The sequence below is a fragment of the Bradyrhizobium sp. CCBAU 11434 genome, from assembly GCF_028128895.1.
In the GTDB taxonomy this organism is placed as follows: domain Bacteria; phylum Pseudomonadota; class Alphaproteobacteria; order Rhizobiales; family Xanthobacteraceae; genus Bradyrhizobium; species Bradyrhizobium zhengyangense.
This window is the reverse complement of record NZ_LBJX01000003.1, coordinates 691-91,042: the sequence shown is the minus strand read 5'-3', so window position 1 is coordinate 91,042 and position 90,352 is coordinate 691. Positions and strand designations below refer to the sequence as shown.

Genomic DNA, 90,352 nt, shown 5'->3' with positions numbered 1-90,352 from the left:
CTGTCGCGCACCTCATAAGACTGTCGGATGGTCACCGGAATCATTGGACTTTTCCGGTCGGCGCACCTCATAAGTGCGTCACGTGCACCTCATAAATTTGTCTTTTGGGGTGTTTTGCACCTCATAAGATTGTCTTTTGAATTCGGAAAATCGTTAGCAAAAGTGCGGGCCTTTTAGACGGCACGTAGTGCGTTAGAAATTCATCGACGATGGAATTGGCCGAAATTGCCAATTGCTTCCCCACGGGCTTCCTGGGCCCGTTAAGTGGCATCGACACAAATGAAGGCTGACGAAGTGGGAGGATTCCGCAAGAATTGGCTTGTTGGAACGTAAATCGTGTGGTCTCGGAAGCCTTTCGGCTAAGGAAACGAGGATCGGGCATCCGCCGCGGGTACGATCGGCTCGGTCGCTTCGTCGAAAAGCGCGAAGCTCTAGGGAAGCTTCATGGCAGTGGGCGCCGCGCCTCCTACTTCACCCGGGTCCATTTGCGGTCGATGGCGCGGGCCATCTCGGGCTCCAATCTCTGCACACTGCCGGGTTTGACCTTGCGCTGATAGTCGGCCGCCCGAAGTACCCGTTGAAACCGAGACCAGTTCACTTCGTGAGAATCTTTGGTCTCCTCGCTGAGATATATTCTGATCCAGTTCGGCTCGGTCCGCTTGAGCAGCACCGCCCGGCGGCGAGTGATGGTACGGCCTCTGCCGCTCTTAGGGTTGTAGACATGGATTAAGGTGTCGCCGACGCGGCACTCCTTGGCAAATTTACCTTTCTTGCCCCAGCGAATCCAATCGTACTCTTCGGCCTCTGCGCCTAGCCTTTCGTTGATCTCAGTAGTGGCGCGATCGATGTGCTTCTGTTCGTCATCGGTGGGATCGCGCTTCAGGTCGTAGACGCCGACGATCCACGTCGCGTTGCCAAGCCGCCGAACGCGGATCGGCTTCTTCGGCTTCCCCTTCGGCCATCCGTTGCGGACCACCTCGATCTTGCAGAGTGCTGCGATGGCTTGGTCGTCCAAGCGGCTTTTCTTGGTGCACAGTTGTGCGATGAAGGAGGCGACCCCGGACCGGATCGTCGGCTCGTCAGACAGCACGGCCGCCTCGGTAAGTCCTGATTCGGACATGTTCGCCGACCCCACGACGGCGTATTTCCCGATCAGCATGACTTTGGAATGCAGGCCTTCGCGGCTGTAGATGACGACGCCGGCCTTGTGGAGCTTGGCTAGGAGTTTGGCGTCGGTCTGTCCGGACCTGATAGATCGAGGGGAAGCGTCGGTAACGAGCACGTCTCCCATACGCAAACCGATGTGGTCCGCAGTCACGTAGGCGACCGCGAGTTTGCGGCTGCTGGCGGTACGGGCGAGCTTTTTGGCCTCGTGCCAAATTTCGGTCGTCAGGATTCTGTTCACGCGGCCTCGAAGGTCTGAAACGACAAAAGAGCGGTTGCCATGAGCGGGTCAGCGGTCGAATTCCTCGATCAGTGTCCAGCAGTAGGCGTCCACCGTGACGTAGTCGTGCAGCATCTGCTTGTGGAAGACGATGGTGGGCGCGCCGTCGAGCACCGAGTGGGTCATCCACGGACGAAATTTGCCGAGCGTCCGCTGCTCTCCGCGCAGGCGGTCATACTCGGCTTGGTCGCCGGCAAGAGCCGCTGCGATCGCGGCGGCATCGAGGACCTTGTACTGCTCCGCCGACGCCTCTTCGATGACATAGGGCGGGATGTAGAGCGGGATCCGATGTGCGAGCCCGTCGCGGAATGAGATCAGGTTGCCCAACCATTCCTGATTGTCGTCGAGGAACTTTCCGAATTCGGCCCTGAACGATTTGCGGACGTAGGGTTTCCCGAGGCCGACTTCGTGCCGCCCGAGCTCGGCGCCGCTCTTGCCGCGCACGTTCTTCTCCAGCACCCAAACCCAGGCGAGGTTCTCTAGGCATCCGAATGCGTTCATGACGAAGTTCTGGATGCAGGCGGTGGCATCCATTACCGTCGCAGTTTCGGGAACGCTCTCCTGGGCGGGCGGCAGCAACTCGAAGACGGTCTGCACCATATGGACCATCGTCGACAGACGACGGGACAATCCGTGCTGCACGTACTCCCGCGCCCGATCGTTCGTGAGAGCAAGGTCGAAGAAACCGGCCTTCAGCTTTCGCAGCTGCGCCGGCAATTCCGTCAGGCCGTTCGTCAACTCGTCGAGGGCGTCCTGGCTAAAATATCCCACCGGCCCTACGCCCCCACGTCCTCGACTTCCCCGCGATCGCCCAAGAGGGCGATCCGGATGCCGGCGGCCGCGCAGCGGGGCGCCAGCTTGCGCGCCAGCCGCAGCGTCACTGCGTTCTTTGGGACCACCGTCACCTGCCGGCCAGGCGACGGCTTCGACATCAGTCTCCCGACGATCTCGCACAATCCCTTGTCGAGCCGGGACAGACGACCTCGATGGCTCGTCTCGATCGCGCCGCCCTTGCTCTCGGCTTCTATGATTAGGCCCTCGGCGTCCGCCACGACGTCTCCAATGCCCGGCCGGGAGTGGACTATGATCCTGCGGCCTTCGCCGTCCTGGTACGTGCCGCTGAAGGCAGTGCCTCCCTCTTCGACGCGGCTGAAGCCTTGCTTGGCGAGCCATCCGGGAAAATCGAATTGGACGGCGTGCTGCCCGTCCGGATGGATCCGGACCTCCCGGACTGGCTCCGTCTCCAGCAGGTGCATGGCATACGCCAGCATAACCGCGCCTTCGAAGAAATGCCGGTCAGGCTCGCCTGCCGGCGCCCCCGCGGTCGGCGGGCGTTCCACGATCAGATCATCGAAAGGCATCGCCCCTGCCCGCAACTCGGGATAGTGCTCGCAAGCCTACTTCGCCCGATATCTAAAGGCGAGTCCGATCGCGCGGCTGTTCAACGATCGCTTCGCTATAAATAAGCCAGAACCCCAAGCTCCAATTCGGAAAGGCAAAGTGCGGTGACGAGCGGAAAGCGCGGAGCTCGCTTTTAAGCGACACCCTCGCGCCGGCTTGTCACCTTGACCGACCGGAGGCCGCTGACAAGCAGCGAGCGAAATTCGCCTAGCCTGTTTTCAATTTCAGGCCGTGAGACGCCGGGGAAAGAGCATCTAACCAGAGCAGAGATCGGCTTAATGCGCATGAATGTCAGACACCGACGCACCCGCTCGATGCGGCAGTTGCCGAGTTTGGCTAACTCGGTCACGCCGATGTACTTTTTGCGAAATTCGGCAAGCGAGGCCGCCGCGACAAGTTGACCACCTTTCGTCTGCCGGCTGCGCAGAAGACCTCGCGCCAGTAGCGCTTTCACGACGCGATTGGTGGTCGTTAGAACAGCTGCGGCGAGCGTGATCGGCAGGTCCATGCTGCCGACCAAATTCATAACCGCCAGGCGAAGTTCGTTCTCGTCAACGAGGGCGCCTGACACTCCGACTGACCCGGACAGCCTAGCCACAGCTTTGACTCTCCCATCCGCTATGAGCTTTAGGAAGAAGCCGCCGGACATGTTTAGAGATCTGCGGGCTTTCGACGCGCTTATCATTCCATCTGGAATGTCGTGCACCAGAGGTGAATCCCCGCAGATCTTTCTGATGAGATCATCTAATTCGCGCCGGCGGAAGACGAAACTGTTGCGCCACCGCCGATCCTTGAACAACGGGGTGATCAGCCCGGCAAGCAGAAGCTCCTCCGTAACCCGCAAATCGACGCCCAGTTGTTCCATGACGCCGTTTTTATCCATACCCTCCCGCAGGTCCTTGGCGAGCAATCTGAGCGCGTCGCCTTCGAACACGAGCACCCGCCCGGACCGCGCCTCTTTGCGAATCTTGCCCATCTGCACCCCAAACTTGCGCATTGAAGTCTTTGAGATGCCGCACACTCTAGCCGCCTGCTCGAGCGTATAAGTTGCAGGCAGACCACCATCATCGGTAAGACCCGTTGCCACGCTTCCTATGATGTGAAAGTTGGCCCTTGCGTGAGCGATGAGAGCATCGCTTAGGAACTCGGAGAAGCGCCGCCCGCCCCTTAAGTTGAACCAGTGATAGAACCAGCCGTAGGCCGTAGTGAAGCCGGGTTCGATATCCGGCTTTGCTCGCTTAAAGCCGGCCAGAAGCTCATCAAAGAGCGATGTGAACTCGCCCGATGCAATGATTTCGTATCCCCTCGCGCGTACTAGCGCCGGGTCGAGGGCCAACGAAGCGGCGCTTTGCCACTTGGTTGAAAATCCTCCCAGTTTAGCTGCACCGACGCGTTGCATCATATCGACCGCATCGCAATAGCTTAGCCCGTCGAGGCCTGCGCAGGGGGGTGCTTCGATCACACCAAAGCGTTTGAGCAACTGCATCTCCGCGGACAGCACACCCGGATCTGCGGTCTCGCTTTGGGCCGGTAGGTCGCGGCTGCAGCGAGCGCAGTAGAAGATTCTGGTGTCCTTCCAGGTCAGGCGGTCTTCGTTTCCGCAACCGCACCGATCTAGGAGGCGGAGTTTGTGGCGAGGGCAGGTGGTGATCGCGTCTAAGTCCCACCAGAACCGATGATGCCTAGCTTCACTGAGGCAGGCGGGGCAGACCCTTCTATGTTTCCGATTCAATTCTAGAGTGCCGATGGCTACGCCGCGCATAGTCATTGAGACACTGCCACTGTTGTACTTTCGTTCGGTGCGTTGCTCCCTCGGTAGCTCAACGGGAGAATTGAGCGCGAGCAAGTCGATCGGGCACCGGATAGCCTGTGCAAAGGCCGTTAATGCGGACCGCTTCCCAGATCGCAAGCTGGGCACAGCGACGCCAAGGCACTCGGCTACCAAGTCAACCGACGAGTAGCCGTTCAGTTCGACGAGATGTAGAAACAATCCGTGCGCGGGTTCTTCCGTCTCGGGTCGGCGCCATCTCGGCACCCCTGTCGTGATGAATGCCATGCTCAATGCTTCTTTGCGAGGACATTGTCCTTGGAGCGACCGCGGCGGCCGGGCGAGGAATCCTCCTTGGCCTTGTTTTTGGACGTCTGATTGAACTTCTCGAGAAGCTCGGGAACCTCCATCATGAACCAGTTGTCCTTGTCGTCGACGCCGCTGTCGCGATAGGCGGCCTCGAGCACGCGCAGGTTCAGTTTGCTCATGCGCTTCTCGATGGCGAGATCGGTTGCCTGGAACAGGATCTCCATCATCTTTCCGACGTGGCCGCCGCCGGCGCGCCAAAGGCGCAACGCCATGTGGTACTTCGAGATCTCCGATGATGTGTCGAAGGGGAGGATGATCGCCTTCGGATCGCTCCTGTCGTCGAGAAACGCGCAGAAATCGGTGAAGGGTGTTTTCGCGAAGCGGATATCGTCGCCGGCGTTCGTTTGCTCGCCGCGGATTGCGCCATCGCCCGCGACGAAGTCGTCGAGCGAGCATTTTAGGGGCTTGACCTCCACTTGCTTCTGCCTGAGGCGCAGCAACTGGTCGTTCGCGTTTTCGCCTTCGACGAGGTCGAGCATATTCGGCAGGCCGACGCATACGACCTGGACGCGGCACTTCATGATGATCTTGATGACGTCGGCCGCCTGGTAGGAATCGAGCGTTCCTTCGGTGAAGTGCTGCACCTCGTCGAAGATCATCATACCGACCTTCTGCTCCTCGATCTGATGCTTTATCTGATCGAAGGCCTCGCCGAAGTCGAACCGGCTCTTGAGCTTCACGCCCAATGTCATGGCGACGCTGCGCAGGAACGAGTTGAACCGCGGACGCGGCGGCACCACGATGACGACGACATGGCGCAGCCATCCGGCATCTTCGGTCACTTCGTAGATAGGTCTGATCGGCGTGTCGGGGTGGCGCGGTCTGTGCCATTCCGAATCCGGGCGCTTCGCCTTGAATTCTTCGGCGAGGTCGTCGACGAAGGCGGCGACGGCGGTGGACTTGCCAGTGCCGGTATCGCCGAGCACGAACCCGCCGTTCCCTTCGTTCTTGGTTCGCGACTGACGATGGAGCCGCGTGCAGAACGTCTTCACTTTCTGCACGTCGGGGGTCGGGATGACCTTGGATCCCAACCACCGTAGCCGGTCCTTGTGACTCATTTTGGCGAAACTCATGTCTTTCTCCTCTACTCCTCGTCGTCGATGGGGCGGGAGCGCACGGATGCCTTGCCACTGAAGTCGTCTTCGACGAATTCGTCCTCGAAAGCCGGTTGCTCGCTTGTGGTCTTGGGCCGGGGCGGCATCACCGCCTGCGGCTTCGGTTCAGGCTTTGTCGGCCTCTTTCGCGTGGGCCTGGCTGGGGTCGCAGTTTCCGATGCGGACGCCGGCAGTGGCGTGTCAGCCTTGTCCTCCTCGTCGTCGCCGTCCGCGTCCTCGTCGAAATCGAACTCCTCGTGATCGTCGGTCGAACGCGGGGGAAGCGTTTGGCCGCCGGCGGGCGGCTGCGTGGCGTCGCGGTAGGGACCGGTCTGTGAGGGCTCGGCGCGCACCTCGGTCTCACCCACGCGGTGCGGCTTCATCGGGCCATCGTCCTCGGGATCGTGCACGGGCTGGCGCACGGCTTCCCAGGCGCTCAGACCCTGCGAGGTGAATTCGAGGTACCGCTTGTAGGCTTTGCTGTCCTGGTAGCCCGCTCGGATGCCGTCGACGAATTCCTTGATGTCGGCGATCGCCTTCGCCCTGGCCTGCTCACGCTCCATGCCGTGGATCTTCTGGTTTTTCTTGCGGTTGAATTCGATGAAGAACCACTGATCCAGCGAATATTCGCGCGCGTCCGTCGGCTCTTTGAGATGGCCGGTCAGCCACTTCTGGTTCTTCTCGTCCCAGACGTAGGCCTTGGCCAGGTCGCGGGGATCGATGCGCACCGAGACGTCGGCGTCCTGGGGGAGCCGTCCGCGCAGATTGGCGAACGCTTTCGAGTCCCACCGCAGACCGAGATATTTGATGCCGCCTCGCCGCAGGCAGCGGTTCACCACGACGCCCATGAGCGCTTCGAAGTGCTCCTTCGGCGCCTTCCGGACGACATGCTGGGTCGTGGTGCTGCGCGACCAGACTTCGGCGCGAGAAAGCCGCAGGGTCGGGTGGTCGCCCGTGTTGTAGACGTCGATCACCCACCTCGCGATTATGAAGTTCAACTGGTCGATCGTGAGCACGGCGAATTTTTCGGACTTGTAGAATTCCCGTTGATAGAACTTGGAGAACGTCGTGCCCGGAAGGCTGTGGAGGAAGTCTTCCAGCGTTCCGAAAAACCGCTCGATCTTGCCCTTGAGCCAGGGCTTCCGCTTCTTGGTCTGGAAGGATTTGATGACAAGGAAGTCGAGCGTCTCGTCCATCGAACGCGATTTGAACTCGCGACCGTGATCGGTGATCAGGACTTTCGGCAGGCCCTCGCACTTCCACTCGTTCTCGATTCCCTTTTCACCGCGGTTCAGGCCCGCGATCAGCTCTCCCTTTGGAAAGACCGCGATGCGCAGCGCGTCCATCACGCTTACCCAGGAGGGTGGGGCGAAGCTGAGGGAGAAACCGACGATGCATCGGCTGTAGCGGTCGATGATGGCCGTGAGGCACGGACGCGCGTAGGCCTTTCCGCTGAACGGATCGATGACGAAGACGTCGAGCGGCGTATGGTCGACTTCCCATTGATGGTTGGCGTGGTCTCCCTGCGGGCCGAGTTCGACAGCGGAAAAGCGGCGCCGCGCCTCGTCGATCCCCAACTGACGGTTGGTGATCCTGAACTGGCCGATGCGTCCGACGAGCCTGCTGACGAGGTTCTTGCCGAGCAGGCGCTCCCCGCCGCGATCCCGGGAGATCGCCGGCAGGTCCCGGCCGGCCGCGCTGTTGGTGACTTTGCTGCAGGCGAGCTTCAGCGCGTCGGCGTGGGTCGCCGGCGTGGGGCAAAGGATAGCTTCCTCGATCGCCTTGTCGACCTCTTTGCGTACCCACTCGGGATAGCGGGGAGCGCGGTTGCCCTTGAGGCAGTGCAACGGCAGCAGGACGCGTATGTCCTGTCCCGAGGCGTAGTAGAGTCGGTACAGGCGTCGGATCGTCCGCGGGCTGGGCGGGTTGGCTTCGGCCGGCGGTGGCGGCTGGTCGACTTCGATGTCGCTCAGGATCCGCGCCATGAGCTTGTCGCGGACCGCTTCCCCTATCGTCGGTGGCTCGGTCTGTTCCTCGTCGGGCAGTTCGGGCGCCAGCGGGGGCGCAATTTCAGAACGGAGTTCGTCGAACACCGTCGAGATCGCGTTCTTGATGTGTTTCTTGCGGCGACGAAGGTCTTCGGGGAGGTCGTGAACGGCTCGGATGTAGCGCAGTCTTCGGAGCGCGACGGTACGGTCCACGAAGCTGAAGACCTTGAAGTCTGTCGCGCGGGCGCGCGCGATGTGGTCGACGAGGTCTTCCGGCAGTTCGTCGAGGACCAGTCTGAACTCGGTCGCCATTGCGCGCTGCTGCGCGCCCGTGAGCAGACGTTCGTCGCCGGTCTTGAAATCCCGATAGATCCTGCCGTCGCCGATCGCTTCGCCGGCGATGTGCAGGATGCCGTCAAGCAATACTTTGGTGTCCGGCTCGATGCCGGTTAGAACGCGGTTGGACATTTACGCCTTACCCCTACGCGCGAAGATTGCAGAAAGAAGCGGAGAATCGGTAAACGGGCGGCGAGCCGCCCGTTTACCTGGTGTTAGTCACAAGGGTCGTCCGGTCCGGACGAACGTCGTTTCCCAATCCCACTTGCGACGCGGGGAGAGCCGGATGAGTCCCTGCCAGGCGAGATGGATCGCGACGTCGAGACCGTCCCCTCTTCCGCCGATCGTGCGTTCAAGATCGAGCACGCTCGAACCGTTCGGCAGATTGAGGACGCCGTCGATGCCCGCCTGGACGCGGTTCTTCGGAAAGAACCTGCTAACCACCCCGGAAGTCATCGACGCGTTGTCGAGGCGCGGTTGGACGCGGATCTCGTTCTCTGTGTAGAGAGCGAAACCGTAGCCCGCGCTGATGGCGGCCCGCTCGATGGCCCCCCATTTCGCGCGCGCGTGCGCCGCTTCCTCGGCATCCTCCGGATAGAGGTCGAGCAGCGTCTTAACTTCGACGAGGATCCGGCGAGGGTCGCCGCTGACCGTGAGGGCGAAGTCCGGAATCCACCTGCGGTGTTTGCCGTCGAAGAAATACTCGACGACGCACGGCTGCGCCTCGATCCCGAGCAACGTGCGCAGGAACGCATCCGTCACCACAAGGAAGTCCATCTCGATCATGGACTCGAACGGAATGCCCTTCCATCCGCAGCGTGCCATCGGCACCTGCCCCGTGTAGTTGTCCCGTGAAGGGCGTCTTGGATCGCGAACGGTCATGGCACCCTCCTTCGGTTTGCCGGTGTCTCGATGCCGTGCTCGGCCAGGATCGAAGCGGGGACTTGGCGCAGCCACGATCGGCCGCGACGGCGACTGCGGTCCGCGCAACGACGGTTGATCCGGTCCAGTCGCTCGGCCTCGATCTGCACGATGATCGAAGCCACGCGGTAGCCGCCGATCAGCTCGACGACGTCGCCGACCGTGATGGTGGGCACGCCGCCGTCCGGGCCCGGGGGCAGGACCGCTTCGCCGATGAAGGTGCCGGTCTCCCGGTCCGAACAGGTCACTCGGTAGTGCGCGACCCGTTCGCACTCGGGATCGCGCAGGACCAGGACCTCCCAGTCGATCCGGGACAGGTCGAGTTCGTGGTGAGATGTCGATGTGGTGCACATGGTGCGCCCCCTTTCCTTCGGGGGCAGAGCTGCCGCGGAGCCGGATGTCTCCGACGTCCAGTCGGAGACCGTTCACCGTGCCGCGGACAAGGCTCCGCCGTTCCCGCAAAAGAGCTTTTTGCGGGTTTGCCTCGGGATCGACTTCGGGCTATGGACTGCGGTGATGAGACGCGACGCCCACGGCCCTCCATCGGGTTCGTCCGGATGTCGAAGGCAACGCTCCTGGCGGCGGAAGACCGGGCCCAAGAATCCCCGGTCCGTCGACGCGAAGGAGCGTTTCGCTTTTCAGCGACGCCCAAGACCTTCCGGTCGCCGCGCGACGGCGCGGCTCCTGCGGAGGATCAATCAGGTTTGATGCACCTCCCCGGACGTCTCCACATCGCGCGCCGTTGCGCGTGCGAGACATCCGTGGGGCTCGCCGAAGTCACTCCAGGGCGCATGGTCCGCGTGCGAGGCTCTCCGGGCGGATCGTCCGGACAACCTCAACATCGCGTCGTCCGCGTGGCGAGGGCTTCGGTCGTTGTGGGGAGGGTGGCCCGCTCCGGACGCATCGCGCGGTCGGGGAGGCGGGATTACGAAGCTAGGTCAGCTCCGAATACTTTGACGCGAGGTATCATGGCGAACTCCTCGGAAACCGGCAGGGGCGCCGGAAGGCGATGCGAATTTGAGACGCGTCGAGGAGACTTGACCTCATCCGCCGGACGGAGCCGGCGGATCCTTTCGAACGGATCAGCCGGTCTATGCCTGGCGTACGAAGCGCATCGCCCTCGGGCGTGCGGAAAGGATGGTCGGTATAACTGTCATGCTCGCCCCATAGCATGGGAGCGATCGATGTTCCGTTCACGGGGTCGCTAAAGTTCTACGAATTCGATGCTCATCGTCTCTCGCATGCCTTCCTGGTGCAGCGTATTGGCGATATCGGCCGCGATCACGGCTGCAGTTCCGTCTTGCTCGAGCCGCGGACGGGCGGATGCGCTTCGAAGATCGTGCGCACGGAGTCGCCGCTCAAGTGACGGCGGCGCTGCAGCGCCTTCGCGACGGCGACGACGGCATCCCGATACTTGTCCACGATCTTGTCCGCGCGCTGCTGCAGTCTCTGCAGGTCGGCCTCGACGACTTCTCGCAGCGAGCGGTCGTATCGGACCGCTTCCAATGCGTCCTTCCGGGAGCCGAGGAAGGCGATGGTCCCGCCTACGCCCCAAGTCAGGTGGAGGGATGCGATTGCTTCCGTGGCGAGCCCGATATCGGAGCCCTCATCTCCACCCCCGCCGATCGATTCGCCGGTGGCGAGCAGCATCCGCTCGGCGGCGCGCCCACCCAGGAACATGGTGGCTTGGTCCTCGATCGTGCGCCGCGTCGGCAGGTCGTTCGCATCGGCCTGGACCAACGTGCGATTGGCGCTGCCCGTGCGGGCGCCCACGACGCAATGGCTTAGCCTGCCGAATCCGATCGCGAGCGCAGTGACGGCATGGCCCGCCTCATGGACGCAGATGCGCCAGTCGGTCTTCGACGGGATCTTATCGGCCGTCAGCATGGCCGCCCTAAGATCTGCCACTGCGAGCGGGCGCCCGGCGTGCCGGGCAATGCGGCGCGCCTCGCGCACCAAAGCCATGACTTCCGCGCCTGTCGAGCGCTCCATCATCCCGGCGATCTCCGGCAGATGACGATCGGGCAAGTCGCCGGCGACGTGGAAGCGGAGCATGTTTTCGACGCCAGCGGCGTCCGCGCGCTCGAGCCTGACCATCTTCTCCAGGCGACCTGGACGCAGCAGCGCGGGGTCGACGCCATGCGGATTGTTGGTCGCGGCCACCACGATGACGCCGTGGCGCGGCGAACCCGTCGATGACGATCCCATCGAATTATCCAGCCTGAGAAGCAGGTCTGTGATCAGCGGCAACCAGTAGTCCTTGTTGCGGGAGCCCGAATTCGAGGAGTTGAAATCGTCCCGGTTGGGGACGGCGTCAATCTCGTCCAGGAAGGCGATCGAGCAAGGATTCGCCAGCGCGGCACAGCGGTCGAAAACCGACCTCATCGATCGGATGACATCGTCTAAATACCCACTTTTTGTGAACCAATCCGCGCAGCTCGTCACGACGATGGGCACACCGCATTCGCGGGCCAAAATGCGGGCGTAGAGTGATTTCCCGCACCCCGGCTCAGACACCAGGCAAATTCCCTTCGGAATTTGGCTCCATTCCAGCGCCCCTTCGCGGAACGCCGCAATATCTCGCTTAAGTTGCAATCCAAAAGTTCTCGCCTCCCCGTATTCCACGGCGGTCTTCAAATCGGGCAGCTTGTCCTCGACGGTTTCGCCCCGCGACGCCAACGTCGCGGACTGGAGCCGTTCGACGATCTTCGCGGGACCGGATCCGGGCCGGAAACAGGCGACGATGTCGTGCAGATCGAGACCGATGCCGAGACCGGGCGGGAGATCCTTCGGCGACCGCTTGGTGAAGCGTGCGATGGCCGTCGCCAACACGGCCGGCGAGGGCACTGCAACGCGGATCGTGATGTCGACGGCGGAAAGCAGGGCGCGCGGAAGCAGCGTGGCGTCGGCGGAAACGCCGGCCACGCACAATCCGCGCGCCAAATCGCGCGAGACCTCGTCGGAACCGACGTCCCCGTTCTGGGTGCGGGCTTTTCCGTCGCGCGCGATCAGCAGCCAGCGGCCGCCGAATTTGGCGCGGAAGTAGTCCTTCATGGGCCCGACCCAGGCGGGCGAGGGCACGACGACGATGGCCGCCAGCGACTGATTGTGTTCCAGCTTGCGAATGACCTCCTTCGGGACCGATGCCTCGAAGGAAGCGCCCATCACAGCGGTCATTGCGGACTGGCGACCGCGCTTCGCCGGCTTGGACGGCGGGGCATCGTCGTCATGATCTTCGGCTTCGATCTCGGGCTCTTCGATCGGCGGCATCTTGAGGATCATGCGTGTGTTGGCGTCGACAGCGCCGCGCGTGAAGGCGTTCCTGGGCGTAGCCCTGAGATCGACGAGGCGCTTCGGCACCATCCGGCAGGCGACAGACGGCTTCTTGCCGGTGCGGCGGGACGTGGATTTCTTCATGAACGAGACCTCACAATGGAAAGCGGTCCGAGCGGAGCGGACGTCAAATCGATTTCGAGAAGATCGTCGCAGGCAAGCGACAGCACGGACGGCGTGGGATCGCGGTCCGATCGGATGCTCTCCAACAGGCGGACGAGTTCCATCGGTCCGTCGTCCCGCAGCACCTGCAGGATGCGGATCCGCAGGCCGAGCGGCACGAAGCGGCGGTTGTGCGACCAGACCTGGTCGATGTTGGACCGCCGCGGCTCCGCCTTCAGGTCGTCGGCCGTGACGACGACCGGCTTGAGTCCGAGGTCGCGCAGCGCGATCTGAACGAGCCCCTCCTCGTCGACATCACGGAGCCTGCGCGCGGGAACGACGTCGAGAACGAAGCGGCCGTCCTCGCGCGTGAGGACGACGGCGTCGAGGTCTATCGGTACGGACGCAACATGTGCGGTCGCAACATGACCAATCGCGCGAACTTGGGGGTCGAGCGACGCCTGGACGAGGCCCGCTCGAAGAGCAGGATGTCGTGCCGGGATCGGGGCAGGTGCCTTGGCGGATACGAAGAAATCGGGGCGGCCCGTGAGGAGCCTGCGGATGCGCATGTCGGAGCACTCGAAACCTGGTTGAGGGGAAGGGTGGGCTCGTTGCGCTTCTGGTCATGTCTGTCGGTCATGGCGTCCCCTTTCAGATCTCGAGAATGAAGTTCGGGTCGAAGTGCGGATTCTCCCAGCGGCGCTCCCGGGGCGGCCAGGGCCCGTACCCCTTCGAATTGCTGACCACCAAGGTCCCGCCTACCAAGGCCCGGAACGATTCGTGGGTATGGGCGAACAGCCAGACGTCCGCCGGCCGCAGCGCGTGGACGCCCTCGGCCGCCGGCTGCGACTTCATCAAGGCCGTCAAATCGCTGCGGTAGGCGGCGTCCAGCATCTCCTCGTCGGAGAGCCGACCCGCCGGATCGGGACGCTCGTCGGGAAGATCGGGCAGCGGCGAATGATGCGTTACGATCACCAAGCGATGCCCGGGCTCGCAGGGCTTGCGCATTTCCGCCTCCAGGAAGGCACGCGACTGCCGATGGCGCGCCAACGCGTGGTGGGCGCGGAAGCGCTGGCGGTAGCCCCCGGTGCGGATCTTGCGGAAATCGTTCATCCTGTCGTTGGCCACCGCCATTGCGCGAGCCTGGTCGCCGTGCAGCTCGAAATCCGTCCACATCGTCGTGCCGGCGAACGTCACCTTCCCCTTCTCGTCCTCCAGCGTGAGGGTCCGGTTCTGGAGAACGTGGACGTTCGTGCCGGCCGCGGCCTGCATGGCTTTCTCGACCGTTCTGGTCTCGTCCGTGCCATAGGATTCGTGATTGCCCGCGACATAGATCACCGGCTTGTCTGGCACCCGGTTCAAGAGCCAGCGGACGCCACGCTCCATGCGAGGGACTAGGTCGCCGGCCATCACCATGACGTCGAAGGCCGGCCGCTCCGCTGGGGGTGGGAGGTCCCAGCCGCGGGTCAGCTCAATATGAATGTCTGACATAGTCCACAGGCGCACGATCAGATCCTTTGTTGACTTTTCTCAGGTGTTCGGAACGAGCGGCGATGCACGCTTTGCAGGGCAACGTTTCCTTCGCCCGCGTCGAAAAGAGTCTACGGTCCAAGTACAAGTGTACCCGGGCCAAGGCGCTGAGAATGGAGATCGAGCCGCAAAAGGTTTTCGCAGGCGAGCGCGCATATCGACCCAGTGACGTCAAGGATGCGCGTGAGATTTTCGAGTTCGAGGATCGTTTTCGGTCCGTCCTCAAGAGCGATCGAAATCTTCAGTCTCTCCATTAGCGATACGCGCCGGCCCGCATGCGACCAGATAGTCCGCGCATTCGAAAACAGAGGCTCACGGTAAAGATCCTCGGCATCCCGCTCGAGCAGTCGTAGGCCATGACGATCCAAAACAAATTTGAGAGAGTCGTGATCCTCTTGGCTGCGCTCAGGGCGTTTTTGATGCACGCGTAGGAGGTATGCGCTATCTCCCCGCCGAAGAACCACGCCACTCAGGGAGACAGGGGGGCACTCGATCTCAGGGCCACTCCGATGGTGGATGGCGAGAACAGAAGAATCCAGAGAAGCTTGCTCCAGTGCATAGCGAAGGAGAATGTCGCGCACTGGTATTGCGGCACGGCATTTCGGACTGGTGAATAAAAGGGGACGTGCGAGTGGCGGCCGAGATATCGGCGACTGAATATGCATGATTTTGCCCCGATATTCTAAAGTTGGGAGAGCTAGGATGTCTCCAATCGACGCCGTCAAAAATGCGCGACAAACAAGATGACGCTCATTTTTTCTATGTACGATATAGCGTACATCAAAAATGCGTCGAAGCTGTGGCGCTACGCACGTCCCTGTATCGTCAAAAGTTCGTTGAGATCGTTAGGCCGAAATCTTTCGATGGACTAATCTACCGGCCCACGCTCAGTAGCTCAGCCGGCTCGACGTCGAGCGCCAATGCGATACGCACGATCGAGTCGAGTGTCGGATTGGCCTCTCCTCGCTCGACCTCGCTTACCAGGGCACGACGGATGCCGGCGTCATCGGCCAAGTCGGCTTGGCTTAGCTTGAGGGACAGTCTCAAGTCCCTCACGTTCCGGCCAAACGTAGCCTTCACGCGTTTCTGGTGTTTTGCGAAGGACTCAGCTTCAGTCACGACTTGCCTATGAATCCTTGCCCTGCCATATCCACAAAGGCGCGTGCGACTGTCCCTCTGCCACGCCTTTGTTAGCTACGCCACAGCAATAATCCTTAATGCCAAGGATTCAACCAATAGTTTTTTCGGTGGCCGCCGCCTCGCCAGATAAAATTTTGTCCGCCGCTGCGGTGCCGCGTGATATTTATTCGGAAATAGCGCAATTCTCAAAGGGTCAGCTCGAGGGGCAATATGTCGGGATGAGCGTCTGTTGCTGAACGCCCATTCTAGTGTTTTAGCAACTGCATCTTCCGCTGGTGCGGGCGTGGGACCGCGGCGAGCTGTAGCTCATTCCTGAGCCTCGTCCCTCTTAAGATACCTGTGTTGGCCTCGCGAGAGGTGCGAACATTCACGCTCTCAGTCGAGAGCTTCTGGAGCGTTTCGTGGCCGTGACAGCTTCTATTCTGTACAATCTCGTCGAATGCCCCCAACGCGTCGCCCTGGATGCATTCGGCGATCCCGCAAGGCGAGACAATGTGAGTGGATTTGTCCGGCTGCTTTGGGAGCGTGGAACGCTGTTTGAGCAGCAAACGGTCGCCAATTTAAAGATCCCGTTTGTCGATCTCTCCAACGTGAACGAACAGAATCGGGAGCGGCTGACGCTTGATGCCATGACCAACGGCCAGCCCCTTATCTACGGCGGATGCATAAGGGCAGGTGATCTACTTGGGAAACCCGACCTGCTGCGCAGAGAAGTCGGAGGCTACGTTCCAGGCGATATCAAATCAGGGCGCGCGCGCGCCACAGAGGGTGCCGATGAAGATCATGGTGGTCGACCGAAACGCCATTACGCCGTCCAGCTCGGGCTGTACGTCGATGTCCTCGAGAGGCTGAATCTGTCGGCGGGACGCCGGGCGTTCGTCTTGGACATTCAAGGCGACGAGGTCGAGTACGATTTTCGTGATCCTTCCAGACTTTGGGGCGACTACCAAAAGGCGCTTGCCAGCGCGCGCTCAATACTTGCGAAACAGGTCGTGCCGACGCCCGGCTACGGCAACGTCTGCAAGCTTTGCCATTGGCACACGGCCTGTCTCGCTGAGCTTACCGAAGCGGACGATTTGACATTGATTCCGCTTCTCCGGAGATCCGACCGCGACAGCATGCGGGAACGCATTGCGACGATAAGCGCTTTCTCCGACATAAGTCCTCGCGAATTCATTAGGGGCAAGAAGACGGCTTTTGCCGGCATTGGAGCGGACCGTTTTCGCATGCTGCACGCACGTGCCGTCATGCTCAAATCTTCTTCGCCTAAGCCATATTTGCGGTTGCCGATAAAGCTCGACGTCTTTTCCATCGAGCTGTTTTTCGACATCGAGGTCGATCCACTCCGAGGGATTTGCTATCTCCATGGTTTTGTGGAGCGAAGGAACGGAGACAATAAAAGCGAGCGGTTCGAAGGATTTTTCGCAGACGAAGCCACCCGGGGGGCGGAACGCGACGCTTTCGCTGGGGCTCTTGATTACCTGAATTCTAGAGCGGGCGCGGGAATTTACTATTACTCCAAGTATGAACGCACCATTTATCGCAAGCTGCAGCAGAAGTATCCGGACATCTGCTCACCTGAATACGTGGAGAAGATTTTCGATCCGCAGCGCGCGGTGGATCTTTATGGAGATGTAGTTCTGAAGGCGACCGAGTGGCCGACCAGAGACCACTCGATCAAGTCGCTGGCCAAGTTTTTGGGTTTCGCTTGGCGGGATATCCACCCCTCCGGCGCCGCCTCCATCGAATGGTATGACCGTTGGTGCCGAGGACGGGACCCCCTCATCCGACAGCGCATATTGGACTACAACGAGGATGATTGCCGCGCCACCCGAGTGTTGTTGGACGGCATCAGAGCACTGACGGTAGCTACCTTGGACTCAAAAAGCTGAACGATGGCCGCGCCCGCCGAGGGGCGAGCCTCGATGGCGGAGAGAGTGGGACTCTCTTCCCCAGAGCGCCGGATGCGCGAAAACCTCCGAAAAACAAGGATTCCCGAAAGGGCCGGTTGGTTTTTGTGACCACCGCTGTGTACCACCGGTTCGGCGATTCGGACCTTCAATCTCGGCCATTTTCAGGGCGGTCGAGGATCGTAGGATCGGATCACAGGGCACTCTCGGGGGGCGGAGACGAGGATAATAGGTGCGGAGATCGCGGAACGGTGCATTCGCGAAGTCGGAAGCTCTACACCCGCCTTCGCGGCGCAAGACGGTTCGTGCTAGTCATCACGGGACTGAGACAGCGACTGCCCGCCTTGACAGCCACGACCATTGCCGACCTGCAATCCTTCATCCGAGCCAACACCCGGCTGAGATCGGTGCCGCTGGTCCAGGAAATCGCGGTCTTCCTCGCCGATGAATCGCTGCCGCTCTGGCAGCAGACCGAGAACGAGCTGAACGAGGCCGGCCTTCCCCCGCCCTTCTGGGCCTTCGCCTGGGCAGGCGGTCAAGCGCTGGCACGCTACGTGCTCGATCATCCCTATACCGTGCGGGACCGGCGCGTGCTCGACATCGCTTCCGGCTCCGGACTTGTCGGCATCGCGGCGATGAAGGCAGGCGCGGCCGGGGTGACTGTGTCGGACATCGACGCCTTCGCGATCGCGGCTGCCGAACTCAATGCGGAGGTCAACCAGGTCCACCTCACGTCATGCGGCGAGGACGTGCTCGACACTCAACCAAACGACCGATGGCAGACCATCCTCGCGGGCGACATTTTTTATGAGCGGGACACCGCGGCGCGTGCCTTCGCATTTCTGGCCGAACATGCGCGCGCCGGCGCGACCATCTTGATCGGCGACCCCGGCCGCTCTTTCCTTCCGAAGGCAAAACTTGTCCGACTCGCCGACTATCGCGTACCGGTGACCCGCGACCTAGAAGACGCGGAGATCAAGCATACGGCAGTTTGGAGCATCTCGCCGGATTCTTTGTAAGTTGCGTGCAGGGCTTTTCGAGAGTTTGCGGATGGGCTGCTCCCGCCTACCTTCAGACGCCTTCGAACTCGATGGCCCCCCGCTGGCTTCGAGAGGGGCGGAAAATGTGATTGATTTCAGGCGATCCCCGTCATGTCCCTCAGCGTCGCGATGAGTTCGGCACCGCGATACGGTTTAGGCAGAAACACGCTGCCCTCCGGTAAATCATCGCCCGCGGCCCTGACATGACCCGACGTCGCGACTATCTTGATCGGCGGCCAGCGATTCCGAACGAACCGGGCAAGCTTCAACCCGTCCATCGAACCGGGCATCTGGATATCGGTGAAGACAAGGTGGATATCGGACCGGGCCGACAGAACTGCGATCGCCTCGTCGGCACTTGCGGCCGGGATGACGTCGAACCCCGCATCCTCCAAAATCTCGACGGAATCCATCCGCAGCAGGAACTCGTCTTCGGCGATCAGGATGACAGGCTTCACTTTCGACATTTCAGCATGACCTCCGCATGCCAAGCAACGCGGGGAGGATTGGTTCCGAAACAAAGGGCGTCAGAGGCGCGCGATCATTTTGCCCGATCGTTCCGGACGAGCGGCATCGAGAACGCGAACCGAGTTTCCTCCGGCGTCGACGTCACGTCGATCCTTCCGCCGTGCGCTTGCGCGATCTGCGAAGCAATATGCAGTCCCAGTCCGAGTCCGTTTCGGCTGTTGCGGACCTCTCCGCGGAAGAACGGCTCGAACAGTCGCTGCATGGCGGCCTCTGGAATGGGCTCGCCGGAATTCGCCACCCAGAGCCTGAATTTATCGCCTTCTATTCTGGCCCCGACCCGCACTGGCTGGTCGGGCGCTCCATGAGTAAGGGCGTTACCGATCAGGTTGGAGGCCAACTGTCCGATACGCGCGCGATCGCAGTCGACGGGTTCGCTTATCTCGAAGTCGGTCTGGATCAGGCGTTGAGGAGACGCCGTTCGTAATTCGTCGACGACCTGCTCGAGCACAGGCTCGATCGGCTTGGCGTCTCGGTGCAAGGTGATGCCCCCTCCCAGTCGTCCGCGCGCGAAATCCAGAATGTCGTCAATCAGATCGGACATACGGGTGACGGTGGAGTTGATCATGTCGAGGACACGAAGTTCTTTTTGTTCTTGCAGCGCGCCCGACCGCTGCAGTATCCGCGCGCCGGCGCTGATGGCCGCAAGCGGATTCCGAAGATCGTGGCCGAGGACGGCAATGAATTGTTCGCGCAGCTGTGCGGTTTCCTGCTGAGTGGCCAGACCCTCCTGAAGCTTCGACTTCGACTCCACTAGTTCGCGTTCGTAGCGTCGACGGTCGGTTGCCTTGATGACGACGATGGCCGTGAAGAGAAGATCACCATTTTCATCGCGGCGCTCGGAAGCATTGGCTATCACCGGCAGACGCTGGCCTGCCGCGGTCTCGAAATCGAGCGCGAACTCGTTGAAGAAGCCTTGCATGCGCAGCAAGGGCGCGATGTGGGTTTCGTAATATATACGGCCCGCCATGTTGAGAAATTCATGGAGCCGCCGCCCGAGAATTTTATCGGCTGCATAGCCGGTCCAGGTCGTGAGTGTCGCATTGACCCGCGATATGCGACCGTCGGGTCCTAGCGTGAGATAGCCGCACGGGGCGTTCTCGAAGAGATCGCGGTAGTCGTAGATGGGGCCGAACTCAGACATAGGCCCTGATGGCAGCGACGACTTCGGCCGGCGCGCTTAGGTTCGGGCAGTGTCCGGTGGCCTTGAGAAATACGATTTCGCTGCCGGGAATGCGGCTTCGCACGAACTTGCCGACCTCCTCGGAGGCGATGATGTCCTCGCTGCATTGTAGGATCAGGGTGGGGACCCTGACCTTGGGAAGGTCGCTCCTGTTGTCCGAGGTAAACGTCACCCGCGCGAAGGCCTTCGCAATCTCCGGGTCGGTGCGACAAAAGCTGTTGGTCAATTCCTCGCCGAGCTCCGGACGATCCGGGTTGCCCATGATGGATGGTGCCATCGCAGCGGACCAGCCCATATGATTGTCTTCCAGGAAGTCGAGAAGCTCGGCGATCTGTTTTTCAGTAAAGCCGCCGACGTAATCGCCGTCGTCGATATACCTGGGGGACGGGCCCACCAGCACCATTCGTCCGAACAAATCCGGGGCCTTCAAGGAAGCCAGCACCCCTATCATAGCGCTGACGGAATGACCGACGAATACGGCGTCCCTCAGTCCCAATGCGCGGCCGATCTCAACCAGGTCGTCGGCGTACCCGTGCAGCGTCGAATACTTCGACTTGTCGTAGGCCGACAGGTCGGAGCCGCCGGCGCCGACGTGGTCGAAAAGTGCGACTTTGAAATCGTTCTCGAACTCCGGAGCCACGAACCGCCACATGTTCAGATCGCAGCCGAAGCCATGAGCGAAGACCATGAACCGATCACCCCGGCCACTGACGTGGACGTTGTTTCTCGCCATCACATTCATACTGAATCCTTGACTGTCGCCGACCGGAAGGGAATTAAGCGCGTCGCATTCGATCGAAAACTGGCATGCCCCGAGAGCCAAGCCGCGGCAGGACCATTCGTTCCTTCGAGCGCCGCATCTTGCGGTGCCACTGCTCGGAAGCGGGCAAATCAGGGTGATCCGGCTAAATTGAGTCGCGGAACACAATCGAGACTTTTACTCAAGACACCACTTTTACTAATCTAGCGCAGAATCGATACGGGGGCCGGGCAGGACCTGCAATCGGTCGATTGGCAGACACAAGGCCAAATGCCGAGCTTAAGGCTCTGGTACATCCCGCTTTTAACGATATTGGCGTTTGCCGCCGTCGCGTGGGCGCTGATCTATTCTTCCCGGCGCCTCTCCACGCACTTGTGCGCGGTGATAATTCGCAGCGATAGAGGCGCCGCTCAGGTCCGAAGCGCGACCAAAGGCAGGCAGATCCTGACGCACAGCCCGCCGGGTCCCCAGTCGCGTTCGATCTTTCCTCCGATCCTCTCGATTGTGGTCCCTACCAGCTTGGATCCGAATCCTTCGGCGCTCGGCTCTTCCACCTCGCATGCGCCGCTCTCCGTCCAGGTCATCCGGATCTGATCATCATCAATTCCCCAGGACACAGCGACGGTACCATCTTCGCGGCTCAGCGAGCCGTATTTAGCGGCGTTTGTCGCAAGTTCGTGGAAGACGAGAGCCAAATGATTGACGGCTTGCTCTCCCAGCGCGATGGGGGGCCCCTCCAGCGCAGACGAACCTCGTTCGTAGGGACGAAGGATTCTCGCGATCAGATCGGAGAAATTCGCAACTGCCGTGACGTCCCTACCGAAGGAGCGACGGATTAGTCCATTAGCTTCGGACAAAGCGTGCAGCCGGCCTGACAAGGTCCGGGTCAGTTCCTCCTTCGACGCGGCGTTGCGCGCTGTCATCCGGACCATGCTGTCGGCGACGCTGAAGAGGTTCTTGATGCGGTGGCTCATTTCCCTCATCAGAGTTTCCTGCTGCTGCAAGGCAAGACTGAGCCGTTGCTCGGTTTGGATCATGCGCAGCGCCATGCCGGCAAAGGCAGCCAACTCGGACATCACGCGAGCATGCTCCTTGGTGAAGCGGCCCGGTTCGGAGGAGACGAGCCAGAGGGTGCCAATGGGGCCCGACTCCTTCACTGTCAGCGGAACAAGCAACACTTCGGGCACCGTGATGCCAGCCTCTGCGATCCAATCGTAGGCCCGCTCGGGCCGCTCCATCAGAATCGGTTCAGCGAGATCGAGGCACACGCCGCAAGGACTAAAATTGCGGGGCGTGGTCGCGCCTTCGAAGGTGGCGAGCTCGCCCGCAAGGGCGAACCAGCGAAAGCGAGCGCTCTCCGGTTCGTAGATGCTGATGCCTGCGGAGTGCGCGCTGCAGATCTCCATCCCTAGCTTGACTAAGCGAGGCAGGACATCGTCTGGACGGTCTGACATCACGGCGGCGAGGTCCTGGATGGCCAGCTTCTCGCGCAGAAAATCAGGAGCATCAGCCGCGCGCGCGGAGAGCTGGTCGGTGATGAAGACCGTAGCCACCGGCTCGGGCAACTGGATCTGCGATTGCATGGGGGGCTCGACATAGAGGCCAGGTCATCCTGCCACCGACAGGTACGCCTTTCCAGTGCAGTTTGCGGCCAAGGAGAGGGCGCGAACCGAACCCGCACGGTATCGCGAGCCGCGACCGTCCCCGCCCGTCCTCCCCCCGAACCCCGTCCCAGGCCTGTGTTCACCGGGCTTGCGACCTTGCCGAAGGCATCGCTCAAAGCAGGCATAGCAAGCGTCAGTCAGCCGCATAGATATTCGCGGCTACCGGTTCCGTGGCGGCACGTAAGCGTCCCTGCCTTGTTTACCCCTTCGCGATGACCGGGGCGACTTCTAGATCTTTATGCGCGGCCGCGGCTACCCTGCTTCAAATGTCGGCCGCCCGTCGCGCCGCGAAGTGGCACTACAAGATGGGCGGTCGGAGGCGACGCGCAGTTCGGCATCTGCGCAGATTGTGTTTCGGCGCGGGGTCCCGAGCATGATCGGCAACGGCGTCTCATCATTCCAATTCAGCGAAATCAATGGCCTGGCGGGGTCCCGTTGATGCCGATGGGGGTCATTCTTGGATCAGCACTCACAGCCATGCCGCTCTGAACTATCGAACGCGCTTCGATTCGGCTATTGGGCGGCCGATTTATGCACGGCGCATTTTACAGAGCCAGCAAAAACGGCGAGGTGTGGATGGAAGCCGAACCGGGGACTATGGCCGGCCGCGAACGTCCCCCCCTCCAGACCACACGCAGCAACCCGATTCGAAACGAGAGCTCGTTTCCGCCGACCAGAGCGCGTGCCGCTGAGGCCAGCTTGCAACCGATCGCGGAGGGCACCGTCTAAGAACTGGTCGCGGGACTAGGCGGGGCCTTCAGAGAATCGAGACGCTTGCGCAGAAACGCCAGAACCATGATCTCATCGGAAGTGAGCTTGGCGTACTGGCGCTTAAACTTCTGCGCGATCTTAGCTTCGATCATCTTGACGAGATCGCCGGACACGTAGGCGTTCAGGACTTCCGGGTGCACGTAGCACTTGCGGCAGATTGCGGGCGTGTTGCCGAGCTGCTTCGAGACGCTCTCGATCGCGGCAACGACGTTGCGCTTCGCCTCGGCCTGGCTGTCGTACTTCTTGAACTCGGTCAGCGCCAACGCCGCCAGTACCGTCCCCGCCCAAGTCCGGAAATCCTTTGCGCTGAAGTCCTCGCCTGTGATGTTCTTGATGTAGGCATTGACGTCGCCGGAATCGACGGTGCGGGGCTGCCCGTCGTCGTCCAGGTACTTGAAGAGCTCATGTCCCGGGATTTCCGCGCAGCGCTTCACGATGGCGGCAATCCGCTTGTCCTCGATGCGAAGTTTCCACTGTTTGCCCGATTTGCCCGTGAAGTCGAACCGAAGGACGCCGCGGCCCACCGCAACGTGCTTTCGTCGCATTGTGGTGAGCCCGTAGGATTTGTTCTTCTCGGCATACTCGGCGTTGCCGACCCGGATCAAAGTCTTCTCCAGAAGACTGACGATCGTGGCCAGAACCTTCTCGCGAGGTAGCCCTTCCAGCTTCATGTCGGCCGCGACACGGTCGCGCAGCGCGGGCAGCGCGGCTGCGAACTGGATGATGTGTTCGTACTTGTTCTGGTCGCGCAGCTCGCGCCATTTCGCGTGGTAGCGGTACTGCTTGCGGCCCCGCGCATCGAGCCCGGTCGCCTGGATGTGGCCGTTCGCCGAGGGGCAGATCCAGACGGATTCATAGGCCGGCGGGATACCGATGGACTTGATGCGTCGGATGACGGCGGCATCGGTGATGCGCTTGCCGTCCTTGTCGTAGTAGCTGAAGGTAGTCCCCGTCCGCTTGCGGGTATAACCGGGGGCGGAGTCGCTGACATAGCGAAGGCCTTCTTCCGCAATGGTGGCTGCGACCTCGGCGGTGCGGTCCAGAACCTGTTCTTCGTTGCGAGTCTCTCGGAGCATGGGCCGGTCCCTCGGAAGCACCCTGGGATCGAGGCTCCACTCCTTTGTAAAGGAATGAAGACAGCGGTTGGTTCCGTTCAGGAGATTGGCGGGGTCGTAGATGCAGATCTGTAGTCGCGCAGCATACCGGCGAATAGCTAGAGCCGGCGGTTCCTTTCGAGGGGCGCTGCGCAGGTTGACGATGGCGGCAGGCCTAACTTCAGACAATCGCCACAAAGTTTACGGACACGCTTCGCCGATTAGTCTGTGCGAAGGCCGCTATGTCCCAATATTCACTCGATGTGCTGCGTCAGCGCTATGTCGTCGAGAAAAGACCGCTCGAGGCCAGCGTGGAGCAGATCTTGCGGGGCGACAGCCGCGCGGGAGCGCGTGCCATCCTGGCAGCGGTCGATAAACGCCGCTTCGAAAATCGGTCCGAAGGGCAGCGTCTCCGCAAGATGCTCAGTTTCGAGACCTCTCTCTGGGGGAGCGGGCTTCATGCCGTGGCGGGCGTGGACGAAGCCGGAATGAGTCCTCTCGCAGGCCCGGTCTCCGCGGGCGCGGTGATCCTAAAACCCGGCACGCGGATCATCGGCATCGACGACTCGAAGAAGCTCGACGCTGCGGCTCGCGAGGAACTCGCGAAGGAGATCAAGGCAAAGGCAGAGAGTTGGAGTGTGGCGTTCGTGGAGGTCGAGGAGATCGACGCGATCAATATCTACTGGGCGGGCATCCAGGCCATGCAGCGTGCGGTCCGGGGGCTGGGATTGACGCCGCAACACTTGCTGATTGACGCGAAGCGATTGAAGGAAATCGACCTCCCCCAGCAGGCCATCATCAAGGGCGACGCCAAGTCCGCGAGCATCGCTGCTGCGTCGATCCTGGCGAAAGTCGAGCGCGACACGGTCATGCGGGCTCTCGACGTCCGCCACCCCGGCTACGGCTTCGCGGATCATAAGGGCTACCCGGTGCCAGCCCACTACGATGCTCTCGCCAGGCTTGGTGCATGCGCAGCTCACCGGAAGTCGTTCGGACCTGTACGCAAGGCTCTCGGGTTGCCGCCCCTGCCGCCGTGGCCTTCCGCAACAGAGCGCGCGGCCGGTTGACCGGGGCGGACGTCTCTTCACGGCGGCGCTATCTTCGAGACCAACTCTTTTCGCGAACGACGTCCTTTGCCTTTTTGTCGGACCGGAGGCCGAGATAGACTGGCTGGCGCAGCTCTCCCTTGCTAGTCCACTCCGCGAACTTCACCTCTGCGACCAACGAAGGACGCACCCAGGTCGTGACCTGTTCATCCTTCACCTTGGCGGGAAAGGGCGACTTGGCCGTCTTGAGCTTCAGGAGCTTGCCGTGGAGCTCTTCGAGAACCTGGTGACTGAAGCCGGTGCCGACGTGGCCGATGTACCGCCACCTATCGTTTTCGCGCACCGCCAGGACGAGGGCGCCGAAAAAGGGCCGGGTTCGCCTCGGCGCTGTGAACCCGGCGATCACGACCTCCTGCCGCTGCGCGGTCTTGACCTTCAGCCAATCGGCGGTCCGGCGTCCGGACGCGTAGGGGCTGTCGGCGCGCTTGGCCATGATGCCTTCGAGATGTCTCCGCTCGGCTTCTGCGAAGAACTCGGATCCCTTGCCTTTGCGGTGCTTGCTGAACGCAATCAGCTTGTGGCGCGGCAGGATGCTCTTTAGCCGCTTCTTGCGCTCGAGAAGCGGCAGCGCGCGCAGATCCTCACCGTCCGCGAACATGAGGTCGAACGCGCAATACAAGAGCTTGGCTTCATGGCGCAGGGCGTTCTGGAGCAGTTGGAAATGGGAGACGCCGTCTTTGCCGATCGCGACGAGCTCGCCATCGATCACGGCATCTCCCTTCACGCCTTCGAGGGCTTGAGCGACCTCGATATAGGAGTGGCTGATGATTTTGCCGTTCCGGCTGTACAACGCCACCTTGCCCCTGCGGATGTCGCAGACCATCCGGAATCCGTCGTACTTGTCCTCAAATACCCAATCGGGATCGTCGAAGGGAGCATCGGTGAGCGAGGCCAGCATCGGCTGCAGGCGCTTAGGCAACGTCGACTTTCGGCTCATTTCGGAGCCGACCGCGTATCGCGAACTATCTGCTCTGTTCGGCCGCCACGGAATGTCCCGATCACGCTCGTCCGAACCGAAACGAAAGCTTTCCAGAGTTTCGCGAACCAAGGGATCGTGAGCAGCTTCGGCTTCACGACGACGAAAAGCCGCTCCACGACCAGAATGCTGACCGCGTAGCACCCCACGATCATCGCCGTCCCGGTGATCCAATGGCCCTCTCCTGCCACCGCTACCGAGACGAGCTTCAGAGGCTCTACCGTAGCCGCCGGTAGTGCCAGCAAGAGGAGGGACGGATAGGGGCGAAGTCCCTCGATCGACTTTCTTAAGCTCATGCGATGCTCCTCCGGGGAAGAACGAGGGCATCCTCCCGGTTGTTCCTGGTAACGGAACATACGTCGCCTTGTCTCGTTTTAAGCGTGCAGGGCCTGAGGAGGAACGACTAGATGCGCGCGGTCAACGAACGCGGCGGCGAATTCAAGGACGAAATATTGCGCTTGGAGAATGAGGTAGCCACCTGGCGTAATAGACGGATCCAGAAACGAGGGACCACGACAGGCAAAGTGCGTGTGGTTCGTATCTCCAAGCGTGTGGTCCCGCAGTCTGGTCCGTCAGCGGACCAAACGTCAGGTACCGCAAGGCCGTAGCGGCGCAGCCGGGAAAGGCCCGAAGGTCGCATGACCGCCACAGCCAACGGGATACCGAAGAGACTTAATTCAGCTGCCTCGCCGGCCGAACAAAAGCCGCTCCCTCTAGGGGCGGGGGCGCGCATGAAGGCCAGAATTGTCCTGGCACTATTGTTGGTCGTGCTTGGACTTTGGACCGCGGCGAGCTTCCTGCCTGCCCTCATATGGGCCGCCCTTATGGCAGTTGCGCTGTGGCCTGTTTATCTGGCATTCGCCAAACGCGTCTCGGGTGGTCCGTCCGGGTCGGCAGCGCTCCTCTTCACCGTCCTCGTCGCCCTGATCCTCGTGACGCCGATTGCACTTGCAGTGTACGAGGTCGCGCAACAAAGCAACTTGCTTGCCGATTGGCTGAAGAGAGCGCGCGAGAGCGGCATCGGGGTCCCCGACTGGATCGCCCGCCTGCCGATCGCCGCCGAGAGCATGGAGCAATGGTGGCGAGCCAATCTTTCCGATCCGAAGGCAGCCACTGAATGGCTGAAGTCGGTGAATGCGGACAACGTATCCGAGCTCTTTCGAACGTTGGGCGGCCAGCTTGTGCATCGGCTTTTCCTCTTGTTTTTCTCGTTGCTGGTCTTGTTCGCTCTGCTTCGCGGCGGTCGCTCAGTTGCAAGCCGCTTCCTCGAGACTTGCGACAGGCTCTTCGGAGATGCGGGAGAAGGTCTGGTCGAGAAGATGATTGATGCGACCCGTGCGACCGTGAACGGTACAGTGCTGGTAGCCCTTGGCGAAGGATTGGCGATAGGCATCGGCTATTTCGTCGCTGGGGTGCCCAACACGCTGATATTCGTTATCTTGACGACGGCGTTTGCGATGATCCCGTTCGGCGCCTGGGTGGCATTCACCGTTGCAGCCATCATCACGATATCGGAGGGTGGAAGCGGGATCGCTGCGGCCGCAGTGTTCTTGTGGGGCTCAATCGTCATGTTTGCCGGCGACCATTTTATCTGGCCGACGCTGGTGAGCGGCTCAGCGAGGCTCCCATTCCTGCTCGCGTTCGTTGGAATTTTCGGCGGCTTGGCCGCATTCGGCCTTGTTGGCCTCTTTGTGGGCCCAGTCATCATGGCCGCGCTATTGGCGATGTGGCGCGAGTGGATTTTCCGGCCTATTCCTGAGGCATGACAAAGCCGCTATCGCGGAGACGGGCATCGCCCAGTTAACCTAACATGGCAACCAACATAGGTCCTCAGCGGGAGCGGGATCGTCGGCCTCTTATGCCGCTGTGTTTTGAGGACGTCGTCACCAATCGAGCCCCCATCAGCGGCGGGCCAGATTTAAGAAACTGTTTCGCTCCAGCCGGAGTCGCGATCGGTGAGTCGATTAGCTCCATATAGTAAAAGCCATACCGACGATGCACAAAAACATTGCGATGGTTGCGATCCATCCAAGCCAATAGACAGGTCCCGAAACCACCAAATCGCCCATGACCGATTTCCGCCGCACCAGCAGCATCATGACAGTCATGATCGGCGCAGCCAGCACACCGTTGATGACCGCGCTCCAATAGAGTGCCTTGATCGGGTCTAGCGCCGTGAAGTTGAGCCCGACACCGAGCGCGACCGATAGTGCGAGCACGCTGTAGAACGCTACAGCCTCCTTCGGCTTGCGCGACAATCCGACAGGCCATTTGCGTCCCTCTCCGATTGCGTAGGCGGTCGAGCCGGCTAGGACTGGGATCGCAAGCAGGCCAGTTCCGATGATGCCGAGGGCGAAGATCAACTCGGCCAGCGCACCCGCGACGGGCCTCAATGCTTCCGCGGCCTGGGCGGACGATTCGATGTCGGTCTTTCCGGATGCGTGCAACGTCGCGGCGGTTGTCATGATGATCGCGAGGGCTATGACGTTCGAGACCGCCATGCCGACGAGCGTATCGATCCGGATTCGCTTTACCTCCTCTTTCTCCTTCTGAGGCTCCTGCTTGAGCGGCTTCTTGTCGGGATCGATCCGCTGCTCCTCCGCTTCCTGAGAGGACTGCCAGATGAACAGATAGGGCGAGATCGTCGTCCCAAGAATCGCGACCAAGGTCGTGAGAAAGGGTCCGCTCCATTCGATCTTCGGAACGAGCAGCCCTTTGAGGGCCGCGCCCCAAGGCACTTTTGCGAGAAAAAGCGCAATCACGTAGGCGAAGAGCACCAGCGTCAGCCATTTTAGGATGGAGACGTATTGCTCATACTTAAAGAAGATCTGCGCGATCACTGAAACCGCGCCGAACACCACGACGTAGAGCGTGCCCGGTCCGCCGATCAGAAGCTTGAGGGCATCGCCCATCGCCCCGAGGTCCGCGGCGACGTTGATCGTGTTGGCCACGAAGAGCAGCAGTATCATGGACCAGATGACGGGAGCAGGGAAATTCCGGCAGACGTTTCCTGCGATGCCGTGGCCAGTGACCCGACCGATGCGTCCGGAGATTTCTTGGATTGCGGCCATCAACGGATAGGTGATTAGCATCGTCCAGCCGATGCCGAATCCGAGCTGGGCGCCCGCCTGACTGTAGGTGCCGATGCCGGAAGGATCGTCGTCGGAAGCGCCGGTGATCAAGCCGGGACCCAGGCGCTGCAAAAAGCTGTCCTGATCTTCATTCTCGACCGGCCGCTTGCTCGCACCCGCCTTCATCGTCACGTCCGACCCTCCGCTTGTTTCAAGCCACGGAACCGTAAACGCTCCGGCCGTCCTAAGGGTCCGCACGGCCGCGCGCGCCGTCGATTTCAGTTGCGCTTCGCTCGGGAAAAATAGGCAATTTCCTCACGCGAATCCGGAACCTTGCCATCATTCGCGGGTTCTCGCATGCCGCATCCTGCGGCCAGGAGATTTTCATGAAGAAGCTGATGCTGACGTGCGCGGCTGCTGCGCTGATCTCGACGGGCGCGATGGCGCAGTCCACCGTCGTCACCACCACCGGCACGGGACATGCCGCCGCCGTACAGATCGAGCCGGAATACCGCACGAAGATCCGCACCTACGTCACCGAGCACAAGGTCCGTCCAGTGGAGACCCGCGAGAAGATCGTCGTCGGCCAGCCAGTGCCGCGCGAAGTCGAGCTCGAGGCGGTGCCCGCCGACTGGGGTCCCTCGCTCACCAAGTACCGCTATGTCTACTCGGGCGAGCGCGTGATGCTGGTCGATCCGTCGACCCGCACGGTCGTCCAGGAGATCGACTAATCCCTCCAGTGGCGGGTCGCTGAACGAAGCGACCCGCCACTCCAATCCACCCCGCCGATACCTGATTTCTCTTTTGCGAGCGGCCGTTCATGCCGATCATTCGTTATTTCGTGTTCGTCGGCGGACTGCTGCTGGCGCTGCTCTTCGCTGCGGACCGGTATCTGCCGGCGCCGGTTGAGCAGGCGGGCCCGTCCGAGCCGGACAGGACCATCATCCGGATCACCTCGGCGAGAAGCCTACCGGAGAAGATCGTGTTCGACACGCGTCCTCGCACCGATGTGCCGATCATCGCGCAGGCCGATCCGGTCCCTGTAGTACCGCAGCACCAGGTGCGCGAAGCCATGGCCGCAGTGCCTGCCGCGCCTGCCATTGAGGTGAAGAAAGAGACAGCTGTGCGCGCGGCCGCAGCGGCTCGCCCGCATCCGAAGCGCTCGGCAAAACTACAGAAAAGAGCGCCCGACCGGCGTCTTGCCTTCGAGCGGCCCGAACCATTTGCCGGCGGATGGTGGTGACGAATGCTGGCGCGTGATGTCGAAAAAAGAAAGGCCGCGCCTTCCATAGCGCGGTCCCGTTGCATGCGGACCGACTTCGCTCATCAGTGCCGGTAGTGCCGATGCCAGTGGCCAAACGACCAGCCCGCGTCTCCAGCGCCACCGCGCGTCACGCGAGCGGGCCCGCGCAAAAGCGTGCTGCGCGCGCTTTCGGGCTGACACGGATATAACCGAGGTCGTACCTGGCTTTTCTCGGGCGACTCACGGCCGAGAAGGGCCGGCCTGCTTCAAGAGGAAGCTCGAGCCTGATCGACAAAGAACATCCTGCTAGTCATCAAGGTTGATGAAGTTCGCGAGTATGCTTGCGGAGACACGACCCCGGCCTCGCAGGGGGCTTGGGGTGCTCCGCCAGCTCGGCGGCGAGCCAGCGAAAGTCCCAAGCTTGTCCGGCAGCCTTTGCTCCTGAACCTGCCCGGGGCACGTGCGCCAAGCTTCCCGATTTACTAAAGGCCTAGTTTCATTCACGGAACCGAAACCGGCCATCTCCGTTTTGGAGTCGTTTGAAATCATTCTTGGGAAGGCGCCATGACGCAGCATCGTCGTAGGGTCATACAGACCCGCTCCCTCGAAGAACGAATGGCGGAACAGGCGGCAAAGCTAAAAGAACAGGCCAGCCAGTTACCCGCTGGAGCCGAGCGAGAGGCCCTGCTGAAACGAGCCAGGATTGCGCAGACCGGCGCGCATCTGAGTGATTGGCTTCGTTCACCCGGCCTACGGCCGCCCGAATGAATCTCCACTAATCAATGCTGCCTGTCCTGAAGGGGTGGGATGTGAAGCTGCTCGGCGAGTATCTCGAACACGCCATCCAGTTCGAACGGATGGCGGCCGAAGAATCGGACCCTAAGTTGAAAGCGGCGATGGAGAGCCAAGCGAAGGCTTATCGTAGGATGGCCGCGAAGCGAGCCAAGATGCTCGGCTTGCCGGAGCCTAGCCCTCCCGAACAGAAGACTCAGAAGGGCTAGGGAACAATTGTCCACTTTGGTACTTATTGAGTCGCCTTTGGCAGGGTGATTCCCGTGAATTTTTTCAGTAGCGACAAATTCTCTGGACCGAAGACGCGGGAAGAGCAGCGCTGCAAATGCGGCGCGCAGCCCCGACTGGCTCATACGATGATGGACCCAGTGCGCGGCCGGACCGTGCGCATGTTCGAGTGCCGGTGTGGCGAGCGCTCTTGGACCGAGGACAAAGAGTAAGGCCTGCCCGGTTTGGCGCCTCTGTCTGCGAGCCTAGTGGTCCGGATTGATCTTGAGCCGTCGCCTATTTTGGAACGTGCACTCGCTTGTCAGCATTACTGGCGTATGCCGCGCTTTTTCTTCCACGTGACCCACAAACGCTACGAACCTGACGTTGAAGGCGAGGAATTGCCGGACAAGCACGCCGCCTGGCATGAGGCTACAGTGACGGCTGGCCAGATACTCCAAGGCCTCGACGGGAAGTTAACGCCGGACCAGGGATGGAAGATGGAAGTCACGGACGAATTTCAAAACACGCTGTACGTCTTGCACATCAAAGCCGAAAAGCCAAAGTAAGACCGTTCAGTTGTCGGCCTCTCATGGCGTCCGTCGCGCTCGATGATCCATGATCGCAAAGCTCGGATCACCTCGCTCGCAGTCTGGCCAGACATCGGCGCGACGACAAACCGCGAAACCTGACGAGCTCGCCGCAGCTGAGCCCACCGAAATGGCCGGAGCTCTTCGTCAGCTGAGCCGGGATCCGGAATTTCTGGTCGAGCACAACGCCAGCTATTACCGGCTTCTTCCAGATCAGAAGCGTTACTACATCAACGATACTGGTACCGGGAACACGGTAAATCTGTCGCATCGACGCGTGCTTCAGCTGGTTGCAGAATTCCCTTCGCTACAGGGCAACCGAGATGAGGGTCGACGGCTTTCGTTTCGATCTCGCGACCATCCTGGCGAGAGAGCCGTACGGCTTCGATGAGGGCGGCGGCTTCCTTAATGCCTGCCGCCAGGATCCTGTCCTATGTGAAGAGCTGGATGTCTAGGACGTGACGTGGCCGTCGCCGACCGGCGAAGAAATGGCCGACGAGCAATGGCAGGATAGCAACGCCAGAAGTTTCGGGATGCTGCTCGATGGACGCGCTCAGGAGAGCGGGATCAAGCGGCGCGCTTCGGACGCCACATGCTGCTGATCTACAACGCGCACCATGACATCGTGAACTTCACGCTGCCCGCCGTCGCCGAGGGGCGCAATTGGACGGGACTTATCGACACGAACCAGCCCGAAAATGAGATGCCAACTTTCAAGTTCGGCATGCTTACGAGGTCACCGGACGATCGTTGCTCGCGTTTGTTCTAATTGCCGACAATGTTGCTTCGCCCGATGTGCGGCGAAGCCTTGATGCCGTGCTTGAAGTTTCCGAGATGCCCTCATTTTGAGACTTTCCGCTCAGACTCCGGCGACCCACAGCCGCAGGAACTCCCTCCATCCACTGCGAGTCTCCAAGCGTCCGGCTGAGGCTCCGACATTGACACCGTTGGCTGAATACATCGTTGTGCGCCCGCCGCTCGCCGCCATCGGCCCAAGAGGAACGACGGTCCAGATAAAAGGTTGACATAACGGTCTGTGCCGCGAACCAGTTTCGCGGCATCCACCCGGAACGGCCCCTCATCGAACGCGCGTTCGGTGGCGGGCCGGTTTTCGTTCTGCGGCGCCCGCTGAGAGGCGTTCCCGTTCACAGCAAAATTTGTACGAAGTGCCGCACTTTAGGAGCGGTCCGCCTTGCACTCCTTGATGCTGAGATCGGAGACCCAATCGCCGTCGGTCTCGGCTTGCGTCGCGGAGCGACGACATTCCTCAGCCTTGATTCTAAACCGATCTGCGTCTGACAAGCTGTCTTCCTCGCAGTGACAATCGGTTTTGAGGGATAGCATTCCTGTGAGCGGCGCCGTTGACCCGCTTGTCCGCGTCTTCCGACGGATATTCTTGACGCTCGGGATCAGGCGATTGAAGCAAGCCACCAATCGCCAATTGCGTGAGTCAGATCGCTCCAAAGCCTCGAGGGAAGATCGGGCACGGCTATGCGGACGCTGTAACGATCGGTCGTCAGGTCGTGGCACCACTCCGTCGCAGCGAAATCGAACCCGAAGCTTCCAGCGTGACGGATAGGAAACCCGAGTTCGCTCAGCTCCTCACTCATGGCGGCGGCCGCCTGCCGAGCCGCCGCCTCGTCGAGAGATCCCAACCTGACGTATAGTCCGTGAACGGGTCGCAGCTGCGACGGCACGCCTCGCAGCCTCGAGGCGAAATGCCGGGAGGAAAAACGACCGTTACGAAGGATCGAAGCCATACGCCTCCTCGTCAGACGACGGTAGGAGGACCTGCCCAAGAAGGGCGGAAAGTGCGCCGGCAAGGCTGCGTTGCCGAGGAGCCTGATGGCGTTGCGCGTTTCCGTCATAAGCTCCTCCAGGAAGGAAGAGGGCACCCGCTCCGTCGCGATATCGTTGCGGATCAACGTAATGGAACCCAGCCGCCCGTACTCCGCACCTAACGAATCCAGCTTGTTATGACTTCTGATCAGGATCAGCGGAATTCCCCGGCGCCATGACCACCGGACGACCTGCCCAATACGACCTGAACTGCTGGCGAAACATGTCGTATCGAAGATGACGAGGTCGAAATGCAGCTTCCCGCAATTGATGACGTCGCCGAAATCGCGAGATGAGACGCACGAGTCCAGCAGCAGAACCCTGCGAGAGTTGCTGTTCGCCGGGACATTCTCGACCGACCCGACCACCAGGTGCAATGGACGAGCATAGCCGTCGATCAGCTCCAGCGTTTCCCCATAGGAGCCTGGCAGTGCAATGACCTCCGCACCTCTCATCGACTTGGAGAGTGCGAGGAGCAGCGAAGCAATCGCGGCCATGCCGGATGCCGCATAGATCGTTTGTCGAATGTGTCGCTCATCGAGCGAGTAGAATGACGGTCCTTCCACGGCAAGGTCGGCCCGTTGATAGTCGTATTGAAATTTGAAGGACCCGCTGAATGGACGCGCGCTGCCGGCCCAGGCTGTTTCGGTGGCGTTCCACTCCTGCATCTCATGCGCGGCCCTGAGAACCGCAGTGAGCTGAAATTTACGACGGATGACTTCGGCGACCGAACCTGGACGATCCAGTGATAACGGTGCGGCCAAGCAGCTGTTCAAAAGCTTCAGTTCTTCGAACTTGCGATCGAAATATGCGTCCGTGCTCTCCATTGTCATCCTGCTCGGATAGCCGACAGTCGTCAGGCTCCGAAGGGCTTCATCACGACCTTGATGCAGCCATCTTTCTTGTCCCGGAAAGTCTTGTAAAGCTCCGGTCCTTCCTCAAGTGTCGCGCGATGGGTGATGACGAAGGACGGATCGATCTCGCCCTTCTGGATGCGCTCCATCAGCTTCGGCATGTAATGCTGGACGGGAGTCTGAGCCATCCGGAAGGTAAGGCCGCGATTGATCGCGCTGCCCATGGGAATCTTGTCCAGATAACCACCATAGACGCCGACGATCGAAACCGTCCCGAAATTTCGGCAGCATTCGATGGCCTGGCGAAGAACATGCGGCCTGTCCGTTCCCATGAAGGTTGCGACCTTAATCCGGTCAATCACGGAGCCAATGCTGGCCGTCGTCTCAGGCTCGGTGCCCACAGCGTCGATGCAGGAATCCGCGCCGCGCCCACCGGTCAATTCCTGGATGCGATCGTAGATGTCGTCCTTTTTGAAATCGAGCACCGTTGCGCCCGACTGGGCGGCGAGCGCCAAGCGCTCCGGAACGGTGTCGATCGCCAGGACGCGCTCTGCGCCCAGCAGAAACGCGCTCTTGATCGCGAATTGTCCGACGGGGCCGCATCCCCATACGGCTACTGTCTCGCCGCCCTTGATGTTGCAGAATTCGGCAGCCATGTAGCCGGTCGGAAAGATGTCCGACAGGAACAGCACCTGTTCGTCACTGAGGCCTTCCGGAACCTTGTATGGTCCGACATCGGCGTAGGGCACCCGCAGGTACTCCGCCTGTCCGCCGGCGAAACCTCCGAGCATATGCGAATAGCCGAACAGGCCGGCAGGGGAGTGTCCCCACATCTTCTCGGCCATCTTGGCGTTCGGGTTGGACCGCTCGCATCCGGAGTAGAAACCGTTCTTGCAGAAGAAGCATTCACCGCAGGAGATCGTGAAGGGCACCACGACTCGGTCTCCGACCTTGAGCTTGGTATTGTTCTTACCGACGTCGACGACCTCACCCATCGTCTCGTGGCCAACGACATCGCCTTTTTCCATGCTCGGCATGACGCCGTCGAACAGATGCAGGTCCGACCCGCAGATCGCGCAGGCGGTCACCTTGATGATGGCGTCGCGGCCATGTTCGATTTTGGGGTCCGGCACTGTCTCGCATCGAATGTCGCCTTTGCCGTGCCAGGTGAGAGCTTTCATTGGGGAACTCCAAGCGAGGGATGACGGGTAAGCGGAATTGCGCCTCGAAGTTCCTATCGCGTTAGGAACGGCCGAAGCCCAGCGCGATTAGACAGCCAAGTTTCAGACAGCCGAGAGCAGAGATGGACAGGCAATTTGCAACCGTGACCGGCGCATCGACGGGGATCGGTTACGAGTTTGCGCGCATCTGCGCGCGCGAAGGATTGACCTGCTGATTGCCGCGGACGAAGTGGAAATCGAACAGGCGGCCACCGATTTGAGAAGTGAGCCTGGTGCGGGCGCCGTCGAGGCTCTTCACGTCGGCCTCGCCACGCAGAAGGCATCGACCAACTCCACGCGTCGGCCAAGGACCGTCCGATCGACTTTCTCATGGCGAATGCCGGTCGCGTGCTCTGCAAGGCTGAGCCTGCCCGAGCGCGTGTTTCACCGCTTGGGGCGGAAAGAGGATCGTTAGAGTTCCACGGCCGTTGTCTATCCTCGCGTGGAGGCGAGGAACTCATTGATGGATGAAACGGTAAAAAAGCCGGAACAACAAGTCGGGGAGCGACCCAGGCACGGATACGTCCGCGTGCGCGGTGCTCGTGAGCACAATCTCAAAAACGTGGACGTGGACATCCCGCGTGACGCATTGGTCGTGTTCACCGGCGTCTCAGGCTCCGGGAAGTCGTCTTTGGCCTTCGGAACGCTCTATGCTGAGGCCCAGCGCCGTTATCTTGAATCCGTATCGCCTTACGCCCGGCGGCTGTTCCACCAGATGGCTGTGCCGGAGGTCGACGAGATCGAGGGCCTGCCGCCGGCCGTCGCGCTGCAGCAGCAGAGGGGATCGCCCACGACGCGATCGAGCGTCGGTAGTGTGACGACGCTGTCGAATCTTCTTCGCATGCTCTATTCGCGCGCGGGCGATTATCCGCGATCACAGAAGCTGCTGTACGCCGAAGCCTTCTCGCCGAACTCCGCCGAGGGTGCCTGTCCCCGGTGCCATGGGCTCGGGCGCATTTATGAGGTGACCGAGCACTCGATGGTGCCGGACGACCGGTTGACCATCCGGGAGCGGGCGATCGCGGCATGGCCCACCGCATGGCATGGCCAGAACCTCCGCGACATTCTGACGACGCTCGGTTACGACATCGACAAGCCCTGGCGCGAGCTGCCGAAGAAGGCGCGCAGCTGGATCCTGTTCACGGATGAGCAGCCGACCGTCCCGGTCTACGCAGGATATGATGCGAAAGAAGTGCGCGGGGCGCTGAAGCGTAAGGAAGAGCCGAGCTACCAGGGCACCTTTACCGGCGCTAGGCGCTACGTAATGGAGACATTCGCCAACACGACCAGCGCGATGATGAAGAAGCGGGTCGCTCGGTTCATGCTGAGCACCGAATGTCCCGCATGCCACGGCAAGCGGCTGAAGCCGGAGGCGCTGTCCGTCAAATTCGCGGGCATGGATATCGCCGACATCGCTCGGGTTCCGTTGCAGCGGCTGACTGAGCTGATGCGGCCTTACTGCGAGAATGCCGGCGCTGGTCGAGAGGCTCATCCGGAGAAGGCCGTGGTCGTGCAGCGGATCGCGCAGGATCTGGTCGGGCGGCTTGGTGTGCTGCTCGATCTCGGCCTCGGTTACCTCATGCTCGAGCGCAGCACGCCGACTCTTTCGCCGGGCGAACTACAACGCCTGCGGCTTGCAACACAGGTCCGCTCCAATCTTTTCGGTGTGGTCTATGTGCTCGACGAGCCGTCCGCCGGGCTTCACCCGGCCGACACCGAGGCTCTTCTCCGTGCGCTCGACCGGCTCAAGGCGGCTGGCAATTCACTGTTCGTGGTCGAGCACGAGCTTGACGTCATTCGCCACGCAGACTGGGTCGTCGATGTCGGGCCGGATGCCGGAGCACATGGTGGCGAGATTCTCTACAGTGGTCCCCTCCATGGCTTAAGCGAGGTCGAGAGATCCCGCACCCGAGAATATCTGTTCGGATCGCGCGCTCCGCCGAGGCGGAGAGAACGATCTCCGCAGGGCTGGCTTCGTCTGCGCGGCGTCACCCGAAACAACTTGCGAAACCTCGACGTCGATTTACCTCTCGGCGTGCTGGCGAGCGTGACCGGCGTATCCGGATCTGGCAAATCAAGCCTGGTCAGCCAATTTCTCGTCGAGGCGCTGGCCCAGCACTTTGGACATTCGCCTTCGGCGGAGGAGCCTGACGAAGAAGATCTCGAGCGAGTGCCGGTCGGAATCGTCGGCGGCGAAATCACCGAAGGGCTCGAACGTCTGAAGCGGTTGGTCGTGGTCGACCAGAAGCCGATCGGGAGAACGCCCCGATCGAACCTGGCGACTTACACCGGGCTATTTGACCATGTCCGGAAACACTTCGCGGCAACCAAGGAGGCGCGCCGGCATCGGTACGACGCCGGCCGCTTCTCGTTCAATCTGCCCAAGGGCCGATGCCCGACATGTCAAGGCGAGGGCTTTGTATGCGTCGAGCTCCTCTTCCTGCCGAGTGTCTACGCGCCGTGCCCGGACTGCCACGGCGCGCGCTACAATGGTGAGACGCTCGCCATCAAGCTGAACGGCAGATCGATCGCCGACGTTCTCGCAATGACGGTCGAGGCCGCTCACGCGTTCTTCGCCGATGATCCGGTCATCGCGCGCTCTCTCGACGTCTTACGCCAGGTAGGACTCGGATACATACGGCTCGGTCAACCTGCCACAGAGCTGTCCGGCGGCGAAGCGCAGCGCGTCAAGCTCGCCACCGAGCTGCAGCGCACGCAGCGATCCCAAACAATTTACGTCCTCGACGAACCGACGACAGGCCTGCATCCATCCGACGTCGAAAAACTAATCGTTCAGCTGGCCGGTCTTGTCGAGTCCGGCAGCTCGGTGATCGTCGTCGAGCATGACATGGCGTTTGTTGCTGCGAGCGACTGGGTGATCGATATCGGCCCGGGCGCAGGTGAAGACGGAGGGCGTATCGTCGCGGCAGGAACGCCTGTTGAGGTCGCGGGTCACCCCCACAGCCGCACGGCGCACTATCTCGAACGGGTTCTGGCGCAAGACCGAGGGGCGAGGTTCCCTGAGGCTTAGCCCGCCATCGATAGGGTCATCCTGCTTGGGGAGCTCGTGGAACTACGCGTGCTGCCTGGGATTGGTCGAGTAAGACCAAGGTTTCCAAATGATGGACAGTAGGGCACCAAATGCTGGAAGAGAAACTCAAGGAAGCCATCATCGGCGAGCTGAAGCGACAAGCGGCCAACCGGCCGCAATCGCTTCAGGTCGAAGGCTCCGACGAGCTGATCGTCAACGGCAAGATCGATCTGGCTGACCTCGTCATGGTGATTGCCGGCTCGGTGGCCGGTGGCCCCTAGCTCACTTGCTAAAGCATCTTTCGCAGAGTTTGCGCGTCGGCCGGCGCGGCGCTTTTCTGGTCGTTGTCGAAATAGACATAGACATCACAACCTTGCCTCTTCCAGGACTTGAGGCGCACGGCCCATTGGTAGAGCGCTGCCTGCGAATAGTGGCCGTGATAGCGTCCGCTTGGGCCGTGTGCACGGACATAGACGAAGTCCGCCGTGCGTTTCCAGGGCGAGGGCGCATCGTGATGGTCGGACAGGCAGAGTGAGATGTTCTGGTCGGACAGCATTCTGAGAATGCGCGGTTGATACCAGCTCGGGTGGCGAAATTCGAAACTGTAGCGGCGTTTCCTGGACAGCAGCTTGAAGAACGAGCCGAGCCGCTCGGCGTCCGCCTGGAACTGAGGCGGAAGCTGAAACAGGATCGGCCCCGCCTTACCGCGCAACAGCGACATGCGGTCCTCAAGCAGCTCGAGGCTGTTTGCAGAGCGATCCGAAAGACGCTTCCAGTGCGTAATGAACTTCGACGCTTTCCAGGCAAAGACAAAATCGCGGCCAGTCTGCTGCCGCCATGCTGTCACTGCCTCCGGCGTTGGCGTGCGGTAAAACACCCCGTTCAGCTCCGTGGTGTCGAACTGATCGGCATAGTAGCTGAGCTGGTCTTTGATCCGGACCTCCCGGGGAAAGAACGGACCTCGCCAGGATGCGTAGTGCCAGCCCGAGGTGCCGATAAGAATGCGTGCCATTCGAACGTCGTCCAATCTGTCGGCGTTGCGAAACGCTTCCAAGGGTCTATCGACGCCTCGGCCGGAGCAATGTTCCTGATCTTGAGGAACTGGCGATGATCTCTCAGGTTTTCCTCAGCTGACTTGATGTTGAGGAGCCCGGCATGCGGCAAAAAGCAAAGATTGAAAACTACGATGCGCCGGCGGGCGGTTGGGGCTCGCTCAGTGCGGTGGCTCACATTCTCACGCAAGAAGAGGTTGCGCTTCTCGGCAGCGAGATATTGCTGAAGCAGAACAAGACTGGCGGCTTCATGTGCGTGAGCTGCTCCTGGGCCAAGCCCGCAGAGCCGCGCATGTTCGAGTTCTGCGAGAACGGCGCCAAGGCGACTGCCTGGGAGATAACAGGCAAGATCGTCACGCCGGATTTTTTCGCGCAGCACACGCTCACCGAGCTGCGAACCTGGTCTGATCATCAACTGGAAGAGCAGGGGCGCCTAACGACGCCGATGCGCTACGATCCTGGCAGTGACAGATATCTGCCCGTCGACTGGAGCGAAGCGTTCCGGCAGATCGGCGCAGAGTTGAACGCGCTCGATCCGTGCTCGGTCGTCATGTATACCTCTGGCCGTGCCTCGCTGGAAGCGAGCTATATGTACCAGCTGTTCGGCCGGATGTACGGCACCAACAACTTCCCCGACAGTTCGAACATGTGCCACGAAACGACCTCGGTGGCGTTGCCGGAAGTGATTGGCGTCCCCGTTGGAACGGTGCTGTTGAAGGATTTCGACGAGACTGATTGCATCTTCTTCTTCGGCCACAACACCACGACGAACGCGCCGCGGATGCTGCATCCGCTTCAGGAAGCGGCCCAGCGCGGCGTGCCGATCGTGACATTTAATCCGCTCCGGGAGCGCGGGCTGGAGCGCTTCGTCAATCCGCAGAGCCCTGTTCAGATGATTGCGGGCGGCACGCGCATCAGCTCGCAATATCATCAGGTGCGGATCGGGGGCGACGCCGCGGCCATCGCCGGCATCTGTAAATGGATCATCGAGTCGGATGATTTCGCGCGAACGAACGGTGGTCCACGCGTGATCGACGTCGCGTTCGTCGAACAGCATACCGCCGGCTTCGAGGAATTTGCCGCGTTTTGTCGCGCCCAGGATTGGGACCAGATCGAAAGGGCATCGGGACTTTCGCGAACCGCCATGCTGGACGCGGCCAACACCTATATGGCGGCCAATGCCGTCATCGCCAATTACGGCATGGGCATCACCCAGCACAAGCACGGCGTCGAAACGGCTAAGATGATCGTCAATCTACTGCTATTGGGCGGCAATATCGGCAAGCCCGGCTCGGGGATTTCGCCGATCCGCGGACATTCCAACGTGCAGGGCCAGCGTACCGTCGGCATCTCCGAAAAGACCAAACTCGTGCCGCTCGACAAGCTCGCCGACCTCTACGACTTCGAGCCGCCGCGATGGGACGGCCTTTCGACCGTGGATGCCTGCGAAGGCATTTTGAATGGAGACGTGCGCGGCTTCGTCAGCCTTGGCGGCAATTTTGTGCGCGCAATCCCGGAGCGATCGCTGATGGAGCCCGCATGGTCGGGCCTGCGCCTCTCGGTCCAGATCGCGACAAAGCTCAATCGCAGCCACATCGTCCCGGGCGAGGTGACGTATCTGCTGCCGTGTCTCGGTCGGATCGAGATCGACCAGCAGGCAAGCGGCCCGCAGGCCGTGTCGATGGAGGATTCGACAACCTGCGTTCATGGCTCGCGCGGTCAGCGCCAGCCGGTGGCGGACAATCTCTTGTCAGAGCCGGCGATCGTCGCCGCGCTGGCCAAAGCCACGCTGGGGCCTAATCCCGCGGTCGACTGGGATGCCTGGGTCGCTGATTACGCGCAGGTGCGGCACGCCATTGAACGTACCTATCCGGAGCAGTTCAAGGATTTCAACAAACGCATGTTCGAACCCGGCGGCTTCCCTCGGCCGTTGCCGGCCCGAGAGCGCAAGTGGAAGACGCCCAACGGTAAGGCGAACTTCACCGTGCCCAAGGCGGCATTTGCGCCGCCGCGAGAAGGCGACGGCATCTATGAGCTGATGACGATGCGTGCGGATGGCCAATTCAACACGACGATCTACACGGAAGACGATCGATTCAGGGGCATCCAGGGCAGTCGGTATGTCGTCCTGATGAATCCAGCCGATATGGAGGACGGTGGGCTGAAGTCCGGAGATACCGTCACGCTGGTCACCGAAGCGGGCGATGGTGTCGAACGCAGCCTGAGCGAGCTCCAAGTCGTGCCTTACGATATCCCGCGCAGGAGCCTTGCGGGCTACTACCCGGAATGCAATGGGCTGATCCCGCTGTGGCACTATGCCGAAGGCAGCAAGGTGCCCGCGGCGAAGTCCGTCCCGGTGCGCCTGTTCAAGGATATCATTCCGGAGATCATGGAAGGCGGCGAGATTCCGATCTCGACCGACTGAGCCCAACTGCAGAGCGTGGGCCTTTCGTGTTGTCGATAGCCCCGAGCTCTCCATTGGCGCCACAGGTGAATAGAAACTTCGACGGTCCTTCCGAATTGAACCGTCATCGACTTGATGATTGGAGTTTAAGATGAAGAAGATCGGATTAGTTGGAGTCGCTGTCGCCGTGATTGCAACAGTCGCGGTCACCCCCGCGGACGCACATTGGCGCGGCGGCGGATGGGGCGGCCCGGGCATTGGCTTCGGAATCGCAGCCGGAGCACTCGCGGCAGGAGCTTACGGCGCCTACGGTCCTTACGGATATGGTCCGGGCTATGGCCCCGGCTACGCATATGGCCCCGCTTACGCCTATGGCCCCGGCTATGCTTATGGCGGACCTTACTACGGTCATCGTCGGTACTATCGGCATTATCGACACTGGTGATCTGACCACTGACTTGGCGTCGGCGGCGAACGAGGAGAAAAATGCGCAGACGCCTCTGGGTGATCTCAGCAGCCTCCGCGATCGTGGCCGTCGCTGCGGGGATCTGGTTCCTGACTGCGCCCGTGCGTTTCACTTCGGCAGAGGTAGGCCGTGTCTCTGACACCGTCGGCGATGCCGCACGCGGGAAGCTCATTTTTGCAGCCGGCGACTGCGCCTCCTGCCACGCCTCGCCGGGACAAGCTGATCGCTTGCATCTCGGCGGCGGATTAGCGCTCACCTCGCCCTTTGGCACGTTTCGCGCACCCAATATTTCGATGGATCCGGTAGACGGCATCGCACGCTGGACTGCGAAGGATCTCGCCAACGCGCTGCTGCGCGGTGTTTCTCCCGACGGTCGCCACTACTATCCCGTGTTTCCGTATTCGAGCTTCACGCACATGCGTTCCGAGGACGTCCAAGATCTCATGGCCTATCTGCGCACGCTCCCCGCCGTGAAGGGGCGTGCGCCTGATCACGAGCTCAATCTGGTCTTTGGCATTCGCCGCTTTGTGGGGTTCTGGAAGCTTTTCTATTTCAAGCCTGGACCGATCGTGGTCGATGCCGGACATGACGAGTCCTGGAATCGGGGGCGGTATCTGACCGAGGCGGTTGCTCACTGCGCGGAATGCCATTCATCACGAGATCTGTTCGGCGGCATTAAACCAGGGACCCGCTATGCCGGAGGGCAAGATCCTGAAGGCACCGGCTTCTATCCCAACATCACGCCGGCACGGATCGGTGACTGGTCGGAGCAGCAGGTGGCGGCTATGTTGCAGACCGGAAATACGCCCAATCATGGCCGCGTCGGCTCGTCGATGGCCGATGTCGTCACGAATACGGCGATGTTGCCGGACAGCGATCGCAAGGCGATCGCCGTCTATGTGAAGTCGCTGCCGCCCCGGCCGACGCCTCGTCCCTGATGATCCTCACTGCGCATAGAGATAGGCCGCGACATCGCGAGCCTCCGCCTCGCTGATCCCCGTGGCCGGCATCGCTGTCCTCGGCGAGAAAGCCTGCGGCGTTACGATCCATCCTATGAGATTGTCGGGCGAGTTGGTCACCACACCAGCGATATAGACGCGTTGACGCAGATCGGCGAGAGAGCTTCCGACCTGACCGTCGCCGCCGGGGATGCCGGAAATGGTATGACATCCGGCGCAGCCATAGCGGCGGATCAGGGCAGGCGCCCGGGCTGGATCGCCGGCGGTCATGGCCCGGGCGGTATTCTCGGTCTGCTTGCGGTAACTTTGGGCGAGCCCGCCTGCCACGGCGGAGGCAGTCAGCGCGCCGGCTGCGACGATCAGGGCGATAAGCATTCTACTGCGCGTGAAGGGCATCGGTTCGCTCCGTTTGCTTGGCGGCACGCGTGATCCAAAGCGCAATCAGGGTCAGGGCCGCACCGGCGTAGATCGTTCCCGCCGGCACCCACATGATGATGCCGGCCAGCTGCTGGTCCTCCAGCGGAGTGAGCCCCCACGCCCCCGCAGCCTCCTGTTGCTCCCGGTAGAGCAGATGCGGCGCAAGCGCCATCAAGGCGCCGAGCACGCTGGTGTGCAGCATGGTGATGAAGACATGCCAGGCGGCGGCCCCGGTTTCACTACGCCTGAACACCGACCACCAGAACAGGACGGCCGTCAGGAAGAAGCTGAGATGCTGCGCCCGGTGCAGGAGGAGGTTGGAAACGGCTGCGTCGAACAGGAGCGGCGCGTGCCAGCCCCAGATCGCCATTCCGTGCAGGATCGTGGCGGTGCGACCGGCGCTGAAAAAGCCCCACACGGCGTCGGTGGCAGGCAGCCGCATCCAGCGGCCGATCGACAGGCGAACGCGGCGGGGCAGGGACCACAATAGCGTTCCAACCGGTCGCGCGATCACCAGCAACGGCGCGGCTACGGCCATCAGGATCTCGTGCTCGATCATGTGAAAGCTGAGCAGCCGTTCGCCAAGCCAGTGCAGCGGCGACACCAGCGCTGCGATCAGCGAGAGCCAGCCGGCGGCGCAGGCAACGACTTGCCAGAGTCCGGCACCAGGAACACGAGCCCGTCGCCGGAGCAGAACAAGCGCGCCGACGCCGTACATGAGACCAAAAACCATGAGAGGGAGGACGATCCAGGGATCGAGCGTCCAACGCGCGCCGCTCACGTCCGGGGTCAGCTCGTGGGCATGTGCCGCACCACCCGCCAGCAGGCCAGCCGTGATTGCCGCTATCTTTCGCATCCCGTCAGCACCAGAGAGGCCACGCCCTGCATCGCAAGAGCAAAGGTGAAGAGGCAGGCGGAAAGGGCGCTGACCGCTCTGGCGAAATCGATCGTATGAGCGGGCGCGCTCGCGACCCCCAGCCTTCTTGCGCAAGACCACGACGCGACGCCCGACAGAGCCGTCAAGATTGCGCCTGCAAGGGAGATGATGGCGGAGACATGCAGCGTTGATCGGCAATCGACATAGGGCAGGATTTGTCCAAGCTGCATATTGACGGCCCAGATCACGGCGGCGAACCAGAGGCCGGCCCAGATCGTGAGATGGGTCAGCAATTTTGATGCGCTCATAGCCGTGCCAGCCAATAGATGCAGCCATAGATCGGAAGCCACGCCGCAACGACAAAGTTCCAATACATGGCGTTGTCCTGGACGTCGCCGAAGCGGCGGGCATTTTGCGCGTGGCGCGTAAACATCAGCGCGGCGAGGACCAAGGTGTCGGCGAGGTCGGTGATGATGTGCGTGGTGTGGAGGCCCAGCAGGAGCCAAACCACGGAGCCGTAGGCATTGGTGTCCCAACTGATCCGCAACGCAGGAAATTCGAAGACGCGCACGATCAGCGGCGCGATTCCCAGGATCGACATGACGACAAGGCCGATCCTGACCTTGCGCAGGTCTTGCTGCTCCGCCCAGCGCGAGATCAGGATGTTGGGCACCAGGCTGACGAGCAGAATGAGCGTCATCAATGTGCCGGGAAGCAGATCGGGTGGGGGAGCGTCGATCGGCCAAGTGGTCGCCAGGCTCATCAGATAGAGGTAGACGGCGATCGCCAGGGCAAAGCCGGTGCCCTCGATCAGCATGAAGGCGAGCGTGCCCCACCAGGTGGCACTCTGTGTCCCCATCCCGTGTAGCGGCAGCTTGCGGAGATCGAGCACGATCCTTTCCCTCATGCCTCGTCCTCCGGCGTTCCCTTGGGCCAGAACCAGCCGATCAGGGCGATCGCGATCGGGATCGAGCCCCACACCACCGCCCAGGGTGTGAATATCGACCAGATCAGCATGATGCTGGTTGCGATCGCCGTCAGCAGTGGCCAGATCGAATTCCGCGGCGAGGCCTCGCGCGCCTGTGGTTCGGCAATATTGAGCGACGTCACCACCAGCTCGCGCCGATCGGTACGCAGGCCCTTCGCCACAGCAAGCGCATCGCGGCAATCCCAGAGCGGATGCAAACTATTGACGACGGGGATCATCGCAAAATTGAAGCTGGGCGGAGGCGACGAGGTGGCCCACTCCAAAGTGGCTGCATCCCAGGGATTGTCGGAAGCGACGTCGCCGGCCCACGCGCTCCGGATGACATTAATGAAGAACACCAAGAACCCGGCGGTGAGCACGATGGAGCTGAGGCTCGCGAACACATTAAGAGCGTGCCACGGCAGGTCGGGCTGATAGGTGTAGATTCGCCGCGGCATGCCCTCCAATCCGAGGATATGCATTGGAAAGAAGGTGGCGTTAAAGCCGGTGATGATCAGCCAGAACGACCACTGCCCAAGCGTCTCGCTCATCATCCGTCCGGTGAGCTTGGGAAACCAATAGTGGATGGCGCCCAGTAGCGGGAAAACGGCGCCGCCGACCAGCACATAATGGAAATGCGCGACGACGAAATATGTGTCGTGCACTTGGGTGTCGAACGGGACGGAGGCAACCATCACCCCGGTAAGGCCGCCGATGACAAAAGTGACGAAGAAACCGATGATGAAGAGGAGCGGCGTTTTGAACACCGGCCTGCCGTCCCACAGCGTCGCCAGCCAGCAGAAGATCTGAATGCCGGCAGGGATCGCGATGGCCATGCTGGACGCCGTGAAAAAGCTCTCACCTAGTCGTGGCAGACCCGCCACGAACATGTGGTGCACCCACAGGCCGAAGGCGAGGATGCCGGTTGCAATCAGCGCCATCACCAGACCGAGATAGCCGAAGGCCGGTCGCCTCGCGAACGGTTCGATCATGGTCGAGACCATGCCGGCCGCCGGCAGGAAGATGATGTAGACCTCGGGATGGCCGAAGAACCAGAATAAATGCTGCCAGAGCAGCACGTCACCGCCCTCGGCCGGATTGAAGAAGTGCGTGCCGACGAGGCGGTCGAGGATCAGGCTGGTGCTGGCGACCATGATCGCCGGCATCGCCATGATGATCAGGAAGGACGTCACCAGCATCGCCCACACGAACACGGGGATGCGGTCGAGCGTCATGCCCGGCGCGCGTTGCTTGAAGACGGTGACCACCATCTCCACAGCGACTGCGAGCGCGGAGACTTCGGTAAAGGTGATCATCTGTGCCCAGATGTCGGCGCGCTTGCCGGCGGCATATTGCGGCCCGGATAGCGGCACATAGGCGAACCAGCCGACGTCCGGTCCCATGTCGAGCGCAAAGGCAATCCAGAGCAGCGCGCCGCCGGCAAGATAGATCCAGTAGGAGAATGCGTTGAGGCGAGGGAAGGCGATGTTGCGGGTGCCGACCATCAGCGGCACCAGATAGACCGCCACGGCCTCCATTACAGGCACCGCAAACAGGAACATCATGTTGGCGCCGTGCATAGTGAAGATCTGATTATAGCGGTCGGGACTAAGCAGGCGCGCCTCTGGCTGCGCGAGCTGGATCCGCATCAGCATGGCGAGGACTCCTCCGAGCACGAGGAAGACGAAGGCCGTGAAGATGTAGCGGCGGCCGATGATCTTGTGATCGACGGTGGTGAGCGCGCCCCAGATGCCGGGCGGCGTCTTCCAAGTCTCAGTCAACGCCTCTGTCAGGCGCGAGCCTTGGATGTCGATGTCGCGCGTGTCGGACGCTTTGGCGGGCATGTTCATTTCAGGCTCGCCAGATAAGCAGAGACATCGCGCAACTCTTCCGGTGTGAGCGGCACCATCGGCATGTTATTGCCCGGCTTGATGGTCTGTGGATCGGCGATCCAGGCTGCGAGCGAGCCGCGCGTGGTTTCGAACAGCCCCGCCGCGATGGTCCGGCGGCTGCCGACATGGGTGAGATCGGGCCCCGTGGTGCCGGCTGCAATGGTGCCACGGATGGTGTGGCAGGCCGCGCACGGCTTCGTCAGGAACGTCTGCATTCCCGCAGCCGCCTCCTCTTCGACAGGCTGGGCCGCCGCATTCCGCTCCGCGTTCGCCCATTTGTCGAAATCGTCCTGCGACTCCGCGATCACCAGCAGCGCCATGTGCGCGTGCTGCATGCCGCAATATTCCGCGCACTGACCGCGATACACGCCAGGCTGCTCCGCCCGGATCGTGAGCTCATTGGAGCGGCCCGGGATCAGGTCCTGCTTGCCGGCGAGGCTCGGGACCCAGAACGAATGGATCACATCGAGGCCATCGAGCTTGAGATGCACGTTGCGGCCAACTGGAATGTGGATCTCGTTGGCGGTCTCAAATCGTCGGGCCGGATCGGGGCCGATATATTCGAGGCCCCACCACCATTGCAGGCCACGCACCCGGATCGTCAGATCGTCCTGCCCGGCAACGCTAAGGCTCTGCGTGGCAAAGAAGCTCATGATGGTGAATGTGCCGATGATGACGGTGGTGGCGATGACGGCGCCGGTGACCGCGATGGTCATGCGCCGTTCGCGGCCGGGCTGAGGTGGTGTCGGCCGGCCTTCCCGCCGGTGCCACAAAGCCCAGATCAGCGCGACCATCACCAGCATCCAGACGATGGAGCAGACCGCAACGATCAGAAGGATGAGATGCTTCAGGCTAATTGCCGAGGTGCCGTGAACGTCGAGCGCGGATTGCCAATTGCTGCTGCACGCGGCCAGCGATACGGCGAGCGTTGCGCTCAAACAGGCCTTGTTCAGCGCGCGAATCACGGCGTCGGTCCCTGATCCAAATGGACCGGCGAGGGTCCCTGATCAAATAACAGCTTGGCCGGTGCGCGATTTTCGGCAGGTCGCGTCTGCTTCTCGTCGTTCCGGCTCGGCGCAGCGGTCTTGCCTTCATAGGAGCCGATGGTTTGTACATAGCCCGCAAGCTGCCAGATCTGATCCGTCGTCATCTTGTCTCGAAACGACGGCATGCCGTGGGGCCGGCCATCCCGGATCGAGGCGAAGATGGAGACCATCTCGGGGCCGTAGTACCACCAGCCATCAAGGAAGCTCGGCCCGCTCCCACCCTGACCGTCGCCGTGACAACTCTTGCAACCGAACCACGCATACAGCCGCTTGCCTTGGCTGAGATTGTAGGCGTTGACCTCATAGGGGTCGCCTAGCGCGAAATAGACCTGCGGGGGCGCGCCGGCGATGCCGTTCGGCATCAACGCGATCTTATCCAGCGCATCGGCTGTCGGTGGATCCAGCCGTAATTGCCGCTGCTCCCGCTGGCAGCCCGCCAGGGCCGTCGCAACTGCAAGGAGAATGCTGGTCATCCGCTTCATTCGCTCAAGGGAACTTACGATGAGTGTGTTTTTGCTTGGTTCCTGCAGGTTTGAGACCCGGCTTTATGCGCTCAGGCCAACTGAAAACCTGAAACTCTCTGCCACGCGCAATGCCGACCAGCGTGATCCCCGACGCAGTTGCGGTCCGGACTGCGAGCGCGGTCGGGGCAGACACCGCGATCAGAATGCCTGTGCCGATGGCCGCGGCCTTTTGCACTAGCTCGATCGAGACCCGGCTGGTGAGAACAAGCGCGCCGGAGAAACCAGTCACGCTTTCTGCGGCCATCGCTCCCGCGACCTTGTCCAGGGCATTATGCCGGCCGACATCTTCGCGCAGCAGCAACAAACCTGAACCGGGCCGATAGAGACCGGCCGCATGCGTTGCCCGGGTCGCGCGATTGATATCTTGTGCCGCTGTCAGGGCGTCCACGGCAGAGGAAATGTCCTCACCGGTCACCGAGAGATCGCTTGTAACGTGTGGGACCGGCGGGCAGGCGTCGGCCAGGCTTTCGATCCCGCAGAGGCCACAGCCCGTGGGGCCTACCAACCGCCGCCGTCGTGCCGCGAGGCGGTCGCTTCGGTCGGACGTGAGCCACATCCGCAACTCCACACCGTCCCCGTGCTGGACGATGTCGAGATCCTCAATCTCTGATGGCGCGGTTATAATCCCCTCGGTCAGGCTGAAGCCGAGGGCGAGGTCGATGAGATCGGCGGGTGTCGCCATCACAACGGCAAGCGTCGTTCCGTTGTACGCCAGGGCTACGGGGGTCTCTTCAGCGAGCGCGCGTTCGGCAAGTCGCCCGTCCTGGTCGTGACAATCGACGCCGACGATCGCGTGCGGCAGGTTCGTCTGGCGCCTGAACTGTGAGCCGTGCAACGCGTCCTCCCTCAAAGAAGAAGCGACGCCGCAAAGGGAGGATGGTTCCTAAGCCGACGCCACGCAGGTCAGCGCTGCCTATCGCGTGAGACACCGTCGGCTGTCGGTTCGAGAGCCGGTCATCACACCGGCAGATTGTCTGTCATCCCCTGCGGGACCTCACCCTGTTCGGATCGCTCGGCCAACAACTCGGCCTCCGCCTTGTACCAGAGGTCGTCCATCGCCCCTGCGGGTTCGCCAGCCTGCTTCCAAAGATGATAGGCCCGGCTGCGAATGTCTTCCTCACTCAAATCCGTCATTCCATCTCCGTTTGTTCGCCTTGGCAAAGCAGCAGAGGGTCGACAGGTTCCAAAGACGGGCAGTTGTCGGCAATAGTGCATTGTCGCATGACCATCGTTGGTGGAACGGGCTGTGCAGGCCCACGTTGGCTGACATGTCATCGGCGGATCTCAAGGGCTGGCTTACCAAAATCGGCGTCGCCACCTCGCGGCCGGCGGCATTTGTCGTCTTCCTGGCTTACGCATCCTGCTGGCTTATCCTGGGAAATGGATTGGAATGGCATTCGTTCGCTACGCTCGCGACTTGGGGGATGACACTCCTCATCCAGCGCGCCGAGCATCGCGACACTCAGGCCATTCATGCCAAGCTCGACGAACTGCTGAAGGCCGTTGGGAATGCAGATGACGACCTCATGGACGTCGACAAGAAGGACGCCGAGGAAGTCGAGGAAGAGCGCGCACACGTCCAGGCATCCTGATGGCTGCGCGTTGATAAGCCGACCCGAGCAACCTACGAGGAGGTACGGAATTGATCCGCGCCAAGCAAATCGATGAAGTCAGCACGGAAGCGCTTATAATGGTCGTTGCGCCCGCCGCAATGGACCTGCCTACTATTCCGCGCGGACCCCGCTCGGGGCAGCTTCCGAAGTGGAGTTCGGTGGGATCGTGAGAGACGTCCTGGATTGTCTGATCGTGGGTGGCGGTCCCGCCGGACTCACCGCCGCCATCTATTTGGCGCGATACCGGAGAAGCGTAGCCGTCTTCGATGACGGGAAAAGCCGTGCAGCCTGGATACCAAAGAGCCATAATTATCCCGGGTTTCCTTCCGGCGTCTCTGGCCGCGAGCTGCTCAATCTGTTGAAGCTTCAAGCCAAGTCATACGATGTCGAACTCGTGCGGGAACGAATTTCCTCCTTGGAAAAATCTGACGCCGGTTTTAGAGCCGTCCATGGCGATTTCGAGATTCACGCGCGTCGTGTGCTGTTTGCGACGGGCATCATAGATGAGGCTCCGGACCTTGACGGAGTTGAAAAGGCGGTCCTTGCAGGAACCGTCCGCTACTGCCCCGTATGCGACGCCTACGAAGCCATTGACCGCCGCATAGCCGTGATGGGCCAGGGAGCAGGCGCTCTCGCAAAGGCGAGATTTCTACGGCACTATTCCGACCGTGTCACTTTGGTCGTTACCGAAACCCCGACCGCCGAGCTTTTGGCGGAAGCCGAAGAGGCAGGAATCTCGGTCCGGCTCGCGGATCGCCAATTGGAGATCAAGGATGGGTCGATCCACATTTCCGGTGGATCGAACGGTGCCGAGACGTTCGATGTGCTCTACCCGGCTTTGGGCTGCTCTGTCGGATCGAAGCTCGCCGTCCGACTGGGCGCCGCTGCAAACGAGGTCGGTTGTCTGGTCGTGGACGGGCACCAACAAACGACGATCGATGGAATCTACGCGGCCGGAGATGTCGTTTCAGACCTTCACCAGATATCCGTTGCGACGGGACACGCCGCGGTCGCTGCCACGGCGATTCACAAATCGCTGAGCTGAGCATCTACGTCAAGAAGGGCTGACCTGATCGACACCGGCCCCTTCGGAGCTGTCATTACTCTCTTATTCCGCCGCCGAGGAGGCGGTGCAGAAAGGCTTGTGGGAGGAACGTGCGTTCCAGGCTCGCTATCCCGAGCATTTGTCGGCGCTTCCGATAGTCTTCTCAAGCGGCTCGCGTCGCAGGGCGGGCTTTCGCCTGACTGTCCGGAAGGACATGCTTGGGCTCGAAACTCGGTTTGCGTCTCGTTAATCCCTCGCCACCTAGACAGCCGATCCGCCGGCTGACAGGCCGGCCGCACAGTGCGGACTCGGAAGGTCCGCGACCCCGAATACGCGAAACTACGCTGGCGCGTCGCTTTTGCCATCGGCCATCAATCTCGGCGGATTTGGAATGAGCCGTCGTTCAGGACGACGCGAGATGAGCTCTTCACATGCGCATACAGCGCGCGCAACTCAAACTTCCTAGAATTTCAACGTGGTGCGCACACCAAAGACCGCCGCGTTTTTCAGCGCTCGACCCGGCATCGGGCCCGTCGGGTCCGTCGCTCCGCCGCCCGGCCGGATGATGTATTGGAAATTGGGCTGGAGGGTCCAGCCGTCCCGCAGCTGATACTGATATACTGCCGTGAGGAGTCCTTCGAAGCTGCGCACCGGCCACGCCGGACCGGCAAATGCGCGATAGTCGAAGTCCAGCGCCTGGGCTCGCTTCGAGACGTGCGCGTAGCCGGCCGCGATCCCGAACTTGTCGTCCGGCCGTTTGTCGCTTAGGCCGATGAATTCGAGCCCGGTGTCGGCGTAGAGATCGATCAGGTTGCGGTCGGCCGGAGCGCCGGAGACGCGAGCGAAGATGCCGATTCCGCGGTCATCGCTTTTGGGCACGCGATAAAGCTGCTGCTCGAAGACCGCCCAGCCGCCGACGTCGCCCCCCAACATGAGTGGAGTGCCGCTGCTGGTCGGCGCCGAAAGCGAAATGCCGTTGCTTGCGAGTTGAAGATCTGAGAATTGCCCGAAGTGACGCCATCCGCCGAACTTGACCTGGCCGGTCAGATTGGGATCGCCCTTCTTGTTGTTCCAGGCGTACTGGATCTGCCCTAGCAGCAGAGGGGGATCGTTGATCCGGAAGTTGACGCCATATCGGTTACGTTCTTGCGGGTCGCCTGGGCCCGGGCCTGCCTGGTTGCCGTCGAAGATGGCTCCAAGGACCGTGAGCTGATAGGTGATGTTGACCAGCAGCCGGCTGCCCATCGCGGCCAATGGCGGCGACGGACCGCCGCTGGGCAGGTCGAGCGACGTGATCGCCGGCCAGCCCATCGACGCGTTCGTGAAGACGTCGGTGTATTTCGTATTGAAGAACTCGCTGTCGGCGGCGATCTGTCCGAACTTCAGGGAGACCTTCTTGTCGCCCCACTGCTTTTCGAAGTATGCCTCGTAGAGGCGGGTCGAGGGCAAGGCTTCGATGCCACTCACGACGAAAAAATTGTCGAGATAGTTCCGCGACAATCCCTCGCCGTGGATCTGGAACATGTTGGCGTGGAACGTGAGCTTGTCGATGCCGGCGAGCTTCTGCAGGTCGACATCGACCGCAAGGTTTAACCGGCCTTCGTAGATCGCTCCCTGCTTCAGTCCGCCGGAGACATCCCCAGCGTCTCACCGATGTAGGTCGCGGCGAACTTGATCCCGTACTTTTGGAGTGGGTTTGGCAGAAGCCCGAGCGTCTTCTCCTCGACGGTGCTCTCGCCGGTGTCGGGATCGGCGGGCTTGTCGTCATCGGTCTTCTTGTCCTCCTGCGCGAATGCGTGGGAGCCTTCGAGAAGACCCGCCAGAAGGATTACCAGCGCCAGGCCTCTAACGGACATTTTCAATCGAGCCGCACACCAAGATTCTCCATCGGGTCGGGAGTATTGGGACACGCTCCAACGGCAAACTCAAGGGGATACCCGCGGCTTGTTCTCCTTCGAGAATGCGCCCACTGGGGCTTGGATCCTCTCACGAGGGGTTCTCGAACGAGCGCGGCCGTCGAGACCGCCCAGCAGTCGGTCTTGCACCGGCCGGCGGGAGAACGCGCGGGCGCGTCGGCGCGCCGCGATGCGGCGGAAGGTGCTCCAAGGCTACTAGGAACCATCCAATGAAGGGGGAGTTCGTCTTCGAAGCACAATCGAAGAATACAAGAGGGTGAGATGACGCGATCGGTGGAGGAGCTACGACGGGAGTCCGAGCGTAACCGGGCGGAATTGGCGGCCACGGTCGAACGTCTCAAGCAGGGGATATCGGACACGACGCGAGATCTGCGTCACATGGTCTCGCCTCAACACGTTAAATCCGAAATGTCGGGCTACATGAGCGACAAGGCCCAAGGCTGGGTCGAGGGGCTCAAACAGCAGGCGATGGATAACCCGATGCGCGCCGTCGCTGCCGGTACCGCCATAGCTGTACCGCTGCTGCGACTGGCAAAAGGGGTGCCTCTGCCTCTTCTCATGATTGCTGCAGGCCTCGCTCTTACCTCCAAGACCGTGCGCGATCGGGCTGCCGGAGCGGTATCGCCCATGATGGATGGTGCCGGTCGGGTCATCGACCAGACTGCTGAGCGAGTTCAGGAAGCGAGAAGTGGGGCCCAGGCTAAAATTTCCGAGACCCAAGGACGCGCCGCTGGCGCGGTCAACGACGCGATAGATTCAGCCACGACAGCAGCCCAAGACCTCAAGGCCCGAGCAACGGAGGCCGCCGGGACGATCAGTGACAAGATCGCGGATGGCATGGACTCCATCAAGGATTCGGCGTCCGCAGCTCCAGAACAGGCGCGTCAGATCATCGGTGACAACGCCGCGCTGATCGGAGGACTCGGTATCGCCATCGGGGCAATAGTCGCGGCGGCCCTTCCGGAAACGAAGCTCGAAGACAGGGCGGCAGGTCCGGCGAGCGACAGCCTGAAGCGCGCTGCCGGTGAGGCCGCTCAATCGGGATTTGAGGCAGCAAAGGATGCCGCGTTGTCTGCGGCCGATGCCGCGACAAGAAGCGTGAGTGACGCTGACCTTGGGCGGCATGCGAGCCGAATGACCAGTAATCTGGCCGACAACCTCAAGGAAGCGGCCGCCGAGGTTGTTGACGCAGCATTCAGCCCTTCCCCAAAATCGAGCACTTGAGAGGCATAGCATGAGCGATTCAGATGTGGTCAAGCCGACCAACTTCAACAAAGGCAAGAGCAGCTCCTCCACCGGTCTGAAGGACCAAATCGGCGATGCAGGGGCCGAGATGAAGCAGCGTGCCGGAGAGGCCCTGCAGGCATCGGCGGACATGGCTCGGGACAAGTTCGGCGAAGCCGCCGATGCAGCCAAGAATGTCGCGAGTGGCACCGTCGACCAAATCCAGGAACGGGTACGGGATCAGCAACAGACCGGTGCCGATTTCATCGAGCGCTTGGCGGGTAACTTCCGCCAAGCTGCCGGCGCATTCGAAACTGACGCGCCCTTTGCCGCACGCGGTATAAATTCGGCCGCCGACTATGTGGAAGAAGCGGCCGCGAAGGTTCGCGACGGCAGCTTCCGCGACCTCGTCGACGGTGCGACCGATTTTGCGAAGCGGCAACCCGCGGCATTCCTCGGCCTATCTGTTTTGGCTGGATTCGCCGCTGTGCGCTTCCTGAAGGCTTCGGGCAGCTCCTCGACCTCGCAACGGACGAGTTCGCAGACCGGCGCCGAGAGTGGCGCGTCCGGAACTCGGACATCTTATGCAAGCGAGGCCGTCGGTGGACAGACCTCTATGGGATCCACAATGAAGGGACAGCGACCGAATCCATCTTCGGGGGGCGGCAGCGCATCATGAGCATCAAGCACGATATCGAAACCGGGAAAAGTGATCTTCACAATATCTCGGGCCTTGTCGGCGACGCTATGGCTCAGGTCGCGAAGCTTTTCCAAAATGAGGTCGATCTCGCGAAGGCTGAACTTGCCGAAAAGGTGCAAAAGCTCGGCGGAGCGTTGGGACTTCTGGTCGGCGGCGCGGTTCTCGTCATCCCCGCCATCGTGATGGCGCTGTTCGCGCTGTCATCAGTGTTGATCAGCGCAGGGTGGTCGTCAGCATTGGCTTATCTGACATCAGCGGTCGTCGCCGCCGCCATTTCTGGCACTTTGTTTGCCGTGGGCATCAAGCGGTTGGACGCACGAACTCTCACCCCGCGGGAAACAATCCGGCAGCTTGAAAAGGATAAAGATACTGTGAAGGGAATGGTGCGATGAGCCGTGCGCAAACCGGTTTTTTTGACAGTCTAATCGCTGCGGCCAAAGAGAACCCGCTTTCCGCCGCGCTAATCGGGGGCGGAGCACTCTGGCTGCTTGTCGGCGACGACAAACTGAAGGGCGCTGCGCAATCCGCCGCCAACGTCGCGTCTGGTGTAGTCGATAGCGGTGCCAGCAATTTGAAGGCTGCAGCCTCGGGATTGCAGCGGACCGCGGCGCCGCCGACCGCACCTGAGATGGATCATGAAGCGGGCAGCGTGGCCGGGGATTCACGCGATGCCGTGCAAACGGCAACCGCCTCGATGTCTGAAGCAGTAGACAAGGTCCGCGATCGGTTTGACGAGGGCGTCGCTTACGCCCGCGAACAGTTTGCTAAGATCGGCAATCCTCTGCCGGCTGGAGATACTTTAACCAAAGCGCAGTCTTCGCTCGGCGAACTGATGGAGCGCCAGCCGCTGGTCATCGGCGCCATCGGTTTGACGGTCGGCGCTGCACTCGCAGGCGCGTTTAGAACGACCCAGATCGAAGACAACTATCTCGGCGGGGTCAGCGACCAGGTGAAGGACGACCTGAGCAGCCGCGGTACCGCTGTATCGAAAGCGCTACGCGAAGCTGGTGACACGATCGCAGCCGAAGCGAGTGACATCGGAGCCGAAGCCGTCGATCGCATGAAGCAGGCGGGAACTGATGCCGCTCACGCTGCTAAGGAAAAGGCCAAGCAGTTGTGAGGGACGGGCCGGTGGGCCTTCTCGCGCTACTGCCCGTCGGAGTTTGGAGTTGAACATGAGCCGCGGAATGCCATGCATGACCGCTTTAGGCATGCTCGCGATTTGATTGGCGACGCGAACTTATTGGAACGTTGCCACGGTCAAGCTGGGATAGCTGGGAAGTTTCCTAGGAATGTCTTTAGGGAAGGAGCCGCAAATGGGTGACGAACGAAAATCATCAAAAGCGGGGGATCGGGCCGCTGAGGGCTTGCGCGAAGCCGCTTCCAAGGAAGAAGCAAAAAATGAGAGCAAGATGGAGCACGATCTAGCTAAAGGCGCTGATCGGTTCGAAGAACGCTCTAAAAGCTCGGATGGAAAAAGCGCAGAAGAGAAACAAAAAGGGTAGATCCAAGCAGAAGACCCGTCGTCGCGACTTCCTAACAAGAGGCCTCCACAATGACTGGAGGCATGCGATTGAACGATAGGTCTGCCCTCTAAAAGAAGGTGGTTCGCGCGAGAAACGCGGTTAGACACCTCCGCGGGGTTGGTAGTCCGCGACTGTCGATTGCCTCGCCAGTGCAAGCGTACCGCAGCTACCTGCTTGCGGCCGTATCGCTCCGCCCACCGAACGCGTTTCGATTCGGCTGTTGGGTCGCCTATGCACGGGTCATTTTATAGAGCCGGCAAGGCGCGAAATGAGGACGGGAGCCCGAACCCGCGCGCCGTCGCCGGCCACGACCGGTCCCCCAGCCCGGACCACGCCCAGCACTCCAGATTTGAACGCAGGGCCCGTTTCCGCCGACGAGAGCACCTGCCGCTTGAGGCCTGCTCGGAAGCGGTCCATAAGGACGCAGGGCGTCCGGAGGCCCGTCAGCTCGACGACCGCGGAGGGCCCGAGCTCGATCCGGGTCCCGAGCGGCATCCGTTCGAGGGCCAATCCCGAGGTGGTGACGTTCTCGCCGAGGTCGCCGGCGCCAACCTCCAAGCCAGCTTCGAGGAGAGATGGGAAGAGTTCGGATGGGATCAGGTGGACCTGTCGGAGATTGGGCAGGCGGGGCTGGCGGCGTGACAAATAGCGGTGCCAGACGAACGCGCCAGCGTGGGCGTCGCCGTCGACGCCGTGGCCTTCCACCAGGATTATGCGTGCCTGAGTTGGTTTGCTGAAGTGGTGGCCGCGATCGGCGGCGACCGCCACCAACCTTCCCCTGATTGAGAATTCGTGCTTCTGCGGCATCAAGCGGCGCGGGCGAGCGAGCGCCGCTTCTGGCGTAGGTAGCGCGTGATCTCTGAGTGCGACATCGCGTTCAGGACTCGCTCCGCGGGGACACCGCCCTTGCGGGCCATCAGGACGCCCCAGTGCATGTGGTTGAGTTCGGGAATCGAGTGTGCGTCTGGATTGATGCTCAGCATGCAGCCAAATGCGAGGGCTGCCCGGTGCCAGCGCCAATTCAGGTCGAGACGCCACGGATGTGCGTTGATCTCAACGACGACGTCGTGCTTCGCGCAGGCCCGTAGCACCTTTTCGACGTCAATCTCATAACCCGGCCGCCGCTGGAGCTGTCGCCCTGTCATATGGCCGATGATGGTGGTGTGAGGGTTGGAAATAGCCCGAAGCAGGCGCTGCGTCTGCGCCTTGCGGTCCAGTTTGAAGCGGCCGTGAATGCTGGCGACCACGAAATCGAAGCGCTCTAAAACGTCGTCGTCATAGTCGAGCGACCCGTCCGCCAGGATGTCGGATTCGATACCCTTGAGGATCCGGAAGTCCTTGCCGAAGTGCTTGTTCAGGCGGTCGGCTTCCCGGTGCTGCTGCGCGATCTCCTCCACGGAGAGACCGCCGGCATAGTGGGCAGACTTGGAATGGTCCGCCACGCCGAAATACTCGAAGCGCTGGCGCGTGGCCATAGCCCGGGCGTCGGCGATGCTATCGCCGACATCATCACCAAGGTTCACAAGATGGGCGGTCATCCCAGCCTCGAAAAGCTGCGGAAGGAGATTCCCGCGGGCGTGCTCGAGATGCTGACTGTACCCGGCCTTCGTCCAGAGAAGGTGCTGCGCCTGTACAAGGATCTCGGCATCGGCTCGCTCTCGGAGTTGGAGGCCGCCGCCAAGGATGACCAAGACATCGACGCCATCGGCCGATCTCAGCAAGTCGATCTTCGGCGACGAGCGCGTCCAAAGGAACGGCTAGGGCCGCCAGGCTGTCGGCGGCCCGAGAGTACGCTTTCGCCCGGTAGGGATTGCCGCCTCGCAAGGCGGTCCGCTGCGCGTACTCTCGCAGAAGGCTTGCCACACCGCGCGCGTCGAGCGAAGGCATTCAACTAGCCTCCCTATCCGAGCTTTGCGGCGCCGCCGGAGCAAGGCGACCGCCGGAGCGCTCACTTGGCCGGCGATCGAGAGAGGCCTCGAGCTTCTGGGCTGCGCGAAAGTCCACGAGGTGCTGGACATTGGGACCGTAGGCAGCCTCCTTCTTGAGGAGATTGTAGATCCGGCCGGCCACCAGTTGCAGATGCTTCATCTTGCCCCGCGGCATGGCTCTCGCTTTGCAGAGAGCTCGGACAGCGTAAGCCCGGAAGTAGTCGAAAGCGTCTGACATGATTCGATAACTTCTACTCTCGCCCATAGTTCGGTCGACATCGGCAACAATGAAGCCCCGTTCAGGCCGGCACGCGGGTCATACTTGAGAGCCTCCGCAGTCTACTTCGCCGACTTCTCCGAACTGATGCGCCACACCGCATTGCCGGTATCGTCGGCGACCAGCAGTGCGCCAGTGCGATCGAGCGCTACCCCCACAGGCCGGCCTCGCACTGTTCCGTCGTCGTTGCCGAGAAAGCCGGTAACGACCGGGACGGGTCTGCCTTCAGGTCGGCCGTTCACAAAAGGCACAAAAATCACTTGATAGCCGTTAACCGGGCTGCGGTCCCAACTGCCGTGCTCACCGACGAACACGCCGTTGCTGAATTTGGGTGAGAGCTTCTCGCCTTGGCTGAATGCAAGGCCAAGCGCTGCCACATGCGAACTCAGTCCGTAGTCCGGCTTGACCGCTGTGGCCACCAAGTCGGGGCGCTGCGGATGAACTCTGACATCGACGTGGTCGCCCCAGTAGCTGTAAGGCCAGCCATAGAAGGCGCCCTCCTGCACCATGGTAAGGTAGTCCGGGACCAGGTCGGGACCAATTTCGTCCCGCTCGTTCACGACGGCGAACAGCCGGCCTGTCTCTGGATCGATTGCGAGATTGGTCGGGTTGCGTGTGCCGGAGGCATAAATGCGCTTGGCACCTGTCAAACGGTCGACCTCGTAGATCGCCGCGCGGCCTTCTTCTGCGTCTAGGCCATTTTCGGTAATGTTGCTGTTGGATCCGACGCCGACATAGAGCTTGGATCCATCCGCGCCGGCGACCATCGATTTGGTCCAGTGGTGGTCTATCGGTCCCGCCGGAAGGTCAGCAAGCTTAATACCTGGCTCCTTGATCTGAGTCTGCCCCAGGGAGTATTTGAACGCCATGATCGCGTCCGTGTTGGCGACGTAGAGGGTGCCGTCCACGTAAGTCACGCCGTAGGGCGAGTGAAGGTGTTCGATGAGGATCGTTTGCTCCTCCGGCTTTCCATCGCCGTCGGCATCGCGAAGCAGGGTGATGCGATTGCCGCCCTTGCCAGCAGTCCCAGCTCTTGCCTTCACTTTGCCTGTGATGAAGTCTTTGGGCCGGAAAGGCGTGGTGCCGGGACTGTTGCCCTCGACGACAAGCACGTCGCCATTCGGCAAAGGATAAACGATGCGAGGGTGCATCAGCCCCGTCGCCATTGCCTGGACCCTCAATCCTTCGGTGACGGCTGGCGTCTCCCCCGGTTTCCAGCCCACCTCCTTCGGTACGCTCATTGGCGGCAACAGATAGTTCTGAGGCCCCGGAAGGTAGGGATTCGCTCCGTATTGCCGCATCGGATCGCCGCCTTGGTCGCATGCGGTCAGCGCAACTAACGCGCAGAGGGCCGGCACAGCTCGAAGAATTGCACGGCTCACAGGCGATCTCCGGCGGCGGTGGTACGAACGGCGGTCACCCTCCAACCTGTAGCGGCGGCCATCAGGAGCAGGATCGTCACGATCGCGGACAGCGAAATTCCTTGCGGCACGACAGAGGTCCAGGCGTCGCGGCTGTGGACGAAAACATTGAGCAGCGACAGCAGGGCCGCCACGGCGACGAGCAGGAACGATATCCAGTTGATCCGCCCGGCTCGGCCGGAGAGGAAATCGATGATCAGGACGATCGTGGCGACGAGAGCCAGCGCTAGGCCCGCAGTAATCAACCACGCGGACGAGTTCGCCCACTGCCAGTTTGATGTACTCCAGTACATGATATCGGTCGCCAAGCCAGCGATTAGCAGGGTTGATCCGGCGCCGATGAAGCCGGGATGGAGCAGTGATTTGGGACCGACTCTGGGCGCCAATCTGGCCATGTGCTCTCCGAAACATTGCGGCCGCAAGTCGGCGTCCAGCGACTAATTCTGCCTCCAGATGTTTCGTTCCTTTTACCCTCACGCTCGCCAAAAAATGTGTAGATTTAGCCCTGTGAAGCGCGAGGCGCGATCTGGATCAGGTTCCCGTTTCGATTTCGTTGCGGACCTGCCCGTGCGCCACGACAGCGAACAAGCCGGTCCCGCCGATAAGATTGCCGAGGAGAGCCGGAAGTATAAAGCCGCAGGTTGCGGCGACCGTGGCCTGCCCGGTTAGCATCAGCAACCAGGCTTCTGCCGAACCCGCTACGACGTGACTAAACCCTCCCAGCGCTATCGCGTAAGTAACGATCAGGATGACCCAGAACTCGCTGCCGCGTGCGTTCGGCAGTGTCCAGGCGATCGATGCGATGAGAAAGCCCGCCGGTGTGGCGAGTAGCAGCGTCGTTAGCCAATCGTGCCCCATGATCGGTGTTGATACTTCCATGGCTGCGGCAAGCTGATCGGGCCTGACGATGATGCATCGCGCGATCAAGAAGGCGACGAACATGGTGCCAGCCATGTTCGCCATGAATACCGCAATCCACAGACGGAGCAGGCGTCGCAGATTGCGAAAAGTGGGGTGGGTCGCGAGCGGCAGAACCGCCGTCACCGTGCTTTCCGTGAACAACTGAAGTTTGCCCAGAATATCGATGATGAAGCCGACCGGGTAGCCGAGGAAGACAACTAGGTCGGCCCACTCGGCTCTTGGCAGATGCATGTGGAGCGACGCCTCGACCAGAAGCGACGCGGAGATCGCCACGCCAGCCGCAAAGCCGGAAAGTATCAGCGATTGAAGAGGTCGGCTGAGTTCTTCGTCTCCCTGCAGCCGTACCACCTCGTGGACGACTTTCGCGGACCCGGAACTCCTCTCGCCCACCGATCTCTTGTCGTCATCGGACATGGTGATCGACGGTTGTTGCTCGCTCTCCGGGGATCTTCTCTTGTCGGACATATTTTATTTCCGGTTCTTATCGATGATAGCCGTGCCGCCAGCCGTGTGCCGGGCGGCCCCGCGCCGCGCCAAGCAACCGGGACTGAAGTTCGATCCTGGGTCGAGTAGCTATGATCGGTGGCGAAGTGTGCTTACTCGTGCGAGAGCCTAAAGATTTCGCCCGGCTTGAGCTCGACCTCTTCGAACATCCTTTGCTGCTTTTCGGAAAGCACGGCTGGAAGTATTTGCGCTGTCCAGCCCTCCGGAACTGCCGTGAGGACCAGCGTCACAGCCTGATTTGGCTTAGCTAGGGCAAGCCAAATCTCGGTTGTGGACCCCGTATCAGAGGTCGCTTCTATGAGAGTGAACTCCTGACCGAACGATTCTGCCATGAGGGTCAACGCCCCCTTGGAGCAACAGTTGCTGGGTTCAGTGGCCTCAACCGGGCGGCTTTAATCCAGGCGACTTCAACCACTCGCTCATGTGCGAGCCAGTCTCACATTGCCGGGCCTTCCGGATGACTTGCTCGCGTGCGGGCCCGTGTGGAAGCAGTCTGGCTTCTTCGCGCAGACGTTTTGCCTCTTCGGCGAGACGCTCTTCCAACGATCTAGTTTGCTTGAAACGGCGCCGCTTCAGCATGGCGCTGCTCCCTTGCTCGAGAGGGCGGGAGCGCTATCCGCGTTCTCATCACAGATAGTAGCCAGGAACCGGGCTGTGATGTCCACAACCGTGCGCCCATACCCGTAGCCGCGCAACGCCTATGTTTCGCACCCGTTACGGAACTCTTCAGGAATGGCTCAAAGAGCGTAAGCGGCTAAGTCCGATGATTGAGTCCAATGGTATCTCGACGACCGAGTTCATTGAGCTTCTATGCTGACCGGTGCAGGCGCCGGCGTTGGTCGAGTTGAACGTCGGCCGTCGTGCTGCAGTCCCTGAGGGCAGGGAAAGGGCGGCCGCCGCAGGCTTAAAGCCCGCGACGGCCGTGACGTCACCGAAGCAGCATAATCAGGATGATGAGTGGGATCGGAATGCCGACAAGCCAAAGCAAAATGGGCATGGTTTTATCTCCTCAGTTTTTTGCCAGTGATGGTTGAGCGGTCGCGGAGCGTTTCTTCCCCCATGTCCCGTCGCGAAGTCCGCCGCCTTCCGTGGCGGCAAGAGTCGCGGAAAATGCACCGACGAACAGCGACAGCGTCAGCCAGATGGCCGTTTGCATCGCGGCCTTGCGAGCGGCATCGAGGTCGGCTTTGCCTTGGGTCACGACGTCGTTCACGCGCTTCTCGGCATCGGCCTGGCTGAGGCCGGTGCGCGCGGCCACTATTTTAGCGATGTAGGCCTTGTCGTTCCCGTTCACATCGCTTCCGGTACGGAAGTCGGTAGTCAGCAGACGCACCATCTCTGGCCGCGGATCAGATTGTCCCTGTGCCTGTGCGGACGGATCGTTGGGACGGAGCAGCGTGTCGACGTAACCGGCCATCGGGCCGGAGTTCGCGGCGCTCGCCGCGCCCTGAGCGGCGCCGCCGAGAGCGTTGCCGAGAAGCGTAGTGGCGGGTGAGGCCAACAGCACGGCTCCGAGGACGGATGCGACCGCCCAGGCCAGGAAGCCGTGGGCCGTGTCCCTGAACAGGACCTCGGTCGTGTGGACGCCGACCCACTTCGTCCGGAGACGCCCGGCGAGATAGCCGCCGATCGAGGACGACAACATCGCCATCACGATGAAATAGAGGCCGGTGCCGATCTTGAACGTCGTCGCCGATACGCCGGAATTGCCCCACGGCGACACGACCGCGAAGCCCATGCCCATGCCGAAGGACAGCAGGACGAGGGTTATGGCGAGCGAAGCCGCGGCACCCGCCAATACGGCCGCCCATGACACGCCGGCAACCGACGGTTCGACGATCTCTTTTGCCGCCGTCTGTGCGAATCCTTCTGCCATGGAGCTTCCTTCCTTGAGACATGGATGCCCAAGAAATGCGCAGCTTGGCAGTAAGTTCCTCCGATGAAACTTGCGACACCACGACTTGAGCCATCCCCGGCGATTACTTTGCGCTTTGCCGGACCAATCTTTCGAGCCTGGCTGAGCGTTGCTGCCTACGAGAAGGGCTGCGAACTGACAATTGACGCGCTCGATGAAATGCGGCCGTCCTGGACGGCCGGCGTCGCGGCGGCAATATCCACAAGCTGCGCGCGGCGGTTTCCGAATCGCCGTAGGGGCTGGTCCCGACGTGCTTCATGCCCCATTCCGCCAACTGAGACAGCCTTACTCTTGGTAGTCGGTCAGGTGCGTTTGCCGCACTGGCACTCGAACAACGGACAGTAAAACCGCGCTCAGGGTCCATCATGTGATGCGCAAGCTTGGCCTGAGCATCGCCGATCTCCACGCGTTTTCGGTCCAGAAGATTTGTCGCTTCTAAAATAGTTCATTCTACTGCCAAAAGTAAGTTCCTGAGTATCAACTGAACACACCACTGCCGTTTTCATGGCCGCAAAGGAAAGGCCCAAGCCGGTGTTGGCAACGGCTCGGGCCTCATAAGGGCATCCGGTGTTGCGAACAGATGCAACCTTGCAACTCGGGGAAATTCGGCAGTTTCCGACCGCGCGCGGCAAAAGTCCTGCTGCAGTAGCAATGCGGAAAGTACACCGATGGGCGGTCGTTCGGCTTTGCTTAAGTGCGCGCAAGCTTGGAACTCGCGGCTAAGCTGTTGCTGTTACTGGCTTGGGGGCACCACAGTTGTAACCGTCAGTCATTGATGTAGTCTGCCGCCCAACATCCGTACCTGTTGATGTTTACCTGCCCGTTGCTCTTGCTCAGAGACCCTATGAATCTTGACGATCGCTTGGAAGCTTCAGCGAGCGACGACGGTCGTTACCGTCTCCTTGTCGACGCCATTACCGATTACGCAATCTACATGCTCGACGCGAAGGGCATCGTGTCCAGTTGGAATCCCGGAGCCGCGCGATTCAAGGGTTACGCAGCTGACGAGATTATCGGCCGCCACTTCTCAGAATTCTACACCGAGGAAGAGCGAAACGCAGGCATTCCCGAACTTGCCTTGAAGATCGCCGCCAGCGAGGGCCGTTTCGAGCGTGAGGGATGGCGCTTGCGCAAGGACGGCACGCGGTTCTGGGCCCACGTGGTGATCGACCCTATCCGATCGCCATCGGGAGAGACCATCGGCTACGCGAAAGTGACTCGAGATCTAACGGAACGCAAGGCAGCGGAAGAAGCGCTCCGGCGCAGTCAGGAGCAATTTCGCCTACTCGTTCAAGGTGTCACCGATTACGCCATCTTCATGTTGGACCCAGAAGGTTACGTCGCAAGTTGGAACGCCGGCGCGCAGCGCATCAAGGGCTATGCGCCCAACGAGATCATCGGGTCACACTTCAGCCGATTCTATACCTCGGAAGACTCAGCCGCAGGCATTCCAGCGCGGGGCCTCGCGACGGCGGCCCGCGACGGGCGGTGGGAGGCGGAGGGCCTTCGCAAGCGAAAGGATGGAAGCACCTTCTGGGCGCACGTGGTCATCGACGCCATCCGCGACGAAGACGGCAAGATCATTGGGTTCGCCAAGGTCACCCGCGACATCAGCGAGCGAAAAGAGGCTGAGCAGTCGCTACAGCAGACGCAGGCTGCTCTGGCGCAAGCGCAGAAAATGGAAGCGCTAGGCCAGCTCACGGGCGGGGTGGCACACGACTTCAACAATCTTCTGCAGGTGATCAGCAGCAACTTGCACTTGGCGGCCAAAGATGTAGCGGGAAATCCGCGGGCCGAGGTCCGGATTCAAAATGCCCTCGCGGGCGTTTCTCGCGGGGCAAGGCTCGCCCAGCAGCTCCTGGCGTTTGGCCGGCGGCAAGCCCTCGAACCGAGGATTATCAACGTTGGACGCTTCATCAGAGGGATGGACGACATGCTGCGCCGCACGATCGGCGCGGATATCGAGTTCGAGACCTGCGTCTCGGGAGGATTGTGGAACACGCTCGTAGACCCAAACCAAGTCGAGAACGCGGTTCTGAATCTAGCTATCAATGCGCGCGACGCCATGCCCGAGGGCGGGAAGCTCACGATCGAAGCGGGAAATGCCTTCCTCGACGACAGGTACGCGGCCAGCCACGAGGGGGTGCAGCCCGGCCAGTATGTTATGTTGGCAGTGACCGACACCGGTTCCGGAATGCCTACCGACATCGTCCAACGGGTCTTCGAGCCTTTTTTCAGCACCAAGCCTGAAGGAAAGGGCACCGGGCTGGGTCTTTCCATGGTCTACGGCTTGGTCAAGCAGTCGGGCGGGCACATCAAAATCTATAGTGAGCTCGGGCATGGTACAACGGTGAAGCTCTACTTCCCGCGGGCCCATGAGAGCGAAGACGTCGTAACTGACCTCTCAAGCACTCCCGTTCGTGGCGGCAGTGAAACGATCCTCGTTGTCGAGGATGACGAGGATGTGCGGGAGGGTACCGTGGCGCTCCTACGCGACCTTGGCTACCGCGTCCTGAAGGCGAAAGACGGAGCCAGCGCCATGGGGGTGATCGAAAGCGGTCTTCCTATAGACCTGCTGTTCACCGATGTGGTGATGCCGGGCCCAGTGCGAAGCCCTGACTTGGCCCGAACCGCCAAGGAGCGGCTACCCAATCTCGCGGTCCTGTTCACCTCGGGCTACACCGAGAACGCCATTGTGCATGGCGGCCGACTCGACCGCGGGGTCGAACTCTTGGGCAAGCCTTACAGCCGGGAGCAACTGGCCCGGAAAATCCGCCACGTCCTCGCGAACCAGTCCCAGCGCGAGTTGGCCGTAAAACAAGGGACAATCAGCGAGCTGCCGCGGCCCGAGATCGCTTCGCGCCTCCGCACAATCTTGGTCGTCGAAGACGACGAACTGGTCCGTTCGACGACTTGCGAAATGCTGCGAACTTTGGGCCATGAAGTGCTGGAAGCGCCCGACGCGCCGACCGCACTGGACATGCTCGCTTCGAATTCAGTCGATACCCTCCTGACCGACGTGGGCCTACCGCAGGTCTCAGGCACTGTATTGGCCCGCCAGGCCCGCGAGAAATCAGCGAACTTAAGGATCATAATCGTCACCGGCGATGCTGGCGCTGCACAAGATGCTCGGGAGATTGGCGCGACGTTGCTGACGAAACCGTACCAATCGGCGGATCTGGTGCGGGTGCTGGACTAAAAGTGGAAATTCAATCCATCGGCGCTCGAGCAGACGTGTCGACATCGTAGCCCCTTCCTTGTTAGCATCCGCAGAGTGGTTGGAAGGGTGCTCGAAGGATTGAGCGTTGCGGATTTACCGTCTTGAATGAGCTTCCAGTTTTCAGCTTGCTTTATGTCAGCACGGCCAGCGTGTCTGTTGCCGTGGCGCTGGCTGATACCATGCAGGATATTCTCGTTGCATCGGACGCTAACAACCGTCGCGACGGAATCACAGGCTTTCTGCTCAGCGACGGCTATGCATTCGTGCAATTGCTGGAGGGGCCAAAAAAGGAAGTGCAGGAGTGTTTCTCGCGCATTTGTGCGGATGCGCGCAACTCGTTGCCGATGGTTCGCGACATGAGTTGGTCCGACTCTCGCCTTTTCCCCAACTGGTCCATGTGCGCGCTGAACCTGTCTGGTAGAGACAATCTGCTTCTTCGACCCGGGGATATAGGTTTCGATCTTTTCGCGGCATCGGCCGGGGCGCTGCGCCAACACCTGCTTGCCCTCGCCTCTAATCACGGATCGGACCTCATGCGAGCCCATGCTCCGTTGCTGGATAGCAGTCTGAGAGACAAAGGTGATATCGCAGGATCGGACTGAAGAGGCCAGCCGCGCGGCGATGCCGCAGTCCGCCTTCTCCAGCGTCCAGGTGACGTTCTTCCACCATGAGAGCGATCGCTGTCCGAGCAACCGTCCCCAACGGTGGTCGCCGTACGGCTCGGGCGGCGGCCAGCCCATTCCCGGATCGTTGGCGAACTCGATCAACCATGTGGATCGGCGCGGCTTTTGCCCCCCGATCGGCGCCCAACATTGGCTCTGACGCATATTCGATGATCGTCTTTGTTTTTATGGCGCGCCAATCAGCCTAGCCTGAAGGAGATCGAGCTTAGCGCGCCCGTACATCTGCCGTTTGACCAGCTTGAGCTTGGTGATCTGAGCTTCCACTTGGCCATTGGACCAGGGTTGCGTGATAGCCGCGTGCACCGCGCCCTTATCGTTGGCGATGCCATTCGCGAACGAGCCGATGAGGCTCCGCTTGGATGCATCTATCCAAGGTTCGAGCTCGATCTCGACCCTCTTTCGGATCATCGCGTGGAAGCGGCCAACGAGAGCGTGGGCATCGGCCAGCATAGGAACGCTTTGTTCAATAGCGGCAACCGTGACGGTCTCGGCCTTGGTTAGGTGGTCGCGCTTCGTCGTCATTAACTGCGCTATCGTCCTGGCGGCGGGGACCTTCTGCAATTGTTGATGGCTGATAGTCTCGGAGCGTCGCCGTCGCGTGGCCCATTCCGCCACCACGCGCAGCGATCCCCTAAAGCCTTGCCCTCTCAAACGGCGCCAGAGTTCGGCACCGTTGCGACAGCCGCCTGACCACTGCGCGTCCAGGAACGGCAGGTGCCCATCCAGGGCGCTTTGACGAGTCCGGAACATATCCGTACCGCCGCCGCGACTAATTTGGCGAACCAGATTGCGACTATGTCCTGTGCGGCGGACGATCTCCTTGAGCGGCACACCGTCGCTGACAAGAGCGGCAATTGCGGCATGGCTGTCCTGGCGTCGCAGATAGCCCTGATAGCGAAGCTTTTCCGCGCAGGTCAGCAGTTTAGGATCGATCGTCGTCGCCCCGATTGCGGTCCGGATTTTGCTCATGGAGCGGCGCACCGCATCAAGGAAGGCCGCGCTCGCGTTTTCCATCAGATGCCAGCGGTCGGCGACTTGGATGGCGTTCGGGAGCGCCTTGGCTGCTGCCTCGCCATATCCACCACCGCGATCTCGCGACACAATGCTGATGCCCGGGTGCTTCGACAGCCACGCCTGAACGGTCGCCATTTCCCGGTCGGGCAGCAAGGCAACGATCCGCCGACGCTCCAAATCGCACACGATGGTCCCGTACCGACGGTTTCTCCGGAACGCCCAGTCATCAATGCCCACAACAAGCAATGGATCCGTCGGCATCGCCGTCCGCCGGCGGACCACCCGCAGTAAGGTATCGTTGCTGACAGGCAGCATGAGCCGCTTGGCGAAGCCTGCTGCCGGCCGGCCGCCAAGCGCCAACCCCAGGTGATGCACGATGTGTTCGAGCCGTGCCGTCCGACGCCGTCGAAGCGGAACGACGTCTTCTCCGAACCGCTCCGCGAAGATCCGCCGGCGGCAATGCGGCACCTCGCATGTGAAGCGCCGCGTGAGCAATCGGAGGCGCACCTTTCTGCCCGCTGATGGCAAATCGGCAACGTGCCGGACGTAGCGGCTATGGATGCGGCTCGACGCTGTCGCGCACAAAGGGCACCGAGCCTCCGCAGCTTCCGACCTAACAGCCAGAATAAGCGAATCCATTGAGTCACTTACACCATCAAACACCAAACCACTCGGTACTAGCGATGAGATTTGAAAGTCCGTCCGCATGGCGCTGATTCTCCGTTTGAGAACCACAGTCGCCCGGCAAACTTCATCAGAAATGAGTCAGACCCAATATTCAGAGCCGCTACACAGCACGTTCATCGGCTCCACATTACCGGCCAAAACCTCCACGAGGTACCCGGATTTCGTGCCATTCACGGGCTTTTCGAAGGTATGCGCCGGGGTTGGAGGGCCTCGGCCTAGTTCGGGCTGCAGCGGGTCCAGATTCTTCCGCCGGACATGTCGGAACCATGCTGTCCCATTCGTCTTGAATCCAGCCGACCGTCCATTCGGAGTACCGCGTTCATGGCCCCCCGCGCCAACTGGAAAGGCTTCCTTCGCCTGTCGCTCGTCACGTGCCCGGTGGCGCTGTACCCGGCGGCCTCGGAGAGCGAAAAGATCTCGTTCAACCAGCTGAATCGGGCGACCGGCCACAGGATCAAGTATCTCAAGGTCGACGCCGACACCGGCGACGAGGTCCCGAACGAGGACATCGTGAAGGGCTACAAGGTGGACACCGACACCTTCATCGAGGTCACCAAGGAGGAGCTCGAGAACGTCGCTCTGGAATCGACCCGGACCATCGAGATCGACGAGTTCGTCGACAAGACCGACATCGACCCGCGCTATCTGATCCGTCCCTACTACCTGCGCCCGGACGGCAAGGTCGGCCACGACGCCTTCGCGGTGATCCGCGAAACCATCCGCGAGATGGACAAGGTCGCGATCGGCCGCGTGGTGCTGACGAACCGTGAACACATCATCGCGCTGGAACCCCTGGACAAGGGTCTGATGGGGACGCTGCTGCGATACCCATACGAAGTCCGCGATCCGAAGGAGTATTTCGACGAGATCGATGACGTCAAAGTCACGAAGGACATGCTCGATCTGGCCAGGCACATCGTCGAGCAGAAGGCCGGCAACTTCGAACCGGACAAGTTCGAGGACCAGTACGAAACCGCCCTGGTCGATCTCATAAACCAGAAGCGGGCCGGCAAGCCGATCACCCCGAAAGAACGGCCGCGGGGAGAAAACGTCGTCGATCTGATGGACGCGCTGCGGAAGAGCGTCGGCGGCGCCGCGGCCGAGACTAAGGCTTCGAAGAAGCCGGTCAAGAAGGCGAAAAAGGCCTCGGCAGGCCAAAAGGAAATGCTTATGCCGATCGCCGGGAAGAAGCCGGCGAAGGAAACCGCAGCGAAGAAGCCGGCGGCCGGAGCGCGGCGGAAGTCGGCTTAGGAACATAGAGGTCTTGATAACGCTTGCTTCTGCAAACGTAGGAGGACTGCATGGACGCGCGCGAAACTTCGGCGATGACAGAAGCCTCCGGACTGCCGAACGATCAGAACGGCTTTGAGAATCCTCTTCCCGGAACGTCGGGGATGAGGAAACAAACGGACCTCCGGCGGGTCGCGGATGAATTGACGGAGCGGCTCAGGAAGATGACGATAGAGGCGCCGCTGCGCTCTCTTTTGGCGGCTTTCGTGCTAGGAGTTTGGTTCGCTCGTCGGCGCTGAAATCGAATCTTGCGGTCGCCTCCAGCCTCCATGCCGAGAAAGCTGAAAACCTACCAAACGTCGCTGGGCTTCTATGATCTCGCGGTCTCGGCGCCATCGATGAAGGCGGCGCTGGATGCCTGGGGCGCGGGTAGCAACCTGTTTCATCAGGGCGCTGCGAAGGAGACGGACGACCCCGACGTTGTTGCCGTGACGATGGCGAAGCCTGGCGTAGTGCTCAGGCGCCCCGCTGGATCGAGTGGAGGCTTTGCGGAGCATTCCGACCTGCCGACGAGTGAGGATATCGAACATCCTCGCGCGAGCCGATCGAAGGCGAAGAAGTCCACGGCTCCGAAAGTCAGCGAAAAAGCGGCCAGCAAGGCCGCGATCGATTTTGAGCTGCGGCGGAAACAGCGTGAAGCCGAGCGCCGGCGCGAACTTGCCGAAGAAGCCAAAAAGCGTGAGCGGCGTGATCGGACGACCGCCAAGGCGCAGGCTGCTTTCGACGAGGCACAGCGCTCGCATGATCTCCGCGCAGCCGACATCGAAGCGGAGCGCGCCGCCGTCGAGAAGAGAAGGCAGGACGAAGAGGCTCGCTGGCAAAAGGAGAAAGCAAAGCTCACCGATGCCTTGCGCCGTGCAAGGAACGAGTAGCGCCGTCGGAACGGAGCGCATCCGGATCCGTTGGATCCGTGCATCTTTCACAATCGGAGACGGCACATGAAATGGATTTTGGTAGCGGCTTGCACAGCCGTGATTTCTCTCGCCCTGGCGCCCACTGCGGACGCCAAGGGCTGCATCAAGGGTGCCATCGTCGGTGGCGTCGCCGGACACATGGCGGGACACGGCAAGCTCGGCGCTGCGGCCGGTTGCGTCGTAGGTCATCACGAAGCGAACAAGGCGGACGCCAACAAGGCAAACGCTCAGGCTCCTGCGGACCAAAAGTGATCGCTTGACCCGCGCGCCGAGTCGGCGCGCGGGTTTATGATGCATCTCAGTGTGATGGCGGGCATTCGGGACAAGTGTCGCCGATCGACCCGAGCACGTCGCCGATCTCCGTGACGGCTTCCTCCGGCGAGAAGCCGGAGGGCGGATCCTGGCGGGCGATGTCGAAGGCGCGTTCGCGGGCATGAGGATCGGCACGGTCCTGCGCCCAGCCGTGCTCTTCGCATTCATGGATTGCGCCGGCCTCTTGCAATATTGCGAGCGCCCAACCTCGCAGCATTCGGACCGCCGGGCGTCTCTGTTTCTTCATCAGCATGCCGTCGCTCCTGCTTTAGGAGCGAATCCTTCCACCCCTCGGTCGTTCCGCCGGTTAGCACGGGACTGGGATTCTGAATCGGCAGGGCGAAGGATTGTCCCCCTGTTCCAGTCGCCTTGGTCGTCGTCGAATGTTTTCGCCTCTGCGGCCAAAGTCTGGCGCCCTTTCTTCGAGGCTTGGCCACTGGCCCTCTTGCTTCGGGCGTCTTGCCATCCATATACCATCCATACAGATGGTTTAAGGAAGGTCTCAGGATGCCCTCGAATGTCCAAGAACTGAGGCCGAAGCCTCCTGAAAGCGAAAAGATCACCATCAATCTCGGCTTCGTTGACCTAGGCCACATCGATCTGATGGTGAAAGACGGGTTCTATTCGAACCGCACGGATTTCATCCGGACGGCGATCCGCAATCAGCTCGAGCGTCACGCCGACGTCGTCAAGCAATCCACCGCCCGTAAGGGCCTGGATCTCGGCCTCCGGCATTACACGCGCGCGGATCTCGAAGCGGCGCGGCAAGCCGGCGAGATGCTGCACATCAATGTGCTCGGCCTCGCCACCATCTCGCAGGACGTCACGGCCGATCTCGCGCGCGCCACCATCGGCTCGGTCTCGGTGCTCGGCGCCCTCCATGCCACCCCGGCGGTCAAGGCCGCTCTCGCTGACAGAACAAGGTGAACACGATGTTGAATCAGGAAACGCTGCGAGAAGCCACGCGATTGACCCGGGCGGGGCAACTGACCGAAGCCACGGCGCTGCTACAGCGCATGTTCCAAGGAGAGCACGCGCCCGCTGCGGCATCACTCGTCCCGCAGCTCGTCGGTCTGCCGCCCACCATCGACCTCAAATCAAACCGCATCGGCAAGGCCGCCCCCAAAGCTCCGGGGATCACGGCACGTGGACACCGGCCGCTGTTCGATCGGGCCAAGGACGGTACCTGGCTCGGTCTGCGGGGCGCCAAGCATGCGCCATCTTCGAAGGCCGACATCGTGCCGGAAGGCACGAAGTTCATCGACGGCAAGTACAGCAACAACGCCGGAAGTCGGTCCTACAAGCTGTTCATCCCCAGCGGCTACCAACGAGGTCAAACGCTCCCGCTGGTCGTCATGCTGCATGGCTGCACGCAGTCGCCGGACGATTTCGCAGCCGGCACCAGAATGAACTTCATCGCGGAAGAACAGAACTGTCTGGTGGTCTATCCGGCACAGCCCGGCGGCGCCAATCCGTCCAAGTGCTGGAACTGGTTTCGCGCGGCCGACCAGCGCCGCGACGAAGGCGAGCCCTCGCTCATCGCGGGCATCACGCGCCAAGTCATGCGCGACTACTCGATCGATCCAAAGCGCGTCTTCGTCGCCGGCCTCTCAGCCGGAGGTGCCGCTGCAGCAATCATGGGAGCCACCTATGGCGATCTCTACGCGGCGGTCGGGATCCATTCCGGCCTCGCTTGCGGAGCCGCCACCGATATGCCCTCGGCGTTCACCGCCATGCGGAACGGGGGCAAAGGCGCTCGTCCCGCGGCGACCGGCCCGGCGATCCCGACCATCGTTTTTCACGGTGATCGCGACGCCACCGTGCATCCCGACAACGGCGCCCATGTCGTCGAACAGGCTATCGGAGCGACCAGGACGCAGAAGAAGGTGCATCGCGGGCAAATTCCGGGAGGGCATGGATATACGCGAACCACCTACGTCGATGGCCAGCGCGAGATCCTGGAGCACTGGAACATCCATGGCGCCAGCCACGCCTGGTCGGGAGGGAGCCCCGCCGGATCCTATACTGACGGAGAGGGACCGGATGCCACGAAGGAAATGCTGCGCTTCTTTTTGGAGCATCCGCACGCCGGATGAAATCTGAAACCGGGTTAGTTCGACGGCATCGTGAATGTGAAGCGCGTCTCCTTCGGAGACGACGACACGGTCAAATAGCCGTCATGCGCCTTCGCGATCTGAGAAGCGATGTAGAGCCCCAACCCGAGTCCTTGCCTGCTTGCGCGGGCCTCTCCGCGGAAGAACGGCTCGAACACCTTCTCCATGGCCACTTCCGGTATGGGCTCGCCGGCATTGGCGACCCAGAGTTCGAAAGAACCATCATGTGTTTCGGCGTGAACGACGACCGGCTGGGCGGATGTGCCGTGCGTTAAGGCGTTGCCTAGAAGGTTGGAGAGTAGCTGGCCGATGCGCGTGCGGTCGCAATTGACCGGCCGATCGATTGCGAAGTCCGCAAGGATCTCCCTGCCGGGTGATCCCATGCGCAGTTCGTCGACGACCTGTTCGAGTTCGGGTTGGAGCGGCCTGCGGGCGTCGCGCTGCAGGGTGATGCCGCCGCCCAGCCGGCCGCGTGCGAAATCGAGCACATTGTCGATCATCGCGCTCATCCGGATGACGGTCGACTGCAGCATCGCGGTGACCCGGTGCTCCTGCTCGCTCTGGACCGTCCGATCGAGGATACGCGCGCCGGCGCTGATCGAGGCGAGCGGATTGCGCAGATCGTGACCGAGAACGGCGATGAACTGCTCGCGAAATTGCGATGTTTCGTTCTCAAGCCGTAGCAGCTCCTGCGTGGCCTTTTCCGCTGTCACGGCCAGATCCTTCGCCAAAAGAAGCTCCATTTCGTACCGGCGCCGGTCGGTCGCCTTGATCAAAGCGATGCGGATACCAAGGGCGTTTCCGTCCGGATCGCGGCGCTCATTGGCGTTCGCGATAGTCTGCAGCGGATCGCCGGCCGCCGTGAGCATGTCGATCGCGAACTCGTTGAAGAAACCCTGCATCCGGAGCAGGGGTGCGATGTGGGTTTCGAAATAGATGCGGCCGGGAAAGGTGAGGAAATCGCTCAAGCGCTTCCCGACCATTCGATCCGCGGCGTGCCCGGACCATGCGAGGAACGTCCGGTTGACGTGTTCGATGCGCGTATCTGCGCGTAGCGTGATGTAGCCGCACGGCGCATTTTCGATCATGTCATCGAAGTTGGGACCGGCCATGCTCACTAGACGAACGTTCGCATGGCGGCGACCACCTCTTTGGGGGCGCTGAGGTTCGGACAGTGTCCAGTCGCATCGAGGACGATCATCCGGCTGCCCGGTATGTTGCGGTTGACGAACTCGCCGACCTCAAGCGACGCGATGATGTCCTCTTTGCACTGGAGGATCAGAGTCGGGATGGCGACGCCTGCCAGGTCCTTGCGGTTGTCGGAGGTGAAAGTGACCCGGGCAAACGCCTTCGCGATCTCCGGATCGGTCCGGCAGAAGCTGTTGGTCAGTTCTTCGCCGAGTTCGGGGCGGTCGGGATTGCCCATGATCGCAGGCGCCATCTGGGTCGACCAGCCCATGTGGTTGGACTCAAGGAACCGCAGCAGTTCCTCGATCTGCGCAGCGCTGAAGCCGCCCACGTATCCGTCGTCGTCGATGTATCGGGCCGAGGGTCCAACGAGAACGAGCTTGCCGAACATGCCGGGGGCCTTCTGCGCGGCGAGCACGCCGATCATGCCGCTGACGGAATGCCCGACGAAGATGGCATCCTCCAGTTCGAGTTCGCGGCCGATTTCGACGAGGTCGTCGGCATAGCCCGATAGGCTCGAGTATTTGGACTTATCGTAAGCAGCGAGATCCGACCCGCCTGCGCCGACCTGGTCGAACGTGACCGTCTCGAAATCCTTCTCGAACGCCGGAGCCACGAAACGCCACATGTTCTGGTCGCAACCAAAGCCGTGCCCGAACACAATAGCCCGGTCGCCGGCACCTCGAACGTTCACGTTGTTTCGCTCGATGACGCCTGACATTACATGCCTCGCAAAGCGCGGCGATGCGCCGCCCCTCACCTTATCCGGGATCACACCAGCGTTGCGAGCCCCGGGAGCTGGAACCCTTAACTTTTCGACGCCACTTGACGAGTTCATTCAGTCCGATGAACTCCTCACGCCCCTACGGAGCAGAGGGCGTCCGGGCATTTATCGGCAGTAGGCCAATGCAATGGCGCAACGTAGGGTCACCAGCGATCTGCCTCGAAGCCGACGGTGGCCAGGCCGTCAGTCGCCATCGTCGACCGTTCAGAGGTCTTCTCTAAGTCCCCTGAAGAAGGGGTGCCGGACCTTGCCTTCGGCGGACTTCGCGCGGTACTCGATCTCCGCAAGCAGCTTCGGTTCGACCCAGACGCCCTTGTGCGCGATCCGCTTGGCGTAGGGCTGGGTTTTCCGGACGAGGGGCTCCAGCCGTCTTCGGAGCTCGGCCGTCGAGGTTTTGTCGAACCCGTGGTCGACCTTGCCTGCGTAGACGAGATCGGCGCCCTTTCGCCGTCCGACGTAGAGTCCGTCCCACTTGGTGCCGTCGAGGGCGAAGCCCGCGATGGTCAGCGTCTCGCGCTGAGCGCAGGTCTTCTTCACCCAGTTGTTGCCGCGGCCGCTGGCGTAGGTGCTGTCGCGGACCTTCGAGACCACTCCCTCAAGTCCGAGCTTGCATGCGTGGGCGAACATCTCGGCGCCCTCGATGTCGAAGCTTTCGCTGAACTGGACATCGGTCCCGGCGATGATCTTCTTGAGCTCTGCCTTCCGCTGATGGAGAGGAAGCTTCCTCAAGTCGCGGCCGTTCAGGTAGAGCAGGTCGAAGGCGACGAGGACGATGCGCTTCGAACTCCCCCGTAGCTCGTTCTGCAGCACCGAGAAGTCGGTGGTGCCGTCGGCGGCCGGCACGACGATCTCACCGTCCACGACCGCGGAGCTCGCCTTAATGCGCCAAACGTCTTGGGCGACCTTCTTGAAGCGATCGGTCCAGTCGTGGCCGCGGCGGGTGAACACCTTGACCGCCTCATTGTGCAGATGGACCTGCACACGGTAGCCGTCGAATTTGATTTCGTGAATCCATCGATCTCCGGACGGCACCCTCTCGATCGGCGATGCCAGGGCCGGCTCGACGAAATCCGGGAACGGTGCCTTGACGCCGATATCGGCAGGCTTCCTACGCGCAAACGCCACGAACCAACTCCACGCAACAAACGTGATTCAAGATGGCACACGTGGAATCGTTCCGGAACCAGTGAATCCTTGTGACGTTGCTTCGACATCGTTCAATGAAGGAGCCGACCATGGCAAAGGCAGCGAAGAAGACCACGCGAGGACGCAATCAGGACCGGGCCCGCGTCGCCGGCGGACAGAAGCACGAAGTTGGTTACGAAGCCAAGAAGACCAAGCACTCGGCTTCCGCCGTCAAGAAGGCGGTCAAAAAGGTCGGCAACACCCGCAAGAAGGTGGAGAAGCGTCTCGGGCGGTAGCCGCCTCGGGGGCGCGAACACCTGACCGCCTCAGATCCTGCAGGAAAAGCGGGTGAAGGCGGTCAGCGTCTGCAGGCGCGGCTCGACGTCGCGCAGGTAGACCTCGGTTTTCAGGAACGCGAGCTCGTCGTCGACGGCGGACTCGCCGACATCGACGTACCAGGACTTGGGGCGGCCATCCGTACCGTCGCTCCACCGATAACCTCGCCTTTTCAGCGAATCCTTCAACTCGAACGGCGACTGCTCGGCCCAAATCCTGATCGTCTTCCGGCGTGCCGTATCGAGCAGGACCGCGAGCGCCGGCGCGCCGGTCGTCGGCAGCGTGAAGTCCAGGACTTCCAGCAGCGCATGGCAGTCGTCGACGGCCCTATGGGCCTGGTGGAAAAAGCCCGCCCCGTTGAGCAGGTATCCGAGCTGGCTTCCCGCGAAACCGTGCGCCCGCCAGTCGATCTCGCTCATGCTGCAGGCCCAGGCCTTGTGCTCGAACACCGGCCAGTACCGCTCGACGAACTTGCGATCGAAACTGGAATTATGCGCGATCGCGATCACGCTGTCCTCGACGAAAGCCGCGACCGCTGCATCGTCGAGTCTGTGACCAGCCACCATCTCGTCGGTGATCCCGGTTATTTTCGTCACTTCCGCCGGGATCGGCACCGACGGCTCGTTGAACGCGGAGAAGACATCCCGCACGCCGACGATGCGGCCGTCGTGGGCGTAGTCGAATTTGACCATGCCGAGCTCGATGATCTCGTCCTTTCGGTGATCGAGGCCGGTGGTCTCGGTATCGAGCAGGATGCCGGTCCGGACCTCTTGTCCGATCGACGGAGCGTACGGAATCCTTGGGACGAGCCGCCGCAGGACGCGAAAATCCGGCGACAGGTTCAAGGCGTCGGCCATCGCGGCCAAGTTGATGGTATCCTGAAACATCGTCGGCAACATACCGGCCTCTCAGGTCGCGGCACATGGAAAATTGGCGCGATTCACCGCCCTTTCGGGGAGTTGGGCCGGTTCCGACATGCTGGGGGATTCCGGACGCGCGCGTTCGGATGGAGGAACACGAACGCTCCTTGCCGGTTGCCCCGACCCCGGAGGAATTCATGTCCAAGAAAACACTCGCCGAGATCGCGAAGGAAATGGCCGATATCGACATCGCCATTCTCTCGACCCACACCGAAAACGGCGAGATCGCCAATCGCCCGATGAGCAACAACGGCGACGTCGCCTACGACGGGACGTCGTACTACTTCAGTTACGAACAGGCTCGGGCGGTGTCGGACATCCAGCGGAATCCGAAGGTGGCGCTCGGCTTTTCGTCCGAGGCGGGTCTTTTTTCCCGAGGGATCTACGTCGCTGTCGAAGGCACGGCCGAACTGATCCGTGACAAGGCTGCTTTTCGGCAGCACTGGACGAGCGATCTCGACAAGTGGTTCGACAACGGCGTGGACACGCCGGGTATCGTCCTTATCAAAGTGACGGCGAAGCGAGCCACCTACTGGGCCGGGCGCGACGAGGGCGAAGTCGAGCTCTGAGCGTGCGCCGGGCCCTTCTGTGGTTCTTTCGTAACCGGGAAACCGGCGAGATTACGATCGCACAGGCGCCCAATCTCGCCTTATGGATCGTGATGGTCGCGGGAATTCTCCTCTGGATCTGGCCGTCGGCCGGTCGATTGAGCCTAGGCCTGACGGTCATTTTCAAAGGGGGGCTGTTGGTGTGGGCCGCTGACGAGATCGTCCGCGGGGTCAATCCGTGGCGGCGCTGCCTGGGGGCCGCCGTGGCGCTCTATGAGATGACGACGATTATCTAATTGATTGCAAGAATGGTGGTCGAAGGACGGTCCGATGTCGGAACCGACCAGCCTCGTTCGTCTTGAATCCAGTCCCCATTCTGGAGTTCCGCGTACATGGCCCCCCGCGCTAATTGGAAAGGCTTCCTCCGCCTGTCGCTCGTCACGTGCCCGGTGGCGCTGTACCCAGCGACGTCCGAGTCCGAGAAGATCAGCTTCAACCAGCTGAACCGGGCGACCGGCCACCGGATCAAGTATCTGAAGGTCGACGCGGATACCGGCGACGAGGTTCCCAACGAGGATATCGTCAAGGGCTACAAGGTCGATACCGACACCTTCATCGAGGTCACCAAGGAGGAGCTCGAGAACGTCGCTCTGGAATCGACCCGGACCATCGAGATCGACGAGTTCGTGGACAAGACCGACATCGATCCGCGCTACCTGATCCGCCCCTACTACCTGCGGCCGGACGGCAAGGTCGGTCACGACGCCTTCGCGGTGATCCGGGAGACGATCCGCGAGATGGACAAGGTCGCGATCGGGCGGGTGGTGCTGACCAACCGCGAGCACATCATCGCGCTCGAGCCGCTGGACAAGGGCCTGATGGGGACGCTGCTGCGCTACCCCTACGAAGTGCGAGATCCGAAGGAGTATTTCGACGAGATCGACGACGTGAAAGTCACTAAGGACATGCTCGATCTCGCCAGGCACATCGTCGAGCAGAAGGCCGGCAACTTCGAACCGGCCAAGTTCGAAGACCAGTACGAAACCGCCTTGGTCGATCTCATCAACCAGAAGCGCGCAGGCAAACCGATCACGCCGAAGGAACGTCCGCGCGGCGAGAACGTCGTCGACCTGATGGACGCGCTGCGCAAGAGCGTCGGCGGTGCTGCAGCCTCGCCGTCGGCTTCGAAGAAACCGGCCAAGAAATCGAAGAAGGCGGCGGCTGGCCAGAAAGAAATGCTGATGCCGATCGCGGGCAAGAAGCCCGCGAAGGAAGCGGCCGCGAAGAAGCCGGCCACAGGGGCCCGGCGAAAGTCGGCGTGAAGAATCCGGTGACACCGGACGGCCGCTACTTCGTCGTCCGCGGCCGGCTTTGGCGGATGGCCAACCCGGGCCTTGATGAGGCGCAGAGATCGAAGCTGACAAAGCGACTCATGACAGCCAGGCGGGCTGTCCGGGACGCCAAGGCGCAGGAAGATCCGAAGGCCGAAGCGGCGGCCCATCGTGCCGTGGACGATGCCAAGACAGCGCTCGGCGAGCGAGGCCCCGTCTGGTGGGGCGATGGTTCGCCCGACGTCAACCGCCACATGGCGAAGAACACGATCTACGCCGACTGGTATGCGAAGACAGGGCGGTTCCGCCCGGGAGGATCCTGAATGCCCAAAGCCGCCATCTTCGACGTGGACGGGACCCTGCTCGACTCGGTCGATCTCCACGCGCTTGCTTGGCACGAAGCCATGGTGAAGTTCGGTCACGATGTCAGCTTCGAGCAGGCGAGGAGCCAGATCGGCAAGGGCGGCGACAAGCTGATACCGCATTTCCTCACGGCCGACGCGCAGCGCGACCACGGCAGCGAGATGGAGAAATGGCGCGGCAAGCGCTTCGAGAACGAATATCTGCCGCTGGTGCGTCCCTTCTCCGCGGTCCCGAACCTGCTGCGCCGCGTGCGCGATGCCGGGCTCCGCATCGCCATCGCGTCCTCCGCCAAGAAGGATGAGCTCGAGAATTACCTCAATATCGCCGGCATCGCCGACCTGGTCGACGTCACGACCAGTTCGGACGACGTAAAGGAATCCAAGCCGGCCCCCGACATCTTCGAGGTCGCTCTGGGCAAGCTCGGGATCGGAGGCGGAGATGCCGTCGCGATCGGCGACACCCCCTACGATGCCGAGGCGGCGGGAAAGGCCGGCATCCGGACGATCGGCGTGCTCTGCGGCGGTTTTACCGAAGCATCGCTGCGGCAAGCCGGATGCGCCGAAGTCCGCCCCGGGCCGGCAACGTTGCTGGCCTGCTTCGCGGATTCGCTCCTCGCAAAGTAGGCGCCGCATGGCGCGAAAGCTGAAGACCTACCAGACCTCGCTTGGCTTCTATGACCTCGCGATCGCGGCGCCGTCGATGAAGGCGGCGCTGGAGGCGTGGGGCGCCGGCAGCAATCTCTTCCATCAAGGCTTCGCCAAAGAGACCGACGATCCGCACGTCGTCGCCGCGGCCATGGCGAAGCCCGGCGTGGTGCTGAAGCGCGCAGCCGGGTCGAGCGGGAGGTTCGCCGAGCATGCCGAATTGCCCGTTCTGGGCGACGAGGCAAGTGGCCCGAAGAAGAAGGCTCGTCGTCCGGAACCGAAGCGGCAAGCGGCGCTGAAGGTCAGCGACGAGGATGCAAAAAAGGCCGCCGCGGAGTTCGAGCGCGAACAGAAGCGTCGCGATGCCGAGCGCCGCAAGGAGGAGGCGGTCCGGGAGAAGGAGCGGGCTAAGCGCGAGAAGGCGATCGCGAAGGCGCAGGCGGCGCTGGACGCCGCGCAGCGGGAGCATGAAAAACGATCGGAGGTGCTCGACGCCGAGCGGCGCCAACTGGAGAAGCGGGTCGGGGGCGAAGACGCGCGCTGGGAAGGCGAGAGAGAAAAGCTGAAGGATGCGCTGCGCCGCGCTCGCGAATAGGCCATGCTTCGCTAAATTCTACACTATTCAACCAGCACCCCGGAGGCACGCCTTCTACGAAGATCTGCAGCCGGCCTCCGCGCGTGATTGACTGCGCGGGCGGATCGCACGTGAAAGCGGCACCGCATCTGTCCTTCCACGTTCCTGCGGCGTGAACGTCAAGCGGAACGACCTTCGGTGGCCTTCCTTATGGCCGACACGATCTCGTCCGGATGGTAGGGCTTCTGCAGCAGGACGCTCCCCGGTACGGGCCGAGGCTGGACTGGCGAGAATCCCGTCGTGTAGATCACCGGAAGGTCCGGATCCTGTTCTCGGCAACGCTCGGCGATTTGCCATCCATCGATCCCTCCCGGCAGCTTGACGTCCGTAACGAGCACGTCTGCTACCTTGCACCACTGCAAGGCCTCCTCTCCATTGCGTGCGTGAATCACGTCGAGGCCTTCCTCCCGTAACGCTTCGACCACGAATTCGCGGATCAGGACGTCGTCCTCAACGACCAGTATTCGCACTGCATTTCCTCGCCAATCGTACTCCGGATGGAGTTCAAAACCGCACAGACGATCGGCAGTTCCCTTCCCTTGTTCGGAAAGCCTCGCCGGCGGAGATCGCCCCGCATTCGAGGCGTCGCGCCTCCGCGACCTGCGTCGGCGGCGCTGTAATCGGCCTCGACCGCGCTTCTTTCAATTGGGCGATATCTGATGGTGCAGGTCCATTCCATACCAGCCAAGGATTGGCTTCGTTGAAACCGAATCGGGAAAAATAGGAACACCTTGCCTGTAAACCTGTTGTGCCCGGCCACTACTGGAGGACGATATGAATAGGAAGTTTTTTCTGCTGCTAACCACTGCATCTCTTCTGGCCGGTCCGTCGTTCGCGCAAAATCCGCCGGCGACCGATCGCCCGAACAATGGCGCGGTCAACAGTTCCGGCCAAAACAATTCCGACAAGCCGGTTTCAGGCGCCAACAGCTTCACCGAGGGCCAGGCCAAATCCAAGATCGAGCAGGCCGGCTATTCCGGTGTGACGTCGCTGAAGAAGGACGACAAGGGGGTATGGCGCGGCAAGGCCAGCAAGGGCGGCGCTTCGACGGATGTCAGCCTCGACTTCCAGGGCAACGTGAACGCCTCCAAGTGACCAAGCCGCAGCAGCCAACTCAGAAGGATCCGATATGACGGTTACGATTTCTCGTCTCTACGACAACTACTCCGATGCGCAGCGTGCGGTGACGAACCTGGAGGCGGCCGGCTTGCCGCATTCGGATCTGAGCATCGTCGCCAACAACTCGGACAACTGGTACAGCACCGACAAGAAGGTCGATCGCGACCGCGACGGGGTCGACGATCGTGCCGAAGGTGCCGCTACGGGAGCGGGCTTAGGCGCGGGTCTCGGCGGCGCTGCCGGGCTGCTTGCAGGCCTCGGATTGCTGGCCATTCCGGGCCTGGGCCCGGTCGTCGCGGCCGGATGGCTCGCATCGACGGCGCTGGGGGCCGTCGCCGGCGGCGCCACAGGCGGCGTCGTCGGGGCGCTGACGCAGGCGGGCGTCTCGAACGAGGAGGCTCCGCTCTACGCAGAAGGCGTGAGGCGCGGCGGCACGATGGTTTCGGCCCGCGTTCCGGATGCCGATCGTGCGCGGTACGAAGCGATCCTCGATCAGTCCGCCGTCAATCTGCGCGACCGTAGCGCGGCCTGGCAGAAGGCCGGATGGAAAAGCTACGATCCCTCGGCCCAGCCGTACGGTGCGGACGAGGTCCGGAAAGAGCGTCAACTCTACGGCACGAACGTGCGTTGAATCAGTCGGCGGTCCGCTTAGGCGGGCCGCCGTTTCCTTCTGTCGTCGCACTTCTCGCGTCGGCGACCATAAAAGGATGGCGAGATGAGCAGACCGGAAGCGGTGGCCAAGTGGGCGATGACGGCTTCAGTAGCCCTCGCACTTTGCCCATCTGCTGCGCCGGCGCAGACCGTGAGATGGACGACGTTCACCATCCCGGCGACCGGCACTTCCGTCGACTTTCCCGCCTCGATCTTCACCGAGGAAGCCGGCAAGCCCGACGGCCAAGGCCAGCGTTTCACGACGTCCGACGGCCGTGCCGACCTCACGATTCAGTCTGCGCCAAATATCTCCGATGACTCGCCGGCGGTCTTTCTCGCAAAGAAGCATCCGCCCTCGCGGATCCAGTACAAGCGCGTGACGTCGCGTTTCTTCGCTGTGTCGAGCTACAAGGGCGACAAGGTCTTCTACGACCGCTGCAACTTTTCGAACCGGAAGATCCATTGCGTGCTCATCAATTATCCCGCCAAAGAAGAGCACGATTGGGACGGCATCGTCACGCGCATCAGCCTCTCTCTCCGCGGCGGTTGATCCCTTAACCGTCCCAAGTCCTTGGCCGAAAAATTTTTCGGCGGCCCCTTGAAACTTTCCCCGAAATTTCGCAATTTTTCCGGCGTCGCCACTCGGCGATCGGGATGCCATCAGGGTCCCGCCACTTGAGACGGGCACCGGTCGTGTCCGGTGCCGCTCGTAACCATTTTGCTCTCAGGAGGATCTGGCTATGCGCACTGTAGATTTTTCGCCCCTGTTCCGGTCGGCCATCGGCTTTGACCGCCTTTTCGACCTCGCCGAAGCCGCCCAGCGCGTGGGCGAGGAAAGCTATCCCCCTACAACATCGAACGCCTCGACCAGAACCGCTTCCAGATTTCCGTCGCGCTCGCCGGTTTCAAGCCGGACGAGGTCGATCTGACCGTCGAGCAGAACGTCCTCACGCTGGAGAGCCGCAAGAGCGACAAGGAGGAGCGCACGTTCCTGCATCGCGGCATCTCGGCGCGCAACTTCAAGCGCCAGTTCACCCTTGCCGATCACGTCGAGGTCAAGGGCGCCAGCTTCGAGAACGGCCTGCTCGTCATCGACCTGCAGCGGGAGATCCCCGAGGCGAAGAAGCCGCGGCGCATCGCCATCAACGGCGTCGCCCTCGGCAACGTCGCCCAGATCGAGGCCAAGGCCGCCTGACGCCTGACTGAAATAGGCATGATGTAAGCCGCGCGGGTTCGTCCTCGCGCGGCCTCTCCTCAACTCGTCTCGAATATGGAGGTAGCCATGCGGCCGACGACCGCTTTCGACGACAACATTATCGACCTCAACGCCGTCCTACATCCCGGGACGGTATTCGAACATCCGCGGGACGTGGTCTCGCATCTCGCCCTCAGCCTCTCCGAAAAGCGTGCCATCCTGGCCTCGTGGGCCTCAGACGCCTCGGCCATCGCGTCCTGCCCCTCGCTGCGGGCGCCGGAGGGGCTGAAGGCGCCGGTGACTATCGATGTGATCCTGGAGGCGCTTCGTGCGTTGGACGATGGTCCTCGCAATCCGCCCGGCGGAAAGCCGATGCGTCTGCGGCCGGTCGACCGGGCCGCCGCCTAAACAGGGAAGACGATGCAGATCTCCGAAATGTCGCAAGGCAAACCTGAAGCCATCGACCCGGATCTCGCGCGCGAACTGCAGCGGCAGGTCGCCGAGTGGAAAGCGATGCGGGCTCCGCTGCGGTCTCGCACCGCCTCCGGTGTGCAGGTCGAACGTCGGTTCAAACGCCGGCCTGCCATCTCCTCGCTGCAGATCTGACGAACAAATGGCCATCGCCTTCGGTCGATCCGGCGATCCCGAGTGGCCGAAGGAAAACCACGAAGGCTACCGGACAGAAGGATAAGCTGATGCCGATCGCCGGCAGGAAGCCGGCGAGAACGCGCGCCCGGTGGGAACGGGGCGCCACGGAACGGAGCTATTCGCGAAACGGTCGCGACAGCGCAGCGCCGCATCAAAGTTAGGGCTGGCTATGTTTCAGTAACTGAAACAAGGTCTACATCGAAGGAACAGCCTCCAAAGGAATCTCGCCACGTGAGCACTTCAGAACCTGACGAACATTTCCCGTTCGGCGGCGGTGAAAATGGCGCCCTTATTCGTTCCCTCGATTGGTCGAAAACCAGCTTGGGGCCGTTCTCTGAGTGGCCAGAGAACCTGAAGACCACGGTCGGTATTCTGCTGCGCTCACCCGTACCAATCGTGCTCCTGTGGGGACCGGACGGCATCATGATCTACAATGACGCCTACTCGATTTTTGCGGGAGGCCGGCATCCCTTGCTGTTTGGCTCCAAGGTCCGAGAAGGTTGGCCCGAGGTGGCCGACTTCAATGACAACGTGATGAAGGTGGGCTTGGGCGGGGGCACGCTGTCTTACCGAAATCAAGAACTGACGCTTCACCGCTCCGGGGTTCCCGAGCAGGTCTGGATGAACCTCGATTACAGCCCGGTGCTGGGGGAGAATGGCCGTCCGGAAGGCGTTCTCGCCGTGGTCGTGGAAACGACGCAACAGGTTTTGGCGGAGCGAGCGTTGGCGAAAGCGGAGGAGCGACTGCGCCAGGCGCTGAACGCCGCGGGTATGGTGGGTACGTTCGCTTGGCATGTGCGGTCCGACACCTTCTATTCCGACGCTCGGTTTGCGGAAATGTTCTCGGTCGATCCTGCCAAGGGAGACGATGGAGCTCCATTGTCGGATTACCTCGCGGGCATTCACCCGGAGGACGTTCAGCGGATCGCCGACGCCATCAACCGCTCCGTCGTCACCGGGGAAAAGTATGTGCAGGAGTACCGGCTTCTGCGCAAGGACGGTAATATCCGCTGGGTCGAGGCTCGCGGAGAGTGCTTGTACGGTGAGGACGGCAAACCCGATCGCTTTGTCGGCGTCGTGGTGGACGTGACCAATCAGAAAAATGCGCAAGAGCGTCAACGGTTGCTCGCGCGGGAAGCCGATCACCGAGTGAAGAACATTTTCGCCAACTTCCATTCGATGATCACACTGAGTGCTCGGTCTGCGGGAAGCCCGAAGGAGATGGCTCACGCTCTTCGCGGTCGATTGGATGCGCTGTTGCGGGCCAAAGATCTCATCCGTCCCGGCATCATGGGCACGGAGCACGAAAGCGAGCAGACGACGATGGACACGCTGGTGCGCACTGTGTTGCAGCCCCATGAAGATGGCTCGCCCGATCGCATCGTCATGAGCGGACCCGATGTGCCTGTCGGAGCGAAGGCCGTCACAGGCCTAGCATTGGTGTTGCATGAGTCTGCGACGAATGCGGTCAAGTACGGGGCTCTCTCTCGACCGGATGGTTCGATCCACGTCACATGGGACGCGAGCGGTGATGACCTCCGTCTTGACTGGGATGAAAGCGGCGGTCCCGAAATCGATGTAAAACCGCACGCTCGTGGTTTTGGCAGTATTCTGACCGAGCGCAGCGTGACCGGCGAGCTTGGGGGGCGGATCGAGCACGACTGGCGGCGCAATGGCCTCAGGCTGAAGTTGAGCATACCATTGGAGCGCCTCGCGGCTTGAAAGTGGTTTCGCGCATATCTATTCGGTCCGTCAGCGGTCTTCGGTCGGACACTCAGGACAGGTGTCACCGATCGAATTCAGGACATCGTCGATCTCCGCGACGGCTTCGTCCGCGGATACGCCGGCCGGCGGATGCAGACGGGCGTCATCGATGGCCCGCCCGCGCGCGTGAGGGTCGGCCCGGTCCCGCGCCCAGCCGTGCGCCTCGCATTCGTGGATGGCGCCCGCTTCTTGCAGCACGTGGATCGCCCACCCACGCAGCGTCCGGATCGCCGGCCGTCGTTCTTTCGTCATCAGCATCGAGATCAACTCCTGCCGGAACGAATCCTTGGACTGCCGGCGCGTTCCTGGCGGTTAGCACGGGCCAGGGATTCCGAAATGCCGGGGCTCCTTCTTGTCCACGTGTTCCTGACCCTGTGCAAAACGTGGCGACGCCGGTCGCCTTGTCCTCCTCTCAGGCCCGGCCTGCCTCGATAGCGAAAGCTAATCAAGCCCTATCGGGACCTAAGGGAACACGTCGGCCTTGGACTTGTTTCCATTCCATGAGTGAGCCTTTACCCGTCGTCATGGAAAATTCGATTCAGATCGCTTGGGATTACCTTGAGCGCACCGGTGACCTCGGCGATCCGACGATTGCGAGCAAGGTTCTGCTGGACTCGGTGGAAACACTGGTTCGTCGCGGCGAGCGTCGGGTCTTGATGCTCTCGAACATGGCCATCAGCGACTACAAGAAGTTCCGCGCCGACCGCCCGCTGGAGTTGGTCACCTGATAGATCCCGATTGCCAGATCTGCTTCGGCTTGGGCTGGGTCTGCGAAAACCACCCGTTCCAGACTTGGGACGAGAAGGGCTGTCAGTGCGGGGCGGGCATGCCATGCGAATGTCAGCAGGCGAACGGTCTGGAAGAACCCGATGTCTCGAAGGTCATAGCGCGATCACCCACACCGAAAACGCAATGAGCGCCGTGAGGACGATCGCCGCTATTATCATGAGCTTCGTCACTTCGGCTTCTCGGCACTGATACGCAGGGTGTAGAGCGGGTTCTGAAACTCGTCGACCACCTCCATGCTCCAGTCCTCCTGCAGGCGCAATCTGCCGTCGAGTCCTTGCAGCATCTGTCCTGCTGTCACCGTCGCCTCCCGCCATGCCGCATGCTTGTCGGGCAACTCCTCGCCCTCTCGGTCTAGTTCGGTCTGGCCGTGATGAACGTGAAAATAATACCTTGGCATAGAGATCCTCACATGCCGCTTCTCGAGGTCGGAGAGACGGCCCCGGTTGGGGGGCTTGGGGGCAAGTAGACCGGGGCCGCTCCGCCAGCATCGGCGGCGATGCTCGGCAGGTTATCAATCGGCCTGCGATGCCGGTGGTTCCACGTCGTTCGACGCAACCGGAGATTCGTGGCCGGTCGCCGCCGGGTATGCGAAGCTCGCGGCGATGTGTTTTCACGTCTCGGAGGGGAAGCCGATGCGCCTTGCATTGCCTTATCTGGGTATCGGTCTCTGCACGTCGCTGGCAGCGTGGCTATCGGTGCTGCTGCTTTACTGACGCGGAAACAGATCGATGCCTGGCGGTAGTATCCGCACGTAAGTGCCGCTTTCGTGCATTTCCAGCCAGCCTCGCCCGACGGCGAACTCTAGGCCGGCGCCGAACTCGCTGCCTGTTGCCTTCAGCGTGAAAAGGAATGGCGCGTTGATTTTTTCGATATAGAAACCTGCGAAACGCCCGGCGAAGGTCCACGACAGGGCACCGGCAACGCGCAGACTTCGAGAAGGAGCATCGCCGACGCGACCCGAGCGACGCAAGGAGGAGGCCGCTCGCGAGCGGGACCTCGCCCGCCGCGACAAGGCTGTCGCCGAGGCGCGCGCCGATCTCGACGAGATGACCCGATCAGCAACTAGAGGGCGCGGCAGCCGCATCGGCCGCGCGATGAGCCCGCCCGAAACAACGCGCAGCGGTTCCTTCGCAATTGCGCCAGACGCGTTAAGACCAACGTCACCAAAACATCATCTAGACCG

95 protein-coding genes and 4 pseudogenes are annotated in these 90,352 nt (G+C 61.5%); 44 read left to right on the top strand and 55 right to left on the bottom strand.

Annotated features, from left to right (window positions below):
• Positions 1 to 466 precede the first annotated feature (466 nt).
• The 13 genes and pseudogenes from XI06_RS05715 to XI06_RS05660 all read right to left on the bottom strand — a co-directional run bounded on the left by XI06_RS05715 (position 467) and on the right by XI06_RS05660 (position 15,342).
• On the bottom strand, positions 467 to 1,405 hold the full coding sequence (locus XI06_RS05715; RefSeq protein WP_271604791.1) for a phospholipase D family protein: 939 nt from the start codon (positions 1,403 to 1,405) through the stop codon (positions 467 to 469).
• 48 nt (positions 1,406 to 1,453) lie between these two features.
• Positions 1,454 to 2,215, bottom strand: a complete 762-nt coding sequence (locus tag XI06_RS05710; protein ID WP_271604790.1) for a hypothetical protein — start codon at positions 2,213 to 2,215, stop codon at positions 1,454 to 1,456.
• Between the two features lie 5 nt (positions 2,216 to 2,220).
• A complete protein-coding gene (locus XI06_RS05705) occupies positions 2,221 to 2,805 on the bottom strand; it encodes a hypothetical protein (RefSeq protein WP_271604789.1) in 585 nt (194 codons plus the stop codon).
• 173 nt (positions 2,806 to 2,978) lie between these two features.
• Positions 2,979 to 4,325 carry a hypothetical protein gene (locus XI06_RS05700; RefSeq protein ID WP_271604788.1) on the bottom strand — a complete coding sequence of 449 codons (1,347 nt, stop codon included), beginning with the start codon at positions 4,323 to 4,325 and terminating at the stop codon, positions 2,979 to 2,981.
• Between the two features lie 150 nt (positions 4,326 to 4,475).
• Positions 4,476 to 4,901 (bottom strand): annotated as a pseudogene (locus tag XI06_RS43675) (TniQ family protein); the annotation flags it as partial.
• Between the two features lie 2 nt (positions 4,902 to 4,903).
• On the bottom strand, positions 4,904 to 6,055 hold the full coding sequence (locus tag XI06_RS05695; protein ID WP_271604787.1) for a TniB family NTP-binding protein: 1,152 nt from the start codon (positions 6,053 to 6,055) through the stop codon (positions 4,904 to 4,906).
• 11 nt (positions 6,056 to 6,066) lie between these two features.
• On the bottom strand, positions 6,067 to 8,532 hold the full coding sequence (locus XI06_RS05690; protein ID WP_271604786.1) for a Mu transposase C-terminal domain-containing protein: 2,466 nt from the start codon (positions 8,530 to 8,532) through the stop codon (positions 6,067 to 6,069).
• A gap of 87 nt (positions 8,533 to 8,619) precedes the next feature.
• Positions 8,620 to 9,282 (bottom strand): TnsA endonuclease N-terminal domain-containing protein, encoded by a 663-nt coding sequence (locus XI06_RS05685; RefSeq protein WP_271604785.1) that lies wholly within the window; start codon positions 9,280 to 9,282, stop codon positions 8,620 to 8,622.
• On the bottom strand, positions 9,279 to 9,674 hold the full coding sequence (locus tag XI06_RS05680; RefSeq protein ID WP_271604784.1) for a hypothetical protein: 396 nt from the start codon (positions 9,672 to 9,674) through the stop codon (positions 9,279 to 9,281). The genes XI06_RS05685 and XI06_RS05680 overlap by 4 nt, the downstream gene beginning before the upstream one ends.
• Before the next feature lie 928 nt (positions 9,675 to 10,602).
• A complete protein-coding gene (locus XI06_RS05675) occupies positions 10,603 to 12,402 on the bottom strand; it encodes an AAA family ATPase (RefSeq protein ID WP_271604783.1) in 1,800 nt (599 codons plus the stop codon).
• Positions 12,403 to 12,734: 332 nt separating this feature from the next.
• The gene (locus XI06_RS05670) at positions 12,735 to 13,325 is read right to left on the bottom strand and encodes a hypothetical protein (protein ID WP_271604782.1); all 591 of its coding nucleotides are present in this window, start codon (positions 13,323 to 13,325) and stop codon (positions 12,735 to 12,737) included.
• An 82-nt stretch (positions 13,326 to 13,407) separates the two neighbouring features.
• The gene (locus XI06_RS05665; protein WP_271604781.1) at positions 13,408 to 14,262 is read right to left on the bottom strand and encodes a metallophosphoesterase; all 855 of its coding nucleotides are present in this window, start codon (positions 14,260 to 14,262) and stop codon (positions 13,408 to 13,410) included.
• Between the two features lie 897 nt (positions 14,263 to 15,159).
• Complete coding sequence (locus tag XI06_RS05660; RefSeq protein ID WP_271604799.1) at positions 15,160 to 15,342, bottom strand: helix-turn-helix domain-containing protein; 183 nt, start codon at positions 15,340 to 15,342, stop codon at positions 15,160 to 15,162.
• A gap of 485 nt (positions 15,343 to 15,827) precedes the next feature.
• Here XI06_RS05660 and XI06_RS05655 point away from each other — a divergent pair, with 485 nt between their 5' ends.
• On the top strand, positions 15,828 to 17,318 hold the full coding sequence (locus XI06_RS05655) for a TM0106 family RecB-like putative nuclease (RefSeq protein WP_271604780.1): 1,491 nt from the start codon (positions 15,828 to 15,830) through the stop codon (positions 17,316 to 17,318).
• A 362-nt stretch (positions 17,319 to 17,680) separates the two neighbouring features.
• The gene (locus XI06_RS05650; RefSeq protein ID WP_271604779.1) at positions 17,681 to 18,355 is read left to right on the top strand and encodes a class I SAM-dependent methyltransferase; all 675 of its coding nucleotides are present in this window, start codon (positions 17,681 to 17,683) and stop codon (positions 18,353 to 18,355) included.
• Between the two features lie 116 nt (positions 18,356 to 18,471).
• Here XI06_RS05650 and XI06_RS05645 read toward each other — a convergent pair whose 3' ends face one another.
• The 5 genes from XI06_RS05645 to XI06_RS05625 all read right to left on the bottom strand — a co-directional run bounded on the left by XI06_RS05645 (position 18,472) and on the right by XI06_RS05625 (position 24,355).
• Entirely contained in the window at positions 18,472 to 18,843 is a 372-nt protein-coding gene (locus tag XI06_RS05645; RefSeq protein ID WP_271604778.1) for a response regulator, read from the bottom strand.
• A gap of 74 nt (positions 18,844 to 18,917) precedes the next feature.
• Positions 18,918 to 20,045 (bottom strand): PAS domain-containing sensor histidine kinase, encoded by a 1,128-nt coding sequence (locus XI06_RS05640; RefSeq protein ID WP_271604777.1) that lies wholly within the window; start codon positions 20,043 to 20,045, stop codon positions 18,918 to 18,920.
• On the bottom strand, positions 20,038 to 20,826 hold the full coding sequence (locus XI06_RS05635) for an alpha/beta fold hydrolase (protein ID WP_271604776.1): 789 nt from the start codon (positions 20,824 to 20,826) through the stop codon (positions 20,038 to 20,040). Before XI06_RS05635 ends, XI06_RS05640 begins: the two co-directional genes overlap by 8 nt.
• 428 nt (positions 20,827 to 21,254) lie before the next feature.
• Positions 21,255 to 22,427 carry a sensor histidine kinase gene (locus XI06_RS05630; protein ID WP_271604775.1) on the bottom strand — a complete coding sequence of 391 codons (1,173 nt, stop codon included), beginning with the start codon at positions 22,425 to 22,427 and terminating at the stop codon, positions 21,255 to 21,257.
• An 806-nt stretch (positions 22,428 to 23,233) separates the two neighbouring features.
• Positions 23,234 to 24,355 carry a DNA topoisomerase IB gene (locus tag XI06_RS05625; RefSeq protein WP_271604774.1) on the bottom strand — a complete coding sequence of 374 codons (1,122 nt, stop codon included), beginning with the start codon at positions 24,353 to 24,355 and terminating at the stop codon, positions 23,234 to 23,236.
• Between the two features lie 260 nt (positions 24,356 to 24,615).
• Here XI06_RS05625 and XI06_RS05620 point away from each other — a divergent pair, with 260 nt between their 5' ends.
• Positions 24,616 to 25,440 carry a ribonuclease HII gene (locus XI06_RS05620; RefSeq protein WP_271604773.1) on the top strand — a complete coding sequence of 275 codons (825 nt, stop codon included), beginning with the start codon at positions 24,616 to 24,618 and terminating at the stop codon, positions 25,438 to 25,440.
• 28 nt (positions 25,441 to 25,468) lie between these two features.
• Here the strand turns inward: XI06_RS05620 and ligD (XI06_RS05615) are convergent, their stop codons facing one another.
• On the bottom strand, positions 25,469 to 26,416 hold the full coding sequence (gene ligD / locus XI06_RS05615; protein ID WP_271604798.1) for a non-homologous end-joining DNA ligase: 948 nt from the start codon (positions 26,414 to 26,416) through the stop codon (positions 25,469 to 25,471).
• 770 nt (positions 26,417 to 27,186) lie between these two features.
• On the opposite strand from ligD (XI06_RS05615), the gene XI06_RS05610 reads away from it, so the two are divergent.
• Entirely contained in the window at positions 27,187 to 28,221 is a 1,035-nt protein-coding gene (locus tag XI06_RS05610; protein WP_271604772.1) for an AI-2E family transporter, read from the top strand.
• A 198-nt stretch (positions 28,222 to 28,419) separates the two neighbouring features.
• Here XI06_RS05610 and XI06_RS05605 read toward each other — a convergent pair whose 3' ends face one another.
• The gene (locus XI06_RS05605; RefSeq protein WP_271604797.1) at positions 28,420 to 29,712 is read right to left on the bottom strand and encodes an Nramp family divalent metal transporter; all 1,293 of its coding nucleotides are present in this window, start codon (positions 29,710 to 29,712) and stop codon (positions 28,420 to 28,422) included.
• Positions 29,713 to 29,912: 200 nt separating this feature from the next.
• Between XI06_RS05605 and XI06_RS05600 the strand changes: the two genes are divergently transcribed.
• From XI06_RS05600 to XI06_RS05575, 5 genes and pseudogenes are all read left to right on the top strand, one after another.
• Positions 29,913 to 30,257 (top strand): DUF1236 domain-containing protein, encoded by a 345-nt coding sequence (locus XI06_RS05600; RefSeq protein ID WP_271604771.1) that lies wholly within the window; start codon positions 29,913 to 29,915, stop codon positions 30,255 to 30,257.
• 89 nt (positions 30,258 to 30,346) lie between these two features.
• A complete protein-coding gene (locus XI06_RS05595; protein WP_271604770.1) occupies positions 30,347 to 30,769 on the top strand; it encodes a hypothetical protein in 423 nt (140 codons plus the stop codon).
• Positions 30,770 to 31,578: 809 nt separating this feature from the next.
• Positions 31,579 to 31,770: a hypothetical protein gene (locus tag XI06_RS05585; RefSeq protein ID WP_271604768.1), complete on the top strand. Its 192-nt coding sequence runs from the start codon at positions 31,579 to 31,581 to the stop codon at positions 31,768 to 31,770.
• A gap of 336 nt (positions 31,771 to 32,106) precedes the next feature.
• On the top strand, positions 32,107 to 32,337 hold the full coding sequence (locus XI06_RS05580; RefSeq protein WP_271604767.1) for a DUF6894 family protein: 231 nt from the start codon (positions 32,107 to 32,109) through the stop codon (positions 32,335 to 32,337).
• Positions 32,338 to 32,542: 205 nt separating this feature from the next.
• Positions 32,543 to 33,207, top strand: a pseudogene (locus XI06_RS05575) (hypothetical protein); the annotation flags it as partial.
• Between the two features lie 560 nt (positions 33,208 to 33,767).
• Here XI06_RS05575 and XI06_RS05570 read toward each other — a convergent pair.
• From XI06_RS05570 to XI06_RS43440, 3 genes are all read right to left on the bottom strand, one after another.
• Positions 33,768 to 35,024 (bottom strand): hypothetical protein, encoded by a 1,257-nt coding sequence (locus XI06_RS05570; protein ID WP_271604766.1) that lies wholly within the window; start codon positions 35,022 to 35,024, stop codon positions 33,768 to 33,770.
• A gap of 29 nt (positions 35,025 to 35,053) precedes the next feature.
• On the bottom strand, positions 35,054 to 36,232 hold the full coding sequence (locus XI06_RS05565) for a zinc-dependent alcohol dehydrogenase (protein ID WP_271604765.1): 1,179 nt from the start codon (positions 36,230 to 36,232) through the stop codon (positions 35,054 to 35,056).
• Positions 36,233 to 36,401: 169 nt separating this feature from the next.
• Positions 36,402 to 36,530 (bottom strand): hypothetical protein, encoded by a 129-nt coding sequence (locus XI06_RS43440; RefSeq protein ID WP_333909309.1) that lies wholly within the window; start codon positions 36,528 to 36,530, stop codon positions 36,402 to 36,404.
• A gap of 204 nt (positions 36,531 to 36,734) precedes the next feature.
• Here XI06_RS43440 and uvrA point away from each other — a divergent pair, with 204 nt between their 5' ends.
• Positions 36,735 to 39,302, top strand: a complete 2,568-nt coding sequence (gene uvrA, locus XI06_RS05555) for an excinuclease ABC subunit UvrA (protein WP_271604764.1) — start codon at positions 36,735 to 36,737, stop codon at positions 39,300 to 39,302.
• Between the two features lie 110 nt (positions 39,303 to 39,412).
• Positions 39,413 to 39,583: a hypothetical protein gene (locus XI06_RS05550; RefSeq protein WP_271604763.1), complete on the top strand. Its 171-nt coding sequence runs from the start codon at positions 39,413 to 39,415 to the stop codon at positions 39,581 to 39,583.
• Positions 39,584 to 39,591: 8 nt separating this feature from the next.
• Here XI06_RS05550 and XI06_RS05545 read toward each other — a convergent pair whose 3' ends face one another.
• A complete protein-coding gene (locus XI06_RS05545; RefSeq protein ID WP_271604796.1) occupies positions 39,592 to 40,314 on the bottom strand; it encodes a DUF72 domain-containing protein in 723 nt (240 codons plus the stop codon).
• A gap of 143 nt (positions 40,315 to 40,457) precedes the next feature.
• On the opposite strand from XI06_RS05545, the gene XI06_RS05540 reads away from it, so the two are divergent.
• From XI06_RS05540 to XI06_RS05530, 3 genes are all read left to right on the top strand, one after another.
• Positions 40,458 to 42,779 (top strand): FdhF/YdeP family oxidoreductase, encoded by a 2,322-nt coding sequence (locus XI06_RS05540; RefSeq protein WP_271604762.1) that lies wholly within the window; start codon positions 40,458 to 40,460, stop codon positions 42,777 to 42,779.
• A 130-nt stretch (positions 42,780 to 42,909) separates the two neighbouring features.
• A complete protein-coding gene (locus tag XI06_RS05535; protein WP_271604761.1) occupies positions 42,910 to 43,203 on the top strand; it encodes a hypothetical protein in 294 nt (97 codons plus the stop codon).
• Between the two features lie 41 nt (positions 43,204 to 43,244).
• On the top strand, positions 43,245 to 44,162 hold the full coding sequence (locus tag XI06_RS05530; RefSeq protein WP_271604760.1) for a c-type cytochrome: 918 nt from the start codon (positions 43,245 to 43,247) through the stop codon (positions 44,160 to 44,162).
• A 6-nt stretch (positions 44,163 to 44,168) separates the two neighbouring features.
• On the opposite strand, the gene XI06_RS05525 is transcribed toward XI06_RS05530, so the two are convergent.
• The 9 genes from XI06_RS05525 to XI06_RS05485 form a co-directional block, all read right to left on the bottom strand.
• A complete protein-coding gene (locus tag XI06_RS05525) occupies positions 44,169 to 44,558 on the bottom strand; it encodes a c-type cytochrome (protein WP_271604759.1) in 390 nt (129 codons plus the stop codon).
• A gap of 1 nt (position 44,559) precedes the next feature.
• Positions 44,560 to 45,456 (bottom strand): cytochrome c oxidase assembly protein, encoded by an 897-nt coding sequence (locus XI06_RS05520; protein WP_271604758.1) that lies wholly within the window; start codon positions 45,454 to 45,456, stop codon positions 44,560 to 44,562.
• Positions 45,444 to 45,725, bottom strand: a complete 282-nt coding sequence (locus XI06_RS05515) for a hypothetical protein (protein WP_271604757.1) — start codon at positions 45,723 to 45,725, stop codon at positions 45,444 to 45,446. Before XI06_RS05515 ends, XI06_RS05520 begins: the two co-directional genes overlap by 13 nt.
• Before the next feature lie 56 nt (positions 45,726 to 45,781).
• Positions 45,782 to 46,384, bottom strand: a complete 603-nt coding sequence (locus XI06_RS05510; protein WP_271604756.1) for a cytochrome c oxidase subunit 3 — start codon at positions 46,382 to 46,384, stop codon at positions 45,782 to 45,784.
• Positions 46,381 to 48,288, bottom strand: a complete 1,908-nt coding sequence (gene ctaD / locus XI06_RS05505; RefSeq protein WP_271604795.1) for a cytochrome c oxidase subunit I — start codon at positions 48,286 to 48,288, stop codon at positions 46,381 to 46,383. The genes XI06_RS05510 and ctaD overlap by 4 nt, the downstream gene beginning before the upstream one ends.
• Before the next feature lie 2 nt (positions 48,289 to 48,290).
• Complete coding sequence (coxB, locus tag XI06_RS05500) at positions 48,291 to 49,301, bottom strand: cytochrome c oxidase subunit II (RefSeq protein ID WP_271604755.1); 1,011 nt, start codon at positions 49,299 to 49,301, stop codon at positions 48,291 to 48,293.
• Positions 49,298 to 49,855, bottom strand: a complete 558-nt coding sequence (locus tag XI06_RS05495) for a c-type cytochrome (RefSeq protein ID WP_271604754.1) — start codon at positions 49,853 to 49,855, stop codon at positions 49,298 to 49,300. Before XI06_RS05495 ends, coxB begins: the two co-directional genes overlap by 4 nt.
• Before the next feature lie 13 nt (positions 49,856 to 49,868).
• On the bottom strand, positions 49,869 to 50,741 hold the full coding sequence (gene fdhD, locus XI06_RS05490; RefSeq protein WP_271604753.1) for a formate dehydrogenase accessory sulfurtransferase FdhD: 873 nt from the start codon (positions 50,739 to 50,741) through the stop codon (positions 49,869 to 49,871).
• Between the two features lie 122 nt (positions 50,742 to 50,863).
• Positions 50,864 to 51,040, bottom strand: a complete 177-nt coding sequence (locus tag XI06_RS05485) for a DUF2934 domain-containing protein (RefSeq protein WP_271604752.1) — start codon at positions 51,038 to 51,040, stop codon at positions 50,864 to 50,866.
• A gap of 134 nt (positions 51,041 to 51,174) precedes the next feature.
• Here XI06_RS05485 and XI06_RS05480 point away from each other — a divergent pair, with 134 nt between their 5' ends.
• A complete protein-coding gene (locus tag XI06_RS05480; protein ID WP_271604751.1) occupies positions 51,175 to 51,498 on the top strand; it encodes a low affinity iron permease family protein in 324 nt (107 codons plus the stop codon).
• Positions 51,499 to 51,685: 187 nt separating this feature from the next.
• Positions 51,686 to 52,564 (top strand): NAD(P)/FAD-dependent oxidoreductase, encoded by an 879-nt coding sequence (locus XI06_RS05475; protein WP_271604750.1) that lies wholly within the window; start codon positions 51,686 to 51,688, stop codon positions 52,562 to 52,564.
• A gap of 462 nt (positions 52,565 to 53,026) precedes the next feature.
• On the opposite strand, the gene XI06_RS05470 is transcribed toward XI06_RS05475, so the two are convergent.
• Positions 53,027 to 54,133 carry a carbohydrate porin gene (locus tag XI06_RS05470; protein ID WP_271604794.1) on the bottom strand — a complete coding sequence of 369 codons (1,107 nt, stop codon included), beginning with the start codon at positions 54,131 to 54,133 and terminating at the stop codon, positions 53,027 to 53,029.
• A 50-nt stretch (positions 54,134 to 54,183) separates the two neighbouring features.
• Positions 54,184 to 54,420, bottom strand: coding sequence for a hypothetical protein (locus XI06_RS05465; protein WP_271604749.1), 237 nt, complete (start codon positions 54,418 to 54,420; stop codon positions 54,184 to 54,186).
• A 321-nt stretch (positions 54,421 to 54,741) separates the two neighbouring features.
• Here XI06_RS05465 and XI06_RS05460 point away from each other — a divergent pair, with 321 nt between their 5' ends.
• From XI06_RS05460 to XI06_RS05440, 5 genes are all read left to right on the top strand, one after another.
• Entirely contained in the window at positions 54,742 to 55,704 is a 963-nt protein-coding gene (locus tag XI06_RS05460; RefSeq protein ID WP_271604748.1) for a DUF3618 domain-containing protein, read from the top strand.
• A gap of 25 nt (positions 55,705 to 55,729) precedes the next feature.
• Positions 55,730 to 56,383: a hypothetical protein gene (locus XI06_RS05455; RefSeq protein WP_271604747.1), complete on the top strand. Its 654-nt coding sequence runs from the start codon at positions 55,730 to 55,732 to the stop codon at positions 56,381 to 56,383.
• Complete coding sequence (locus tag XI06_RS05450; protein ID WP_271604746.1) at positions 56,380 to 56,796, top strand: phage holin family protein; 417 nt, start codon at positions 56,380 to 56,382, stop codon at positions 56,794 to 56,796. The genes XI06_RS05455 and XI06_RS05450 overlap by 4 nt, the downstream gene beginning before the upstream one ends.
• On the top strand, positions 56,793 to 57,524 hold the full coding sequence (locus tag XI06_RS05445; protein ID WP_271604745.1) for a hypothetical protein: 732 nt from the start codon (positions 56,793 to 56,795) through the stop codon (positions 57,522 to 57,524). Before XI06_RS05450 ends, XI06_RS05445 begins: the two co-directional genes overlap by 4 nt.
• Before the next feature lie 196 nt (positions 57,525 to 57,720).
• A complete protein-coding gene (locus XI06_RS05440; RefSeq protein WP_271604744.1) occupies positions 57,721 to 57,909 on the top strand; it encodes a hypothetical protein in 189 nt (62 codons plus the stop codon).
• Between the two features lie 261 nt (positions 57,910 to 58,170).
• Here the strand turns inward: XI06_RS05440 and XI06_RS05435 are convergent, their stop codons facing one another.
• From XI06_RS05435 to XI06_RS05385, 10 genes and pseudogenes are all read right to left on the bottom strand, one after another.
• Positions 58,171 to 58,737 (bottom strand): MOSC domain-containing protein, encoded by a 567-nt coding sequence (locus tag XI06_RS05435; RefSeq protein ID WP_271604743.1) that lies wholly within the window; start codon positions 58,735 to 58,737, stop codon positions 58,171 to 58,173.
• Positions 58,737 to 59,408, bottom strand: a pseudogene (locus tag XI06_RS05430) (PHP domain-containing protein); the annotation flags it as partial. The gene XI06_RS05435 and the pseudogene XI06_RS05430, both read right to left, overlap by 1 nt.
• A gap of 31 nt (positions 59,409 to 59,439) precedes the next feature.
• Positions 59,440 to 59,817, bottom strand: coding sequence for a hypothetical protein (locus XI06_RS43670; RefSeq protein ID WP_442869411.1), 378 nt, complete (start codon positions 59,815 to 59,817; stop codon positions 59,440 to 59,442).
• Entirely contained in the window at positions 59,818 to 60,033 is a 216-nt protein-coding gene (locus tag XI06_RS05415) for a hypothetical protein (protein WP_271604742.1), read from the bottom strand.
• 164 nt (positions 60,034 to 60,197) lie between these two features.
• The gene (locus tag XI06_RS05410; protein WP_271604741.1) at positions 60,198 to 61,517 is read right to left on the bottom strand and encodes a PQQ-dependent sugar dehydrogenase; all 1,320 of its coding nucleotides are present in this window, start codon (positions 61,515 to 61,517) and stop codon (positions 60,198 to 60,200) included.
• Positions 61,514 to 61,951, bottom strand: coding sequence for a DUF2231 domain-containing protein (locus XI06_RS05405; RefSeq protein ID WP_271604740.1), 438 nt, complete (start codon positions 61,949 to 61,951; stop codon positions 61,514 to 61,516). The genes XI06_RS05410 and XI06_RS05405 overlap by 4 nt, the downstream gene beginning before the upstream one ends.
• Positions 61,952 to 62,087: 136 nt before the next feature.
• Positions 62,088 to 62,942: a formate/nitrite transporter family protein gene (locus XI06_RS05400; protein WP_271604739.1), complete on the bottom strand. Its 855-nt coding sequence runs from the start codon at positions 62,940 to 62,942 to the stop codon at positions 62,088 to 62,090.
• Between the two features lie 131 nt (positions 62,943 to 63,073).
• Entirely contained in the window at positions 63,074 to 63,313 is a 240-nt protein-coding gene (locus XI06_RS05395; RefSeq protein ID WP_271604738.1) for a hypothetical protein, read from the bottom strand.
• Positions 63,314 to 63,359: 46 nt separating this feature from the next.
• Entirely contained in the window at positions 63,360 to 63,560 is a 201-nt protein-coding gene (locus XI06_RS43665) for a hypothetical protein (protein WP_246556634.1), read from the bottom strand.
• Positions 63,561 to 63,990: 430 nt separating this feature from the next.
• On the bottom strand, positions 63,991 to 64,857 hold the full coding sequence (locus tag XI06_RS05385) for a hypothetical protein (RefSeq protein ID WP_271604737.1): 867 nt from the start codon (positions 64,855 to 64,857) through the stop codon (positions 63,991 to 63,993).
• Positions 64,858 to 65,740: 883 nt separating this feature from the next.
• On the opposite strand from XI06_RS05385, the gene XI06_RS05380 reads away from it, so the two are divergent.
• Both XI06_RS05380 and XI06_RS05375 read left to right on the top strand, forming a co-directional pair.
• Complete coding sequence (locus tag XI06_RS05380; protein WP_271604736.1) at positions 65,741 to 68,095, top strand: hybrid sensor histidine kinase/response regulator; 2,355 nt, start codon at positions 65,741 to 65,743, stop codon at positions 68,093 to 68,095.
• 122 nt (positions 68,096 to 68,217) lie between these two features.
• Positions 68,218 to 68,718 (top strand): BLUF domain-containing protein, encoded by a 501-nt coding sequence (locus tag XI06_RS05375; RefSeq protein WP_271604735.1) that lies wholly within the window; start codon positions 68,218 to 68,220, stop codon positions 68,716 to 68,718.
• Positions 68,719 to 68,964: 246 nt separating this feature from the next.
• Here XI06_RS05375 and XI06_RS05370 read toward each other — a convergent pair whose 3' ends face one another.
• Positions 68,965 to 70,521: an ISL3 family transposase gene (locus XI06_RS05370; protein ID WP_271604734.1), complete on the bottom strand. Its 1,557-nt coding sequence runs from the start codon at positions 70,519 to 70,521 to the stop codon at positions 68,965 to 68,967.
• A 300-nt stretch (positions 70,522 to 70,821) separates the two neighbouring features.
• On the opposite strand from XI06_RS05370, the gene ku (XI06_RS05365) reads away from it, so the two are divergent.
• From ku (XI06_RS05365) to XI06_RS05350, 4 genes are all read left to right on the top strand, one after another.
• The gene (ku, locus tag XI06_RS05365) at positions 70,822 to 71,751 is read left to right on the top strand and encodes a non-homologous end joining protein Ku (RefSeq protein ID WP_271604733.1); all 930 of its coding nucleotides are present in this window, start codon (positions 70,822 to 70,824) and stop codon (positions 71,749 to 71,751) included.
• A 50-nt stretch (positions 71,752 to 71,801) separates the two neighbouring features.
• Positions 71,802 to 72,029 (top strand): hypothetical protein, encoded by a 228-nt coding sequence (locus tag XI06_RS05360; RefSeq protein WP_271604732.1) that lies wholly within the window; start codon positions 71,802 to 71,804, stop codon positions 72,027 to 72,029.
• A gap of 30 nt (positions 72,030 to 72,059) precedes the next feature.
• Complete coding sequence (locus XI06_RS05355) at positions 72,060 to 72,662, top strand: cell envelope biogenesis protein TolA (RefSeq protein WP_271604731.1); 603 nt, start codon at positions 72,060 to 72,062, stop codon at positions 72,660 to 72,662.
• Between the two features lie 66 nt (positions 72,663 to 72,728).
• Positions 72,729 to 72,956, top strand: a complete 228-nt coding sequence (locus XI06_RS05350; protein ID WP_271604730.1) for a hypothetical protein — start codon at positions 72,729 to 72,731, stop codon at positions 72,954 to 72,956.
• Between the two features lie 46 nt (positions 72,957 to 73,002).
• On the opposite strand, the gene XI06_RS05345 is transcribed toward XI06_RS05350, so the two are convergent.
• Entirely contained in the window at positions 73,003 to 73,269 is a 267-nt protein-coding gene (locus XI06_RS05345) for a hypothetical protein (RefSeq protein WP_271604729.1), read from the bottom strand.
• A gap of 254 nt (positions 73,270 to 73,523) precedes the next feature.
• Here XI06_RS05345 and XI06_RS05340 point away from each other — a divergent pair, with 254 nt between their 5' ends.
• On the top strand, positions 73,524 to 73,943 hold the full coding sequence (locus XI06_RS05340; RefSeq protein WP_271604728.1) for a CopG family transcriptional regulator: 420 nt from the start codon (positions 73,524 to 73,526) through the stop codon (positions 73,941 to 73,943).
• Between the two features lie 5 nt (positions 73,944 to 73,948).
• Positions 73,949 to 75,112, top strand: coding sequence for an extracellular catalytic domain type 1 short-chain-length polyhydroxyalkanoate depolymerase (locus XI06_RS05335; protein ID WP_271604727.1), 1,164 nt, complete (start codon positions 73,949 to 73,951; stop codon positions 75,110 to 75,112).
• A gap of 14 nt (positions 75,113 to 75,126) precedes the next feature.
• On the opposite strand, the gene XI06_RS05330 is transcribed toward XI06_RS05335, so the two are convergent.
• The 3 genes from XI06_RS05330 to ligD (XI06_RS05320) all read right to left on the bottom strand — a co-directional run bounded on the left by XI06_RS05330 (position 75,127) and on the right by ligD (XI06_RS05320) (position 78,227).
• Positions 75,127 to 76,242 (bottom strand): sensor histidine kinase, encoded by a 1,116-nt coding sequence (locus tag XI06_RS05330; protein WP_271604726.1) that lies wholly within the window; start codon positions 76,240 to 76,242, stop codon positions 75,127 to 75,129.
• 5 nt (positions 76,243 to 76,247) lie between these two features.
• Positions 76,248 to 77,039, bottom strand: coding sequence for an alpha/beta fold hydrolase (locus XI06_RS05325; RefSeq protein ID WP_271604725.1), 792 nt, complete (start codon positions 77,037 to 77,039; stop codon positions 76,248 to 76,250).
• 267 nt (positions 77,040 to 77,306) lie between these two features.
• A complete protein-coding gene (ligD, locus tag XI06_RS05320) occupies positions 77,307 to 78,227 on the bottom strand; it encodes a non-homologous end-joining DNA ligase (protein ID WP_271604724.1) in 921 nt (306 codons plus the stop codon).
• A 110-nt stretch (positions 78,228 to 78,337) separates the two neighbouring features.
• On the opposite strand from ligD (XI06_RS05320), the gene XI06_RS05315 reads away from it, so the two are divergent.
• Positions 78,338 to 78,523: a DUF3606 domain-containing protein gene (locus XI06_RS05315; protein ID WP_271604723.1), complete on the top strand. Its 186-nt coding sequence runs from the start codon at positions 78,338 to 78,340 to the stop codon at positions 78,521 to 78,523.
• Between the two features lie 30 nt (positions 78,524 to 78,553).
• On the opposite strand, the gene XI06_RS05310 is transcribed toward XI06_RS05315, so the two are convergent.
• Complete coding sequence (locus XI06_RS05310; RefSeq protein ID WP_271604722.1) at positions 78,554 to 79,462, bottom strand: 3'-5' exonuclease; 909 nt, start codon at positions 79,460 to 79,462, stop codon at positions 78,554 to 78,556.
• A gap of 158 nt (positions 79,463 to 79,620) precedes the next feature.
• Between XI06_RS05310 and XI06_RS05305 the strand changes: the two genes are divergently transcribed.
• The 6 genes from XI06_RS05305 to XI06_RS05280 all read left to right on the top strand — a co-directional run bounded on the left by XI06_RS05305 (position 79,621) and on the right by XI06_RS05280 (position 82,964).
• On the top strand, positions 79,621 to 80,052 hold the full coding sequence (locus XI06_RS05305; RefSeq protein ID WP_271604721.1) for a pyridoxamine 5'-phosphate oxidase family protein: 432 nt from the start codon (positions 79,621 to 79,623) through the stop codon (positions 80,050 to 80,052).
• Positions 80,053 to 80,054: 2 nt separating this feature from the next.
• Entirely contained in the window at positions 80,055 to 80,327 is a 273-nt protein-coding gene (locus XI06_RS05300) for a hypothetical protein (RefSeq protein WP_271604720.1), read from the top strand.
• Between the two features lie 96 nt (positions 80,328 to 80,423).
• Positions 80,424 to 81,353 carry a non-homologous end joining protein Ku gene (gene ku / locus XI06_RS05295; protein WP_271604719.1) on the top strand — a complete coding sequence of 310 codons (930 nt, stop codon included), beginning with the start codon at positions 80,424 to 80,426 and terminating at the stop codon, positions 81,351 to 81,353.
• Positions 81,350 to 81,685 (top strand): hypothetical protein, encoded by a 336-nt coding sequence (locus XI06_RS05290; RefSeq protein WP_271604718.1) that lies wholly within the window; start codon positions 81,350 to 81,352, stop codon positions 81,683 to 81,685. The genes ku (XI06_RS05295) and XI06_RS05290 overlap by 4 nt, the downstream gene beginning before the upstream one ends.
• Positions 81,686 to 82,348, top strand: a complete 663-nt coding sequence (locus XI06_RS05285) for an HAD family hydrolase (protein ID WP_271604717.1) — start codon at positions 81,686 to 81,688, stop codon at positions 82,346 to 82,348. It abuts the gene before it with no gap.
• 7 nt (positions 82,349 to 82,355) lie between these two features.
• Positions 82,356 to 82,964: a cell envelope biogenesis protein TolA gene (locus XI06_RS05280; protein ID WP_271604716.1), complete on the top strand. Its 609-nt coding sequence runs from the start codon at positions 82,356 to 82,358 to the stop codon at positions 82,962 to 82,964.
• A 158-nt stretch (positions 82,965 to 83,122) separates the two neighbouring features.
• Here XI06_RS05280 and XI06_RS05275 read toward each other — a convergent pair whose 3' ends face one another.
• Complete coding sequence (locus tag XI06_RS05275) at positions 83,123 to 83,473, bottom strand: response regulator (RefSeq protein WP_271604715.1); 351 nt, start codon at positions 83,471 to 83,473, stop codon at positions 83,123 to 83,125.
• A gap of 304 nt (positions 83,474 to 83,777) precedes the next feature.
• On the opposite strand from XI06_RS05275, the gene XI06_RS05270 reads away from it, so the two are divergent.
• The 7 genes and pseudogenes from XI06_RS05270 (at position 83,778) to XI06_RS05240 (ending at position 88,338) form a co-directional block, all read left to right on the top strand.
• Positions 83,778 to 84,098 carry a hypothetical protein gene (locus tag XI06_RS05270; RefSeq protein WP_271604714.1) on the top strand — a complete coding sequence of 107 codons (321 nt, stop codon included), beginning with the start codon at positions 83,778 to 83,780 and terminating at the stop codon, positions 84,096 to 84,098.
• A 34-nt stretch (positions 84,099 to 84,132) separates the two neighbouring features.
• On the top strand, positions 84,133 to 84,753 hold the full coding sequence (locus XI06_RS05265) for a hypothetical protein (RefSeq protein ID WP_271604713.1): 621 nt from the start codon (positions 84,133 to 84,135) through the stop codon (positions 84,751 to 84,753).
• 117 nt (positions 84,754 to 84,870) lie between these two features.
• Positions 84,871 to 85,323, top strand: a complete 453-nt coding sequence (locus XI06_RS05260; RefSeq protein ID WP_271604793.1) for a hypothetical protein — start codon at positions 84,871 to 84,873, stop codon at positions 85,321 to 85,323.
• A 190-nt stretch (positions 85,324 to 85,513) separates the two neighbouring features.
• Positions 85,514 to 85,968, top strand: a pseudogene (locus XI06_RS05255) (Hsp20 family protein).
• A gap of 87 nt (positions 85,969 to 86,055) precedes the next feature.
• Entirely contained in the window at positions 86,056 to 86,376 is a 321-nt protein-coding gene (locus XI06_RS05250; RefSeq protein ID WP_271604712.1) for a hypothetical protein, read from the top strand.
• 12 nt (positions 86,377 to 86,388) lie between these two features.
• Positions 86,389 to 86,574, top strand: a complete 186-nt coding sequence (locus XI06_RS05245) for a hypothetical protein (RefSeq protein ID WP_271604711.1) — start codon at positions 86,389 to 86,391, stop codon at positions 86,572 to 86,574.
• Positions 86,575 to 86,847: 273 nt separating this feature from the next.
• Positions 86,848 to 88,338 (top strand): PAS domain-containing protein, encoded by a 1,491-nt coding sequence (locus tag XI06_RS05240; RefSeq protein WP_271604710.1) that lies wholly within the window; start codon positions 86,848 to 86,850, stop codon positions 88,336 to 88,338.
• A 30-nt stretch (positions 88,339 to 88,368) separates the two neighbouring features.
• Here XI06_RS05240 and XI06_RS05235 read toward each other — a convergent pair whose 3' ends face one another.
• Positions 88,369 to 88,638 carry a hypothetical protein gene (locus XI06_RS05235; protein WP_271604709.1) on the bottom strand — a complete coding sequence of 90 codons (270 nt, stop codon included), beginning with the start codon at positions 88,636 to 88,638 and terminating at the stop codon, positions 88,369 to 88,371.
• 242 nt (positions 88,639 to 88,880) lie between these two features.
• On the opposite strand from XI06_RS05235, the gene XI06_RS05230 reads away from it, so the two are divergent.
• On the top strand, positions 88,881 to 89,108 hold the full coding sequence (locus XI06_RS05230; protein WP_271604708.1) for a hypothetical protein: 228 nt from the start codon (positions 88,881 to 88,883) through the stop codon (positions 89,106 to 89,108).
• 227 nt (positions 89,109 to 89,335) lie between these two features.
• Here the strand turns inward: XI06_RS05230 and XI06_RS05225 are convergent, their stop codons facing one another.
• Together XI06_RS05225 and XI06_RS05220 are read right to left on the bottom strand one after the other, a co-directional pair.
• Positions 89,336 to 89,566 (bottom strand): DUF6894 family protein, encoded by a 231-nt coding sequence (locus tag XI06_RS05225; protein ID WP_271604707.1) that lies wholly within the window; start codon positions 89,564 to 89,566, stop codon positions 89,336 to 89,338.
• A 309-nt stretch (positions 89,567 to 89,875) separates the two neighbouring features.
• Positions 89,876 to 90,139 carry a hypothetical protein gene (locus XI06_RS05220; RefSeq protein WP_333909307.1) on the bottom strand — a complete coding sequence of 88 codons (264 nt, stop codon included), beginning with the start codon at positions 90,137 to 90,139 and terminating at the stop codon, positions 89,876 to 89,878.
• Positions 90,140 to 90,352 lie beyond the last annotated feature (213 nt).

Excerpts from the sequence above, each read along its gene's own strand:
- XI06_RS05685 (WP_271604785.1), bottom strand. The coding sequence starts at position 9,282 with ATGACCGTTCGCGATCCAAGACGCCCTTCACGGGACAACTACACGGGG.
- XI06_RS43670 (WP_442869411.1), bottom strand. The coding sequence starts at position 59,817 with ATGCCTTCGCTCGACGCGCGCGGTGTGGCAAGCCTTCTGCGAGAGTAC.
- XI06_RS05605 (WP_271604797.1), bottom strand. The coding sequence starts at position 29,712 with ATGAAGGCGGGTGCGAGCAAGCGGCCGGTCGAGAATGAAGATCAGGAC.
- XI06_RS05340 (WP_271604728.1), top strand. The coding sequence starts at position 73,524 with ATGCCCTCGAATGTCCAAGAACTGAGGCCGAAGCCTCCTGAAAGCGAA.
- XI06_RS05355 (WP_271604731.1), top strand. The coding sequence starts at position 72,060 with ATGCCGAGAAAGCTGAAAACCTACCAAACGTCGCTGGGCTTCTATGAT.
- XI06_RS05630 (WP_271604775.1), bottom strand. The coding sequence starts at position 22,427 with ATGCAATCGCAGATCCAGTTGCCCGAGCCGGTGGCTACGGTCTTCATC.
- XI06_RS43665 (WP_246556634.1), bottom strand. The coding sequence starts at position 63,560 with ATGCTGAAGCGGCGCCGTTTCAAGCAAACTAGATCGTTGGAAGAGCGT.
- XI06_RS05310 (WP_271604722.1), bottom strand. The coding sequence starts at position 79,462 with ATGTTGCCGACGATGTTTCAGGATACCATCAACTTGGCCGCGATGGCC.
- XI06_RS05670 (WP_271604782.1), bottom strand. The coding sequence starts at position 13,325 with ATGCGCATCCGCAGGCTCCTCACGGGCCGCCCCGATTTCTTCGTATCC.
- XI06_RS05280 (WP_271604716.1), top strand. The coding sequence starts at position 82,356 with ATGGCGCGAAAGCTGAAGACCTACCAGACCTCGCTTGGCTTCTATGAC.
- XI06_RS05620 (WP_271604773.1), top strand. The coding sequence starts at position 24,616 with ATGTCCCAATATTCACTCGATGTGCTGCGTCAGCGCTATGTCGTCGAG.
- XI06_RS05600 (WP_271604771.1), top strand. The coding sequence starts at position 29,913 with ATGAAGAAGCTGATGCTGACGTGCGCGGCTGCTGCGCTGATCTCGACG.
- ku (WP_271604733.1), top strand. The coding sequence starts at position 70,822 with ATGGCCCCCCGCGCCAACTGGAAAGGCTTCCTTCGCCTGTCGCTCGTC.
- XI06_RS05405 (WP_271604740.1), bottom strand. The coding sequence starts at position 61,951 with ATGGCCAGATTGGCGCCCAGAGTCGGTCCCAAATCACTGCTCCATCCC.
- XI06_RS05645 (WP_271604778.1), bottom strand. The coding sequence starts at position 18,843 with ATGTCGAAAGTGAAGCCTGTCATCCTGATCGCCGAAGACGAGTTCCTG.
- XI06_RS05370 (WP_271604734.1), bottom strand. The coding sequence starts at position 70,521 with ATGCGGACGGACTTTCAAATCTCATCGCTAGTACCGAGTGGTTTGGTG.
- XI06_RS05525 (WP_271604759.1), bottom strand. The coding sequence starts at position 44,558 with ATGCTTATCGCCCTGATCGTCGCAGCCGGCGCGCTGACTGCCTCCGCC.
- XI06_RS05625 (WP_271604774.1), bottom strand. The coding sequence starts at position 24,355 with ATGCTCCGAGAGACTCGCAACGAAGAACAGGTTCTGGACCGCACCGCC.
- XI06_RS05480 (WP_271604751.1), top strand. The coding sequence starts at position 51,175 with ATGTCATCGGCGGATCTCAAGGGCTGGCTTACCAAAATCGGCGTCGCC.
- XI06_RS05690 (WP_271604786.1), bottom strand. The coding sequence starts at position 8,532 with ATGTCCAACCGCGTTCTAACCGGCATCGAGCCGGACACCAAAGTATTG.
- XI06_RS05550 (WP_271604763.1), top strand. The coding sequence starts at position 39,413 with ATGCTGGAAGAGAAACTCAAGGAAGCCATCATCGGCGAGCTGAAGCGA.
- XI06_RS05520 (WP_271604758.1), bottom strand. The coding sequence starts at position 45,456 with ATGCGAAAGATAGCGGCAATCACGGCTGGCCTGCTGGCGGGTGGTGCG.
- ku (WP_271604719.1), top strand. The coding sequence starts at position 80,424 with ATGGCCCCCCGCGCTAATTGGAAAGGCTTCCTCCGCCTGTCGCTCGTC.
- XI06_RS05580 (WP_271604767.1), top strand. The coding sequence starts at position 32,107 with ATGCCGCGCTTTTTCTTCCACGTGACCCACAAACGCTACGAACCTGAC.
- XI06_RS05265 (WP_271604713.1), top strand. The coding sequence starts at position 84,133 with ATGACGGTTACGATTTCTCGTCTCTACGACAACTACTCCGATGCGCAG.
- XI06_RS05540 (WP_271604762.1), top strand. The coding sequence starts at position 40,458 with ATGCGGCAAAAAGCAAAGATTGAAAACTACGATGCGCCGGCGGGCGGT.
- XI06_RS05535 (WP_271604761.1), top strand. The coding sequence starts at position 42,910 with ATGAAGAAGATCGGATTAGTTGGAGTCGCTGTCGCCGTGATTGCAACA.
- XI06_RS05350 (WP_271604730.1), top strand. The coding sequence starts at position 72,729 with ATGAAATGGATTTTGGTAGCGGCTTGCACAGCCGTGATTTCTCTCGCC.
- XI06_RS05530 (WP_271604760.1), top strand. The coding sequence starts at position 43,245 with ATGCGCAGACGCCTCTGGGTGATCTCAGCAGCCTCCGCGATCGTGGCC.
- XI06_RS05565 (WP_271604765.1), bottom strand. The coding sequence starts at position 36,232 with ATGAAAGCTCTCACCTGGCACGGCAAAGGCGACATTCGATGCGAGACA.
- XI06_RS05345 (WP_271604729.1), bottom strand. The coding sequence starts at position 73,269 with ATGCTGATGAAGAAACAGAGACGCCCGGCGGTCCGAATGCTGCGAGGT.
- XI06_RS05315 (WP_271604723.1), top strand. The coding sequence starts at position 78,338 with ATGGCAAAGGCAGCGAAGAAGACCACGCGAGGACGCAATCAGGACCGG.
- XI06_RS05385 (WP_271604737.1), bottom strand. The coding sequence starts at position 64,857 with ATGGCAGAAGGATTCGCACAGACGGCGGCAAAAGAGATCGTCGAACCG.
- XI06_RS05235 (WP_271604709.1), bottom strand. The coding sequence starts at position 88,638 with ATGCTGATGACGAAAGAACGACGGCCGGCGATCCGGACGCTGCGTGGG.
- ctaD (WP_271604795.1), bottom strand. The coding sequence starts at position 48,288 with ATGCCCGCCAAAGCGTCCGACACGCGCGACATCGACATCCAAGGCTCG.
- XI06_RS05510 (WP_271604756.1), bottom strand. The coding sequence starts at position 46,384 with ATGAGGGAAAGGATCGTGCTCGATCTCCGCAAGCTGCCGCTACACGGG.
- XI06_RS05335 (WP_271604727.1), top strand. The coding sequence starts at position 73,949 with ATGTTGAATCAGGAAACGCTGCGAGAAGCCACGCGATTGACCCGGGCG.
- XI06_RS05330 (WP_271604726.1), bottom strand. The coding sequence starts at position 76,242 with ATGGCCGGTCCCAACTTCGATGACATGATCGAAAATGCGCCGTGCGGC.
- XI06_RS05610 (WP_271604772.1), top strand. The coding sequence starts at position 27,187 with ATGAAGGCCAGAATTGTCCTGGCACTATTGTTGGTCGTGCTTGGACTT.
- XI06_RS05395 (WP_271604738.1), bottom strand. The coding sequence starts at position 63,313 with ATGGCAGAATCGTTCGGTCAGGAGTTCACTCTCATAGAAGCGACCTCT.
- XI06_RS05360 (WP_271604732.1), top strand. The coding sequence starts at position 71,802 with ATGGACGCGCGCGAAACTTCGGCGATGACAGAAGCCTCCGGACTGCCG.
- XI06_RS05495 (WP_271604754.1), bottom strand. The coding sequence starts at position 49,855 with ATGACCAGCATTCTCCTTGCAGTTGCGACGGCCCTGGCGGGCTGCCAG.
- XI06_RS05545 (WP_271604796.1), bottom strand. The coding sequence starts at position 40,314 with ATGGCACGCATTCTTATCGGCACCTCGGGCTGGCACTACGCATCCTGG.
- XI06_RS05415 (WP_271604742.1), bottom strand. The coding sequence starts at position 60,033 with ATGCCGCGGGGCAAGATGAAGCATCTGCAACTGGTGGCCGGCCGGATC.
- XI06_RS05640 (WP_271604777.1), bottom strand. The coding sequence starts at position 20,045 with ATGTCTGAGTTCGGCCCCATCTACGACTACCGCGATCTCTTCGAGAAC.
- XI06_RS05225 (WP_271604707.1), bottom strand. The coding sequence starts at position 89,566 with ATGCCAAGGTATTATTTTCACGTTCATCACGGCCAGACCGAACTAGAC.
- XI06_RS05270 (WP_271604714.1), top strand. The coding sequence starts at position 83,778 with ATGAATAGGAAGTTTTTTCTGCTGCTAACCACTGCATCTCTTCTGGCC.
- XI06_RS05380 (WP_271604736.1), top strand. The coding sequence starts at position 65,741 with ATGAATCTTGACGATCGCTTGGAAGCTTCAGCGAGCGACGACGGTCGT.
- XI06_RS05305 (WP_271604721.1), top strand. The coding sequence starts at position 79,621 with ATGTCCAAGAAAACACTCGCCGAGATCGCGAAGGAAATGGCCGATATC.
- XI06_RS05260 (WP_271604793.1), top strand. The coding sequence starts at position 84,871 with ATGACGGCTTCAGTAGCCCTCGCACTTTGCCCATCTGCTGCGCCGGCG.
- XI06_RS05250 (WP_271604712.1), top strand. The coding sequence starts at position 86,056 with ATGCGGCCGACGACCGCTTTCGACGACAACATTATCGACCTCAACGCC.
- XI06_RS05595 (WP_271604770.1), top strand. The coding sequence starts at position 30,347 with ATGCCGATCATTCGTTATTTCGTGTTCGTCGGCGGACTGCTGCTGGCG.
- XI06_RS05680 (WP_271604784.1), bottom strand. The coding sequence starts at position 9,674 with ATGTGCACCACATCGACATCTCACCACGAACTCGACCTGTCCCGGATC.
- XI06_RS05465 (WP_271604749.1), bottom strand. The coding sequence starts at position 54,420 with ATGTCCGTTAGAGGCCTGGCGCTGGTAATCCTTCTGGCGGGTCTTCTC.
- uvrA (WP_271604764.1), top strand. The coding sequence starts at position 36,735 with ATGGATGAAACGGTAAAAAAGCCGGAACAACAAGTCGGGGAGCGACCC.
- XI06_RS05440 (WP_271604744.1), top strand. The coding sequence starts at position 57,721 with ATGGGTGACGAACGAAAATCATCAAAAGCGGGGGATCGGGCCGCTGAG.
- XI06_RS05460 (WP_271604748.1), top strand. The coding sequence starts at position 54,742 with ATGACGCGATCGGTGGAGGAGCTACGACGGGAGTCCGAGCGTAACCGG.
- XI06_RS05445 (WP_271604745.1), top strand. The coding sequence starts at position 56,793 with ATGAGCCGTGCGCAAACCGGTTTTTTTGACAGTCTAATCGCTGCGGCC.
- XI06_RS05450 (WP_271604746.1), top strand. The coding sequence starts at position 56,380 with ATGAGCATCAAGCACGATATCGAAACCGGGAAAAGTGATCTTCACAAT.
- XI06_RS05570 (WP_271604766.1), bottom strand. The coding sequence starts at position 35,024 with ATGGAGAGCACGGACGCATATTTCGATCGCAAGTTCGAAGAACTGAAG.
- XI06_RS05245 (WP_271604711.1), top strand. The coding sequence starts at position 86,389 with ATGCAGATCTCCGAAATGTCGCAAGGCAAACCTGAAGCCATCGACCCG.
- ligD (WP_271604798.1), bottom strand. The coding sequence starts at position 26,416 with ATGAGCCGAAAGTCGACGTTGCCTAAGCGCCTGCAGCCGATGCTGGCC.
- XI06_RS05635 (WP_271604776.1), bottom strand. The coding sequence starts at position 20,826 with ATGAATGTGATGGCGAGAAACAACGTCCACGTCAGTGGCCGGGGTGAT.
- XI06_RS05435 (WP_271604743.1), bottom strand. The coding sequence starts at position 58,737 with ATGCCGCAGAAGCACGAATTCTCAATCAGGGGAAGGTTGGTGGCGGTC.
- XI06_RS05325 (WP_271604725.1), bottom strand. The coding sequence starts at position 77,039 with ATGTCAGGCGTCATCGAGCGAAACAACGTGAACGTTCGAGGTGCCGGC.
- XI06_RS05285 (WP_271604717.1), top strand. The coding sequence starts at position 81,686 with ATGCCCAAAGCCGCCATCTTCGACGTGGACGGGACCCTGCTCGACTCG.
- XI06_RS05230 (WP_271604708.1), top strand. The coding sequence starts at position 88,881 with ATGAGTGAGCCTTTACCCGTCGTCATGGAAAATTCGATTCAGATCGCT.
- XI06_RS05695 (WP_271604787.1), bottom strand. The coding sequence starts at position 6,055 with ATGAGTTTCGCCAAAATGAGTCACAAGGACCGGCTACGGTGGTTGGGA.
- XI06_RS05705 (WP_271604789.1), bottom strand. The coding sequence starts at position 2,805 with ATGCCTTTCGATGATCTGATCGTGGAACGCCCGCCGACCGCGGGGGCG.
- XI06_RS05400 (WP_271604739.1), bottom strand. The coding sequence starts at position 62,942 with ATGTCCGACAAGAGAAGATCCCCGGAGAGCGAGCAACAACCGTCGATC.
- XI06_RS05485 (WP_271604752.1), bottom strand. The coding sequence starts at position 51,040 with ATGACGGATTTGAGTGAGGAAGACATTCGCAGCCGGGCCTATCATCTT.